The organism is Candidatus Binatus sp., from assembly GCF_030646925.1.
Classification (GTDB): Bacteria; Desulfobacterota; Binatia; order Binatales; family Binataceae; genus Binatus.
Genome location: NZ_JAUSKL010000058.1, coordinates 1 through 100,122, shown reverse-complemented (window position 1 = coordinate 100,122; position 100,122 = coordinate 1). Strand labels below are relative to the sequence as shown.

At 61.4% G+C, this 100,122-nt stretch carries 81 protein-coding genes and 2 pseudogenes; 47 read left to right on the top strand and 36 right to left on the bottom strand.

What is annotated here, in order from left to right; translation table 11 throughout:
* On the bottom strand, positions 1-1,661 hold a 1,661-nt coding region (locus Q7S58_RS09270; protein WP_304823934.1), incomplete at its 3' end, for a hypothetical protein.
* Between the two features lie 102 nt (positions 1,662-1,763).
* On the opposite strand from Q7S58_RS09270, the gene Q7S58_RS09265 reads away from it, so the two are divergent.
* From Q7S58_RS09265 to Q7S58_RS09240, 6 genes are all read left to right on the top strand, one after another.
* Positions 1,764-3,488 carry an ABC transporter permease subunit gene (locus tag Q7S58_RS09265; protein ID WP_304823931.1) on the top strand — a complete coding sequence of 575 codons (1,725 nt, stop codon included), beginning with the start codon at positions 1,764-1,766 and terminating at the stop codon, positions 3,486-3,488.
* 38 nt (positions 3,489-3,526) lie between these two features.
* The gene (locus tag Q7S58_RS09260; protein WP_304823928.1) at positions 3,527-4,285 is read left to right on the top strand and encodes an ABC transporter ATP-binding protein; all 759 of its coding nucleotides are present in this window, start codon (positions 3,527-3,529) and stop codon (positions 4,283-4,285) included.
* Positions 4,285-4,773 (top strand): AAA-associated domain-containing protein, encoded by a 489-nt coding sequence (locus Q7S58_RS09255; protein WP_304823924.1) that lies wholly within the window; start codon positions 4,285-4,287, stop codon positions 4,771-4,773. The genes Q7S58_RS09260 and Q7S58_RS09255 overlap by 1 nt, the downstream gene beginning before the upstream one ends.
* A gap of 29 nt (positions 4,774-4,802) precedes the next feature.
* A complete protein-coding gene (locus Q7S58_RS09250; protein WP_304823921.1) occupies positions 4,803-5,174 on the top strand; it encodes a limonene-1,2-epoxide hydrolase family protein in 372 nt (123 codons plus the stop codon).
* A 486-nt stretch (positions 5,175-5,660) separates the two neighbouring features.
* Positions 5,661-7,772, top strand: a complete 2,112-nt coding sequence (gene selB, locus Q7S58_RS09245; protein ID WP_304823918.1) for a selenocysteine-specific translation elongation factor — start codon at positions 5,661-5,663, stop codon at positions 7,770-7,772.
* 99 nt (positions 7,773-7,871) lie between these two features.
* Positions 7,872-8,258, top strand: coding sequence for a hypothetical protein (locus Q7S58_RS09240; protein ID WP_304823915.1), 387 nt, complete (start codon positions 7,872-7,874; stop codon positions 8,256-8,258).
* A 24-nt stretch (positions 8,259-8,282) separates the two neighbouring features.
* Here Q7S58_RS09240 and Q7S58_RS09235 read toward each other — a convergent pair whose 3' ends face one another.
* The 3 genes from Q7S58_RS09235 to Q7S58_RS09225 all read right to left on the bottom strand — a co-directional run bounded on the left by Q7S58_RS09235 (position 8,283) and on the right by Q7S58_RS09225 (position 11,293).
* Positions 8,283-9,428, bottom strand: a complete 1,146-nt coding sequence (locus tag Q7S58_RS09235) for a hybrid sensor histidine kinase/response regulator (RefSeq protein WP_304823912.1) — start codon at positions 9,426-9,428, stop codon at positions 8,283-8,285.
* Positions 9,429-9,634: 206 nt separating this feature from the next.
* Positions 9,635-10,063, bottom strand: coding sequence for a Zn-ribbon domain-containing OB-fold protein (locus Q7S58_RS09230; RefSeq protein WP_304823909.1), 429 nt, complete (start codon positions 10,061-10,063; stop codon positions 9,635-9,637).
* 60 nt (positions 10,064-10,123) lie between these two features.
* A complete protein-coding gene (locus tag Q7S58_RS09225; protein WP_304823905.1) occupies positions 10,124-11,293 on the bottom strand; it encodes a thiolase family protein in 1,170 nt (389 codons plus the stop codon).
* 189 nt (positions 11,294-11,482) lie between these two features.
* Between Q7S58_RS09225 and Q7S58_RS09220 the strand changes: the two genes are divergently transcribed.
* The 7 genes from Q7S58_RS09220 (at position 11,483) to Q7S58_RS09190 (ending at position 21,616) form a co-directional block, all read left to right on the top strand.
* Positions 11,483-12,784: a VWA domain-containing protein gene (locus Q7S58_RS09220; RefSeq protein ID WP_304823902.1), complete on the top strand. Its 1,302-nt coding sequence runs from the start codon at positions 11,483-11,485 to the stop codon at positions 12,782-12,784.
* Between the two features lie 61 nt (positions 12,785-12,845).
* Positions 12,846-13,502: an FHA domain-containing protein gene (locus tag Q7S58_RS09215; protein WP_304823899.1), complete on the top strand. Its 657-nt coding sequence runs from the start codon at positions 12,846-12,848 to the stop codon at positions 13,500-13,502.
* A gap of 72 nt (positions 13,503-13,574) precedes the next feature.
* Positions 13,575-15,290, top strand: a complete 1,716-nt coding sequence (locus Q7S58_RS09210; protein WP_304823896.1) for a protein kinase — start codon at positions 13,575-13,577, stop codon at positions 15,288-15,290.
* Between the two features lie 6 nt (positions 15,291-15,296).
* A complete protein-coding gene (locus tag Q7S58_RS09205) occupies positions 15,297-17,405 on the top strand; it encodes a Stp1/IreP family PP2C-type Ser/Thr phosphatase (RefSeq protein WP_304823893.1) in 2,109 nt (702 codons plus the stop codon).
* A gap of 43 nt (positions 17,406-17,448) precedes the next feature.
* On the top strand, positions 17,449-19,869 hold the full coding sequence (locus Q7S58_RS09200) for a protein kinase (RefSeq protein ID WP_304823891.1): 2,421 nt from the start codon (positions 17,449-17,451) through the stop codon (positions 19,867-19,869).
* Between the two features lie 99 nt (positions 19,870-19,968).
* Positions 19,969-20,847 carry an FHA domain-containing protein gene (locus Q7S58_RS09195; RefSeq protein WP_304823888.1) on the top strand — a complete coding sequence of 293 codons (879 nt, stop codon included), beginning with the start codon at positions 19,969-19,971 and terminating at the stop codon, positions 20,845-20,847.
* Positions 20,848-20,857: 10 nt separating this feature from the next.
* Positions 20,858-21,616 (top strand): hypothetical protein, encoded by a 759-nt coding sequence (locus Q7S58_RS09190; RefSeq protein WP_304823884.1) that lies wholly within the window; start codon positions 20,858-20,860, stop codon positions 21,614-21,616.
* Between the two features lie 30 nt (positions 21,617-21,646).
* Here Q7S58_RS09190 and dcd read toward each other — a convergent pair whose 3' ends face one another.
* Together dcd and Q7S58_RS09180 are read right to left on the bottom strand one after the other, a co-directional pair.
* Positions 21,647-22,246, bottom strand: coding sequence for a dCTP deaminase (gene dcd, locus Q7S58_RS09185; protein WP_304823881.1), 600 nt, complete (start codon positions 22,244-22,246; stop codon positions 21,647-21,649).
* 24 nt (positions 22,247-22,270) lie between these two features.
* Positions 22,271-22,558: a hypothetical protein gene (locus tag Q7S58_RS09180; protein WP_304823878.1), complete on the bottom strand. Its 288-nt coding sequence runs from the start codon at positions 22,556-22,558 to the stop codon at positions 22,271-22,273.
* A gap of 324 nt (positions 22,559-22,882) precedes the next feature.
* On the opposite strand from Q7S58_RS09180, the gene zwf reads away from it, so the two are divergent.
* From zwf to Q7S58_RS09130, 10 genes are all read left to right on the top strand, one after another.
* Positions 22,883-24,409 carry a glucose-6-phosphate dehydrogenase gene (gene zwf, locus Q7S58_RS09175; RefSeq protein WP_304823875.1) on the top strand — a complete coding sequence of 509 codons (1,527 nt, stop codon included), beginning with the start codon at positions 22,883-22,885 and terminating at the stop codon, positions 24,407-24,409.
* A gap of 34 nt (positions 24,410-24,443) precedes the next feature.
* A complete protein-coding gene (fbp, locus tag Q7S58_RS09170) occupies positions 24,444-25,445 on the top strand; it encodes a class 1 fructose-bisphosphatase (protein ID WP_304823872.1) in 1,002 nt (333 codons plus the stop codon).
* A gap of 18 nt (positions 25,446-25,463) precedes the next feature.
* On the top strand, positions 25,464-26,453 hold the full coding sequence (gene glk, locus Q7S58_RS09165; protein WP_304823869.1) for a glucokinase: 990 nt from the start codon (positions 25,464-25,466) through the stop codon (positions 26,451-26,453).
* A 41-nt stretch (positions 26,454-26,494) separates the two neighbouring features.
* Positions 26,495-27,409 carry a class I fructose-bisphosphate aldolase gene (locus Q7S58_RS09160; RefSeq protein WP_304823866.1) on the top strand — a complete coding sequence of 305 codons (915 nt, stop codon included), beginning with the start codon at positions 26,495-26,497 and terminating at the stop codon, positions 27,407-27,409.
* Positions 27,410-27,452: 43 nt separating this feature from the next.
* Entirely contained in the window at positions 27,453-28,259 is an 807-nt protein-coding gene (locus tag Q7S58_RS09155) for an enoyl-CoA hydratase/isomerase family protein (RefSeq protein ID WP_304823863.1), read from the top strand.
* A gap of 83 nt (positions 28,260-28,342) precedes the next feature.
* Positions 28,343-28,642, top strand: coding sequence for a hypothetical protein (locus tag Q7S58_RS09150; RefSeq protein ID WP_304823860.1), 300 nt, complete (start codon positions 28,343-28,345; stop codon positions 28,640-28,642).
* A 104-nt stretch (positions 28,643-28,746) separates the two neighbouring features.
* The gene (locus tag Q7S58_RS09145) at positions 28,747-29,040 is read left to right on the top strand and encodes a hypothetical protein (protein ID WP_304823857.1); all 294 of its coding nucleotides are present in this window, start codon (positions 28,747-28,749) and stop codon (positions 29,038-29,040) included.
* Positions 29,041-29,211: 171 nt separating this feature from the next.
* Positions 29,212-29,412, top strand: a complete 201-nt coding sequence (locus Q7S58_RS09140) for a cold-shock protein (RefSeq protein WP_304823854.1) — start codon at positions 29,212-29,214, stop codon at positions 29,410-29,412.
* 150 nt (positions 29,413-29,562) lie between these two features.
* Positions 29,563-29,808 (top strand): hypothetical protein, encoded by a 246-nt coding sequence (locus Q7S58_RS09135; RefSeq protein WP_304823851.1) that lies wholly within the window; start codon positions 29,563-29,565, stop codon positions 29,806-29,808.
* 142 nt (positions 29,809-29,950) lie between these two features.
* Positions 29,951-30,253: a hypothetical protein gene (locus tag Q7S58_RS09130; RefSeq protein ID WP_304823848.1), complete on the top strand. Its 303-nt coding sequence runs from the start codon at positions 29,951-29,953 to the stop codon at positions 30,251-30,253.
* Positions 30,254-30,262: 9 nt separating this feature from the next.
* Here Q7S58_RS09130 and Q7S58_RS09125 read toward each other — a convergent pair whose 3' ends face one another.
* The 6 genes from Q7S58_RS09125 to pcnB all read right to left on the bottom strand — a co-directional run bounded on the left by Q7S58_RS09125 (position 30,263) and on the right by pcnB (position 38,881).
* Positions 30,263-33,586, bottom strand: a complete 3,324-nt coding sequence (locus tag Q7S58_RS09125; RefSeq protein WP_304823846.1) for a patatin-like phospholipase family protein — start codon at positions 33,584-33,586, stop codon at positions 30,263-30,265.
* Between the two features lie 64 nt (positions 33,587-33,650).
* Positions 33,651-34,316: a nitroreductase family protein gene (locus Q7S58_RS09120; protein WP_304823843.1), complete on the bottom strand. Its 666-nt coding sequence runs from the start codon at positions 34,314-34,316 to the stop codon at positions 33,651-33,653.
* Positions 34,317-34,404: 88 nt separating this feature from the next.
* Positions 34,405-35,478, bottom strand: a complete 1,074-nt coding sequence (gene selD / locus Q7S58_RS09115; RefSeq protein ID WP_304823937.1) for a selenide, water dikinase SelD — start codon at positions 35,476-35,478, stop codon at positions 34,405-34,407.
* Positions 35,479-35,831: 353 nt separating this feature from the next.
* Positions 35,832-36,416: a peroxiredoxin gene (locus Q7S58_RS09110; protein ID WP_304823840.1), complete on the bottom strand. Its 585-nt coding sequence runs from the start codon at positions 36,414-36,416 to the stop codon at positions 35,832-35,834.
* A 58-nt stretch (positions 36,417-36,474) separates the two neighbouring features.
* Positions 36,475-37,401: a branched-chain amino acid transaminase gene (locus Q7S58_RS09105; RefSeq protein WP_370655491.1), complete on the bottom strand. Its 927-nt coding sequence runs from the start codon at positions 37,399-37,401 to the stop codon at positions 36,475-36,477.
* 103 nt (positions 37,402-37,504) lie between these two features.
* A complete protein-coding gene (pcnB, locus tag Q7S58_RS09100; RefSeq protein WP_304823834.1) occupies positions 37,505-38,881 on the bottom strand; it encodes a polynucleotide adenylyltransferase PcnB in 1,377 nt (458 codons plus the stop codon).
* 132 nt (positions 38,882-39,013) lie between these two features.
* Between pcnB and Q7S58_RS09095 the strand changes: the two genes are divergently transcribed.
* The 5 genes from Q7S58_RS09095 (at position 39,014) to Q7S58_RS09075 (ending at position 44,553) form a co-directional block, all read left to right on the top strand.
* Positions 39,014-39,544 (top strand): bacterioferritin, encoded by a 531-nt coding sequence (locus Q7S58_RS09095; RefSeq protein WP_304823831.1) that lies wholly within the window; start codon positions 39,014-39,016, stop codon positions 39,542-39,544.
* Between the two features lie 221 nt (positions 39,545-39,765).
* Positions 39,766-40,938: an ABC transporter permease gene (locus tag Q7S58_RS09090; RefSeq protein WP_304823828.1), complete on the top strand. Its 1,173-nt coding sequence runs from the start codon at positions 39,766-39,768 to the stop codon at positions 40,936-40,938.
* Between the two features lie 25 nt (positions 40,939-40,963).
* On the top strand, positions 40,964-42,124 hold the full coding sequence (locus Q7S58_RS09085; RefSeq protein WP_304823825.1) for an ABC transporter permease: 1,161 nt from the start codon (positions 40,964-40,966) through the stop codon (positions 42,122-42,124).
* A gap of 102 nt (positions 42,125-42,226) precedes the next feature.
* Complete coding sequence (locus Q7S58_RS09080) at positions 42,227-43,387, top strand: ABC transporter permease (RefSeq protein WP_304823822.1); 1,161 nt, start codon at positions 42,227-42,229, stop codon at positions 43,385-43,387.
* The gene (locus Q7S58_RS09075; RefSeq protein WP_304823819.1) at positions 43,387-44,553 is read left to right on the top strand and encodes an ABC transporter permease; all 1,167 of its coding nucleotides are present in this window, start codon (positions 43,387-43,389) and stop codon (positions 44,551-44,553) included. Before Q7S58_RS09080 ends, Q7S58_RS09075 begins: the two co-directional genes overlap by 1 nt.
* A 46-nt stretch (positions 44,554-44,599) precedes the next feature.
* On the opposite strand, the gene metH is transcribed toward Q7S58_RS09075, so the two are convergent.
* The gene (metH, locus tag Q7S58_RS09070; protein WP_304823816.1) at positions 44,600-48,127 is read right to left on the bottom strand and encodes a methionine synthase; all 3,528 of its coding nucleotides are present in this window, start codon (positions 48,125-48,127) and stop codon (positions 44,600-44,602) included.
* A gap of 241 nt (positions 48,128-48,368) precedes the next feature.
* Here metH and Q7S58_RS09065 point away from each other — a divergent pair, with 241 nt between their 5' ends.
* Positions 48,369-49,295 carry an NAD-dependent epimerase/dehydratase family protein gene (locus Q7S58_RS09065; RefSeq protein WP_304823814.1) on the top strand — a complete coding sequence of 309 codons (927 nt, stop codon included), beginning with the start codon at positions 48,369-48,371 and terminating at the stop codon, positions 49,293-49,295.
* Positions 49,296-49,308: 13 nt separating this feature from the next.
* On the opposite strand, the pseudogene Q7S58_RS09060 reads toward Q7S58_RS09065, so the two are convergent.
* Positions 49,309-49,533, bottom strand: a pseudogene (locus Q7S58_RS09060) (acyl-CoA dehydrogenase family protein); the annotation flags it as partial.
* Positions 49,534-49,974: 441 nt separating this feature from the next.
* Between Q7S58_RS09060 and Q7S58_RS09055 the strand changes: the two are divergent.
* Complete coding sequence (locus Q7S58_RS09055) at positions 49,975-50,682, top strand: hypothetical protein (protein WP_304823808.1); 708 nt, start codon at positions 49,975-49,977, stop codon at positions 50,680-50,682.
* Between the two features lie 619 nt (positions 50,683-51,301).
* Here Q7S58_RS09055 and Q7S58_RS09050 read toward each other — a convergent pair.
* The 6 genes from Q7S58_RS09050 to Q7S58_RS09025 all read right to left on the bottom strand — a co-directional run bounded on the left by Q7S58_RS09050 (position 51,302) and on the right by Q7S58_RS09025 (position 55,662).
* A complete protein-coding gene (locus Q7S58_RS09050) occupies positions 51,302-52,459 on the bottom strand; it encodes an acyl-CoA dehydrogenase family protein (protein ID WP_304823805.1) in 1,158 nt (385 codons plus the stop codon).
* A 68-nt stretch (positions 52,460-52,527) separates the two neighbouring features.
* The gene (locus tag Q7S58_RS09045; protein WP_304823802.1) at positions 52,528-53,919 is read right to left on the bottom strand and encodes a 4-hydroxyphenylacetate 3-hydroxylase N-terminal domain-containing protein; all 1,392 of its coding nucleotides are present in this window, start codon (positions 53,917-53,919) and stop codon (positions 52,528-52,530) included.
* 72 nt (positions 53,920-53,991) lie between these two features.
* Positions 53,992-54,456 carry a hypothetical protein gene (locus tag Q7S58_RS09040; RefSeq protein ID WP_304823799.1) on the bottom strand — a complete coding sequence of 155 codons (465 nt, stop codon included), beginning with the start codon at positions 54,454-54,456 and terminating at the stop codon, positions 53,992-53,994.
* A gap of 55 nt (positions 54,457-54,511) precedes the next feature.
* Positions 54,512-54,766, bottom strand: coding sequence for a hypothetical protein (locus Q7S58_RS09035; protein ID WP_304823796.1), 255 nt, complete (start codon positions 54,764-54,766; stop codon positions 54,512-54,514).
* Positions 54,759-55,406 carry a type II toxin-antitoxin system HicB family antitoxin gene (locus Q7S58_RS09030; protein WP_304823793.1) on the bottom strand — a complete coding sequence of 216 codons (648 nt, stop codon included), beginning with the start codon at positions 55,404-55,406 and terminating at the stop codon, positions 54,759-54,761. The genes Q7S58_RS09035 and Q7S58_RS09030 overlap by 8 nt, the downstream gene beginning before the upstream one ends.
* On the bottom strand, positions 55,354-55,662 hold the full coding sequence (locus Q7S58_RS09025; protein WP_304823790.1) for a type II toxin-antitoxin system HicA family toxin: 309 nt from the start codon (positions 55,660-55,662) through the stop codon (positions 55,354-55,356). Before Q7S58_RS09025 ends, Q7S58_RS09030 begins: the two co-directional genes overlap by 53 nt.
* Before the next feature lie 590 nt (positions 55,663-56,252).
* Here Q7S58_RS09025 and Q7S58_RS09020 point away from each other — a divergent pair.
* The 4 genes from Q7S58_RS09020 (at position 56,253) to Q7S58_RS09005 (ending at position 61,082) form a co-directional block, all read left to right on the top strand.
* Positions 56,253-57,335: an LLM class flavin-dependent oxidoreductase gene (locus tag Q7S58_RS09020; protein WP_304823787.1), complete on the top strand. Its 1,083-nt coding sequence runs from the start codon at positions 56,253-56,255 to the stop codon at positions 57,333-57,335.
* A 144-nt stretch (positions 57,336-57,479) separates the two neighbouring features.
* Positions 57,480-59,204, top strand: coding sequence for an amidohydrolase family protein (locus tag Q7S58_RS09015; RefSeq protein WP_304823784.1), 1,725 nt, complete (start codon positions 57,480-57,482; stop codon positions 59,202-59,204).
* A gap of 292 nt (positions 59,205-59,496) precedes the next feature.
* Complete coding sequence (locus tag Q7S58_RS09010; RefSeq protein ID WP_304823781.1) at positions 59,497-60,297, top strand: ABC transporter ATP-binding protein; 801 nt, start codon at positions 59,497-59,499, stop codon at positions 60,295-60,297.
* Positions 60,294-61,082 (top strand): ABC transporter permease, encoded by a 789-nt coding sequence (locus tag Q7S58_RS09005; protein ID WP_304823778.1) that lies wholly within the window; start codon positions 60,294-60,296, stop codon positions 61,080-61,082. The genes Q7S58_RS09010 and Q7S58_RS09005 overlap by 4 nt, the downstream gene beginning before the upstream one ends.
* 10 nt (positions 61,083-61,092) lie before the next feature.
* Here Q7S58_RS09005 and Q7S58_RS09000 read toward each other — a convergent pair whose 3' ends face one another.
* The 4 genes and pseudogenes from Q7S58_RS09000 to Q7S58_RS08985 all read right to left on the bottom strand — a co-directional run bounded on the left by Q7S58_RS09000 (position 61,093) and on the right by Q7S58_RS08985 (position 64,737).
* Positions 61,093-61,353 carry a MoaD/ThiS family protein gene (locus tag Q7S58_RS09000; protein WP_304823775.1) on the bottom strand — a complete coding sequence of 87 codons (261 nt, stop codon included), beginning with the start codon at positions 61,351-61,353 and terminating at the stop codon, positions 61,093-61,095.
* Positions 61,353-61,736 (bottom strand): annotated as a pseudogene (locus Q7S58_RS08995) (glycosyl hydrolase); the annotation flags it as partial. The pseudogene Q7S58_RS08995 and the gene Q7S58_RS09000, both read right to left, overlap by 1 nt.
* 53 nt (positions 61,737-61,789) lie before the next feature.
* A complete protein-coding gene (locus Q7S58_RS08990; protein ID WP_304823770.1) occupies positions 61,790-62,326 on the bottom strand; it encodes a mismatch-specific DNA-glycosylase in 537 nt (178 codons plus the stop codon).
* Between the two features lie 32 nt (positions 62,327-62,358).
* A complete protein-coding gene (locus Q7S58_RS08985) occupies positions 62,359-64,737 on the bottom strand; it encodes an AsmA family protein (RefSeq protein ID WP_304823767.1) in 2,379 nt (792 codons plus the stop codon).
* Positions 64,738-64,912: 175 nt separating this feature from the next.
* Between Q7S58_RS08985 and Q7S58_RS08980 the strand changes: the two genes are divergently transcribed.
* Positions 64,913-65,158: a hypothetical protein gene (locus Q7S58_RS08980; RefSeq protein WP_304823764.1), complete on the top strand. Its 246-nt coding sequence runs from the start codon at positions 64,913-64,915 to the stop codon at positions 65,156-65,158.
* A 23-nt stretch (positions 65,159-65,181) separates the two neighbouring features.
* On the opposite strand, the gene Q7S58_RS08975 is transcribed toward Q7S58_RS08980, so the two are convergent.
* Together Q7S58_RS08975 and Q7S58_RS08970 are read right to left on the bottom strand one after the other, a co-directional pair.
* The gene (locus Q7S58_RS08975; RefSeq protein WP_304823761.1) at positions 65,182-66,519 is read right to left on the bottom strand and encodes an ammonium transporter; all 1,338 of its coding nucleotides are present in this window, start codon (positions 66,517-66,519) and stop codon (positions 65,182-65,184) included.
* Between the two features lie 151 nt (positions 66,520-66,670).
* A complete protein-coding gene (locus Q7S58_RS08970) occupies positions 66,671-67,861 on the bottom strand; it encodes an acyl-CoA dehydrogenase family protein (protein ID WP_304823758.1) in 1,191 nt (396 codons plus the stop codon).
* Between the two features lie 444 nt (positions 67,862-68,305).
* Between Q7S58_RS08970 and Q7S58_RS08965 the strand changes: the two genes are divergently transcribed.
* The 4 genes from Q7S58_RS08965 to Q7S58_RS08950 all read left to right on the top strand — a co-directional run bounded on the left by Q7S58_RS08965 (position 68,306) and on the right by Q7S58_RS08950 (position 75,884).
* Positions 68,306-69,040: a YkgJ family cysteine cluster protein gene (locus tag Q7S58_RS08965; protein ID WP_304823755.1), complete on the top strand. Its 735-nt coding sequence runs from the start codon at positions 68,306-68,308 to the stop codon at positions 69,038-69,040.
* A 228-nt stretch (positions 69,041-69,268) separates the two neighbouring features.
* On the top strand, positions 69,269-69,832 hold the full coding sequence (locus Q7S58_RS08960; RefSeq protein WP_304823752.1) for an Lrp/AsnC family transcriptional regulator: 564 nt from the start codon (positions 69,269-69,271) through the stop codon (positions 69,830-69,832).
* Positions 69,832-74,388: a glutamate synthase large subunit gene (gene gltB, locus Q7S58_RS08955; RefSeq protein WP_304823749.1), complete on the top strand. Its 4,557-nt coding sequence runs from the start codon at positions 69,832-69,834 to the stop codon at positions 74,386-74,388. The genes Q7S58_RS08960 and gltB overlap by 1 nt, the downstream gene beginning before the upstream one ends.
* Positions 74,389-74,438: 50 nt before the next feature.
* Positions 74,439-75,884, top strand: coding sequence for a glutamate synthase subunit beta (locus tag Q7S58_RS08950; RefSeq protein ID WP_304823746.1), 1,446 nt, complete (start codon positions 74,439-74,441; stop codon positions 75,882-75,884).
* A gap of 139 nt (positions 75,885-76,023) precedes the next feature.
* On the opposite strand, the gene Q7S58_RS08945 is transcribed toward Q7S58_RS08950, so the two are convergent.
* Genes Q7S58_RS08945 through Q7S58_RS08930 form a run of 4 tightly spaced genes read right to left on the bottom strand, consistent with a single transcriptional unit; the run spans position 76,024 to position 80,637 of the window.
* Positions 76,024-76,629, bottom strand: a complete 606-nt coding sequence (locus Q7S58_RS08945) for a 2-hydroxychromene-2-carboxylate isomerase (protein ID WP_304823743.1) — start codon at positions 76,627-76,629, stop codon at positions 76,024-76,026.
* A complete protein-coding gene (locus Q7S58_RS08940; protein ID WP_304823739.1) occupies positions 76,626-77,915 on the bottom strand; it encodes a (Fe-S)-binding protein in 1,290 nt (429 codons plus the stop codon). Before Q7S58_RS08940 ends, Q7S58_RS08945 begins: the two co-directional genes overlap by 4 nt.
* Positions 77,915-79,183, bottom strand: a complete 1,269-nt coding sequence (locus Q7S58_RS08935) for an FAD-binding oxidoreductase (RefSeq protein ID WP_304823736.1) — start codon at positions 79,181-79,183, stop codon at positions 77,915-77,917. The genes Q7S58_RS08940 and Q7S58_RS08935 overlap by 1 nt, the downstream gene beginning before the upstream one ends.
* Before the next feature lie 20 nt (positions 79,184-79,203).
* On the bottom strand, positions 79,204-80,637 hold the full coding sequence (locus Q7S58_RS08930; RefSeq protein WP_304823733.1) for an FAD-binding oxidoreductase: 1,434 nt from the start codon (positions 80,635-80,637) through the stop codon (positions 79,204-79,206).
* A 188-nt stretch (positions 80,638-80,825) separates the two neighbouring features.
* On the opposite strand from Q7S58_RS08930, the gene Q7S58_RS08925 reads away from it, so the two are divergent.
* Positions 80,826-82,043 carry an alanine--glyoxylate aminotransferase family protein gene (locus Q7S58_RS08925; RefSeq protein ID WP_304823728.1) on the top strand — a complete coding sequence of 406 codons (1,218 nt, stop codon included), beginning with the start codon at positions 80,826-80,828 and terminating at the stop codon, positions 82,041-82,043.
* Positions 82,044-82,069: 26 nt separating this feature from the next.
* Here Q7S58_RS08925 and gyrA read toward each other — a convergent pair whose 3' ends face one another.
* From gyrA to ribB, 5 genes are all read right to left on the bottom strand, one after another.
* A complete protein-coding gene (gene gyrA / locus Q7S58_RS08920; RefSeq protein WP_304823724.1) occupies positions 82,070-84,598 on the bottom strand; it encodes a DNA gyrase subunit A in 2,529 nt (842 codons plus the stop codon).
* 63 nt (positions 84,599-84,661) lie between these two features.
* On the bottom strand, positions 84,662-87,076 hold the full coding sequence (gene gyrB, locus Q7S58_RS08915) for a DNA topoisomerase (ATP-hydrolyzing) subunit B (protein ID WP_304823721.1): 2,415 nt from the start codon (positions 87,074-87,076) through the stop codon (positions 84,662-84,664).
* A 440-nt stretch (positions 87,077-87,516) separates the two neighbouring features.
* Entirely contained in the window at positions 87,517-88,209 is a 693-nt protein-coding gene (locus tag Q7S58_RS08910; protein WP_304823718.1) for a TenA family transcriptional regulator, read from the bottom strand.
* Between the two features lie 88 nt (positions 88,210-88,297).
* Positions 88,298-90,025 carry a cytochrome c biogenesis protein CcdA gene (locus tag Q7S58_RS08905; protein WP_304823715.1) on the bottom strand — a complete coding sequence of 576 codons (1,728 nt, stop codon included), beginning with the start codon at positions 90,023-90,025 and terminating at the stop codon, positions 88,298-88,300.
* 145 nt (positions 90,026-90,170) lie between these two features.
* Positions 90,171-91,343 carry a 3,4-dihydroxy-2-butanone-4-phosphate synthase gene (gene ribB, locus Q7S58_RS08900; RefSeq protein WP_304823712.1) on the bottom strand — a complete coding sequence of 391 codons (1,173 nt, stop codon included), beginning with the start codon at positions 91,341-91,343 and terminating at the stop codon, positions 90,171-90,173.
* Positions 91,344-91,491: 148 nt separating this feature from the next.
* On the opposite strand from ribB, the gene Q7S58_RS08895 reads away from it, so the two are divergent.
* Both Q7S58_RS08895 and galK read left to right on the top strand, forming a co-directional pair.
* Entirely contained in the window at positions 91,492-92,265 is a 774-nt protein-coding gene (locus tag Q7S58_RS08895) for a nucleotidyltransferase family protein (protein WP_304823709.1), read from the top strand.
* Complete coding sequence (gene galK, locus Q7S58_RS08890; RefSeq protein WP_304823704.1) at positions 92,262-93,662, top strand: galactokinase; 1,401 nt, start codon at positions 92,262-92,264, stop codon at positions 93,660-93,662. The genes Q7S58_RS08895 and galK overlap by 4 nt, the downstream gene beginning before the upstream one ends.
* Before the next feature lie 15 nt (positions 93,663-93,677).
* On the opposite strand, the gene Q7S58_RS08885 is transcribed toward galK, so the two are convergent.
* Positions 93,678-95,576 carry a glycoside hydrolase family 36 protein gene (locus tag Q7S58_RS08885; protein WP_304823701.1) on the bottom strand — a complete coding sequence of 633 codons (1,899 nt, stop codon included), beginning with the start codon at positions 95,574-95,576 and terminating at the stop codon, positions 93,678-93,680.
* Positions 95,577-95,667: 91 nt separating this feature from the next.
* On the opposite strand from Q7S58_RS08885, the gene Q7S58_RS08880 reads away from it, so the two are divergent.
* The 5 genes from Q7S58_RS08880 to Q7S58_RS08860 form a co-directional block, all read left to right on the top strand.
* Positions 95,668-96,990 (top strand): MFS transporter, encoded by a 1,323-nt coding sequence (locus Q7S58_RS08880; RefSeq protein WP_304823697.1) that lies wholly within the window; start codon positions 95,668-95,670, stop codon positions 96,988-96,990.
* Positions 96,991-97,105: 115 nt separating this feature from the next.
* Positions 97,106-97,219, top strand: a complete 114-nt coding sequence (locus tag Q7S58_RS22140; RefSeq protein WP_370655490.1) for a CGNR zinc finger domain-containing protein — start codon at positions 97,106-97,108, stop codon at positions 97,217-97,219.
* 369 nt (positions 97,220-97,588) lie between these two features.
* Entirely contained in the window at positions 97,589-99,010 is a 1,422-nt protein-coding gene (selA, locus tag Q7S58_RS08870) for an L-seryl-tRNA(Sec) selenium transferase (RefSeq protein ID WP_304823691.1), read from the top strand.
* Between the two features lie 75 nt (positions 99,011-99,085).
* Complete coding sequence (locus tag Q7S58_RS08865; RefSeq protein ID WP_304823688.1) at positions 99,086-99,307, top strand: dodecin; 222 nt, start codon at positions 99,086-99,088, stop codon at positions 99,305-99,307.
* 81 nt (positions 99,308-99,388) lie between these two features.
* The coding region (locus Q7S58_RS08860; protein WP_304823684.1) for an LLM class F420-dependent oxidoreductase at positions 99,389-100,122 on the top strand (734 nt) is incomplete at its 3' end.

The following is a 100,122-nucleotide window of genomic DNA, read 5'->3' as shown; positions in this document are numbered from 1 at the left end:
GGCGGTCCGCTTGGCCGCCGCACCACGAGTTCCAGGTCGCGGATCTGAACTTCGTTCCACACGCGCTGCGTGAACAGGTACTGGATCGCATCCATCGCGCGCATCTTGTCGTATGCCGGCGTCCACGATTCCTCGAATCCGAACTGCGCCGGCGAAGCGCTGCCCACCGCCGCGCTACTCGTCTTTTCCGGAATCGTCACGACGATGTTAGCCGCATCGCGGCTATCAGTCGGCGCGAATTTGCGGAGATACCACGCGACCTGCGGCGCCTCGGCAGGAATCATCGCCGCCGACGCCTCCGCAGTGACCGAACTCGCCGCGCGCGCGCATTCTCGCCGCGTCTCAATCGTCGTCGTCGGCGCCGTCCAGAAGAGCAGCGCGTGCCGGTCCCACGGTTTCTCGCTCACGTCGGGCGTCGCATACACAAAATTCGTCATCACCTGGAGATAGATTGTCAGCGCCGCCGCGATTGCGATCGGAATCCGAATCGCTTCCCAGCGAATCGAATCGTGCATCCATTCGAGACCGCAGCCCGCGACCATCGCGAGCGGGATGACCATCGCCACGATCGCATCCGGTCCCGTCGCACCCACGGTGAGAAAGATCCCGACGCTGACGATCGCCCAGATGATCGACCATCGCGCGATCGCGCCCGTAATTCCGCGCGTCACGATCGCGATCAAGCCCACGATCGCCAGCATCGCGATCAGGTATTCATAGAAGCCCAGGATCGGCGCCAGCATCCGCAAGCTGCGCTCGAATCCCGCCGCGTCGATCTTGAACGCTGCGTACACGTCGCGCGGAATCGCAGCCGAAAGCGAATGGGTCATCACGCCGGTCGTCAGCCACACCCACGCAAAAATCGCGACGAAGGTCGTAGTCAGCACGAGCGCGCGGCGCTGCTCCCACCAGATGCGAAAACGCAAGCGGCGATGATCGACCGTCACCAAATCGAACAAGCCGATGAACGCAAGCGCTACGATCGCGGCCGCCAAAGTCGCGTAACCGATCGGATCGCCACTTAGCCAGAGCGCGATTGCGATGCCCAGCACGAATGCCCGCACCGGCGATCGATGCCGCTTCAGGCTGAACGCGAGCGCGACGCTCGCCATCATGAAGGCCATCGAGCAAATCACGCTCGAGCCGCCGCGCGAGAAGTACGCGACACTCGGCGAGATCGCGAGCAAGCCCGCAAATCCCATCGCGCCCGCGCGCCCGAGATATGGACGCATCGCAGCGGCCGCGCCGATCAGTATCAGCGCGCAAACCGCCAGCACGATTCGCGACGTAAAATCGGTCGCGCCGAGCGCCGCGAAAATCCACGCTTGCATAATCTCCGGCCACGACGCGTGCACCCCCGGATGCTCGAATACCGCCACCAATCCATCTTTCGCGAGCGCGTACTCGAGCATCGCGATGCGCGCTGGCGCAGGATCGAGCGGACGCGCTCCCAGAGCTATCAAGCGCGTCGCCACCGCCCAGATCGCGATCGCATACCAGCCGAGATGCTCCGCCGTCACGACGTGCACCGGCCGCGCAAGCCGCTCGTGACTCAGCCTGCGCCGCGCCGGCGTCATCGCGCCATCGATCTCCTCGCGCCGTACCTCCACCTCTGGCCCGAGCGATGACCCCTCCAACGGCTTCGTCTCTATGCTTGCCATCCGCCCCTGCTGCGATTGCGCTCAAGATTCATTGTTCACCGGCTTGCAATGATGCCGTGACTTGCGCGAAACCGTTATGCTGCTTGTTTCGAGTCACGGCCAATGTTCAGGTTTAAGATCAGCACGCGGACCCTGGTCAACGGAGCGTTGTCTTTCCTCGCGCTCGCGGCGATCATCGCGCTTTTTTTCGCCTATCGCGGGCACGCACGCATCGCCGCGCCGCGGCTGCCGATCTCGATCGAGCATCTTCCATATTATGCATTCTGTTCGTTCGATCGCATGCTCGCCGCGTATTTTCTCGCGCTCGTCTTTTCGATCGTTTACGGCATGGCCGCCGCCCGCGGCGGAATTTACGAACGTGTCATGATCCCCGCGATTGACATCGCGCAATCCGTGCCGGTCGTCGGCTTCTTCCCCGCCGCGGTTTATTTTTTCGTCGCGCTCGCCAACGGCAGCCGCTTCGGCGTCGAGATGGCCGCGGTGTTCCTGATTTTCACCAGCCAGGCGTGGAACATGGCGCTCGGCGTGTTCGAGGCGGTCAAAACCATCCCCGCCGATTCCGCCGAAGCGCTCGACGCCTTCGGCGCGCGCGGCTGGCTCAAATTCAAGCGCCTGCTGCTGCCCGCCTGCATGCCGAAGCTCGTCTATAATTCGATCCTGTCGTGGGTCGCCGGATGGTACTTCCTGATCGCCTGCGAAATCATCACGGTCGGCCCCGCCAACTATCATTTGCCCGGGCTCGGCTCCTTCCTGATGGACGCGGCCAATCGCGGCGACAAGGCCGACCTGATCGCGGGATTGCTCGCGCTGCTCGCGATCATCGTCGCGATGGACACGATCGTATGGCAGCCGCTCTCATCGTGGGCCGAAAAGTTCAAGTACGAATTCGCCGCGTCGTCCGGCCCCGCCGCGTCGCTCGGCATGTTCGATGCGCTCGCAGGGATCGGTCCGGCCGTGACGCGGATGCTCCGATTGATCCTGGTTCCGCCGCTCCGCGCGATCTCGAGCGCGATCGAGCGCATCCCGCGCGTGCGGATTCTCTCCGCCGAAGCCTCCAACCGCGCCGCCAGGATCGCCCGCAACACGGTGATCGCGATCGTCGTATTTTTCAGCGGATGGGCGATCGCCGCCGGTCTGCTGGCACTGGCGCGAACCCTCGCGCAGCCGTGGCCCGCCGACGTGCGCCTGATTCCGTCCGCGATCGTCGCCTCCACGATTCGCATGATCCTCGCATATCTCATTTCGCTCGCGTGGACGCTGCCCGTCGCGCTCGCCGCGGGCGAGAGTCCGCGCTTCAATCGCATCCTTTCGCCGGTCGCCGAGATCATCGGCTCGATGCCCGCGACCGCGCTCTTCCCGCTGATCGTTCTCTTCGTCATCCGCGTCACCGGCGGGATGAATCTCGCCTCGATCCTGCTCATCCTCACCGGGATGCAATGGTACCTGCTCTTCAACCTGCTCGCCGGCATCAACCAGGTGCCCGAGGATCTGAAGGAAGCCGCGCGCGCGTTCGGCCTCTCGCGCTTCGCGCGATGGCGCAAACTAACCATCCCCGCGGTCATGCCGTCGCTTATCACCGGCAGCATCACTGCCTGGGGCGGCGGATGGAACGCGCTGATCCTCTCCGAATATTTCGTCTATCAGGGACACACCTACGAAGTGCTCGGACTCGGCGCGCTCCTCGATGCCGCCACGTACAAGACCGGCAACGGCGTGATGATCCTGCTGAGCCTGCTCTCGATGATCGCGGTGGTGATAATGTTGAATCGGCTCATCTGGCGGCGCTTGTACGACATCGCGACAGAGCGCTACAGACTGGACTACTGATTTTTGTGCATCATGTGTGACCCCGACCCACCCGACCCATGGCGTTGCTCGAACTCAAACACGTCTCGAAAAGCTTCGCCCACGCCAAGGGCACGCTCGAGGTGCTACGCGACATCACACTCGACATCGAGGAGGGCGAGTTCATCGCGATCGTCGGTCCGTCTGGATGCGGCAAATCGACGCTGCTGCGCATCATCAACGGCATCGTGCCGCAAACCTCGGGGCAGGTGCTCTACAAGGGCAAGCAGGTCGATGGAATCAATCTCGAGTGCGCGCTGGTCTTCCAGTCGTTCGCCCTGATGCCGTGGTTGTCGGTCAAGGCCAATGTCGAACTCGGACTCGAAGCGCAGGGATTGTCGCTCGTGGAGCGTGAGAAACGCGCGAGCATCTATATCGATAAAGTCGGCCTCGACGGATTCGAGGAGGCGTACCCGCGCGAACTATCCGGCGGGATGAAGCAACGCGTCGGATTCGCGCGCGCGCTCGCAGTCGAGCCCAAGGTGCTGCTGATGGACGAACCGTTCTCCGCGCTCGACGCCCTGACGGCGATCACACTGCGCGAAGAAATGCTCGACATCTGGCAATCGCCCGACATGCCGGTGAAGAATATCATCCTCGTCACCCACATTATCGAGGAGGCAATCGAACTCGCCGATCGCATCATCGTGCTCGCCTCGGGACCTGGCCGCCTCGCCGGTGACTTGAAGGTGGATTTGCCGCGCCCGCGCGATCGCCGCGCCGAGAGTTTCAACCTCTGGACCGACAAGGTCTTCTCGCTGATCGAGGAGCGTGGATAATGCCGTCGGCTGCGATAACTCCAGTCCCCGATTGCGGCATGACGTGGGTCTTCGGCCTGCTCGAATTGCTCGACGATCGCGGCGGCCGCGAGGACGGCTACAAAATCGCGCGCGACCTCAATTTCAAGTTCGGTGATTTGCTCAAGGTGATGAAGGCCGCCGAGATCCTCGGCTTCGTTTCCACTCCCGTCGGCGACGTCGTCCTCGAACCGCTCGGCCGCGCAGTCCTTGACGCCGCCATGAATCAGCGCAAGATCATCGTGCGCGAACGGTTGAAGCAGCACGGACTGTTCAGTTACTTCATTAGATTGCTGCACGGGCAGGAGGATCGATCGCTCAGCAAGGAAATCGTGCTCGAGCATCTCGCGATGCTGCTGCCGACCGAAAAGCCCGAGCGCCAATTCTCGACCATCGTGAACTGGGGTCGCTTTGCCGAGCTGTTCGGCTATAACAAGGATGAGGATCGCTTTTACCTCGACAACGAATAGGCGCGATGCGCGCCGAAGGAGTCCACGCTATGGCTACCGATGCTGAAAAAGTTGTGACCGACTTTTGCAATGCCTGGCCGCGCAAGAACATCGACGAGTTGCTCGGCTTCTTCACCGAGGACGCCGTCTATCACAACATCCCGACCGAGCCGGCGCGCGGCAAAGCCGCAATCCGCGCCACCATCAACACGTTTCTGCCAGGCGCCAAATCGATCGAGTTCAAGATTCTGAAATGCGCCTCGAACGGAAATGTGGTTTTCAACGAGCGCCTCGATATGTTCGATTTGGGCGCCAAGAAAATCACGCTCCCGGTGACCGGCGTGTTCGAGGTTAGCGGCGGCAAAATCAGCGCGTGGCGCGACTATTTCGACATGGCGATGTACACCAAGCAGATGGCGTAATGTTTGGTCCGATGCTGCCGCTCACAAGGTGCCGCGGCCGCTTCGACGTCGAAATATGCATCAAACAAATGTCCTGATGCCTTGGCTGCTGCGGTCGCTTGGGGCGAAACCCAAGCGACCGCACCGCAACTGTGCGCGCCTCGTGCTTTTACTCCGCGCGCACGCCCGTGTCATTCCGAGCGGAGACTGCGTAGCGAGGAATCCCGGATCCTAATACCTCCCCCGTTACGTTACGGGAGAGAGGACGCCGAGTCGCTCTTAAGCGACGAGGTAGGTGAGGGTGCCGCCCGTCGCCCGATACATCACCTCACTCCCCCGTCTCTCACTTTTTTCTTTCCGTCACCCTGAGAGTTTGTGAACTTTTTGTAAGTGAGTGATCTCGCCCACTCCGTCATCCTGAGCAAAGGCTGCCGGAGTCGAAGGATCTCGATCTTCGGCATAGCTGAAAATTACTTTTTCAACCGTCCGCCATGCTACAGAACATAGATGGCATCTGTCGTCACGCACGCCATCATCGGTACCGCCGGTCACATCGATCACGGCAAGACTGCGCTCATCAAGGCGCTCACCGGCCAGGATACCGACCGCCTGAAGGAAGAGAAGGAACGCGGCATCTCGATCGACTTGGGCTTCGCGTATCTGACTCTTCCCGACGGCGCCCGCGCCGGCATCGTTGACGTCCCCGGCCACGAGCGCTTCATCCGCAACATGCTCGCGGGCGCGCACGGGATCGATCTGGTGCTGTTCGCGATCGCCGCCGACGACGGCGTGATGCCGCAAAGCGAGGAGCATCTCGACATCCTGCATCTGCTCGGCGCGCGGCGCGGCATCTTCGTGATCACCAAGGCGGACGTCGTTGACTCGGCGCGGCTTACCGAGGTGCGCGAAGAAATCGAGTTGCTCGCCGACGGCACCACGCTCGCCGCCGCGCCGGTGATTCCGGTTTCGTCGATCACGGGGATGGGCCTCGATCAACTGCGGACTGAAATCGTTCGTCAACTCGACGGCTTTCAGGCGCGGCGCGCCACTGGCATCTTTCGCCTGCCGCTCGATCGAGCATTCGTGATCAAGGGCCACGGCGTGGTCGTCACCGGCACTGCGATGGGCGCCGAAGTCAGGCTCGGACAAAAACTGCGCGTGCTGCCGGGCGGTCACGAGGTGCGCGTCCGCTCGATCCAGGTGCATTCGGAATCGGTCGAAAGCGCTGGCCTTTGCCAGCGCGTGGCGCTCAATCTGACCGGTGCCGAGAAAATCGATCTGGCGCGCGGCGACATGCTCGCCGATGAACGTCTCGACTTCGCGACCTCGCGCTTCGACGCGTGGCTCGAGCTTCGCCCCGCCGCCAAGCGCGCGCTCAAGAGCAACACCCGGGTGCGGCTATTCATCGCGACCGCCGAGACGATCGCGCGCGTGATGGTGCGCGACGAAGCCGGCAGTATCGCGCCGAAATCCGCCGGCCTCGCGCAGTTGATTCCCGATTCGCCCGTCGTCGCGCTCGCCGGCGATCGCTTCGTCATTCGCGACGAAACCAACTCGCGCACCATCGGCGGGGGCGTGGTGCTGAATCCGCTCGCGCGCCGAGTCCGCAAGCCGCGCGACCTCGCGCCCCTCAACGTGCTGCGCGAAAATCTCCTGCGCCGCTCCGAGCAGCATCTTCCGGCTCAACCTCGCCCGCCTTCCGATGCCTCGCCCGCTTTTTTGCGGGAGAGGTCGCCGAAGCGCGTGAGCGATGAGGCGGGTGAGGGTGCTGGATCGCCTGCCACTTCATCATCACCGCGCGATGCACCCGCAATACCCGCGGCCAGCGCCGCCGCGCTCGACGCGCTGCTCGATCTGCAAGACGCCTTCGCGCTCAGCGGGTCGCGCATCGCGACGCTGATGAACATCCCGGTTAAGGAAGCCGAAGCCGCGCTCAAGGATCCGCGCTTCATCAAGCTTTCGATCGGCGACGAAGAGGGTTTCACCACGCGCGCCAAATGGGACCAGCTCAAGCAATTCACGCTCGCTGCTCTCGCAACGCATCATCAGGGCGAGCCGCTGTCGCCGGGGCTCGACATGGAGTCGCTGCGCACGCGATTGCCGTATGAAATCGCGTCGCGCGCCTTTCGGCCGCTGATCGATCGTCTGAGCCGCGAAACCGACATCGTCCGCGAGGAGAGCGTGCTCCGCCTGAAGAGCCACCGCGTGCAACTCGGCGGCGACGCCGGCAAGCTCGGCGCGCATCTCGAGGAACTGCTATCGAAGGCGGAATTTCAGCCGCCCGAACTGAAGCAGATCGCCGAGATCCTGAAGCTCACCCCGAGCGATCTTCCTCGGCTCCGCACCGTGCTCACCGCGATGGAACGCGAAGGCCGCGTGATCAAGGTCGCCACCGATCTTTATTTCAGCCGCGCCGCCGCCGAGTCCGCACGCGCGAAGCTGCTCGAGCATCTGAAGACGCATCCCGAGATCACCGCCGCCTCATTCCGCGATCTACTCGGCGCTTCGCGCAAATTTTCGATCGCGCTGCTCGACTACTTCGATCACGCCGGCGTCACCACTCGCGTCGGCGACGTTCGCCGCCTCCGCAGCCTTCCGTCATCGGAGCCGAAGCCCTGAGCGAAGTCGAACGGGGCAGGCTGGCCGGAGTCGAAGGATGCCGGATCCGGGATTAACCACTTCGTTCGAAATGACCGACGACCCCACAATGTCGCACGCTTGCGCACCGGCGCCAAGGTCATTCTGAGAACGCTGCGCAGTGCGTTCCCGATCCTGATGGTAGCCGCGCTTGCGCACGAAAACCTTTTGGCGCAATTTTCGTGGTTCGAACGCCGGTTTAACTCCCGCGTAGCAAGGGCGGGAGCCCGCCTTCAGTTCGCCGGCTCTCCGATCTGGCTCAGGCAGGGTTGTTTTGTAGTGTGTGCATATGCGGCGACCCTCTTTTTGGTTTTCGCGATTCGGATTTTCCCTGGCAAAACCAGCAAACTGAATGATCTCCGAATGATGAGCGCGTCGTTGGCGGCAGCGTTGTATGCCTTGGGCGCCGCGATGCTCACATCGATTGCCACTACTCGGCCGCTGCGGCGGGAGGAGATCGAAATTTGATTCCGAGTGATTTGCGCCCGCGCTTTACTGCTGGGCGGCGGCTTTGGCCACCGCCGCGGCGACGCGCGCGTCGGCCTTCGCCTGGTTCGACTTCTGCCGCAGTTGCATCAGCATCTGGCGCAGCTTCGCCGGATTCACCGGCTTCTTGAACAGCGCGCCCTCGAGTCCCCGCAAGCGCGATCGCTTAAGGATGTGATCCTTGTCGTAGTAATACGCCGTCATCAGGATCACCGGCAGATTCGGCATCTCTTCCTTGACCTTGAGATAGAAGTCGTAGCCGTCCATCTCAGGCATCACGACGTCCGAAATCACCGCGTCCACCTTGACGTTGCGCAGGATGCCGAATGCGGCCGACGGCCGCGTCGCGCAATTCACGATACATCGCTCGGCGCGCAGAATTTCCGCGAGCGAATTCACCACCGCGATATCGTCGTCGAGCACGATCACAGACATCCCTTCGAGCGGATAGCTCTCGGGCGAGTGCGGGGCTTCGTGAGTCCTTTCCTTGGCGGTCTCGCGCGGCGCCAGGTCGGCCATCCGCTTGCCGGCGAGATAATCGCGCGTTTCGTACTCGCCCTTGCGTGTCATCTCGTCGAGGCGGCGGACGATTGCCTGCACGCGGTCGATCGAATTGCGAATCGAATCGAGCCGTTCGTTCTCGACGACCTTTTCGGCTTCGCTGAGGCGCCCTTCGAGGCATCGCGACAGCAGGTCGAGGTTGTTGATGATCGATTCGAGCGGATTGTTGATTTCGTGCGCCAGGCTGACCGCGATTTCACCGGCCGTCGCGAGTTGTTGCGCGTGACGCATGCGGCGGATATCACGCGCGAAGCCGATCGAGCCGATCTCGTTGCCGTCGTCATCATGGATCAGCGAGCCGGAGATCGTCACCGGGATCATCTCGCCGGCCTTGTTGCGGAAAACCGTCTCGAAGCTCGAGATGCGGACGTTGTCGCCGGCCCGCATCGCTTTCATCACGCGCCGCGCTTCCTCGAGCGACGGATAGATGAGCGTGCAGTTCTGCCCGATGATTTCGTCGGAGCTGTAACCGAGGTTGGTGCGAGCGCCGTCGTTGTAGAAAGTGATCATGCCTTCCTTGTCGACGGCGATAATGATGTCGGGGGCACTCTCCAGCAAGCGCTGGAAATATTTTTTGTCTAGCGGAAACATTGTTAGGTTTGCCTACTGACGATTATACTCTTAGTTAAGAGGGGAAGTTACTTCGGTTCGAGGCGCCGAGGGAACCAGATTTCAATCAGTTGCCCACAGGGCGAGGCGCCTTTCTTTTGAAAAAAGCAAGGAAAACAAAGCATTTTTCATTGAAATCACGCCTGGAGGCAGCTTTCGCCACCCACCCCATCATCCGCCGCGACCGCTCAACTTGAGGCGCGAGGCCGAAATTTCGGTATCGATACGGTTTCGCTCAGCTTTTCGAACACCGCCTCGACCGGCATCCCGCACTTGATTTCGTGCGGCTTGATACCGAGCAGATTCGATACGAACTTGCATCCCTCTTCGAGTTCCACCACGACGACCGCATACGGCACCTCGGTCGCAAACCCCGGATGATAAAGCTGATGCATGATGTTGAAGCTATAGACGGTGCCGCGGCCGCTGACCTGCACCCACTTCGCCTTGGTGGAATTGCACTTCGAGCAGATTTCGTAGGCCGGGAATCTAAGCGCGCCGCATCCGCCGCACTTCTGGATCATCAGGCGCCCTTCGCGCGCACCCGCGAAGAACTCCACCATGTCCGGCGTGATCGAGGGAATCGGCTTGGGAACTGGTTTGCTTTTTTCAGGCATGGTTTCGAGTCTGTTCGCGGAAGGAGCGTCCAACGTGGGTTTGGCCGGCGCGTTTGATATTCAGGCGTGAGAGCCGAGGACCAGCGTCGAATGAGTCGAGAGGATTCCCCCATTGCCCGATACCAGCCCCACCTCATGCTTCGGCACCTGCCGCCTGCCGCCATCGCCGCGGATTTGCACGATCGCCTCGCTGACCGGCGTCATCCCCCACATATAGAACGAGCTTAGCTGGCCGCCGCCGGTATTCACTGGCAGCGTGCCGTTGGGACCGATTTTGCCATCGGCGACGAACGCGCCGCCTTCGCCCTTCTTGCAGTAGCCGTAATCCTCGAGCGTGACGAGCACGGTGAAAGTATAGCAGTCGTAAAGTTCACAAAAATCCACGTCGTTCAGCGAGATGTTCGCCATTTTGAACGCGGTTTTCTTGGCGATCGGCGCGCCCGACACCAAAGTCTCCATCGGATCTCCGCCTGGATGCCCTTGTCCCATCCCGAGCACGTACACCGGCGGCCGCTTCAGATCCTTGGCGCGCTCCGCCGACGTCACGATCACGGCGAGACCGCCGTTCGACACGAGGCAGCAATCGTACAGATGAAACGGCTCGACCACCCATCGCGAGGCGTGGTAATCCGCCATCGACATCGGCGTGTCACAAAACTGCGCGTCGGGATTGAGATTCGCCCACTGACGCTCGGCAACCGCGATCGCGCCCAGATGGTCATTGGTCGTGCCGTAGAGATGCATATGACGCTGCGCGACGAAGGCGTAGTGCGCATTGACGCCGAAGAGTCCGTAGGCCGCATTGACGCCGCGCGCGAAGCCGTAAGCCGCCGCGGATCCAGCACCCTGGGCTTTGTCGGGCGCGGGCGGACGCAGCGGCGCATCGGAGAACACGCCGGCGACGACCTCGGCCATCCCGGCTGCGATCGATTGCGCTGCATGCATGATCATCGCGGCTGCGGTCGCGCCGCCGAGATTCATCGTCGCAGTCAGCCGAAGGTTGGAGAGACCCATCGCCTGTTGGAGGGAGAACGACGCCATCGCGTTGTCGCCCCAGGTCAGTCCGGGGTTGACCAGCAGGCCGTCGAGGTCAGTGCGCTTGAGGCCCGCGTCCTCGAGAGCAAGATTAACGGCCTCGGCCGCAAAGCCCACCGGCCCGGGATGATCGAAGTTCTTGCCCATCCGGGTTTGTCCCAGCCCGGCGATCGCGCATTTGGCTCTGAGTTCCATAGCGCCTATCTCTTACGCTCTTTTAACGAGGGCATCCAGCGCGACGAAGGGCCGATCGGTTCGTATGATTGAAGAGCGCGGGTCCGAAAAAGGAATGGATCAAGGCTCGCGCATTTCGTATTCTATGCGGTCAGTCAGTTGCCAAGCCCTGAAGCTTGAACCTACAATTGGCGTTGGGAGATTCACCAAATGGCGGAGCCACTTAGCTTCGACGCGCTAGCGAGCAGCGAACATGTGCTGTCGAGCGCCGAAAATTTTGTCCTCTACGTGTTGCTCGAAGCAGTTGCCCGCGGCGGGGGCGGCGCAGGCGGCGCGCGAGTTCCGCTGAACCTCGGCGTCGTGATCGATCGCTCGGGCTCGATGTACGACGAGCGGCGGCTCGAGTTCGTGGTCGACGCGGTGAAGTTTCTCGCCGACCATCTGAACGCCGACGACAAGGTGTCGATCGTAGCGTTTGCCGACAAGGCGAAAGTTATGATCACGCCCGAGGCGGCGCGCGACAAAGGCGCGGTGCATCGCGCGATCGATGATATCGATCTGCTCGAAATTGGCGGCGGCACGCAGATGGCGCTCGGGATGCGCGCGGCGATCGATGAGGTGAAAAAAAATCTCAGCTCGGATCGTTTGAATCGCGTGCTGGTGCTGACCGACGGACAAACCTACGAAGAGACCGCATGCCTCGACCTGGTCGAAAAGAATCGCGATCAGATTTCATTTTCGACGATGGGCGTCGGCGTCGAGTTCAACGAGAAATTGCTGCAGCGTCTCGCGCAGGATTCCAACGGCAAGTATCACTTTATCGGCGATCCGGCCGAGATTCCGGGAATCTTCGAAGACGAGTTGCAGGGGCTCCGCGCGGTCACGCTCCGCAACGGCCGAATCGACGTGACGCTGTCGCAAGGCGTGCAGGTGCGCGAGGCATTTCGCGCGTCGCCGGAAATTTACGTGCTGGGATCGCCGCTGGTCGGCGAGGATCGAAAGATCAGCTACGAGATCGGCGACCTGCAGGCGGGCGTGCCGGGATCGGTGTTGCTGACGCTGGTGCTGCCGCCGCGCAAGCCCGGCATGGTGCGAATTCTGCAAAGCAGTTTTCATTACGAAGTTCCAGGCGCCGGCGAGGCGACCGCCAACTGCGATCTCGCCGTCGATTACACGCTCGATCGCACGCTGACGAGCAAGCGCAATGGCCGCGTGATGAACCTCGTTGACCAAGTGTCAATCGCCAAGCTGCAATCGAAAGCTGAAGAGGAACTGAAGGCGGGCAATATCGATCGCGCGACGCGGCTGCTCGGCAACGCACTGCAAGGCACGCAGCGGATGGGCAACGTGAAAGCGACCCAGGCGCTGGCGGGCCTGATGGATCAAATCAAGAAGACGCAGACGCTGCAGACCAGGGCCGCCAAGACGACCTTGCTGCAGGCGCAGGCGGTGGTCAGAAAAACCCAGATGCTCGATCCGGAAGCTTTAAAAGATTTTCAGAAGTCGGAATAGTTTTGTACCTGAATAAGGCCGGAGCAATTACGCTCCGCGCCGACCTGCGAGGACTTAGAAAATGATCAAATGCGGCGAATGCGGCTACGAAAACATGGACGGTCTTGACTACTGCGACGGATGCGGCGCGAAGCTTAACGCGGCGGCCGGCTCAGGTACGACAGCCGCGGCGCCGGCGCCCGCAGAGAGTCTCGCGCCGGCGGCACCCGCCGAGGCAGCGCCGACCGCGCCTGCGCCAGCCGCAGAAGCTCCAGCGGCCGAAGCCGAGGCCGCTGAGATCAAATCGGAAGCTGCGCCATCCGAGGCGCCGACCGGCGAGATCAAGCCGGAAGCAGCACCGGCGCCGGCCACGACGGCCGCGGCAGGCGGAGCGCCGTTCAAGGCGAAACTCGCGATAGTTCGCGGTTCACCTCGCAAGGGCCAGGAGTTCCCGCTCGAAGACGGCAAGAACCTGGTGGGCCGCTGGGATCCAGAGACCGGATCGTTTCCCGAGGTCGATCTCGACGCCGACGACCCCGAGGCCAAGATTTCGCGCAAACACGCGATGCTGATTATCGAGGGTGGCAAGATCACGATCGAGGATACCGGCAGCTTGAATGGCACCTATGTGAATCGCCAGCCGCGGCTCACGCCGGGTATCCCGGTCGAGATCAAGTCGGGCGACGAAGTCATCATCGGAAAAACATTTTTAAAGCTGGTTGTCGAATCGATCTCCTGACCGCCGCCCTCGACCGCGAAGCGGCGGCCGATGCCGCCGCGCGGCGCATTTCGAGAGGCATAGCCAAGCGCGATGAATCCAGGTGAGCAACTCACCGAGGGCCACATGCTTGACGGTCGTTATCGCGTCAGGAAGGTGCTCGGCGCGGGCGGCATGGGCCGCGTTTATCTGGGGAACGACACGCGGTTAGCGAATCGGCCGGTCGCCGTCAAGGAGATGATCCTCGGCGACGGAATTCAGGAAAAGAAAGCGATCGAGGATTTCACGCGCGAGGCGAACGTGCTCGCGCGCCTGTCGCATCAGGGGATTCCGACTCTGATCGATCACTTCGCCGAGAACGGACGCCATTACCTGGTGATGGAATTCGTCGCGGGCGGCGACTTGCAAGCGCTGCTCGACAAGCTCGGGCCGCACGGCAAGCTCTCGGAAGAGAAGGTGCTGCGCTGGGCGCGCCAGATGCTCGACGTGCTCGAATTTCTGCATGGGCAGAAGCCGCCGATCATTTATCGCGATCTCAAGCCCGGCAATATCATGATCGACAAGAGCGGCCGCGCGATGCTGATCGACTTCGGTATCGCGCGCTTCCTGCCGCCCGGCGGACGCGGCACCCAGATCGGATCGATCGGCTACGCGCCGCCCGAGCAATACATGGGCAAGGTCGAGCCGCGCTCGGATCTCTATTCGCTCGCCGCCACGATGCATCATCTGATGACCGGACGCGATCCCCAGCTCGAGCCGCCGTTCAGTTTTCCGCTGCTTCGGAGCCTCGCGCCGGAAATATCGCATCAGACGGCCGAAGTGGTGATGAACGCGCTCGAGAAGGACGTGACCAAGCGGCCGGCGTCGGCCAAGGCGATGCTGCGGGCGCTGCCTGAGCCGCCGCGCGAAAATATCACTTCCGGTTCGAGCACGGCGGCGTCGTACACACCGTCGGCGATCAGCACGTCGCCGACCGCCGATCTGAAAAGGAATGCGCCTGCGCCGCAAAGCTACTCGCCGCCGTCGCGAGCGCCGACGCCCGCTCCGCGGCCGCGATCCGCGCCGATTCAATCGCCAGCGCCGTGGCGTCCGCGTCCTGCGTCACCGGCCTCGAATGCGCCGACGATCGTGCTGAGCGAGCCGATCGCAGTACCATCCGTGGAACCTGGGAGTGCGGCGAAAGCCGCGATACCGCCGCTCAGGCGTGCGCTCGAACTGACAGAGCGCGCGCGGAGTTTGATTGAGCGGGGACTAAGCTCGCTGACGAATCAGAATTCGGCGCCGGCGACGTCTCCCACCGCCAAGACCCAGGACTTGAAGCCGCACCCGGCGACGCCCTCGAGCGGCGCGTCGCGACCTGCGCCGCGAGCTTCGAGCGGGCCGCGGAGTTCGCAGTCGAATCCCGTGCGCGCGCCGTCGCCGCAACCGGCGAAATCGCCGGGCGTAGTACCAGTGAAGGCCGCCGCCAATGGCGCGGTCGCGGCAAAAGCGGCCGCCAGATTGATCGCGCGCGGCGAAGACGTGGAATTTGGCATTTTCGGCACGCGAGCGGTTATCGGGCGGTCGCAACAGCCGTCGGACGAGCTCGATATCGATCTGAAGCGGCTTGCACGCGGAGCGGAGCGCGTGTCGCGCCGCCACGCCGAGATAGTTCAGCGCGGCGCCGATTTTTTCATCCGCGATCTTGGCAGCCTGAACGGCACTTATATCGCCGGGCGCGGCCGGCTGGGACGCGACCAACTGTACAAATTGAACGATCGCGATCAGGTGGTGTTCGGTAGTGCTATACTGCAATTTCGACGAGGGTAGCGGGGCATGATCACCTGTCCTGAATGCGGGCAAGCGGCGCCGGACGACGCCAAATTTTGCGATCGTTGCGGACAGGGCCTTGCGGGCGCATCGAGCGCGCCGCCACCGCGGACGCGTCCCGCGCCGATGCTCGCGGGTGCGAGGTTGAAGGCGGGAATCGAGATCGTCGAGCTGACCGGACAGACTTCGATCGAGAATCGCTACCGCGCAAGGCGCGAGCTCGGCGGCGCGGTCGAGACGATCGTGTTGCGAGAGCGGTTCGGACCCGAACCGGCGGAGGCCGAAGCCGAGAATCCGCAGCCTGAGGCGACGCTTGCTCCGCCGCCGCCCGCTCCAGAAGATCCGAACGGCCCGCGCGCCAAGACCGCCGAACTCAGGCCGCTGGCGCCGCAGCCGAATGGATCGGCGACGCCATCCGCGACCATTGCGGACGTTGCTCCGATTGCCGAGACGGCCGCGCCGCAGGAATCAGAGTCCCATCAGGCGGTTGAGATCCTCGAAGAGCCGAATGCAGCGCCGGAACATCCGACGATCGTCGCCACCGAGTCCGCCAGCGCCGCCGACTTCCAGAATGCCGATGAGCCGGAGTCTCAAAGCGCCGACGGAGCTTCCGCCAGTTCCAATGGCGCGAATGTAGCGGCGGCCACGGCCGAAATTCCTGCCGAGACCGCAGTCGAAGCGCAACACGAGGAGCCGCCGCCGCAAGGATCGGATGATCTCGGCGAGGTCTTCGGCCGCGTGCTCGCCCTGTCACAGACGATCACGCATCCGGCGTATCTGCGCGCGTCCGACGGATTCGTCGAAGGCGATCGCGCCTACCTGGTTTATCCTGATCAGCAATTGAAGCCGATTCGAGCGTCGGTGAAAGGCGCACCCCCGCTCAGCGAGGCCGACGCGATCGCATACGGCGTGCAGCTATGCCAGGCGATCGGATTTATGCATCGCCGCGGCCTCCGCGTGAATGACATCTGCCCCGAATCGGTCGCGCTCGGCGGCAACGGACGCCCGATGCTCACGGGACTCGACTATGTGACCAACGACAACGAGTTGCAAAGCGAGCCGATCTTCAACGACGGCTACACCGCGCCTGAGATTTATCGCGGCAAGAAGGCCGACAAGCGGGCCGACGTGTTTTCGGCGGGCGCGCTGATCTACACGTGGCTGACGGGCGAGCGAATCCCGAGCGAGAGCTGGCGCGAAGAGGGCGGCCCGGTGCGATTCTATCCGCCGCACGTCGTGGCGCCGCGCCTCGAGCAGGCGGTCCGCCGCGCGATTGCATTCAGTCCCGCCGACCGTTTCGCGAATATCGACGAATTCAAGGCCGAGTTGATCCAGGCCGGCGGCCCGATTCGGCTGCGCGCCGCTGCGATGACCGACGTCGGGCGAGTGCGCGAGCACAATGAAGATTCGGTGCTGGCGGTCGAGTATTCGCGCGAATCGATGATCGAGCCGGACGCGAGCTACCTCTACGTCGTCGCGGACGGGATGGGCGGCGCAGAGGCCGGTGAAATGGCGTCGGCAATTGCCGTAAAAACGATCCGCGACTATGTTGAAAGCCGGCTGAGCAGTAGCGCAAAGGAAGGCGAGGCGCCGGCATTGCTCGCGGGAGCGCTCGAGGAAGCAAATACCAGGATTATCGAATATGTTGCGAGTCGCCCGGAATCTCGCGGTATGGGATCCACTGGCGTTTGCGCGTTGATCGCGCTACCCGACGCCGCGATCGCGTGGGTCGGGGACAGCCGCGCCTACGTGATGGACGGACCTGCGCTCAGGCAGGTGACGCGCGACCATTCGCTGGTGCAGCGATTGGTCGAGATCGGCCAGATCACCGCCGACGAGGCGCGCACCCACGAGCACAAAAACGTGATCACGCGCTCGCTCGGCGCGCGCCAGAGCGGGCCCGCGGGCGCAGAATCGCTCTCGCTAAAGCTGAAGCGCGGTGACAAGCTGATGCTCTGCAGCGACGGCTTGACGGCGCACGTCGAGGACCATCAGATTCAGGAAATTCTCGCGCGTCATCGCGACCCGTTCGACGCGGCGCGCGAATTGATCGTCGCAGCCAACACGGGCGGAGGAACCGATAACATCACAGTGGTGGTTGTATTTGCTGGTTAGTTGCGAATGACCTGATTCGCCGCCGACTTTTTTCATCGTCACAATGCCGAACGATCCCAAATCACCCTCCCAGCCGCTGGCCGGTCCGCTCGAGTCCGGCACCGTGTTGCAGGGCCGCTATGCGATCGCAAAGCTGCTCGGCGGCGGCGGGATGGGCGTGGTGTATCTCGCGCGCGATCAGCGCCTTGCGAATCGCCCCTGCGCGATCAAGGAGATGGTCGATCATTTCATCGATCCGCAGCAGCGGATCGAGGCCAACGAATATTTTGCGCGCGAGGCCGACACGCTCGCGCAATTGAAGCATCAGGCGATCCCGGCGATTACGGATCGGTTCGAGATTCAGAATCGCCACTACCTGGTGATGGAGTACGTCGAGGGCCGCAACCTCGAAGAGGAACTCGCCGCGCGCGGCGAGCCGCTGCCCGAGGGCCTGGTGATCGATGTCGCGCGCCAGCTATCCGACGTGCTGGCGTATCTGCACGGGCTGCAGCCGCCGATTATCTACCGCGACATGAAGCCGTCCAACGTGATGCTGAATCCGAACGGGCGCGTGGTGCTGGTCGATTTCGGAATTGCGCGGCTGTTCAAGGCGGCGCGCAAGGGCACGATGATCGGCACGCTCGGCTTCGCGCCGCCGGAGCAATACCAGGGACAGGTCGATCCGCGCAGCGACATCTACTCGCTCGGCGCGACGCTGCATTACGTGCTGACTGGGCGCGATCCCGAGAAGTATCCGCCGTTCAGCTTCCCGCCGGTGCGCGATCTGCGCCCGGCCGTATCGAGCAATCTCGCCGGCGCGATCGACGCTGCGCTCGCCTACGAGATGAACGGACGGCCGTCGTCGATTCAGGAATTCCGCGACATGATGCTCTACGGGCGCGGACTGTCACATACCGGTGCGCGCGGCGTCAGTTCCACAGATGGTACGGGTGGATTGACGCTGCCGCCGGAGCCCGACTTCGACGACCGCCGCTATGACGATCTGCCGATCGTGCATCGCAAGCCCAGGAGCGCGCTCCGCCGCACGATCGGATTGATGGTGTTTTTGATCGTGCTCGGCGGCGGCGCATTCGGCGCGACTTATCTCTACTCGAGTACCGAGCTGCAGATTCGGCTCGGCGTCAAGCCGCTGATCGATTCGCTGCCGTGGAAGCACGAGCAACTGGTTTCGCGGGCGCGGGAGAATCCGCTCGAGTTCCAGCAGATGACGCTGGCGCTCTCGACGCGCGAGGGCACGGTCGTCGCGCCGCCGCAATCGACCTTCAAGGATACGGAACTGACCAACGCGCGCTATCTCAAGTGGACCGCGAGCTTCAAGAATTTGCTCGCGGGGCTGGACGGCAGCGAGCAGAAGGTCGAGGCGAGGTTCTTCGATCCGGCGGGCTTGCAGATTGCGTCCAGCGGCGCGCAGCAGTTTGTCGGCCCGTCGCAAACGATCGCCGACTTCAGCGGCGTCGCGCTGATGCCCACCATGACCGAGAAGCCGCCGGGCAACTACAAGGTCGCGCTCTATTCGGACGATCGCTTGCTCGCGCAGCAGGCCTTTATCGTGAGCCAGGATACCAGCGCGAAGACTGCCGCGGCAGCGGCCGAGGCGGCAGTGGCGGCAGCGGCGAAAGCCGAAGAAAAACGCCGCGTGGACGAATCGCGCAAGCTCGCGATGATCGAGCAGCGCCGCCTCAAGCCGCTCGAACTCCGCAATATCGAGTTCCTCAACACCACCAAGACCGGCACTGCGATCTCGGGCGCGACCACCGAGTTCGACGCGTCGAAAGTGCTGTTCGTCGGATGGCAGGCGACGTTCGACAATCGGCTTTACAAGCTCGAAGCGAATCAGTACCGCGTCGATGCGGCCTATATCGGCGCGGACGGACGCACGCTCGGCAGCGTGAATGACTTCCAGCCGGTATCGCCGAGCATGAAGACGGTCACCTTCAGCGGACGCGTCGGCAACTCGCGCGGGGGAGCGTTCCTGCCGGGCACCTACACCGTCAATTTTTACTTGAACGGACAATATTTCAGCGAGAAAAAATTCCGCGTGGTGGCCGATGCGGGCGGTCCGTACGCGTCGTATCCGGGCAGCGGCGGCGCGATCGGACGGAGCACCGGCGGCAGTTCATCTTCAGGATCGTCGAGCTCTGGATCGGGATCGTCGAGCATGCTCGGGCCGACGCTCGCGACCGGCACGATCTCGGGACTCCGGCGCGGCGGCAGTCCCGCGCTCGAACTTAGACTTCGCCCGCAGCCCAATGGCTTCCTGCACGGCGAGATGGTGATCAAGTCGTCAGGCTACGGACTCACGCCGATCGAGGGCTTCGTCCGCGGCAGTCATCTGCAGTTCCAGGTTCCGTATGGCACCGAGACGTACTACTTCGAAGGACAGCGCCGCAGCGACGAACTGAGCGGCACCTTCGAATCGACGCCGTCGGGCGAGCGCGGCACTTGGACCGCGCAGGCGAACTGATCGCGACGCACCGATTTGATCGATTGTTGCGTCATATTTCCCGCGCTTCCGATTTGAGCTTGAACCCGCTTCAGGCACGCGCAATGCTGTCAGTGCATCATGGCCAGTAATGTCTCCAGCGAGAAATTGCTCTTCTATGCGGCGGCGGGCGGCCTCGGCGGGTTCGCCGCGTGGGGCGTCTCCGAGCCGATCCTTGGAATTCATTCCGTTTACGTCCGCGGCGTCCTGTTCGGGGCTTTGATCGGCGCTTTAATCAGCGCTTTTCTGGCCTCGATCGAGACTTTGAGCGTCGGCCAGTGGCGACAAGGTATTCGCCGCTTCGTTGTGGGTGGAATAATTGGCGCGCTGGGCGGAGCGCTCGGACTGTTTGTCGGCGAGTTAGCCTTCGATTACCTGATCCGGGGTGGATTTGTCGGACGAATCCTCGGATGGTCGGTGTTAGGAATCGCGGTCGGACTCGGCGTCGGCTCCGCGTTCGGATCGGCCGCGCGCAGGCGCAACGGCGCGATCGGCGGCCTGCTCGGCGGTGCGCTGGGCGGCTTTGTCTATCACACCCTGACCAGCACGTTTCCACAGGCGTTCGGCCGCGCGATAGCGATCATCGTCCTGGGCGCGCTGATCGGATTTTTCATCGGCCTGGTCGGCGAATTGCTCAAACGCGGATGGCTGATGGTCGTCCGCAGCCAGAGCCGTAACGCACGCGAGGGCCGCGAGTATCCGCTCAGCAAGCCGGTGACAATTATCGGCCGCGCCGAGGAGAGCGATATCGGGCTCTTCGGCGACCAAGCCGTGCTGGGGCGTCACGCGATAATCCGCCGCGAAGGCAAAAACTTCGTGATCAATTCGACCAGCGGCGGCCAGATCTTCGTCAACAGCCAGCCGATCGCGGGCCGGGTCGCATTGAAAAGCGGCGACCGGCTCGAAATCGGCGGCACGCTGTTTCTCTTCCGCGAACGGTCGCAGGTAGCGGCTCGATAAAGGAGTAGTGGTGCGGCTTTGGGAGAGAGGCCGAATCGCGCTGCTGGCGGCGTTCCTCTCGATGCTCGCGGGATGCGCCACGCTTGGAGGCGCGCCTCCTCCGGCGCCCACCTCGGTCCAGACGCTCGAGTACTATCCATTCCAGGTCAAGGGCTATCAGAACAGCTATCCGCATCGATCGATCCTGGTGCTGGTGCCGACCGACGAGCGCAAGAAGGCGGATGACACCGAAGGCGGCTCCGCGCCGCTCGACGGCAACCCACAAATCGGCGTCTCGATCGGCAAGGACGGGGTGCTCTCGCAGCGCCTGTACAGCGCGCCGCTGGGACCGATCGTGCAGTTGGCAATCGCGCGCGCGGCCGAGGAAGCGGGCATGAGCGCGGTGAAATCGAGCGACGCGGCGTATCGGGCGGGCAAAAAACTACCGCAGGAATACGTCGTGCTCGGCAGGATCCGCGAATGCTGGGTGAAGAAGAATCGGCGCGCCGACGGCCGCTACGGTCCGGTCTGGCGCACGACCGCCGACTTCGTGCTCGACGTCGAAATCTACAAGCCGCCGTTCAGCGTGCCGTTCTGGGCGGGAACCGCCGCCGACACCTACTACGATCCGCCGGTCGGCTCGTTCGGACTTGGCGCTGAGGACGAAGCCGGGATTTACGACGAACCGGGGCAGGTGCTCTCGGTCGCGCTGACGCGCGCGGTGGCAGGAATCTTCCGCCGTTCCGATCTGCGCGACCTGATGCTCGAGGACGACATCCACCCTCATTGAACTGGAGCGTTAGCAATTTTTCTGAAGAGATCAGTTCTTTTTCTTGCCTACTCTGAACGGATGCTTCTGCCCTTGATACACATCGCCAGCCCGCGCTCCGTAGCCGAGGCTTCTGGGGAGTTTCCTGTCGAGTTTCAAGAACGACAACTGACAAGGACGGTCGATAAGAGGAGTCAGTTCGATGTCGAGTTCACCGCTATTCATGATTTCCAGAACGATTGGTCCACTCCATCCCGGCTGAATCCATGGTGCGGTTTGATGCATGCTAAGACCGACACGCGCATAAGCAGTGCGACCTTCGATCAACCCGATAAGATCCAGCGGAATGCTCACGCTCTCATGGGTCATCGCCAGCACGAGCTGATGAGGCTTGAGAAGAAAAGAGTTGAGTTGGCCCATCTCGTTCTTCTCCTCAAGCGTGATCGTTTTCCAGAAGCCCAAACGACCAAGTTCTTCGAGACCGCGCGCGACCGAAACTTTGACGCCTTTTATCGGCTGTAGGATCGTGAAGCTGAAGCCCAGCCGAAGATCTACGGAAGCCTCTCCCCACTGATCTTCTTCAAGCGGCGGGTCAAACCTGATTCTTTTGGCAGCTACCGCCTTGCGGAGTGCCGGTTGGGATTGAACCATTTGGCAAACGGTCTCGGTTCGCGCCTACACATGCACCACGTTTGACTCGGCCCAGGCACGCGGCAGAGACGCCACACCGCGGGCGCTAGTAAAGAACGAGCCCGGAAGTTGGACCTCGATGATACCGCCGTCGATTCTAACGATTTTGCCTATGACAAAGGCTTCATCGCCACGTTTCTCGACCGAGGATTGCTTAACAAAACCGGAAAGGACGACGCCGGGCTCGAAGCCGATCGTGACGGCCGCCTCGTCGAATGGACCCGGCTGTGCTTCGCATTTAATCTTGACCATGTCGCCTTTCTTGAACGTCATTGCACGATCTCCCAGCCGACTGCGTTCGCCTTGTTCGCGTATGTTGGAAAACTAGTGAAAAACCACCGATTTGACAACGTCTCAGAGGTTACGGAGACCTGACTGGATTCACAATTGCGTGTGCATGGTAACAAACTGTCCACATTTCAAATCGATAAAGCACGCCGCTGGGCCCGCATACAATCGACGGTGGGTGGCGCACTGTGGGCAATTCTTAATTCTGAATTCGAACGTCACCGGAAGATTTCACAGGGAACCTGCCACCACCTCGGTTTGCCTTCTCTTTGAACAACTTGGATGTTCGCATAGTTTGGTAGCATGGCGGTGAGCGGCGCGAAGCTCGATCTCAATCATCCTAATTCCAGGGACAAGCATCATTACGATCCTTGTATCGTGGTGATATTCGGCGGCGCCGGTGATTTGAGCCATCGCAAGCTGATACCCGCGCTCTACAATCTCTCGATCGACGACGACTTGCCGGAACGGTTCGCGATTCTGGGCTTCTCGATGGAGGATCTGGGCGACCAGCAGTATCGCGAGTTCGCGCGCGCCGGAATCGAGAAGTTCTCGCGCCGCGCAATCGCCGAGGAGCAATGGGCCAAGTTCGCGCCGCGCCTCCATTTCTGCCGCGGCACTTTCACCGCCGCCGCCTCCTACCAGAACCTGCGCGAACGACTCGAGGCGCTCGACGAGGAATGCAAAACGGCGGGCAATCGCGTTTTCTATTTCGCGATTCCGCCGGCTTTCATCGACACCTGTTCGGCGGGATTGACCGCGGCCGGATTGATCAAGCCGCCCGCAGCCGGGCTTCCGTACACGCGGGTCGTGGTCGAGAAGCCGATCGGCTCCGATTTCGACAGCGCGTCCGAAATCAACGGGCAATTGGCGCGGCATTTCGACGAGCGCCAGATTTTCCGAATCGATCATTATCTCGGCAAGGAGACCGTGGAAAACCTGATGGTGCTGCGCTTCGCCAACTCGATCTTCGAGCCGATCTGGACCTCGCGCTTTATCGATCACGTCCAGATCACCGTCGCCGAGGCGGAAGGCGTCGGCACCCGCGCGTCGTACTACGATCACGCAGGCGCCCTGCGCGACATGGTGCAGAGTCATCTGCTGCAGACGCTCTGCATGATCGCGACCGAGCCGCCGAATACCACCGGCGCAGAATCGGTGCGTGACGCCAAGCTCGACGTGCTGCGCTCGCTGCGCCCGCTCGGTGACGAGGACCTCGACAAATGGGTGGTGCGCGGCCAGTACGCCGAGGGGTTGATCGGCGGCGTGCCGGCCAAGGCGTATCGCGACGAGGAGGCGATCGCGCCCGACTCGAAAATCGAAACTTTCGCGGCGCTCCGATGCTGGATCGACAACTGGCGATGGGCCGGCGTGCCCTTCTATCTCCGCACCGGCAAGCGCTTGCCCAAGCGCGCGAGTGAGATTGCGATTTACTTCAAGAGCGTGCCGAGGATTCTCTACAACGCGAATCCGCGCGCGCCGCTGGCGCCCAACATGCTGACGATCAGGATTCAGCCCGACGAGGGCCTCGATTTGTACATCATGTCGAAGGTTCCCGGTTCGCAGACTCGATTGCAGCAGGTCAAAGTCGATTTCCATTACGTCACTTCGACGCCGGAGGCCTACGAGACGCTGCTCAACGACGTGATTATCGGCGACCAGACGCTCTTCATGCGGCGCGACACGGTCGAGGAGGCGTGGAAGTTCGTGCAGCCGATCCTCGACGCGTGGGGCGAATCGCCGATCGACCCGCCGATCTACGCCGCCGGCTCGTGGGGACCGCTCGAAGCGGCGCTTATGATCGCGGCGGACGGACGCACTTGGCGAACGCTCTAAGGGAGTGTAATGGGTTCTGAAGAGGATTCATCAGATGAGCACTCCGCCAATCACATTGACACGCCATGTCATGTCGAAGAAATCGGCCGCGATTCCGGTCGGCGACCTCGCGCTGATCATGGAGCGGATCGGATTTGCCGGTAAGCGCATCGCGCGCGAACTGACCGTCGCGTCGCTCGGGGGGGAACTCGGCTACACCGGCGATACCAACGTGCAGGGCGAGCAGGTCAAAAAACTCGACCAATGGGGCAACCAGGTTTTCCTCGACGCGTTCGAGCACGGTTACCCGGTCTGCAGCCTGATCTCCGAGGAGATGGAGCAGCCGCATCACTACGCCGACAACTGCCGCGATAGCAGTTACTGCGTGCTCTACGATCCGATCGACGGAAGCTCGAATATCGACACCAACGGCTCGCTCGGCACGATCTTCGCCGTGCGCAAGCGCGCCGCAAAGCACGGCAGCGGAATCGAAGATCTGCTCGCGCCGGGCGGCCAGCAGGTCGTCGCCGGGTACATCGTGTATGGCCCGAGCACGCAACTGGTTTATACGGCTGGCGCGGGCGTCGATATCTTCACGCTCGACCGGAGCCTCGGTGAGTTCCTGCTCTGGAAAGAGAACGTCAGGACGCCTCCGCACGGCAGCGTCTATGCGGTGAACCAGGGCAACGCCGGCAAATGGCACGAGGGCGCGCGCAAGTTCCTCGCCCATATCACCAGCCGCAAGGACAAACGCTCGAGCTATTCGCTCAGGTACTGCGGCGCGTTCGCCGCGGATTTCCATCGCCTGCTGCTCGAAGGCGGCATCTATCTCTATCCCGGCGAAGTCTCCGAGGGCGGCAAGTCCAAAGGCAAGCTCCGCCTGATGTACGAAACCGCGCCGCTCTCGATGATCGCGGAGCAGGCGGGCGGTCGCGGCTCGACCGGCAAGGGCCGCATCCTCGAGGTCACGCCGTCGGCGATTCACGATCGATTACCGGTCTATATCGGCAGCGCGGAGGAAGTTGCACTGGCCGAGGAGTTCAAAGCCGAAGGCTAACGCGCGGCGAGGTTGGCGATGGCTGGTCTGATTCTGGCCGGCGACGTGGGTGGGACCAAGACCGAGCTTGGGCTCTACCAGGTCGCCGCTGGGCGCGCGCTTCAACTCGTGTGCCAGCATCGCTACTCGACGTTGCAGTTCAAAACTCTGGAAGATACCTGCGTCGATTTCCTCTCCGATGGCGTCAAAGTCGATGCGGCCTGCCTCGGCGTGCCCGGCCCGATCATCGACGGCGTCGCGCAAGCGACCAACGTCCCGTGGGTCCTTTCGCAAGCAAAATTATCTGCGGCACTCGGCGGCACGCCGGTCCGCCTGATCAACGATCTCGCGGCGACGGCGTACGGCGTGATGTATCTGACGAGCACGGAAGTCGCGGTGCTGCATCCGGCGGAGAATCCGCCCGCGCATGGCAACATCGCAGTGCTCGCGGCCGGTACCGGTCTCGGCGAATCGGCACTGGTGTATGAAAACGGCAGCTACTACGCGGTCGCATCGGAGGGCGGCCACGTCGACTTCGCGCCGCGCGGCGAAGAACAGATCGAGTTGCTGCGCCATCTCGAAAAGCAGTTCGGCCACGTAAGCTATGAGCGCGTGCTCTCGGGACCGGGAATCGCGAATATCTACCGCTTCCTGCGCGATCGCAGCCGCATCGCGGAGCCCGCGTGGCTTACGGATCAAATCGCGACCGGCGATCATGCGGCGGCGGTGAGCGATGCGGCGCTCAAAAAATCCGACCCCGTTTGCGTTCACGCACTCGAGATGTTTTGCGATATTTACGGGGCTGAGGCGGCGAACCTCGCGCTGAAGGTGCTCGCATTCGGCGGCGTCTTTCTCGGCGGAGGAATCGCGCCAAAGATTTTGCCGATGCTGACGGGGGGCGCGTTCGTGAAAGCATTCCTGTCGAAGGGCAGGCTGAACGAGATACTGAAGCGGATGGAAGTGCGAGTCGCGCTGAATCCCGCGGCCGGGCTGATCGGCGCGGCCCATCGCGCGGCGGCGATGCTGTGATATAGGAAGTCCAGGGAAATTTTTGTGGGGGTTGGAGACCAATGACTAAACGAGTTCGCGAAATTCTTTCCTACTACGATTCCGAAAATGCCGGCGTGCGCAGCAATCTCGCGCGGATGCTCAATCACGGCAAGCTCGCCGGCACCGGCAAGTTCGTTATCCTGCCGGTGGACCAGGGCTTCGAGCACGGCCCCGCACGCAGCTTCGCCGTCAATCCGCCGGCCTACGATCCGCGTTATCACTTCCAGCTCGCGATCGATGCCGGATGCAACGCCTACGCGGCGCCGCTCGGCTTCCTCGAAGCGGGCGCGCCCGAATACGCCGGCGAGATTCCGCTCATCCTGAAGCTCAACAATCACGACGTGCTGAACGACGAGAAAGATCCCGCGCCCGCGGTCACCGCGAGCGTTAAGGACGCGCTCCGGCTCGGATGCGCCGCCGTCGGACTCACGATTTACCCCGGCTCGTCGGCGGCGAAGACGATGTACCAGGAGGCGCGGGAAATTGGCGCAGAAGCCAAGGCCCACGGCCTCGCGCTAGTGATGTGGTCCTATCCGCGCGGCTCCTCGATCAGCAAGCAGGGCGAGACGGCGATCGATGTGGTCGCGTACGCCGCGCAGATCGCCGCGCAACTCGGCGCGAATATCATAAAGGTAAAGCCGCCGACTGCCTTTATCGAGCAGCCCGAGGCCAAGAAGGCCTATGAATCCAACAAGGTAACGCTCGAGCCGCTCTCCGCGCGCATCAAGCACGTGATCCAGTCCGCCTTCGACGGTCGCCGGATCGTGATTTTCTCCGGCGGCCCGAAGGAAAGCGACGAGCAACTGATCAATGACATCCGCCAGATTCACGCAGGCGGCGGTTTCGGATCGATCATCGGGCGCAACAGCTTCCAGCGGCCCAAGCCGGCCGCGATCGAGCTGCTCGGCAAGATCATGGACATCTATCGAAGCTGATCGCAAAGTTGATCGCGACGACTAAATCAGTACGGTGAATTGAGTGAAATACAGCGAGTATCAGCATCTTCTGTTCGAGCGCAAAGACGACGGGATTCTGCTCATCACGATCAATCGTCCCGACGTTTTGAACGCCACCAATAATCGCCTGCACTGGGAGCTCAGCCGCGTGTGGCTCGATATCGCCGACGACGCCGAGACCAACGTGGTGGTCGTGACTGGCGCAGGGCGCGCGTTTTCCGCCGGCGGCGACCTCGCGATGATCGAGGACATGACCGCTAACGCCGGCAATATCGCGAAAGCGTGGAAGGAAGCGGGCGACATCGTTTACAACATGATCAATCTCGACAAGCCGATCATCACGGCGATCAATGGCGTCGCAGTCGGCGCGGGACTCGCGGTCGCGTTTATGGCCGACATTAGTATCGCGTCGGAATCGATGCGCATCACCGACGGCCATTTGCGCCTCGGCGTCGCGGCAGGCGATCACGCGGTGATCATCTGGCCGCTTTTGTGCGGGATGGCGAAAGCCAAGTACTACCTGATGACCGCGGATTTTATCGACGGCAAGGAGGCGGAGCGGATCGGTCTCGTCAGTCTGTGCGTGCCGGCCGACAAGTTGATGGACAAGGCGATGGAGGTCGCGCGCAAGCTGGCGCGCGGTCCGCAGCAGGCGCTGCGATTCACCAAGCGCTCGCTCAACAACTGGCTGCGCGCGGCGGGACCGGCGTTCGACGCGTCGCTCGCGCTCGAGATGATGGGCTTCTTCAGCCCCGATCTGGCCGAGGGCGTCAAGGCCCTCCAGGAAAAGCGCCAGCCGTCGTTCCCGGGCTTCGCCACGACGAAGTAACAAAGGCCTCTTTTGGCAAGGCCGCAAATTTGAAATACTCATGCCGCTTGGAAATGTTGGATTAACCTAACAGGGGACAGAAGATGAAGAAGTTTGCGATTGCGGCGGCCTCGGCGATGCTCGGGGCGACATTACTTTTCGCGGCGAGTGCGCCGTCTGCGTATGCGGCCGGCAAAGTCGATTGCGACGCCGTGATGAAGGAACTGGGCAGCGGCAAACACGCCAAGGAAGTCGCCAAGGATCTCAGCATCTCGACCTCCAGCGTCTATCGCTGCAAGAAGCACGCGAAGCAAGCTGCCAAGGCAAGCACTTCGTCGATAAGTGCGGCGACCAAGAATACGATACCGCGGGCTCCGCAGTCCGCGCCGTCGCCTGCGAAATAGCCAGAATCGAGCATCCCGGCGCATCGCGATGAACGTGCGCGACGCGTCGGGATAAAAACTCTCGCCGCTCGACGTCGCCCGCGACGCCCGCAAGACTAAACTCAATGCCGAAATGTGAACTGTGCGAGCTGCGAGACTACACGCAGCGCTACGCCTCTTTCGTCCATCCGTTCAGTTTTACCATCCTCGATTGCGATTCATGCGACACGCCGATGGCGGTGCTCGGCGATCACCGCGCCGCGCCGACGGATGAAGAACTCGCGTTCATGGTCGAGGCGTTGTCGCTCATCGCGCGCGCGAAGTACGGCGCCGACAAGTTCATCATCGACGGCGTGATGCGTCAGATTCCCGATCATTGCCATATGCATGCGCGCCCGATTCTTTGGCGTCACGATTAGACTCGTTAGCATTTTTGCGTTTCCACCAGTTTTAACCCTCATTGGCCTGTTTTGTAAGCTGACTTCGGTTGTGCTATATGCGCGCCCGTACGCGCCGCTTGGGGAAGCGGCACGCACGCCGGAGCGCACCTGGCATCGCTCCGGCGTTTCCCTTCAGGAGGTACGGGGGAAATGGCTAACGGCACGGTCAAGTGGTTTAGCCCGAAGAAAGGCTACGGCTTCATCACGATGGAAGACGGGCAGGAAGTGTTCGTCCATTACAGCGCTATCGACGGAGCAGGGTTTCGCTCGCTCGAGCAAGGCGAGCGCGTCGAGTTCGAAGTCGCGCAGGGGCCCAAGGGGTTGCAAGCCTCGAACGTGAATAAGGGCTAGCGGCGAGGCAGGATTCCGGCAAATAAGGGGTGCAATCGGCGGTGGCGGCGGCGCGCGCAGCGCACGTCACATCGCGGAGTTGAGTCTGCCGCATCCGAAACTATGCGATCGGCGCCGGCGACGAGTATGGTCTTTGACATCTGATGCTTGATGCGTGATGATCGCCACGTGCGAACGACGCTGGATATCGACGAAGACGTTTTGGAGAGCGCCAAGGAGCTCGCGGCTCGGCGTGAGACTACCACCGGGCGCGTTCTTTCCGAGCTGGCCCGCAGCGCACTGGCGCCTCGCGTACGCTCTCTGCGAAAGCGCAACGGCGTGCCGCTGCTGCCGGAGCGACGAGGAGCGCGGCTCGTCACGCCGGAAATCGTGAATCGGCTCCGCGACGAACCTTAGGCCGCGCATGATGGCACTGCTCGACGTGAACGTGCTGGTCGCGCTGTTTGATCCTGCCCACCTGCATCACGAGGCGGCTCACGCCTAGTTCGAGAGCAATCACCGCCACGGATGGGCGACTTGCGCGCTTACCGAGAACGCGATGGTCCGCGTGTTGTCCAATCCGGCCTATCCTGGCCGGCGCACCACGGCGGAAGATGCGACCTCGCGATTGCGCACTTTCTGTTCGGCTCGCGAGCATGTGTTCTGGCCCGATTCGATCAGCATCCGCGACGCACGGCGGTTCCGCTGGAAGCACGTTCAGGGGCATCGCCAACTTACCGACGTCTATCTGCTCGCCCTTTCGGTATCGAACCGGGGCCGCTTGGCCACTTTCGACTCCGCGATCTCGCTGAAGGCGGTGGAAGGCGCGGCGGAGCCGAACCTGGAGCTCATCGGGGCATGACGGTCGAAACTAGGCGATCGGCGCCGGCAGGTTTTTGAGAATCCCGCTCGCTTGTGCATACGGATCGGACGCCGGCTTCTCTGCGACCATGCCGCCGGCGATCGTTTCGATCTCATGCATCCCGAGCGCGCGATAACTCTCGAACTGTGATTCGCTGAACCACTGATCGGCGGTCGATTCGTGCGGGAACTCGCCGCATCGCCGCTCGTAGTTCAGCACGTCGGCGGGTTCGTTGCCGATGATCGTGGGCTTGACGTAAATCAAACGGCCGTCGGGAGATCCCGGATCCACGTGGTTGTACTTGATCGTTCCCACGGCGCAGTACTCGGTCTGGATACCGCCCGCGTTGTGCTTGGCAAAGTTCGGAAAGCTGGGAAAATCGATCGGGATACCTAGATCGATGCGCACTTTTCGGATCGCGTTGCCGAGATTTTCGAATGTGGTGCGCAAATCCTGGTCAGCATCGATCACCACGATCGTATGGCATCGCCGCAGCACCATCTCGTATAGACCGAGATTTTCGAAATGACCGCCGTCCGAGAGATGCACAAATGGCCGCTCGGCGCTGGTGCGGCCGAGCGCTTCGTCAGCGAAATACTTCACGCCGAATCCCGGTTGCGCGCGCATGTAGGTCTCGTTGCCGGCGCCGCCCGGATTGCCGAGCCACCATCCGAGCCGCACATTGAAAATTGAAAGCAGCATCGTGACGATGGGCGACGAGTTGTAGCCCATGTTCGGACTCACCGCGGCGCCCGAAATCGCAGTGGCGGTGCCGAGCGTGAGCGGTAGTTTGGGGTCGGATGGCTTGGGATCCTGGAACCACAGGATATTCTTGCTCGCATAATCGTTTGCGCGGCGATATCCGCTGCGGAAACTTCCAACGTGAAGCGGAGTCACGGTGAAACTTTCGGCCTTGCGCTCCTGCCATGCGAGCTTGTCAGAGATCGGCGCGACCAGGTTGAGCGCGATATTGATCACCGGCATCAGCTTGCGCGGTGATTTTTGCCACAACTGGCACATCGCGAGATTGTCTCTGGGATCGAAGCCGGTAAACGGATTGGGCTGGCGCTCGCCCTTCTCGCGCGAGGCGCCGAGGTAGGCGCGGATAAGCCGATTACGATACATCGCGTGCAGCGAGTACTTATTCACGTCGATAAACAGCGACGTCGCGAAGCCGAAGAGAGCTGTTAGCAGAAGCGTGGCTAGCACGACCAGGCCGGAGAATGCGCCGTACCTGAGACTCCAGCTAAGGTCTGGAATTGCGATAGCCTTCCATTGCGAAAAGGCATCGCCAGGGAACTTCTTATTGATCCACGGCTGAATGTCCTCGATGACCGCGCTCGACAGATGCTGCACCAGCCACAATCCCGCGAGCGACAAGGCGCAAAGAATCAACGCGATTGCGATTGCGCCCAGTATGGGCAGACTGCGCTGCAACAGCGATGAAGATGAAGTCCCGGCCCGGGCTTCGGTCCGCGCGCCAGTCTTCGAACTCCAGCCAAGGTAAGTGGTGAGCGCGCTACTTACAACGCCTGCACCGACCGACCAGGGAATCATCACGCGATGCAATAACAGCAACGGGCCGAACAGCGAGACTGCGCCGAATGCTGACCAGCCTAGAGTCGCGATCAGCGCCCATGCGCCCATCCGCGCCCAGTACTCGCGGTCTTCATCGCTGGTAAAGAGCGTCACCAGTCCTATGAAGATAGTAGCGGCGAGCAGGAATACGATCAGCGTGATTGGCGGCATCAGGCAGAAGTACAGCGTCGGAAATTCTCTGCCGCCAACCAGCCAATTCGAGGTCACGACTCGGTAGAGCATCGCGCCGCCCGCAACGCCGCTAAGCGCCACCGCCAGCAGGCTCCATAGGATAGCGATCCGCTTCGAAAACAGCTTCGCGCCCAACAGCAACGCGTTGAGCGACCATCCAAGCACTCCGGCGATGCTTCCGTAAAGGATAAATGGACCTGGTCCGCTATCGGGCGCGTGAAACAGATAGGTTGCGAAGAGAAAACTCGAAAGCGTCAAGGGGGCAAGGAAGTATAGGAGAAAGCTGCTTTGCGCGCGCCGCGCCAGCCACCATCGCGAGCGCTCTCTAAGGAGTTCAAGGTGGCTAGGTCGCGCCAATCCTTCATAGAACACTGCTATCGCCATCGTTATCACGGCGAGCACGAAGCATCCGTAACGGGCATTGATGGAATAGCCGTGGAATTCGTGGCTGTCCCACAACCATTGATTGCGCATCAGGGCGAACAACAGATCCGGCATTAGCAGGATCGCAATTAGCGGCGGCAGTATCACCGACCAATGCAATAGAAGGTTGCGCAGAAAAATTCCGATCAACGTCCAGGTATCGGTCGAGAACAAGCCGGTGCGGGGCGTCAGGTAGTTGCTGAAGTTGCGCAGATAGAAGACGGGATCGGGTTCGGGCTCGAGCTTGAGGATTGCCGGCCTGGCTGGTTGCTTGGCGCCGGGCGCCGGCCTGGATTGCTGTGCATCGTGGGGCTCATGCTTAGGTGGCTGCGTGCCGCTTGGCTCAGTCTTAGGTTGCTCTGCGTGGCCGTCCGGTGTTTTCTTAAAATGCGGCGCGCCGCCATCGGTCTTTGCCGTAGCGAGCTGAGATATGACGTCAGGCAGTCCGTCTTTGTTCCAATAGGTCCACGCAGCAAGCCAGCTACCCAGGTATCCGCCGCCGGACACCGTCGATAGATAGTCGAAGCGATCGAGCAATCCCTTGCGAGCAAGTCCCTGTACTACGCCGAGGCAGAAGGTCGCGCTGCGGATTCCACCACCGGAGAAGCAAAGCGCCGAAAGCTCGCTCTGGTGCAATCGATCGACCACGCCCGACAGCATCGTTTCGTCGATCGGCTGGACCGCGCCGGCTAAAGCTCGATCGAGCAGAAATCGATTGAGCGCTATGACTTTGTCCTCCGGCAACTGCTCGGGCTTCTGATCTGCAATCCACCTCGATTCGGCCAGTGCAGGAAATGCGGCGTAAAGGTCTGCCATCCTGAGCAAGCCATTCAAAAATCGAGCGTCTGGTTGCGTCGTCGCTAATGAAGCTAAGGCCGCCGCAGCTACTTCGCCGAAGTTGAAGGAGCGGGTCCCTGGCGTTTTTGCTATTAGCGATTGCAGTTCAGGTAGTCGGAGTTCCAGGTGCCGGCTTAGCAGAGTCGGGTCGATAGTATCGGGCGGCCGATACTCATAGGGAGATGCTTCGGCGCCTGGTTGCTTTTCATCAAGCTTGGTATCAGCAACTATATCGGCGGTCGGAGGCCGAAGTTGATCGAGTTCCTCGCCGAGCATCTGCCACAGCGGTAGCGGCCAATCCATACAGCTACCTCGCGTGAATCAAAGCGATCGTACCGACAAGCTAGCCGAGTCACCCAGGGAGTGACTAGAGGTTACTATTCGCCGGGGCGGGCCATGCGCGATCCCAGTGGCCGTGGTGGATGCGCGGCAGCACCGGCTTTCGATACGGTCGCTTGAAGCCGCCGTCGGGATAGCCGAGCGGGATTAGCGCGATCAACTGGTACAGTTCGGGCACGCCGAACGTCGCCTTGGTCTCGGGCTCGCGGCTACTCAGCATCGTGGTCATCGCAGAGCCGATCCCGAGGGCGCGCGCGGATAGCATCAGCAACTCGATTGCGGGAAACATCGAGCCGTAGGTCGCGCCGAAGTTGAACAGGTCGTCGGCGCTGCCGCGCTCGACGCGCATCTTGGGGCGATCGAGAAAGACCAGCAGATGGACCGGCACGATCGCGAGCGTCGCGGCGAATTCGTCGCCGGTCGCGATCGCTTTGACGGCGCGCGGCGAAAGCGTGGTGCGGCCGCGGATGATCGCGCTCTCCTTGTAGGGCTCCCAGACTTCCTGGTAGAGGCTTTGGATTTTCTTGCGCGCATCGATATCCCGCACCACGACGAACTCCCACGGCTGCGCGTTCGAGCCCGACGGCGCCATGTTGGCCGTCTCGAGCACCTTCATCAGGTCGGCTTCCGGAATCGGGCGATCGAGAAAGCGGCGCACGGTGGGGGTTGAAGTTGCGACTTCGAAAAAATCCATTGGCGCCTCCCGCGAGGATGACTCGGACGCAAGTTAGCACAGGACGCCGGGAAATTTCCTGCCTGCGCGAAGCGCGGGCGCGAGCGAATCAGACGAGTTCGATCGAGGCGGCGGCGCGATCGATGACGCGTCCGACGATCGCGGCGTCGCGATGCCCCGAATCGTGCAGTTCCGCGAGCAGCGCGACGGCCTGCGCTGCCGGCAGTGCGATCAGCAGCCCGCCCGAGGTCTGCGGGTCGAATGCGATCGTCGCCATTTCGTCGGCGACTTCATCCGAGATGCGCACGTTCGGCGCGTAGTAGTCGCGATTGCGTGTTCCACCGCCGGGAATCACGCCCTCACGCGCGAGTTCGAGCACGCCGGGCAGCAGCGGCAAGTCGGACTCCTCGAACACGATCGTCACGCCGCTGCCGTCGGCCATCTTCATCGCGTGGCCGACCAGTCCGAAGCCGGTGACATCGGTGGCGGCGTGAACATCGTAGCGGAGCATCGCGGTCGCGGCGGCGGCATTGAGCTGGCACATCGAGCGGACGGCGGCATCGTACGAATCGGCGGGCAGCTTGTCGCGCTTGAAGGCGGTCATCAGGATGCCGGTGCCGAGCGGCTTGCTGAGGATGAGCGCATCGCCGACTTTGGCGCCGACGTTGCGCACGATTCGGCGCGGATCGATCACGCCGGTAATCGCCATCCCGAATTTGACTTCGTCATCGGCGACGGTGTGACCGCCGACTACGACCACGCCGGCTTCGCGCGCCTTTTCGATTCCGCCGCGCAGAATTTCAGCGAGCATCTCAGGCGGCAATCCGGATTGCGGCCAGCATACGATATTCAGCGCGGTGCGCGGCACGCCGCCCATCGCATAGACGTCGGAGAGCGCGTTGGCGGCGGAAATCTGGCCGTAGGTGAAGGGGTCATCGACGACGGGTGTGAAGAAATCGACGGTGTTCACGATCGCGAGGTCGTCGGAAAAACGGAACACGCCGGCGTCGTCGCCCGTCGTGATGCCGACGAGCAAATCAGGATGGCTCGGCAATTCGAGCCGCGACAAGACTGCGGACAGGTCCGCCGGACCGAGCTTACCGGCTCAACCCGCAGCCTTGCATCGCGCGGTGAGGCGAATCAGTTCGCCGCGCGACGGATTGTTGTCCTTGCTGTTGGACATGCGCGTATTGTCGCGCATCGCGGGCGTCGTGTCAGCCGAGCGTGGCGGTTTTGGCGGCCGATTTCCGCAGAAACGGCTTATTTGCTGGGGTTAAGACGCAAATCACGTGAAACATCTTTTAGTTCAGGAGAATGAAACGCGAATGAAGACTCGGGATCCTTCGACTCCGGCAGCCTTCGCTCAGGATTGTTTGTGCGGGAGAGGCGGGTAGACGAAAAGATCCGGGACTCTTCGGCAGAGCTGCCTTCGCCTCAGAGTGACAAGATTCGTGAGAGCATTCGCCACAAGAAAATTCACAAGCTCTCAGGATGGCGGAAGAGTGGCACGGAGCGGGCAGGAAAGGTTGCGAAATTCTAGTCGGCGGAGGGGGTCGGCGTGGCTTCGGGCGGGATGGGGGTCGCGTCGGCGGCGCCGAGATCGTTCAGAATTTCGATCGCGTGAGTTGACGGATCGACGTTGGGATAGACCTTCAGCACCTTGCCATTCTCGTCGATCACGTAAGTCACTCGCCGGTCGAGGCCGAGAATCGGGATGCCGTTCGCCGCGCCGTAGGACGTCGCAATCTTGCGATCGGGATCGAGCAGCAGCGAAAACGGCAGGCTGTATTTCTGGATGAATTGCCGGTGCGCGTCGGCCGAATCGATGCTGCATCCAAGCACCACCAGGCCCGCGTTCTGAAAGCGCGCGTAACCGTCGCGAAATGCACACGCCTCCTTGGTGCATCCGGGGGTGTCGTCCTTAGGATAAAAATAGAGGATGACTTTCTTGCCGTGAAAATCCGCCAGTGAGACCGGCGTCTGTTGATCACCGGTGATCATCTGGGTCGAAAATGGCGGCGCGAACTGACCTTCCTTGACCAGGTCGGCGCGAGCGATTCGCGGCCGCAGCGCGATCGCTCCGGCGATGAGCACGATCGCAACGACGCCGAGAATGAACATCTTCATACTCGCGCCGCTAACGCATCAGCATTCATCAGCCGCGAAGCTCGATCATCGATCACACCTGGTAGAGCCATTCGCGATAACGTGGATCGCGGCCGCGGAGCGCATCCTGAAAAACCGACATCACTTTGGCAGTGAGCGGACCGGGGCGCCCCGAGCCGATTTTGCGATCGTCAAGTTCGACCACCGGCGTCACCTCCGCGGCGGTGCCGGTCATGAATGCTTCATCGGCGATGTAGAACGCGTCGCGCGCGAAGGATTGCTCGCGCACCTCAATGCTCAAATCGCGCAGGATTCTGATGACCGCGTCGCGAGTGATTCCCGCCAGCACCGAGGTCAGCGGCGGCGTCACGACGATGCCGTCGCGAATCACAAACACGTTCTCGCCGCTGCCTTCCGCGACAAAGCCTTCAGTATTGAGCAACAGCGCTTCATCGTAACCGCCGCGGCGTGCTTCGTAACCGGCGAGGATCGAATTGACGTAATGGCCGGTGACCTTGGCCGCCGGCATCATCGAGTTGTGATGAAATCTCACGAACGACGAAGTCTTGAGCCGCACGCCCTTCTCGGCGCTGTCCTGGCCGAGATACGCGCCCCACGGCCACGCGGCGATCGAGACGCGAATCTTGTTGCCGCGCGCCGACAGTCCCATCTCGCCTTCGCCGAAGAACACCAGCGGCCGCAAGTAGCACTCGGCGAATTTGTTCACGCGCACGATATCGGCGCAGGCTTTGAGCAATTCCTCCTGGCTGTAGGGTACTTTCATCTCGACGATATGGCCCGATTCGATCAGGCGGCGGATATGCTCGCGGGCGCGGAAGATAGCCGAGTGGCCGTTATCGGTCTTGTAACAGCGCATCCCTTCGAATACGCCGAGGCCATAGTGCAGGCTGTGGGTGAGGACGTGCACGGTGGCCTGATCGTAGGGCACCATCGCGCCGTCCATCCAGATTTTGTCGGAGCGTAAATTGTTGGCCGCCAAGGATTTCACCCTCGCCTCTCGTCGGGACGGTTGGACGAAGACTGCGCGCGATAAACGCGACGCGTCGGTTATTGCATCGTCAAAGTTAGTAGATGCGGATTAGTTAGTCGATGGCCTTCGCGGGGACAACCGCCGCGTTCGGTTCGGCGTGGCCGGAGGCATCCTGATTGGCGTTGCTACCATGGTGCGTCGCGGCGCCGACCTCGCTATTAACTGAATCATTCGGCGCGACGGGCAGAGCTTGGTTCGCCGCGCCGCGTCGAGGGCCGCGACGACGACGGCGTCGCCGGCGGCGATCGCCCGTAGCTTGAGCATTCGAGGGCGCCTGAATCGTGTTGAAGGTCTCGGGGTCAGCCAGCAGGCGGATCGTGCGGCTGATATCGATACTGTAAGTTGGCGCAGTCATCTCGAAGAACAGGCGCGCGTCGGGAAAGTACGGCCGACGCATCAGGCGCCGCGTACGGCGGGTGGGCGCCGCGAGGTTTTCGAACGCCTCGAGGATCAGACGCATCTGCTCGGTGTCGCCGCGCGCGAATCCTCGAGCGCGGAGTTCGGCGAGCAGATCGATTCGGCGCGATCGCTCGCGCTGGAACTGAGCGCGGAAGACGTCGAGCATCAGGGCAGACAGCACCGTCGAGCGCTCGGGGATCGTACCGGCGGCGATAGTTTTGCCGAGCGCATAGACATTGCGAATTGTGGCCTGCTCGGCCAGCGTACCCTCGCCCGCCTTCAGATGCTCCGACAAGATTGGGAGCACCGACTCGAGCAGTCCGAGTTCCTCCATCAGTACGACCGCGTGCGCAGCTTCGGGTTGGCCTAGAGTACGGTAAGTCTCTTCGACCAGGCGCGGAACCGAGGCTTTGCGCAAATCGGCGCGATGGCGCTCGATTGCAGCGCGCGTCGCCGGCTCGATCTCGAAGCCGAGTTTCGCTGCGAAGCGGACCGCGCGCATCATGCGGACCGGGTCCTCGCGCATCCGGAGTTCGGGATCGCCGATGGTGCGGATAAGGCGCGCTTCGAGATCGTTCACGCCGCCCGGAAAATCGATCACCTGGAAGGATTGCGCGTCGTAGAAGAGCGCGTTCACCGTGAAATCGCGGCGAAAGGCGTCCTCCTCTGGCGTGCCGAAAGTGTTGTCGAGGCGGATCAGCGGGTCGTCGCTATCGGCGACTTCCTCGCTCTGGCGGCGGAAGGTCGCGACCTCGACGTTCTGCCGTCCGAAGAAAACGTGCACCAGTCGGAAGCGCCGGCCGATCAGGCGCGAGTTGCGGAACAGGTCGCGCACCTGCTGCGGATGCGCCGAGGTGGCGACGTCGAAATCCTTGGGCCGCCGCGAGAGCATCAGATCGCGCACGCTGCCACCGACCAGAAACGCGAGATGGCCCGCGCCGGTCAGGCGATAGAGCACCTTCAGGACGTTGGCGTCGATATCTCGGCGTGAGATGGGATGTTCTGCGCGTGCGAGTATGCGAGGTTCCAAAGCGACTTCCGGCAGACGGCAAATTCGCCCCGACGCTAGCACGACCGGGCCAAATCTTCATCGGCCCGTCGCACCCTGCCAATAACGCTGCAAACGAGTTAGGCTACTCGGAGTAACCAAGGAGATTTTCCCATGGCAGATTTCTTGACCGATGTAAAAACGATTCGCGAACGCGCGCGCGCGCATATCGAAGCAGGCGCCGTCACCGAAGGATACAAGGCTGACCGCAAGAAAGTGCTGGCGGTCCTCAATGAAGTGCTCGCGACGGAACTGGTTTGCGTGCTGCGCTACAAACGCCACTACTACACGGCCCAGGGCATCAACGCCGACGCCGCGAAGAGGGAATTTCTGCAGCATGCGAACGAAGAGCAGCAGCATGCGGATTGGGTGGCGGAACGAATCACGCAGCTTGACGGCGCACCGAACTTCAATCCCGAGGGCCTCGCGACGCGGAGCCACGCGCAATACGTTGAGGGCCAGAACCTGACCGAGATGATCAAGGAGGACCTGGTCGCCGAGCGAATCGCGATCGAGACCTACTCAGAGATCATCCGATGGCTCGGCAATGACGATCCGACCACGCGAATCCTGATCGAGCAGATCAACAAGGCCGAAGAAGAGCACGCGAACGACATGGCCGATCTGCTGAAGAAGATGTTCTGAAGATTTCCGATCGAGGCACGGGCGGCGATAGCGCTGCCCGCGCCTGCTTTTCTTCTCGTCACCTACTTCCTTCTCCGCCATCCCGAGCGGAGGCTGCCGGAGTCGAGGGATCTCGACGCGTGCTGCTCTGCTGTCATCCGCATTTTCGGTGTGGATCGGACGCGCGCGCGAGTATAAAGTCGCCTACTTCAAAGTATTAACTGTTTTCGTTATTCATCCTGGTGGCCGGGGAGGCTCTGACGGTGATCCCGATTCGCTACAACTTGCGGAGCCTGATGGTGCGGAGAACCACGTCGGCGATGACCGCGCTGGTGGTGATGATCCTGTTCATCCTGTCGGGCTTCGTCGCGGGCCTCAGGCAGACCGTGCTTAAAAGCGCGGTGCCGGATACGTGGATCGTGCTGAGCCGCGGCACGGCGACCGAACCCGACAGCTATCTCACGCTCGATCAGTACAAGATCATCAAGAGCCGCGCGCAGATCGCGACCAACGCCAAGGGGCAGCCGCTGGTCTCGCCGGAAATGGTGACGGGCTTCAATCCGGCGCCCGAGGAGCCGGCCTCGAAGGTGATTTTTACGCATCTGCGCGGCGTCTATCCGATCGCATACGAGGTTCATCGCGGGATGAAGCTCGAGAGCGGGCGCTGGCCGACCGGCGGCACGGCGGAGATGGTGGTCGGGCGCAAACTGGCGGCGCGATTTCCGAATCTCGCGGTCGGTAGCAACTTTCGCTTCGGCAAGCGCGACTGGAAAATTGTCGGCACTTTTTCGGACCGCGACAGCGCCCGCGAATCCGAAGTGCTGACCGATCTCGATTTGCTGACGCAGGATTTTCACATGGGCCACGGCTTCAATTTGCTGCACGTGATTCTGAAGCCGGGCACGGAAGAGGCGTTCAAGAGTTCGCTGACGACTGACGCGCGCGTGCGGGTTGACGTGGTGTCCGAGCACGAGTTCTACACGCGCCAGACTGACTTCGTCGATCAGTTGCGCGCGCTCGGACTCGCGGTCGCGATCATCCTCGCGATCAGATCGATCTTCGGCGCGATGAACACGATGTATGCCGCAGTGACGCGGCGCACCGGCGAGATCGGTGTGCTGCGGGCGCTCGGATTCAATCGCTTCAACGTGCTGATTTCGTTCGTCAGCGAGAGCATCCTGCTCGGAATTGCTGGCGCGATCGTCGGCGAAATTCTCGGCATCGTGGTGGCGACCGCGACGGGGCTCAGCAGTGATTTGATGAACGTCGGATCGTTTATTTTCAGGTTCCAGATGACGCCGGGCGCTTTCGTGGCCGGTCTGGTCGCGGGCGCGCTGATCGGCGCTCTCGGCGGATTGCTGCCGGCGTGGCGCGCCTCGCGAGTCGGCGTGATCGATTCGCTGCGCGCGGTCTGAGCGCCCTGGGTGGGGGTGAACCGAGATGCTGAAGTTATTCAAATTGATCGAGCGCAACATGCGCCGCAATCTCGCGCGAACGATCCTCACCATGCTGACGATCGCGCTCGCCACCTTTATCTACACGATCCTGATTTGCGTTCCCGCGTCGATGGACAAGGTGGTCAATGACGCGTCGGGCACGCTGCGATTGATCATCAATAACAAGACTGCGCCGTGGCAGGATCTGCCGGCGCGCTATTGCGACGACATCATCAAGATGCCGGGCGCGGCGGCGTGCGTCGGAATCACCGGATGGTTCGCGACCTGGCGAAGCCCGAGCGAGCCGGTTTTCTGCGCCGCGGCGGGTCCCGAAATTTCGGCGGTGTTTCCCGACTACGAGATGACGGACGAACAGCGAATCGCGACGCGCAAGGAGCGGCGCTCGGCGATCGTCGGCGAAGTCCTGATGCGCAAATACGGCTGGAAGATCGGCCAGCAGGTGACGCTGCGCGGGACCGACGCCGATCACATGGAGATGACTTTCATCATCATGGGACTGATGAAGTCCAAGCGGTACCCGAACACGTTTTTGATTCGCCGCGACTACCTGATGGAAGCGCGCAAGGCGCACGGCGGCTACGACGAGGATATCGCGTGGAATATCATCGTGCGCGCCGACAGCGCGGAAGCATTGGCGCCGCTCGCCAAACAAATCGATGAACGCTTCGCGAATTCCGACTACGAGACGCGCACCTCGACCGAGAGCGATGCACTCGCGTCGGGCCTGTCGGCGCTGGGCAACGTGCGCGGGATCATCTTTGCGCTGTGCGCGGTGGTGATCCTGACGGTGCTGCTGATCGCGGCGAATTCGACCGCGATGATGGTGCGCGATCGTATCGGCGAGGTCGCGATCATGCGCGCGCTGGGATTTCCGCGGAGCAGCGTCGCGAGCCTGCTGTTCGGCGAGTGCGCGATTCTCGGCCTGGCCGGCGGCCTGCTTGGCGCGATCCCGGCGCTGTGGATGTTCTCGGGCGGCGTGACTTTAGGCGCGGTGCTCAGCGGCAACGGCGCGCTCTGGGTGACACCGCGGCAAGCATTGAGCGCGGTGATCGCGGCGCTGCTGGTGAGTATCGGCAGCGGACTGATACCGATCGCGGCGGCGATCAGGATTCCGCCGGCGATGGCGTTCCGCAAAGTGGTCTGAAGCCGCGCTGGCACTGAAGTCCGGAAGGCGCCGGCAGCAGCATCGCCGTCGCCAGAGTAGTTGCCCTTTCTCATTTTCGCCGTGCGAATGGGAGCGTAAGGGGTGATTCCGATTCGGTACAATCTGCGGAGCGTGGTCCAGCGGCGGGCGACGTCGCTGATGACGATTCTCGGCGTCGCGCTGGTGGCGATGATCTTCGTCATCCTGTTCGGCTTTATCGGCGGCTTGCAGCGGACGCTGCTCAACGCAGGCGGCGCGGAGAATTGGATCGTAACCAGACGCGCCGCTCCCGACGAAACCTCGAGTTACATCTCACACGAGCAGATGGAAATTCTGCGCGTGCGTCCCGAGATTGCGCAAAGCAGCACTGGAGCAGCGCTGATGTCCCCCGAAATTTTCGCCGGCGTGAATATCAGCCCCAACAAGCGGGTGAAGGAATTCGCGTTGCTGCGCGGCGTCGCGCCGATTGCCTACCAGGTGCATCGCAACATGCGGCTTGTCGAGGGGCGATGGCCTAAGCGCGGCGATGGCGAGTGGGTGATCGGACAGAAACTGCGCGCGCGAAATCCGACGCTCGCGGCGGGCACGAATTTTCATTTTGGGCGGCGCACCTGGAATATCGTCGGCACGTTCGCGGACAACGATAGCGCCCGCGAATCGGAAATCTGGACCGACGGCGAAGATCTGCGCGTCAATTTCCAGAACCGGGACCAGGGCGCCAACTCGATTCATGTCGTGCTGAAGCCGGCGAGCAGCGATTCCTTCCAGCAGGCGCTGAAGAGCGACGGGCGGATGCCGCTCGATGCGATCACCGAAACCGATTACTACGCGGCGCAATCCAAAGTAGCTAATCAACTGAGGTCGCTCGGACTGATCGTCGCGCTCGCACTGGCTATTGGCGCAATCTTCGGCGGCATGAACACGATGTACACCGCGGTCGCGCGCCGCCAGCGCGAAATCGGCGTGCTGAGGGCCGTCGGCTTCACCCGCCGCGACATCCTCGGCAGCTTCGTGATCGAGAGCGCGATCCTGGGAATTGCCGGCGGCGTCGTTGGCAGCGTGCTGGCGATCATCGTCGCGCGCGCGACCGGATTGAACAGCCGACTGATGAACGTGGGCATCACGTATTTCTCGTATCACGCTTCGGCCGGCGCGATTTTCGCCGGCATGATCGCCGCGATTGCGATTGGCGTCGTGGGCGGCCTGATGCCGGCGTGGCGGGCCGCACGAATCGGCGTGATCGAATCGCTCCGAGGTGTCTGATGGCGCTGAAGCTGTTCATCATGGCGCTCAGAAATCTGTGGCGGCAGCCGCGTCGCACGATCCTGACCGGGCTGACATTCGCGGTCGCAGTATTCATCTTCACGGTGCTCATCGCGGTGCCGGCCTCGATGGATCTGATCGCCGAGGATGCGTCCCGCGGGATACGGCTGATTGTGACCGAGCGCAATAACAACTCGCTGCCGGTAAAATATTGCGCCGCGATCAGGAAGATACCGCACGTTCTCGGTTGCTCGCCGCAAATCCAGTGGACGGGTATCTATCGCGATCTGCGCGATCCGATCACGACGACCGGAATCACCAACGACATTTACACGGTCACCGGCAGCAGCGATTACTCCCCGCCCCCCGCGATCGCGAAGCAGCTTGCGAACGATCGGCGCGGCGCTTTGATCGGCAGCGTCCTGATGCGGGAGCATCATTGGAAAATCGGCCAGCCAATCACGCTCAGGAATCCATCGGACGGGAAGATGACGCTGACCTTTATTCCGATGGCTGAGCTGCCGACGATCTACCTGTCGCGGATTTTTTTCTTCAATCGCCAGTTGCTCGATGACGCGGTGAAAAATGCCTACGGCGAGAATATCCAGAATGTCGCGGGCTTCATGTCGGTGCGCGTCGATCGCGCCGAGAATTTGGGGCTGGTGGCGAATCAGATCGATGAGAACTTTCACAACTCGGAGGCCGAGACTCAATCCGTCACCGAGTCGGACACGCTCGCGAACTATGTATCGGCAATCGGCGACGTGCGGACGATCATCTATAGCCTCTGCATCGTCGTGTTGCTGACGATGCTGCTAATCGCGGCGAACTCGATGGCGATGATGGTGCGCGATCGCGTCGGCGAAGTTGCGGTGATGCGCGCGATTGGATTCACGCAGGTCCATGCCGCATCGCTGATGCTATGCGAAGCGGCGATGATCGGCGTGAGTGGCGCGGCGATCGGTGCGGCGCTCGCGCTCTGGTACTTCGGCGCCGGCATGACGCTGGGTGCGCTGACAGGCGCGCTTGGTTACGTAGCGGTGCGGCCGGAGACTGCGATCGAGGCGATACTGATCGCGTTCATCGTCAGTCTCGCGGCGGCGATCGTGCCGGTGATCAACGCGGCGCGGATCGCGCCGGCGCTGGCCTTCCGCAAAGTGGTCTGAAGCCCGACGACACTCGGCGCGCTGGGCAAGGCAATCTCAGGAGCGGTTAGCTCGCCGCGAGCTTGCGCGACGGATCGTCGAACTCGCGCTCCAGCCGCTCGATATCGCTCGGCGAGAGGCTGAAGTACTTCGCCTCCGGATGATGGAACACGACGGCGCTCACCGCGCTTTCAGGATCCATCATGAATCCTTCCGTCAGCTTCACGCCAAGTCCGTTCTTGTCCACTTCGAGCAGCCGGAATAATTGTTCCTGATCTTCGAGTCGCGGGCAGGCCGGATAGCCGAACGAAAACCGCTTGCCGTGATAGTGCCCCCGGAACAGATCCTTCTTCGTGAGCCCCGGCGGATCGCTGAATCCCCACATCTGCCGAATCTTCATGTGCAGCAGCTCTGCGAATGCCTCCGCACCCTCGAGCGCGAGCACCTGGAGGACATGCGAGCGCAGATATTCGCCGTCGTTCTTCCATTGCTCGGCCAGCGCGCGCACGCCGGCGCCGACCGTCGTGATGTACATGCAGAGGTAGTCCGTCTGGCCGGAGCCGCGCGGCGCGACGTAATCCGCCAGACACAGATGCGGCGCATCGCTTTGCCGGCCGAACGTAAACGATTCGAGCACCGTGTTGCCGTCGGCCGAATAGATCATCACGGAGCGATCGCCGTCGGATTGGGCCGGAAAAAATTTGTAGATCGCGTTGGCCGTGATGTCTTTGCGACCGAGCATCGTTTCCGTGACCGATTCGACCACCGCGCGCAACTCGAGCGCTTTCGGATCGCCGCTCGCGAGCGCCTGCTCCGCGTTTTTCAGCCCCAGATGCCGGCTGTAGAGCATCGCCGGATTCACGTAGCGCAGGATCTCGCCGAGGTCGTAGTCCCGCAGTACGTGAATTTTGAGATCAGGCGGTTTCGGAATCTCGATATCGCGCCGCACGGTTGCCCTGCGCGACGCCGCCTCGGGCGACGCGTCCACGACCTTCGGCGCGCTCTCGACGATTTTTCTCGATTGCTCCGCGAGCACGTGTTTCAGCGACTCGCGCCGCTCGTAATCCATGATCTGATTCGCGAGGTCCAGCCCCGACATCGCGTCATTCGCGTACGCCACCAGCCCGTCATACTCAGGCGCGATTTTTAGCCGAGTGAATCGATTCGAGAGCGCGGCGCCGCCCACCAGGATCGGACAATCGATACCCGCCGTCTTCAAATCCTGCGCCGTGATCACCATCATCTGCGCCGATTTGACGAGCAGCCCGGAAAGACCGATCGCGTCCGGCTGATGCTCGCGAAATGCCCTAATCAGTTCCTCCGGCGGAACCTTGATCCCGAGATTCACGATCTTGTAGCCGTTGTTGCCGAGGATGATCTCGACCAAATTCTTGCCGATATCGTGAACGTCGCCCTTGACCGTCGCGAGAATGATCTTGCCCTTGTTCGCACTCTCCGAGGTCTTCATGTGCGGCTCGAGATACGCGACCGCGGCCTTCATCGCCTCGGCCGATTGCAGCACCTCCGCCACGATCATTTGATTGGCGTTGAACAGGCGCCCGACTTCGTCCATCCCCGCCATCAACGGCCCGTTGATGATCTCGAGCGCTCCGCGCGTCGTCAGCGCCTCATCGAGGTCCTCGTACAGCCCGTCCCTCGAACCTTCCAGGATGTAGCGGCCGAGCCGTCCGTCGAGCGGCATCGACTTGCGATCCTCCGCGCTGACTGCACTCTTGCGCGCGCGAAAGTACGCCGCAAACGCCGCAATCGCATCGTCGCCGCGCCACCAGATCAAATCCTCGGCGAGGCGGCGCTCCTCTTCTGGAATCGAGGGATAGCGCTGCAATTTTTCCGAATTGACGATCGCGAGATCGAGCCCCGCCTGCACGCAATGATAGAGCATCACGGCGTTCAGCACTTCGCGTCCCGCTTCCGGGAGCCCAAACGACACGTTCGAGATGCCGAGGATCGTTTTGCATTGCGGCAGCGCTTGCTTGATCAGCCGGATGCCTTCGATCGTCTCGACGCCCGAGCCGATGTAATTCTTGTCGCCGGTGCCGACCGGGAAGACCAGCGGATCGAACACGATATCTTCCGGCTCGACGCCGTATTTCTCGGTCAGCAGCTTATGCGACCGCAGCGCGACTTCGAGCTTGCGCGCGCGCGTGACGGCCTGCGCCTGCTGCTTGTCGTCGTCGATACATCCGACCACCAGCGCGGCGCCGTATCGCCGCGCGAGCGGCACTACTTTCTGAAACCGCTCCTCGCCGTCCTCGAGATTGATCGAGTTGATCAGCGATTTGCCCTGCGTCCGCTTGAGCGATTCTTCGATCACCAGATGATCGGTCGAATCGATCATTAGCGGTACTTTCACTTTCTTCACTTCGATCTCGAGGAACCGCGTGACATCGGCCATCTCGTCGCGATCGGGATCCTGCAGGCAGACGTCGAGGATGTGTGCGCCGCGGCGCACCTGCACCCGGCCCACCTCCGACGCCTCCTCGAACTTGCCGTCGGCGATCAGCCGCTTGAATTTGCGGCTGCCGAGCACGTTGGTCCGCTCGCCGACGATTACCGGCCGCGTATCCGCGTCGATTACCAGCGTCTCGATTCCCGACACTACCGACCGCCTGAGCGTCGAGCGCTCGCGCGGACGCCGTCCCTCGACCGCCTGCACCAGCAGCCGGATATGCTCGGACGTGGTGCCGCAGCATCCGCCGACCAGGTTCACCCAGCCGTTCTCGGCGAATCGCCCAATCTTCCGCGCGAGCATCTCGGGCGTCTCATTGTAGTGCCCTTCTTCGTCGGGGAGGCCGGCGTTCGGTACGCACGCCACGTAAAAGCGCGATATCTCAGACAGCGTGCGCAGATGATCGGTCATGAAGTCGGGACCGGTCGCGCAGTTGAGGCCCATCCACAGAAGATCGCGATGAGCCAGCGACGAATAGAACGCGTCGATATCCTGCCCCGCCAGCAGCGTCCCCATCGTTTCGATCGTGCCCGAGACCGCCACGCCAACGGCGCTGCCAGTCTTGGCGATCGCCTTCTCGATTCCGACCAGCGCCGCCTTGCAGTTCAGCGTGTCGTTGACTGTCTCGACCAGGAGCACATCGACGCCGCCCTCGATCAGCCCCTCGGCCTGGATTCGATACGCGTCGCACATCTGCTCGAAGGTCACGCCGCCTGTGATCGAGATGCTCTTGGTGGTCGGGCCCATCGAGCCCGCGACGAAGCGCGGCTTCTCCGGCGTGCTGAAGCGCTCGGCCTCTTCACGCGCGAGCATCGCCGCGATTCGATTCAGCTCATGCGCATCGGCCTGCAGTCCATACTCGGCGAGCACGATCGGCGTCGAGCCGAAGCTCGCGGTCTCGATAATGTCGGCGCCGACCTCGAGGAAGCCGGCGTGCATCCGGCGGATCAAATCCGGCCGAGTGCGAACGACGTTCTCATTGCATCCTTCAAGTTTGACCCCGCCGTAATCCTCGGCCGACAGGTTCTCGCCCAGAACGAAAGTGCCAAATGCGCCGTCGAGTACCAGGATTCGCTCGGCGAGCAATTCTTTGAGATGCTTGATCCGGTGTAAGTTGGTGGTCATTCTAAAAAGCCCGCGAAACTCTCCGGCGAGCGACCCCATAAGCTATCCTAGCGATGCACCTCAAGCAATTTTGGATTTTTCCGCCAATCCGTCACGCCACTCTTTACCTCGCCCGTTATTTTACGGGAGAGGAGGCCGAGTCGCCGCACGCACGCTAAGCCGACTTCGGGCCGAAGGGCCGAATCGCTCCAGGATAAAGAGATAGGTGAGGGTGCCGGATCGCCGGACAGATCACCTCGCGATGACTGACGCTATCAAAATGCCCAATCCCGGTCGCCTGATACTCGTGACCGGCGGCGCCGGCTTCATCGGCTCGAACCTCGTCGATGCGTTGATTGCCGCGGGGATGCGCGTGCGGGTGATCGACAATCTCGCCACCGGCCGCCGCGACTATCTGAATCCCGGTGCCGAATGGATCGACGCCGACATCCGCGACGCGTGCTCGATCAAGCAGGCCTTCGACGGCGTCGATACGGTATTTCACGTCGCGGCGCTGCCGCGCATCCCGCTGTCGATCGCGCAACCGGTCGAGACCCATATGACGAACGTGGTGGGAACCTTGAACGTCCTGATCGCGGCGCGCGATTCGAAAGTTCGCCGCGTCGTCTATTCGGGCTCGTCGTCGGTTTATGGCGATCAAACGGCGATGCCGCTGCGCGAATCGATGGCGCCGAATCCGCTGAATCCCTACGCGCTGCAAAAGTACGTCGGGGAGCAGTACACGCGGATGTTTCACCGTTTGTTCGCGATGCAGACGCTCACGCTCCGATATTTTAACGTGTACGGACCGCGGATGGCGTCGGAGGGAGCGTACGTCACGGTGATCGCGGCTTTCATGCACGCGCGGCGCGAGGGCCGTCCGCTCGAGATTCACGGCGACGGCGAGCAAACGCGCGATTTCACTCACGTCAGCGACGTCGTCAATGCCAACCTGCTCGCGGCCGACTGCGCGACTGCCGATGGACGCGTGATCAATATCGGGCGCGGCGACAACGTGAGCGTAAATCGCATCGCCGCGATGTTCGGCGGGCCGGTGATCCATCGCGAGGGCCGCGCGGGCGACATGCGCGATACGCTGGCCGATCGCAGCATGGCCGCGGAAGTGCTCGGCTGGTATCCGGCGGTGTCGATCGATGCCGGTCTCTCCGATCTGCTGAAATCGCCGTAGGCGGCCGGCAGAACTACTTGCGCGAATCGAGTCCCATTCTGCGCGCGATGATCACCTTCATGATTTCGTTAGTGCCGGCGTAGATCGATTGCACCGCCGCGTCGGCGTAGTCGGTCGCGACCGGGTACTCCATCATGAAGCCGTAGCCGCCGTGCAGTTGCAGGCAATGCACCGGCCAATGCAATGACCGAGACCTTACTTCGGTAGCTTGCTCTGGCTTATCCAACTGCCCGGCTAAGGGCCTGTTGGCGATAGCCAATCTGGAGGCGGCGGTCGGATGCAGTTGCTGTGCGAGTCAGCTATGCGGCTGCGCGGCGAATGACAAGACCAACACAGCTATCTTCGACCTGAATGCACGCCAGCGCACTGTAGGTATCACGCCCCAGTGCGACGTGAACGACACGCTATGCGGAAAGCAGGGTGCCGCTTCGACGACTGCCTCGTCGTCGGCCCGAGAATGACAACGACAATGAGCTAGTTGCGCGAATTTCAGATTAGCCGCTGGAGCCTGCTATTTTATGGCCGCGGTGTTTGATATCATGCTGACATGCAGTTAGCACTCTCCAGTGCGGGCCCGCCGCGTCCGCAAATGGAGAGACTGAAGTGTCGTCTCGTTTTCATTTCGCTCGCCGTACTTCTGGTATCCTCATCGCTTTGTCTGACGGACCGCTACGGACCGATGGCCGCCGACTCGAGCGATCAACGCAATGTCGTTGCGGACTACCTGAACGGTGCCAGAGAACATTTCCAAGGCGACGATCATCGACAAGTAGTCAAGCAAGCCCTGACCGACATGCTCAATGAGCCGGTCGAGACACTACGCGAGAAACAGTACCCCGATTACGAGATGCACCCCCGCAGATGGCCGGTCACGCTGGTGCTGTCTCATTATTTCGTTCCCAACCCGCCAGAGTTTGAGTTCGAAGGCGAAAGTTTCTTCCGCGACGTGAAGAAGCCGGACGCGCAAAAGGCAATCCGTATGTGGCTCGATTGGATAGATCACGGCGGCGCGAGGGTCGCCGGTTCGACGCACCCGCGCAACGTCGTGGCGGATTATCTCGATGGCGCGGAACAACAGTCGGAGACCGACGATCAGGGCCAAGTAATTAAGCAAGCATTCACCGACATGCTGAATGTGCCGGTCGATAGGCTCCGAAAGAAACGATATCCCGACTACCGGATGCACCCCGACACATGGCCAATCACCGAGGTGCTGTACCGCTATATTGTTCCCGCCGCGCCGGTGCGGTTCGAAGGCGACGAATTTTTCCGCGATGTGAAGCAGCCAGATGCTCAGAAGATAGTCCGTGTATGGCTGGATTACGAAAATCGCGCGCCTGGAACGGAGGGCCCGCCCGGACCGCCACCACTAAACTGCCCACAATGAATTCACGCCCGCCGAGGAGGATCGTTTATGCCAAGATGTAAGCTTCATCCCGGCCGAGAATCAGTAATGGAATACAACCGAGTTGAGTACTGCGCTCGGTGCCAAACTGGAATAACTTTGGCCAGAACTCAGGTGACACGTGATATCGAACCTAAGGACTGCTTCATTCAGTACCACGGTGATGACGAGTGGATGCCAATTATGGGCACTGGCTGCGCTCATTGGCTGGCTCATGAACTACGCACAAAAAAAGGCGCAGCCGACGAACGGTGCTTACTGGGATATACCTATCGCGTTAAGGTACTGATACAAGGACTGACCCCGGTGGAGTTACCTTACGTTCAACAAGGCGATATTTTATGTCAATCCGGCTGAGCATCACACGGGGTTGGTCGTCGGAGTCAGGCCGCATCTGGATCCGTTCGAAACACCGGAAATTACTATACGCCACGACTCAAGCAGACAAGGCGGCGTTGCTGATAACGACTTTGAACATTACTTTCATGGCCAAGGAACCTTCCGCCGCTGACAACCGCTCTCGATTCTGGTCGGCAGATATGGGGACGGGTGCGCGGTTGTGCGAACTACTGTCGTTCCGCGCCGCTGCCGCAGTTCGTCGCTACTTTCTTGAATCCAGTCCCATGCTGCGCGCGATGATCACCTTCATGATTTCGTTAGTGCCGGCGTAGATCGATTGCACCGCCGCGTCGGCGTAGTCGGTCGCGACCGGGTACTCCATCATGAAGCCGTAGCCGCCGTGCAGTTGCAGGCATTGGCTCGAAATCTTTTTCTGCAGGTCGGTGGTCCACCATTTCGCCATGCTGACCTCGGCGACGATTTCGTCGTGGCGAACATGCGCGACCAGCAAACGATCGACAAAGGCCTGGCCGACTTCGACTTCAGTCATCATCTCGGCGAGCTTGAACTGGGTGTTCTGAAACTCGGCGATCGGCTGTCCGAAGGCGCGCCGCTGCTTGCAGTATGCGACCGTATCCTCGACCGTGCGGCGGCAACTGGCTATCGATGCGACGCCAACGCAGAGCCGCTCCTGCTGCAGATTCTGCATCAGCATCTTGAAGCCCTGCCCTTCCTGGCCGAGCAGGTTGGCGACCGGCACGCGGCAATCCTCGAAGAACAGTTCGCTGGTGTCCTGGCCGCGGAGCCCGAGTTTGTCGAGTTTGCGCCCGCGGACGAAGCCGGGACTGGTCGCGTCCACCAGCATCAGGCTGACGCCCTTGTGCGGCGGATTTGCCTTGGGGTCGGTCTTGCAGACGACGATTACAAGGTCGGCGATCTGGCCATTGGAGATAAACGTTTTCGAACCGTTGAGGACGTAGTTGTCGCCGTCGCGGCGCGCGGTCGTCTGCACTGCGGCGAGATCTGATCCGGTGCCCGGCTCGGTCATCGCGATCGCGAGGATGATTTCGCCGCTGATCGTGCCGGGCAGATAGCGCCGCTTCTGTGCCTCGTTGCCGAAGCTCGTGATGTACGGCATGCAGATGTCCGAATGCAGCGACATCATCAGGCCGTGGGCGCGCACCCGCGACATTTCTTCCATCACGATCGCGTCGTAGATGAAATCCACGCCGCCGCCGCCGTATTCAGCGGGCGCGTTGGCGCCGAGGAAGCCGGCCGCGCCCATCTTGCGCCAGCTCTCGCGATCGCTCATGCCGTTGCGATTCCACTGCGCGACCTTCGGCTCGATTTCGGTTTCGACGAAGCGGCGCACCTGGTCGCGAAACATTTCGTGCTCTGCGGTGAAGATATCTCGTCGCATCGATCTGATCCTCGGGTCGCGCGCGATTCCCGCGGGCTGGCGCGGAGCCCGTGAGCGTGCTTGGCCGGCTAGGAGTTTGACTGCGGCTTGTCGTCGACTCCGGCCAGGCGGAGCGCCTTCTGCTTGGCGCCTTTGAGATCGTAGTAGCGGCGCGTCACGATCCTTTGGGCGTAGAGCCCGCCGCCGGCCTGCACGTTGGTGACCGCCTTCCAGCCGCCGTAGGAATCGGCGGTCAAATCGCGAATCGCGTGGAACAAGCGCGCGCGATACTCGCCGTCCACGCCGTTCATCGTCCCCATGTATTTGCGCACCAGCGGTCCGGTGACTTCGTTTTCGAGATCGGCGACTGACGGCGCGGTCAGCACCGATCCGCCCGCGATATCGTGCAGATGGCGCACCATCAGGTTGTAGTTCGCGGCGCCGTGATACTTGCCGGCGTTGGTGTATAGCTCGTCGGGGAACGCGCCTTCGGGCGTCACGTGGCAATTCCCGATCGCGGCCTCGAGCGCCGCGCGCACCAGCGTGGCATGGATGATCATCTCGGAGATCTTCTCCTTGACGTGGCTTTCATTGGCCAGCCCGTTGGCTTCGGCGATCAACTGCGCGAATCCGACCAACTGATCGCCTTCTTCCGCCATCGCCGAGAGTCCGCCGAGCCGCTCCCACAGTCCCAGCGAATGCGCGAAGATAGCTGCCTGCTGGACCTCGCCGTCGAGGAAGATTCGCTCGTTCGGCACAAACACGTTGTCGAAGATCACGAACCCCTCGGGCATGTGGATATTGGCCGAGACCGGGAAGGTGCGGCTGTCGTGATGGCGTGGGGCGAAGGTCGTGTCGATTATCTTGATGCCGGGAGAGTTGACCGGCACGGCGCAGGCGATCGCGTAGCTCTCTTCGCCGGGCTTCATCGCCTTGGTCGGAATCACCATCAGCTCGTGGCACATCGAGGCGCCGGTGATGTGCAGCTTGGCGCCGCGAATGATCACGCCGTCGGGGCGGCGATCGACCACGTGGGTGTAGGCGTCGGGGTCGTCCTGCTTGCCCGGCGGGCGGCTGCGATCGCCCTTGGCGTCCGTGATGCACTCGACGATCCGGATGTCGCGGCGCTGCGCGCCCTGCACGTAATTGCGAATCCGCTCGGCATATTGCGGCAGCTTGTCGGCGATTCGGATCGACGCGGTGGTGAGCGTCATGATCGACTGGTAGGTGACGTTGGCGACGATATCGGCCTCGTGCAGCAGCGGAATCCGGTCGCGCAGCTCGTTCGCCGAATGCGGTATCGCCATCAGCGCGCTGACCGCGCCGGGCTGCGGCGAATAGAAATGATCGTAACCGGCGGCGATTCGTGAGACGCAGGCGCCGAGCAGCGGATGGGTCACGAGATCGCGAACGCGCTCGCCCTCGAAGTAGGTCTCGCGGTTGTCGTTGAGCGATCGCTTGTACTGTTCACCGGTCATCATCGAAGTCATCTCTCCTCGTGTTGGGCAATCGCCGGGCTTGGCGAATCAATCGCCTCCGGCATCCGTGGAAAACTACTCGACTCGACCGCCGCTCGGCAACCGCGGGGTGACGGCCGGGTAGTGTCCTAATTTGACGCCCGCTCGATCAATTCCTCGATCGTCCAAATGTTGATCGCTGATATTGGCCGCCATCGCGGGCGTCATGCGCAGCGTCTTGTGAATGCGGCAGAGATTGTAATGGGCGAAATGCAAGGCGACCGACGCCTTGAGATTTGTCAGCTTCTTGCTGAACGCATTGGTCAGGCGCTTGAAACGCCGATTCTGCATCCTGATCGTCAAATTCTGACGTTCAACATAGCTGGTCGAGATATGGTCAGGATCGGGCGATCCGATTAGTTCCTCGCGCCCGCATTCCACCATGACCGGCGGAGAATAGCGCCCGCGTCCGGTATTCAGTTCGGACGCGAATACTTTGTGAATCTGAGCGTAATCAACATCGCCTTCAAACGCCCGCTTGATCGCGCCGTAGTACGCCACAAAGCCCCATAACACCTAAGTCATGGGCTTGAGCTTGGAAGCTATTCGCGTCGCGTTATTTCTTGACCGGATTTACTTTCGCTGCATCTACGGTCATCGGGCCATCCTTTTCGGCTTTTTGCAAGGCTACCGCAAGAATTGAAACAACTACTGCCGGGACTGGATCGCCGCCCGTTAGCGAAGGTGCGATTGTGTTGCCCATCCCAAGTTGAAAGCCCAACGTCCAAAAGCCTTCATGGAGTCCCTGCTTTTGAACCAGAATTCCGGCAATTTCTTTGTGTGCAAAAACGTATTGGGTTGGCTCAGCCATTAATCTCTCCAGAGGTGACCCATTGCTTCTTCGGCATCTCGACCGGAGCTACTGCCGGAACCAAACCAGCCGGATACATCGACGCGAGATTTGGAGTCACGTTCGTGGCATTCATAATCCACGGACTAACTGGTCCCCATGAAGGATTCCCTGGGCCCCACAAAGCGGTGATCTGAACATAATTCGTCATTTGCACAAAGTTCATTTCTATTTTGTGTGTAATTCTCTCATACAAATTGTCTGCGCCCACCCAAGCCGCGATTGCAGTAACGAGACATTGATTTAAACTGACCCTATCCCGCTCTGCTTTATGTGCTGCTAACCGATGCAATCCTCGTGGAAGTCTGAGCGCGATTTTTCCTCCGTAACCCTGATTCGAGGACGGAGGCGGTATTTCTTGTCCGAGTTCCTGACACGCCTCGATCCACGCCACCGCTGCCTTCTCTAAGTTTTCAAACGCCTCTCCAGCGTTGTCGCCTTGAGAATAACAACCGGGGAATTCTAATACTTCAGCCGAAAATGCGCCGTCTTCCTCAGGAATCAAGATTCTAGCGTAAGGCAACTTCAGATAGTCCTGAGGGCGATTTTTAGCGGAGCTTGCCGTTTGTTGTCGTGATTTTTTGAGTAAGGATTTCTTCATAAGCGTCTAGGTCGCCTTCCAAATCGTCCAAGATATTATTCTTCGTGCCTGGAGCCAACGTTGGATGATTCGGAATCGATAGTGGTCTGCGATCCCCCAATTCTGAGTGAACGTAAGTCGGTTCTTTACCTGTACGATTGTCCGGTTCTCTGCCGATTGCCTTGGCTAGACGCACCATCTCGCGGCTCTTCACGTCTCTTGTTCGCCGCAAATTGCCAACCCGCACCCTCAACCGCCCGACTTGTTTGAGCGTCATGTGATATCACATACGATATTACATACTCCAAATATAGGGACTAATGCAAACAAAATTCAGCTTTCCCACCGTGCAAGAGCCGCTTTTTTAGCAATCTGCGACCGTTTACGCGCAGTTAGCTTCTTTGCACGCGCTTTTCCGCCCTTTAGACCACCGAGTCGCCCGAGCGCGACCGCAGCAGGATTCTTGCCCGCATCCTCGACTGGCAGTTCACCGGCCACGGCGTCTTATGGCGGCGATCTGATTGACATCCGATGGGTTCTGGCGTTTTCTGGAACCGGGCATGTCCCCATGATCTCAGATTCGCGGCACAGGCGCGAGCGTGTAGCAATTTCAAATTAGGACACCATCGACGCCCGCGCGGGAGCGGGCGTGCGTCGGTAAGGATATCCGGTCGAGGCAGTTCTCAGTCAGCTGCCGTTGATCATCTGATCATGGCGACTTCTCGACTCGAACCGCGAAATCCTGAAATTTCGCCGCGGATTCGCGCTTTGCTTTATTCCTGAACGATTGGTATGTGATGTTATTCAAGCCAACACTGGTACGTCCAGACGGACGACCGTAGTTCCGGCACACGGAGGCTCTTAAAGATGAAAGTCGGCGGCGCTGTAATTTTTCAAAACCCAATGAATGAACGCTCGGACGTCGAGGTTTATCAACGCGAGCTGCGAATCGGCGATATGTACGAGCCGCTCGGATTCGATTCGATCTGGAGCGTCGAGCATCATTTCGATGACTACACGATGTGCCCGGACGTCCTGCAATTTCTGACCTACTACGCCGGCCGCACCAAGACGATCCAGCTTGGCTCGATGGTCGTCGTGATGCCGTGGCATGACCCGATGCGGGTTGCCGAGCAAGTCTCCGTCGTCGATCATCAGTCGGGCGGCCGCATGATTCTCGGACTTGGCCGCGGCCTTGCGCGAATCGAGTTCGAAGGCTTCCGCGTTCCGCTTGGCGAATCGCGCGAGCGCTTTATCGAATCAACCGAGATGCTGCTCGCGGGCCTCGAGAAGGGCTACTGCGAGTACGACGGCAAGTATATCAAGCAGCCGCGCCGCGACATCCGGCCCAAGCCGTTCAAGTCGTTCAAGGGCCGCACTTACGCCGCCGCGGTATCGCCCGAATCCTCGCGCATCATGGCGAAGCTCGGCGTCGGCATCCTGATCATCCCGCAGAAGCCGTGGGAAGCGGTCGCGCAGGAACTGGGCGAGTATCGCCAAATCTACAAGCAGGTAAACGGCGGCGAGCCGCTGCCGACGATCGCGGCGGGCTGGACCTTCTGCGACAAGAGCGCCGATCGCGCGCGTGAGATGGCGGTCAAGTATATCGGCGGCTACTGGCAGACGGCGCTGCGCCACTATGAGATGGCGAGCGAGCATTTCGGCAAGGCCAAGGGCTACGAGTACTACGAGCAGATGGCGAAGAGCCTCGGCGGCAACACCGACGCGTCGATCGAGTACTTCCTGAACCTGCAGGTTTGGGGCACGCCTGACATGTGCTTCAACAAGATCGACGAGATTCGGCGGAAGGTCGGCGCCGATCATTACACTGGCGTCTTCAGCTACGCGGGCATGCCGTACGATGACGCGGAGAAGAGCCTGCACCTGTTCGCCAAGGAAGTTATGCCGGAGCTGAAGAAGCTCAACGGCATCAAGGCGGAAGCTGCCTGATTTGTTTTCGTTAGAACAATGAAGCGAAGGGCAGTCCGTGCGATCGGGCTGCCCTTTCGCGTTTATCGACCGAACGTTTGGTAAAACGCGAGTCACTGAAATCCTTCGCATCGACCGAACGAGTGGAACGAGAGGAGCTGAGCGATGCATGACCTGGTAATTCGAAATGGCAAAATTGTCGACGGCAGCGGCGCGCCCGCGTTCGTCGGCGACGTCGCGATCGACGACGGCATCATCACGAGCGTCGGCGGCAAGGCTGGCGCAGCGCGGCGCGAAATCGACGCAGCGGGACTGCTAGTCGCACCCGGATGGGTTGACATTCACACGCACTACGACGGCCAGGTGACGTGGGATCCATACTTGAGTCCGTCGAGTTGGCACGGCGTGACGACGATCGTGATGGGGAATTGCGGTGTCGGCTTCGCACCGGTGCAGCGCGGGCAGGAGGAATTTCTGATCGGCCTGATGGAGGGCGTCGAGGACATTCCGGGCACGGCGCTGTCGGAAGGAATCAAGTGGAACTGGGAATCGTTCCCGCAGTACATGGACGCGATCGAGAAGATGAAGCGTGTCCTCGACGTCGGCACGCAGATGCCGCACGGCTCGCTGCGGACGTATGTGATGGGCGAGCGAGGCGCGCACAACGAGGAAGCGACGCCCGATGACATCGCGAAGATGGCGGCATTGGTGCGGGATGCGCTAAAGGCCGGCGCGCTCGGATTCACCACGTCGCGGACCATGCTGCATCGCGCGAAAAACAAGGAATTGGTGCCGGGCACGTTCGCCAGCGAGGCGGAGCTGCTCGGAATCGGGCGCGCGATGGGCGACGTCGGTCACGGCGTGTTCGAGATGGCGTCGGACATGGTGGGCGCCGACGCGACGATGGAATGGATGATCAAGCTCTCGACGGAAACCGGCTTGCCGATCACATTCGCGATGGCGCAGACCGACAACGATCCGACCGCATTTCGCCGCGTGCTCGATCGCGTGCGCAAATACAATGCGGAAGGCGCGAACCTGGTGCCGCAGATTCCCGGACGTCCGACCGGGATGCTGATGGGCCTCGAGAGCTCGCTGCATCCGTTCATCACGCATCCCGCGTATCGCGAGATTGCGCATCTGCCGATCGATGAGCGCGTCGCGAAGATGCGCGAGCCCGAAATGCGCGCACGAATCCTCGCCGAGCAACCGGGCGTCAAGGATCGCATGACGAATTACTTTCTCACGAATTTCGCAAAATACTTCGCGCTCGGCGATCCGCCGAACTACGAGCCCGAGCGCGAAACCAGCGTCGCGGCGCGCGCAGAGCGTCAAGGAAAAACTCCGCAAGAGCTCACCTACGAGCTGATGCTCGAGCGCAACGGCCGCGAGCTGCTCTATATGCCGTTCGCGAATTACTCGGACTACAACTTCGATGCACTGCGCGAGATGCTGGTCGATCCGATCACAGCGCTCGGACTGAGCGACGGCGGTGCGCACTGCGGATTGATTTGCGACGCGAGCATGCCGACGTATCTGCTGACGCATTGGGTGCGCGATCGTAGCCGCGGCGAGCGCCTGCCGATCGAGTTGGCGGTCAAACGCCAGACCAGCGACACCGCGAAGTTCTACGGCCTGCACGATCGCGGAGTGCTCGCGGCGGGCATGAAGGCCGACGTGAATGTGATCGATCTCGAAGGTCTGCGGCTGCATCCGCCGCAGATGGTGTTCGATCTGCCAGCGGGCGGACGCCGGCTGATCCAGCGCGCCGACGGCTACAAATTCACGGTGGTAAGCGGCGAGGTTACGTTCGAGGACGGCAGGCCGACCGAGGCGATGCCGGGCAAGCTGATTCGCGGGCCGCAGCCGGTGCCGCGCGCCAGCGCCTGAAACGATCGCGAGCTTAGATTGAATCGCAAAGGCCGGACGGTCCCCCGCCCGGCCTTTTTTCGGCACGCCGCACGAGCGAGTCAGGCCGACGGTGTGTTGCTGGCGAACTTATCCGGTATGGCCTGATGCGCGCCACTCTGCTAGATTTACCGCTTCGGCGTTAGCAAAGACACCCTCACGATGTTTAACAAACTAGAAAGAAACCGGGGCAATCGTCCCGTGGGAGTGTGCTCGAACATCGAGTTTTGACTAGCTGATAGATCAACAAACGAGTTCAGGCGGCCACGGGTGAATGAATCATCCGTGGCCGTTTTTTTTATTTCGCGACGACAAGTCGAAAGCAGGCAAGGCGATGCTGGTAAAAGTGGAAAATCTCACGAAGTCCTTTCGCGGCTTCACCGCCGTCGAAAATGTCTCCTTCCAAATCGAGGCGGGCGAAATCGTTGGATTGCTCGGGCCCAACGGCGCGGGCAAGACCACCACGATTCACATGATCCTGGGCTTGATCACGCCGAGCTCGGGGCGGATCGAGATTTTCGGCAAGTCGATCGCGACCGATCGCGAGGAAATTCTCGCGCAGATGAATTTCACGTCGCCGTACGTCGCGTTTCCTTATCGGCTGACGGTGATGGAGAACCTGAAAATTTTTGCACGGCTCTACGCGGTGCCCAATCCGCGCGAACGAATCGACGAGATGCTCGAGCTGTTCGGCATCACCGAGCTGCGCAAGAAGCCGATCGCGAGATTGTCGTCGGGGGAAAACACGCGGGTCGGTCTCTGCAAGGCGTTCATGAACAATCCGCGCCTGCTGCTGCTCGATGAGCCGACTGCCTACCTCGACCCGGAGATCGCATGGCAAGTGAAAGAAATTTTGCTTGAGGCGCAGCGCGAACGCGGCACCACGATTCTCTACACCTCGCACAACATGGACGAGGTTGAGCGGATGTGTAACCGCATCATTTTTCTGCATCACGGAAAAGTGATCGCGAGTGGCAGCCCAATCGAAATCACGCAAGCGATCCTCGAAGAGGAACGCGAGACGCCCGCGCTGGAAGAAGTCTTCATGCGCGTCGTCAAAGGCAAGGCCGCATGAAAATTCATCGCATCGCAGCCGTGATCCAGCGCCACTACTACGAAGCGCTGCGCAACATGGATCGCATCACCGACATGGTTTACTGGCCGGTGCTCGACATCATCGTGTGGGGCTTCTTCACGATTTATCTCGCGCGCGGCAATCGATTGCAGCCGGGGCTGGTCAGCTTTCTGCTCGGCGCCGCCATCCTGTGGGGGATGTTTTTTTCGTTTCAGCGCGACATGGCGGTCGGCTTTCTCGACGAGTTGTGGTCGCGCAATTTGATCAACCTGTTCTCGACGCCGCTCACGGTCTGGGAATACCTGACAGGGCTGATCATGGTGAACCTGCTGAAGACGATGGTTGGTCTCGTCGCTGCGTCACTGATCGCGCTGGCAGCGTACTCGTTCGACATCTTTCCGCTGATGCCGAAGTTTCTGCCGTACATGGCGAACCTGGTGTTCTTCGCGCTCGCGCTGGGCGTGATGATCACGGGGCTGATTTTTCGATTCACGACCAAGATTCAGGGGCTCGCGTGGAGTTTCGCCGGACTGCTGCAGCCGGTCTCGTGCGTGTTCTATCCGATGGCGGCGCTGCCGGGATTTTTGCGCGGAGTAGCATGGATGCTCCCGACGGCGCATTCATTCGAAGGGATGCGCAGCGTGCTCGCGGGTCACGGATTTTCGTGGTTTCACTTCTGGTGGGCCGCGGGTCTCAACCTGATTTATTTTGCGATGGCGATCGCTGGGTTCCGCTGGATTTTCGAAGCAGCGCGCCGCCGCGGCTTGCTGGTGAAACAGGAGTAGGGCAGAACGATCAGCCGCCGCTGAGGGCGCAGAGGATCTGCACCTCGTCATCGTCGCGGAGCGCCTGCGCGAGATCGGTCACCTGCTCGCGATTGACGAAGAACCGGATATGGCGGCGGATGCGATCCTGCTCATCGATCATGCGAAAGCGGATACCTGGAAAAGCAGTATCGAGATTACTCAGTAACTCGGAGAAGCTATTGCCCGTAGTATCAACTTCGCTTCGCCCCTGAGTATATGATCGAAGCGGACTGGGTATAGTCACTCGCATCAGGAGAGCGTCGCCGCCGATACTGAATAGATATGCGGCAGATGCGATGCGACGAGGTTCCAGTCGCGCCCTTCATTGGGACTCATCCAGATTTCGCCGCTGGTGGTGCCGAAGTAGATGCCCACCGGATCGAACTCGTCGGCGCAAAATGCCTGCCGCTTCACCGTGAACCACGCGTGACGCCGCGGCAGTCCGCGATCTTGCCGGCGCCAGCTCTCGCCGCCATCGATGGTGCGATACGCTGCCGGCCGTCCGCCCGGACTCGTGCGCGGCCACACCGTGGCGCCGTCCATCGGAAACACCCACGCGGTGTTGGGGTCGCGCGGATGCACGACGATGCCGAATCCGATGTCGCCGATATCCAATTGCGATCGATTGCCGATGCTAGTTTCGCGCCGCGCCAAGTTCAACGCGCAAATGATCTAATCGCAACTACTCAATTCGACGGGGCCTCAGGAAATTCTGATCGCACAAATTCGCGCAGCGCCTCGAACCAGACCAGTTTGTCCTTGAAGCCCGGGAAGCTCGCATTGAGCCCGCTCGGATTGGGCAGCACGAACACGCGTGCAGCGGCGATCGTCTCGGGTTTGAGACCCGCGCCGGCGCTCGCCGCCGCTCCAAACAAGCGGCGATAGATCGATACGCCGACGAACGCGACCACCTGCGGATTCGCGCGTCGAATCTTCGCCGGAAGCATGCGCGCGCCGCGATTCATCTCGTCGGCAGTCAGTTCGGCGGCGGATCGCGTCGCACGAGAGCATAGATTGGTGAGCGCCAATCCAAATTGCGGCAGACGCGTATCCTCCTCATGCTTCAGTTCGACCGGAACCAGCCGCGACGCATACAGCAAGCGCCAGAATGGATTTCCCGGGCCGGCAAAATGGTGCCCGACCTGCTCGGAGCGAAGGCTCGGGTTGATTCCAACGAACAGGATTCGCGGGCGGGCTTCAATGATGTCGCGCAGACGAGCCATGTGCGGTAGCGAATCGGAAGATCGATTAAGTCTCAGCGAAACCATCCTTTGATGCTGTCGAGCGGATTCGGCATCGACGACGAATTCGAATTGGAGGCACTCGACGATCCGCCGCGGATCAGCGTGCCGACCGCGCTCACGCCGCCCTCGATTATTCGCCCCGGCGCGGTGACTGCGCCGATCGCGACGTGCTCGGCCAGCATCGGAATATCCGGCAGCACGCGAACGTCGGGCAGCTTTCCCGACACGCCGACCGGAATCGGCACCTGCATCCCGAACGTCAGCAGGATGTCCGCCGCCATGTCGAGATTTTTATCCATGTCGAACCATCCGTCACCGCGAATTCCGTAGTCCGGCGATTCCGCCGTCAGATCATGCGTCGTGAAGCGATCGCCCACCAGTTGAAAACTCATGCTCGCGCTCCGGAGTTCCGTATTCGGATCGACCAGCAAGTCGCGATGGCTGGGCGTGAAGGCGACCTTGACGATCTGACTGACGCCGGGCGCCGCGGCGACCGCGTTGATCGCGTCCGCCACGATATTGACGCCCACCAACTTGCCGTTCGCGAGCGAGAGGCGGCCGCTACCGCGCAGCGTCGGCTTGATTCGTTCCCACGCCGAGCCGGCGCCGGACGCCGTCACGTTGCCGCTCAGAAAACCGTGAACCGTGTCCGCCGCTCCGATCTTTTGCGAGCGCAATCCGTGCTCGATATTGAGATTGTTCATCACGAACGCGATCGTGAAATGCGGCTTCGCGCCGAGCATCGCGTCGATCTGCGCGGAGAGCGATCCGTCGAGCAGATTCATCCTGACCGGCGTCGCGACGAGCCGATCTTTCTTGTACGCGGCGCTGATATCGAGATTGCGATAGGGAATCCCGATGAGCTGGCCCTCGGGCGACTTGATCTCTGCGTTCAGCCGCGGCGCCGACAACGCGCCGTCCGCGGTACCTGCGATCACCATTTGATTGATCGTCTCGTTCGCCGGCTGGCTCCCCAACAAATCAGCCACATCCAACGCCGCGGCGCGCATCGTGTAGCTGGCACTCAGCGGATTCAGTGTGACGACGCGCGCTTCGAGCGACGCATTCGACGACCCGATCGCGAAGGTCGCTTTCTCGGTGATCTCGTCGCCGGGATGAAAGCGAAACTCGCCGCTGAGATGCGAAATCGCAGGCCACGACGGCCCCGGCTTCATCGCCGCATCTTTCAGCGTCACCGCTCCGTCGAGATCGGGCTCGTGATCTATCAGTTTCAAATTGCCGTGAAGCTCGCCGGCGCCGGAGATGCCGTAGCTTGCCACCGGCGTCACGCTCGGAGCGACGCTCGCGAGGTTGAACCTGTTGGTATCGATTTGCGCGCTCGGAGGCCGGTCGTCGGCGGTGGAAATGTTGGTCGCGGTCAACTCGAGCGCAGCCAGCGTTGCCTTCACATTCGACACATTGAGCTGATTGGTCAGCGTTCCGCTGACGTTGACCACGAGCCGAGTACCAGCGGGCTTACCAAGCGCACCTGCGTACACAACGCGATGCGCGGTCAGATCGGAGCCGATCGTGAAAGGCATTTGCGCCCACGATCCTTTGACAATGCCGTTCACAGAAAACGCGTCCGGGATCGATAGCTGCTTCGGGATGCCCGCGCCAACGTCAATCAGCGGACGGATTCGATCGAGCTTCATCAGATCGCAGGTGAACTTGAGGTCCAGCGGCAACGCAGAGAGGTCGACCACGCCGTGCTTGAGCAGCGGCCCAACCTTGCCTGAAGCCCGCGCGTTCCGGTCCTCGCCGAGCACCGAGGCCTTGATCTCGACATCGAATGGCGCGGTGGCGCTGAAGTTGCTGAGTTCAAACTCGACGTGATCGGCTTCAATTGGCTCGCCCTGCTCGGCAAGATCGGTGAAGTAAATCGATCCGTCCTCGATATTCAGCGAATCGATCGTGACGTCAGCCAGCGCCGATCTTTGTTTAGCGTGATGCGGTTTATCTTGATGCGCCGAATTGCCGGGTTCTGAGCCGAGCGAATCCAGGTTTAGATCGCCCGTCGCGTTCATCAGCACCTGGATGTCGGCTTTGACGAATTCAACGCGTCGGACTTTAACCTCGCCCCTCAGAATCGGAATGAACTCGAGCTCGGCTGATACTTCGTCGGCGACAATAAACGGATCTTTCGAGAAGGCCGGATCGTCGGCGATAGTGAGATTGGTCAACTCGACCGAAACGCCCCATCCGGCACGCGCCTGGATTTTTTCGACCGTGATCGCGCGGCCCAGCGCCGCGCTGACGCGGCTTAGAATGCGATGCTGATGAGAATCGACGATCGAACTTAGGTTGAGGAATGCATAGGTGGTGAGCGAGCCCGCGATTGCGAGGACAACGCCGACCACGATGCCCGACCAGACCAGGATTCTGCGCATCCTCACAGACACAATAATCGCGGCTTCCTCCGTTCAAAGAGGCGTTATCAATTCGACGGCTGAGTCGCAACTTGGCGGCATCGAAGGTACGGCGCCGGGCGCGCGTCGTTTCAGCCACGCCGCACCGCCTGATATTCTGGCGATGTTAAATCAACGAATCCAACCGGGTGCATCAATGGCGCGCGACAAGAAGTTCACCGACCCCACCGATATCGAAATTGTCGAAATGCATCGCCGCTTCATCGTGGTGATGGAGCAAGTAAGGCTCGAAACCATCAGCGGCGAGATGAAGCAACACTACTTGCGGGTCATGACCTCGTTGACCGAAAAGCTCGCGATGCCGAGCAAGCCGCTCGGCGAAATCGTCGGCGAGATCATGGCCGAGGCGGGCCCGTTCATTTTCCAGGCGATGCAGCGCTAGCGCCAGCGCCGTTGCGAACAAATCTATCCCTCGAAGGCGTAGCCGCTCTCTTCGTGCTGGCTTAGATCGAGGCCCATCTCCTCGTCTTCGTCGATCACGCGGATTCCCACCAGCGCATCGGTGACTTTCAGCAGCACCGTGCTTCCGACGAAGGAAAACACTATCGTCGCGACGACCGCGATCGCTTGCACCATCAGCAGGCGCGGATTGCCGAAAAAGAGGCCGTTGGCGCCCGCCGAATTGACCAAAACGCTGGCGAACAGACCGGTTGCGAGCGCGCCCCAGATTCCGCCGATCGCGTGAACGCCGACGACGTCGAGCGCGTCGTCATAATGAAATCGCTGTTTCATTCGCACCGCGCCGAAGCATAACAGTCCCGCCGCGCCGCCGATCACGATTGCCGGCATCGGCCCGACGTATCCCGAGGCCGGCGTGATCGCGACCAGGCCCGCCACCGCGCCGCTCGCCGCGCCGAGCAGTGTAGGTCGTCCGCCGACCCACCACTCGATCGCGAGCCACGAGATGGTGGCCGACGCAGCGCCGAGATGCGTCGCGACGAAGGCCGACACCGCGAGGCCGTTGGCAGCCAACGAACTGCCGGCATTGAAGCCGAACCATCCGACCCACAGCAGTCCCGCGCCGGTCACCGCCATGGTGAGATTGTGCGGACGCATCGGCTCATGCCCGTAGCCCCGCCGCGGACCGATCGCCAAGGCAGCCGCGAGCGCCGCGACGCCCGATGAAATATGTACGACGGTACCGCCCGCGAAATCGAGCACGCCCATCTGCCGAATCCATCCGCCGACGCCCCACACCCAATGCGCCAGCGGATCGTAAATGAACGTGACCCAGAGAATGCTGAAGACCAGAAATCCTTTGAACGACATCCGCTCCGCGATTGCGCCGGTGATCAATGCCGGCGTGATCACGGCGAACATGCATTGATAGATCATGTACGCCTGGTGCGGCACGGTGGCGGAGTAATCCGCATACGGCGTCGCGGCGCTGACGTTCATCAGACCGATCCACTGGAGGCCGCCGACGATCGCGGTTCCCGGTGCGAACGCCAGGCTGTAGCCGAACAGCACCCATTGGATCGATACGACCGCCACCAGTATGAAACTCTGGATCAGGGTCGAGAGCACGTTTTTACGCCGCACCAATCCGCCGTAAAAGAGCGCGAGCCCCGGAATCGTCATCATCAGCACGAGCGCGGATGAAACCAGCAGCCACGCGGTATCGGCGCCGTCGATAGTCGGCGCGGCGGTGGTTTCGGCGCCCGCGGGCGAGGCTAGAGCGAGATAGCCTCCAGTCGTGAGCAATACCGAATTGACGCGCGATCGGAATTTGGCAAGGGTCATCGTCGCAATCTCCAGGGTCGCAGTCTTTGCTTGGTTGGCAAACAACTGCCCAAAAAGAATGCAAAATACAACCCGTACCGAGCAAAAAACTTGCGAAACTTAAAGAGGCGGCCCGCCGGACCGCCTCTTAAACATTCAACTGGCCGAAATATCAGCCTTTGGGCAGTTGCAGGATTCGCTCGCCGATCATGTTTTTCTGCACCGGCGAGGTGCCGCCCGCGATCGTCATCGATTCCGACGCAAGGATTCGCCGCATCCAGTCGCCGTCCGGCGCGAACGGCGAGCGCCGCTCCAGCATCGCGTAGCCGCCCAGCAGCCGCGTGACAAACTTCGTCATCCGTTGACCGAGGTCAGTCGAAAGCAGCTTCGAGATCGAGGCCTCCGGTCCGGGCTGTTGCCCCTTGAGGCGCTTCGACAGACTGCGGAGCCCGTTGTATTTCTTGGCGGTCGTTTCGATCGCGAACTGCGCGATCTGCTGGCGGATGTCCTTGTCTTCGATCGCAGGCCGTCCGTTGACCTGCGCCGCCCTGGCGATCTGCACGAGTTGCTGCAGCACTTGCTCGGTGCCGCCGAGCGTCTCGCCGATACCGAATCGCTCATGCATCAGCGTCGCGACCAGCACCTGCCATCCCATGTTGATCGGGCCGAGCAAATTTTCTTTCGGCACGCGCGCGTCTTCGAAAAAAATCTCGTTGAATTCCGATTCGCCGGTGATCTGCTTGAGCGGACGCACGGTCACGCCCGGGCTGTGCATATCGACGATCAGCGCGCTCATCCCCTTATGCTTCGGCGCTTCGGGGTCGGTCCGCACGAACAACTGGCAGAAGTGCGAGCGATGCGCGGTCGTCGTCCAGACCTTCTGCCCGTTGACGATAAACTCGTCACCTTTCAACTCGGCGCGGCACTGAATCGACGCGAGGTCCGAGCCCGCGCCCGGCTCCGACATGCCCTCGCACCAGATTTCGTCGCCCGCGAGAATCGGCTGCAGGTAGCGCTTTTTCTGCTCGTCGGTACCCCACTGCATCAGCGCGGGCCCGCTCATGATCACGCCCAGCACGTTGCATCCCATCGGCAGGTTGAGGCGCCCCAGTTCCTGGTTGAAGATCAACTGCTCGATGAACGTCGCGCCGCGCCCGCCGTATTCCTTGGGCCAGGTGAGGCCGGCCCATCCCGCGGCGTAGAGCTTTTTGTGCCACGTCTTCAGCCGCTGCCAGTTTTCCTCATCGCCGCTCGCATCGGGATCCTCGCCGCGCGGGCCGAGCGATCGCGGACGGTTTTCTTCGAGCCAATTGCGCACCTGCATCCGATACGCATCTTGTTCAGCAGACCATGTGAAATCCATCGAGCACTCTCCGTCGATCGCGCCAGTCGGGGTCGATGCGGTTGATTGATCGCGCGCTCCGGGCTGGTCTCTCTTGAGTAGCGCCCCTTGCGCGTGCGGAGCAAGAGTCCGCCCGATTCTTAGCTGCCCCCTCCGTCATCCCGAGCGGAGGGCTGCCGGAGGGGCACCTTGCGTAGCGGTTGAAGCAACTGGAACAAAACGGGCTTCCCGGATCACGGCATCCAAAGTCCCGCGCTGGTAGCAACTGGTTAGAAACGTCGCTAGCGCGTCACGCAGATTGATCTCAGCCTGCTCGCGCGTTTGCCCCTGCGAGTGCAGGTCCAAAGAGTCGCATGACGAGATGAACCACTTGCCCTTCTTCCTGACGCGGGCCGGGAGTCTGAATTCCAACGATATCTGCATGGGTCTGATCGGCGCCTGAATGTACTATAGCCGGACGCGACCATGAACCGTAATAGCGCATTCTCGTATGCTTGCAACGCCTGCGGGCGATGCTGCCATGACAAGGTGATCACGATTTCGCCGTACGACGTGCTGCGAATCGCGCGCGCGATGCAAATCACCACCGGCGAGGCGATCGCGCGCTACACGATTCGGCGCGGCTCGATTCTCAAATTCATCGATCACCGTGGATGCGTCGCGCTCGACGGCGTGCGATGCGGCCTGCATCGCGGACGTCCGCTTGCCTGCCGCCTCTATCCGCTTGGTATCGAGCGCGTCGGCGACGGTGATGATGATCGCGTCATCACACTCGAACCAGCGCAAGGTTCGCGGGGCGTGTATGGAGGCATCGGCACGGTGGACGATTTCCTCGCGTCGCAGGAGGTCGCGCCGCATCTCGAAGCGAATGCGCGATACCGCGAGTTGCTGCCGAAATTTCGCGCGCGAATCTATTGGCTCACCGACTTCGACCGTATCGAGCCGCGCGAGTTCTGGCGCGTGGCAGTGCGCGAGGCGCTCGCCGAATCCGGATACGATCCAAATCCGCTGATCGATGCGATCTTCGATCCCGATTCACTCGGATGCGCCCGCGACAACGACGCAAGGACCGTCGCGCAGCATCTTACAGTTCTCTCGAAGCTGATTTGCGACGAGCCGAATCCGGCGATCCTCGCGTCGGCTGCAGTGATGCTGGCAATCAGTCTCGGCTATTCGCCGAGCGAAGTGTCTCGACCATAGCGATTTGCGCGAGTGCCGGTGCTTAGGCATTTGCTGTGCGCTTGCAATGGGTAATGCGCTTGCACGGCCTCTCGATCCTATGCCCGAGGCCGGTTTCGGCCGATGCTTACTCGGTGGGCAAATCTCAAACCTTACTAAATGATCCTCTAAAGCACATTTATCCTTACAAACCCTTGACACGAATAGCATCCCGTCTTATGTTCGGCGCTACCCCAAGAGGATTGCCTTATGAAATTCGGCGGAGATTCCCCCGAGCTGGACGCTATTGACCTGCAGATTCTCAATATCCTGCAGGAACATGGCCGAATTCCGCTCGTCAAATTGGGCGAACAGGTCGGGCTCTCCGCGCCTTCGGTCAACGAGCGCGTAAAAAAGCTCGAAGACTGCGGAATTATCACCGGCTACCACGCCTCGGTGGACGCCACGCGGCTCGGCAAGGATGTCGGCGCGTTCATCGGCGTCTCGATCGCGCATCCAAAGACGATCGCGCTGTTCGAAGATGCGGTCGCGATGCTCGACGACGTCCTCGAATGCCACCACGTCACCGGCCAGCACACCGTGCTGCTGAAAGTGAAAACCGACAACACTTCGTCGCTCGAGCGGCTCATCAGCGCGATCCGCTCGATCGAGGGAGTGGCGCGGACCGAAACGATGGTGGTGCTTTCAACGCATACGGAGCGCGGGCTGATCGCGGTTCACGCCAACGGCGAGTCGCAGGAGCCGTCCAACGGCCGGCGTCATCGTCACGGCTCCGCGAAATCGGCGCTTCCCGATGCGAGACGGAGTTCATAATGCACAACGCGAAGAGCATTCCAAAAAAGCAGGGACTCTACGATCCCGCGTACGAACACGACGCCTGCGGAGTCGGCTTCGTCGTCAATATCAAGGGAGTGCGCTCGCACGATATCGTCGCCAAAGGGCTCGAGGTGCTCGACAATCTGACTCATCGCGGCGCGTGCGGATGCGATCCGCGGTCGGGCGACGGCGCTGGAATCCTGCTGCAAATCCCGCACGAGTTTTTCTCGAAAGAGGCGCTTCGGCTCGGGTTCAAATTGCCCGCGCCCGGCGAATACGGTGTCGGCCAGGTTTTTCTGCCGATGGATTCCGCCAAGCGCGCGCGCTGTATCGACGCGTTCGAGCGAATCGTCGCGGGGGAAGGACAGCGCCTGCTCGGGTGGCGCGACGTGCCAATCGTCGAATCGGAATGCGGCGAGATCGCGCGGCGCGGGCTGCCTTCGATTCGCCAGGTCTTCATCGGCCGCAGCGCGGATCTGAATGACGTCGAGGCCTTCGATCGCAAGCTGTTCGTGATTCGCAAGCGCGCCACCGCGGAGGCGCTCAAGCTCGATCTCGACGATTCGGAACTATTTTACTTCTGCAGCCTCTCGCCTCTGACGGTCATTTATAAGGGCCAGCTCATCTCGACTCAGCTTCCGAATTTCTTCACCGACCTGCGCGATCCCGAAGTCAAAACCGCGCTCGCGATGATCCATCAGCGGTTCTCGACCAACACTTTTCCGAGCTGGGATCGCGCGCATCCGTATCGATTCATGTCGCACAACGGCGAAATCAACACCCTGCGCGGCAATATCAACTGGATGCACGCGCGCGAAAAACTTTTCTCGTCGCCGCTCTTCGGTGACGACATCAAGAAGCTCTTGCCGATCGTCGAGCCCAACGGCAGCGATTCCGCGACGTTCGACAACTGCCTCGAACTGCTCGTGCGCACCGGCCGCTCGCTGCCGCACGCTGTGATGATGATGATCCCCGAGGCGTGGCAGAACGATTCGCAGATGAGCGCCAGCAAGCGCGCGTTCTATCAGTTCCATTCATGCTTGATGGAACCGTGGGACGGCCCCGCCTCGATCGCCTTCACCGACGGAATCAGGATCGGCGCGGTGCTCGATCGCAACGGACTCCGCCCCTCGCGCTACACCGTTACCAAAGACGGGCTGGTCGTGATGGCGTCGGAAACCGGTGTGCTGGATATCGCGCCCGAGAATGTAGCGCTCAAGGGTCGCCTGCAGCCTGGCCGCATGTTCCTGGTCGATACCTCGCTCGGCCGAATCGTGCAGGATCACGAACTCAAGGAATCGATCTCGTCGCGCCAGCCTTATCGCGATTGGCTCGAGCAGAGTCTGGTCAGCCTCGAGTCGTTGCCGGAAGCGAAAAGTGCGCCGCCCGTCGATGGCTTCGAAGAAGGCGATTTGCTCGCGCAGCAGCAGTCGTTCGGCTACACGATCGAGGATCTGAAAATGATCCTCGCGCCGATGGCGACCAACGGCCAGGAGCCGGTCGGATCGATGGGCACCGATACGCCGCTCGCCGTGCTCTCGAACAAGCCGCAGCTACTCTACAATTATTTCAAGCAACTGTTCGCGCAGGTCACCAATCCGCCGATCGATCCGATCCGCGAGGAACTGGTCACCTCGACCGAAACCACGATCGGCGCCGAGCAGAACCTGTTCGAAGAGTCCGCGCTCCACTGCCGCCAGCTTCGTTTGCCGCAGCCAATCCTTACCAACGAGGAACTCGAAAGGATCAAGCGCCTTTCGACCGACGGCTTGCGCACGATCACGCTGCCCACCGTGTACCTTGTCGATGGCGGCGAAACGGCGCTGCGCGAGGCGCTCGACACACTTTGCCGCGACGCGTCGGCGGCGATCGACGCCGGCTACACCATCATCGTGCTGTCCGATCGCGGCGTGAATGCAAAGTACGCGGCGATTCCGGCGCTGCTCGCGACCGGTGCGGTACATCATCATCTGATTCGCGCGGGCACCCGCACCCGCGTCGGCCTGGTCGTCGAATCAGGAGAGCCGCGCGAAGCGATGCACTTCTGTCTGCTGATCGGTTACGGCGCAGGCGCGGTCAATCCGTATCTCGCATTCGCGACGATGGCCGGGATGATTCGTGACGATCGGCTGCGCGACATCGACGAAGAAACCGCAGTTCACAATTTCGTTAAGGCGGTCGGCAAGAGCATCACCAAGGTCGCATCGAAGATGGGAATCTCGACGACGCAAAGCTATCGCGGCGCGCAGATCTTCGAAGCGATCGGCCTCTCGAAAGATGTAATCGACAAGTACTTCAGTTGGACGCCGTCGCGCGTCGGCGGAATCGGCCTCGACGCAATCGCCAGGGAAACTGCCGAGCGACACGCCTATGCATTCAAGGTCGCGCTCAACCTAGACGGCGAACTCGACGTCGGCGGGCAGTATCAGTGGCGGCGGCGCGGCGAGTTCCACATGTACAATCCGAACACCATCGCCAAGCTGCAGCATAGCGTGCGATCGGGCAACTACCGGTTGTTCAAGGACTACACGAAAGCCGTCGATGAACAGAGCCGCACGCTCGCGACGCTCCGCTCCCTGCTCAAGTTCAAAACCGATCGCCCGCCCGTGCCGATCGAAGACGTCGAGCCGGCGTCGGAAATCGTAAAGCGCTTCAAGACCGGCGCGATGTCGTTCGGATCGATCGGCAAGGAAGCGCACGAGAACCTCGCAATCGCGATGAACCGAATCGGCGGCAAGAGCAACACCGGCGAGGGCGGCGAAGATCCCGCGCGCTTCGAGCGCGACGCCAATGGCGATTGGCGCCGCAGCGCGATCAAGCAGGTCGCATCGGCGCGTTTCGGCGTCACCAGTCACTACCTGGTCAACGCCGACGAACTGCAAATCAAGATGGCGCAGGGCGCGAAGCCCGGCGAAGGCGGACAACTTCCCGGCCACAAGGTGGACGATTTCATCGCGAAGATTCGCTACTCGACGCCCGGCGTCGGACTGATTTCGCCGCCGCCTCATCACGATATCTACTCGATCGAGGATCTCGCGCAACTGATTCACGATCTCAAGAATTCGAACGATCGCGCGCGCGTCAGCGTGAAGCTCGTCGCCGAGGTCGGCGTCGGCACCATCGCGGCCGGGGTCGCGAAGGCCAAGGCCGACGTCGTGCTGATCAGCGGCTACGATGGCGGCACCGGCGCGTCGCCGCTGCAATCGATCAAGCACGCGGGCATCCCGTGGGAACTGGGCCTCGCCGAAACGCAGCAGATCCTCGTGATGAACAGTCTCCGCGGACGGATTCGCGTCGAGACAGACGGCCAGCTCAAGACTGGCCGCGACGTTGCGATCGCAGCGCTGCTTGGCGCCGAGGAATTTGGTTTCGCGAGCGCCGCGCTGGTCGCGTCGGGATGCATCATGATGCGCGTCTGCCATCTGAATACTTGTCCGGTCGGCATCGCGACGCAGGATCCGAAACTGCGCGAGAAGTTCGAAGGCAAGCCCGAACACGTCGTGAACCTCATGATGTTCATCGCGGACGAATTGCGCGAATACATGGCGCAGTTGGGTTTCCGCACGCTGGACGAAATGATCGGACACGTCGAATGCCTGGATTCCAACGACGCGATCAAACATTGGAAAGCGCGCCACATCGATTTGAGCGGCATCCTGCGCCGTCCCGATGTCCCCGCCGACGAGCCGCTACATTGCGTCGAATCTCAGGATCACAAACTCGAGGCCGCACTCGACAATCAAATTATCGAGCTGGCGAAACCCGCATTGGAGCATCGCGCACCGGTTGAAATCGAGCTGCCGATTCGCAACGTGAACCGCACAGTCGGCACGATGCTCTCGGCGGAAGTATCGCGCCGGTTCCACGCCGAAGGCCTGCCGCCGTACACAATCCAGGTGCGGCTGACGGGTTCGGCGGGCCAGAGCTTCGGGGCATGGCTGGCGCCCGGCGTCGCGCTTTATCTCGAAGGCGACGCGAACGATTATTTCGGCAAGGGCCTCTCGGGGGGATTCATCTCAGTGAAGCCGCCGCGCGCCGCAACTTTCAAGGCCGAGGAGAACATCATCATCGGTAACGTCGCGCTCTACGGCGCAACCGGCGGAGAAGCGTTTGTTCGGGGCGTCGCGGGCGAGCGCTTCGCAGTCCGCAATAGCGGCGCGCACACGGTGGTCGAGGGAGTCGGCGATCACGGATGCGAATACATGACGCGCGGACTGGTCGTCGTGCTCGGCAAGACCGGTCGCAATTTCGCGGCCGGCATGAGCGGCGGTGTTGCCTACGTCCTCGACGAGGACGGCAGCTTTTCGACCCGCTGCAACACCGGGATGGTCGAGCTGGGACCGATCGGCAATCCCGATGAGCTCAAACAACTGCACGCATTAATCGTGCGGCATCATCAATATACAGATAGCGCTGTCGCGCATCGAATACTTGATAATTGGAGTGACTACTCACTGAGATTCGTGAAAGTACTACCTACTGAGTATCGAATGGTGCTCGAACGGCAGCATCTCAATATGAATTCGGACCTCGCGCGGCTCGCCGCCGTTTGAGCATGCGCGAGCGAAACATTAGCAGAACCGATCAGGGAGAGCGGGTCTAGATGGGCAAGATTACGGGCTTCATGGAGATCAAGCGCGAAACGCCGTCGCGGCGTCCCGTGAGCGAACGCCTGAACGACTGGCGCGAGTTCGATCTCAAGATGCCCGAGGAGAAATTGCGCGCGCAGGGCGCCCGATGCATGGATTGCGGGATCCCCTTCTGCCACAAGGGCTGCCCGCTCGGCAACATCATCCCGGATTGGAACGACCTGGTGTATCGCGGCCGCTGGCGCGAGGCGATCGAGCGGCTCCATTCGACCAACAATTTCCCCGAGTTCACCGGCCGCATCTGCCCCGCGCCGTGCGAAGAGGCTTGCGTCCTCAACATCAACAACGACCCGGTCACTATCAAGCTGATCGAAAAGAACATTATCGATCACGCCTGGGCCGAAGGATGGATCGCGCCGCAACCGGCCGCGCGCAGGACCGGCAAGAGCGTCGCGGTCGTTGGTTCAGGTCCGTCGGGGCTCGCGTGCGCCCAGCAACTCGCGCGCGCCGGCCATTCGGTAACGCTCTACGAACGCTCCGACCGCGTCGGCGGATTACTCACTTACGGTATTCCCGATTTCAAACTCGAAAAGTGGATAGTCAATCGCCGCGTCGAGCAAATGGTCAGCGAAGGCGTCGAGATAGTCACTAGCTGCCGCGTCGGAACCGACATTCACGGCGATCAACTGCGCTCGAAGCATGATGCGATCGTGCTGACCATGGGCGCGACCAATCCGCGGGACCTGCCGATTCCGGGGCGCGACTTGAAGGGAATCCATTTCGCGATGGAGTTCCTTCCTCAACAGAACAAACGCAACTTCGGCGACACGCTCGATCCTGCGTCCGAAATTTCGGCCAAAGGAAAACGCGTCGTCATCCTCGGCGGCGGCGATACCGGGTCTGATTGCCTCGGCACGTCGAATCGCCAAGGCGCGCTTATCGTGCATCAATTTGAGTTGCTCCCGATGCCGCCCGAGCGGCGTACCGAGCAGATGCCGTGGCCCGATTGGCCAATGATTCTGCGCACATCCAGCTCGCACGAGGAAGGCGTGCAGCGCGACTGGAGTGTCAACACGAGCAAATTCACCGGCGAGAACGGCGTCGTAGAAAAGCTCCACGGCGTTCGGCTTAACTGGAAAAACGAAAACGGGCGGATGGTCATGGAGCAAATCCCGGGCAGCGACTTCGAGATCGAATGCGACCTCGTGCTGCTCGCGCTGGGATTCCTCGGGCCGGAGCCCGCCACGATCATTTCGCAATTGGGGCTCGCGCTCGACGCTCGCAGCAACGTGCTTTGCGAGAATTATATGTCGAGCCTGCCCGGAGTGTTTGCCGCAGGCGATACGCGGCGCGGACAATCCTTGGTGGTGTGGGCGATCTGGGAAGGGCGCGAAGCGGCGCGCGCCGTCGATGCGTACCTGATGGGCGAGACCTTTCTGCCTTCCAGTCCGGAACTATAGTTTCGGCGGAACAGAGTATAGCGGGGAATAGCATGTAGCGGCTGTATGACTATCTGCCGTCGGGAAATGGCTATAAGGTCCATTTGCTCTTAACGCAACTGAGTATTCCGTATCCCGATCGCGCAGGGATGAGCTGATTTCAGCGCCGCAGGTCCATCTGGTCGAGCTTGCGAATCACCCAATTCACGCGATCTTCGCCCCAAAATGGCTCGCCATCGACGACGAACGTCGGCACGCCGAACACCTTGTCGCGATCGGCCTCGGCGAAGCACGCATCCAGGTCGGCGCGCGCAGTCGAATCCGCATACTGAAGAAATTCCTCGGCGTCGAGACCGACGTCGGTGACGATCGCGGACATGGCGTCGCGGCTTTCGACATCGAGTTCGTGTTTCCAGAATCGCTCGAACACGCGATCTGAGTAATCGCGGAATTTTCCGTGATGCTCTGCAAACAAGCCGCCGTAGAATGCGAGCCGCGCGCTGTAAATCTTTTTCGGCGGATAGATGATCAATCTGCGTTCTTTCGCGATTCGACGTGCGTCGATATAAAGGTAGCGAACCTTGCGGCGGTCGGCGTCGGCGCGATCGAGCGGACCATATACCTTGCGGATGTTCACTCCGTACGGAATGAAGCGGACGCGCACGCGATGCGATCGTTCCAGATCGTAGGCGGGCTGAATCGCGAGATAGCTATATGGACTGGTATACGCGAAATATAGTTTGACTGAGTAATCGTCGGCGTTCATCGGATGCGATCGTTGTTTGCAACCAGGGCGAGAAAATCGGCGAGATGTATCGCCCGCGTCTTCGAGTTGCGGCGTTTGAGCTCGGCGGCGATTTGAAACTCGCAGCCTGGATTCGCGAGAACTACGTAATCGGCGCCGGTCGCAACTATATTGTCCACTTTGCGCCGGCCCAATTCGCGCGCCATCTCGGGTTCGGTCAGGTTGTAGCTTCCCGCCGAACCGCAACAGAGATCGGACTCAGTCAATTCGACGAGCCTGACGCCGGGAATCGATGCAAGCAATTTGCGAGGAGCTTCGCGAATGCCGAGTCCATGCGCGAGATGGCAGGCGTCATGGTACGTGACGGTGCATCTGAATTCGCGCACCGGCGTCCACTTTGCGGCGAGCAACAACGTGCTCAGATCTTTGACCTTGCCGGCCACGGCGCGCGCATCGGCGGCCAGTTCGGCATCGTGCTTCAGCAATTCGCCGTATTCCGCGATCGCGGTTGAACAGCCCGAGGCCGCCGAGACGATCGCGTCCGCGCCCGACCCTTTCAATGCGCGAACATTGGCGCGCGCGAACTCGAGTGCGCGAGCAGAATTGCCCGAATGAAGATCGAGCGCACCGCAACATACGGTTTCTTCCAGATGCTCGACTCGATAGCCGGCCGCCGCAAGCATCCGTTCGCTATTCAAATTCTCGGAATTGGCGAGCACCTGCGCGACGCATCCATGATGCACGACGACCGTAGGTGCGTTATCGGCAGATGCGACATGAAGGTCAGGCGCGAGCGGATGGCGGGCGCCGAGCGGCGGCAACAAATCGAGCCAGTCGCGGAACGAGCGCGGCAAGATGGCTCTCAGAGCCGGTCTCAATCCGAGACGATCGACGACTATCAGCGGCGCGAGCACCGCGCGCATCCGCGATGGGTACGGGAATATCGCGCTGACTGTGCTCCGCTTCAATCGATCGAAAACGCCGCGGCGATGATTGCGTTCGACGAATGCCCGCGCACCTTCGATTAACTGACCGTAGTGAACACCGGAAGGACAGGCCGTTTCGCAGCCGCGGCATCCGAGGCACAAATCGAGATGGCGCACCGCGTCGTCGTCGAGTTGCAGTTTTCCCTCGGCGAGCGACTTCATCAGGTAGATGCGGCCGCGCGGCGAATCCATCTCGCGCCGCGTCGCGACATAGGTCGGGCACGCCTCCGCGCACAGGCCGCAGTGCACGCAGTCGAATAGCAAGTCGTAATCGCAGACATCCCGCACGGGCTGCGAGTGAGAAGTCGGGGGTTCTTCCATCAGATTCCCCCGACGAAGCATTTGGGATTGAAAATGCCGGCCGGATCGAACGTGCTCTTCAGTTGGCGCATCAGCTTGAGCGCGCCTTCATTCGGCAGATCGAAGATTTCCAAATCGCCGCGAATCGATTCGGCCGCCGCGAGAATCCGCAGATGACCGCGTTCCGAATGTGCACTCTCGCGCCATCGAGCGACGATCTTGTGCGCCACAACGGAGGATGGCGCGGTCTCGACGAATATTTGCGCGACACCCGAGGCTGCATGCGCGCGGAACTCCGCATCGCAATACGCGAGCGCGCGTTCGAGGCCCGCGGGGCGAGTGGCAATCTGCGCCGCCAGCGGCCTCAAGCCAAAATCAAGATCGCGCAACGTTTCACAGCGCGCGAGCGCGGGTTGATCGTCGATAATCTCGATCGCGGCGCCGAGCAGTTCGCGAATTTTTTCTGCCTGGTAGCTGATTTCCTGCGCAGTTCCAGAGAAGCCAGCAACCAGCAGGAATTTTTGCGGCGCGTCGAATCGCGCGGCCAGCGAAGGACTAAGTACTTCGAGATGGCTCATCGGTAGCGCAAAATTCAGCGATGCCGCCGCGCTGAATGCGTCATTCGCGCGATCGTACGGCGCGATCGCGATGCAATACTCCGGCGGAATCGGCCGCACCTTGAACGTCGCTTCCGTGATTATTCCCAACGTGCCGAACGCACCGCCCATCACCTTCATCAAATCATAACCGGCGACATTTTTGACGACGCGACCGCCGCCATGAATCACTCGACCGCCGTGACCCACGAAGCGAATCCCGATCAACAGGTCGCGTGCGGCGCCTTCCGAGAGCCGCAGAGGTCCGGCGTGCGACGCGCTGATCAGGGAACCGAGCGTGGTCAATTGCGGACTGGCAGGATCGACCGGAAGACGCTGACGTGAAGGCGCGGCGACTGCATTGAAATTGCTGATAGTGAGGCCGGCCTCTGCGACAACCGTCATATCGTCGGGTTCATAGGCGACGATTCGCGCGAGTCGCTTCAGCGAGATGCCGAGCGCAACCGGCTCGCGCCGGATTTGCGACAAGGTACGCATCGCGCCGACGGCCGCCAGCGTAATCCGGTCGGATTCGCACATTCGCACGGCTTCGCAAATCTCCTCGACGCTGGCCGGTTCGAAGAGGACGCGCGCGGCGTTGGCTTCCAGAGCCGTCGGAACGCGCACGCGGTCGGCGCCGAACTGCGACTCGACGCGATGCGCGATTTCCTCGAAGTGATTGTCCGCTGACACGATTGCTGGATGCCGCCAGCCTAGATCGGCACCTGGCGCCGCGGCGTTGACACTTCGACGCAAGCGCCTGCCTCCGGAATGACTTTGCCCGGATTCGAACGGTTCATCGGATCAAACACGTGGCGCAATTCCGTCATCACCCGAAGATCGTCAGGAGAGAACAGCAGCGGCATCTCGCCGATTTTCTCGACGCCGATTCCGTGCTCGCCGGTCAAGCTCCCGCCCATCTCGATGCACGCCTTTAGAATGTCGCGGCCGGCGTCGATCGCGCGCTGCACCTGGCCGGGCTCGCGCTCGTCGTACAAAATCACCGGATGCAGATTGCCGTCGCCGGCGTGGAACACGTTGCCAATGCGAAGATCGTAGCGCCGGCTGACCGCCGTGATGACGCGCAGAATCTGCGGCAGGCAGGTGCGCGGCACAACTCCGTCCTGCGTCGCGTAATTCGGTGCGAGGCGCCCGACCGCGCCGAACGCGCGCTTGCGCGCCTTCCACAACAGCGCACGCTCCGCCTCGTCGCTCGCGAGCTTGACCGAGGTCGCGCCGCACGATTGCGTCATCTGGGCGACGGCGTCCGCGCTCGCGCTGAGTCCCGCTTCAAGGCCGTCGAGCTCGATAATCAGCACCGCGCCTGCGTCGGCAGGCAGCCCGACGTGGAACGCATCTTCGACCGCGCGGATGATCAGTTGATCCATCATTTCGAGCGCACCGGGCAGAATTCCTGACGCGATGATCATCGAGACCGCGCGCGTTGCGGTATCGACGTCGGGAAACGAGGCGAGCAGCGTGCGATGATTCTCCGGTTCGCGTGTAAGTCTAAGCGTTGCGCGCGCGACGATTCCCGTCGTGCCCTCGGCGCCGACCACCGCGCCGACCAGGTCGTAGCCGCATCGCTCTTCGGTAGGTCCGCCAAGCTCGACGATTTCGCCATCGGGCAACACGAGTTCGAGCGCGAGCACGTGATTCGTCGTCACGCCATTTTTAAGCGTATGCGGACCGCCGGAATTCTCGGCGATATTGCCGCCGATCGTGCATGCAACCTGCGACGACGGGTCGGGCGCGTAGAAGTAACCCCGCGCCTTCACCGCGTTGGTGACGTGCAGATTGACGACGCCGCTTTCGACTTCGACGCGCCGATTGTCGTAATCGATGCCGAGGATGCGATTCATCTTCGAGGTGCAGATCATCGCGGGCGCGTTGAGCGGCAGGCATCCACCGGACAGTCCGGTGCCGGCGCCGCGCGGGACGAAAGCGACATTACGCCGGCTGAGCGCCGCCATCACGGCGCTGAGTTGAGCGGTCGTGCTTGGCATCAGGAGAACGTCGGGCGAACTTTTTTCGACGGTCCATCCATCGCACTCGTAAACTTTCAACTCGGTTGCGCGCGAGACGATTGCTTCGCTGCCGAGAATCGCGCGCAGTTCTTCGAGCAAAGTTGGATCGATTGCGTTCATTTGGACTGCGCCCAGACTCTACCACGAACTCGGCCACAGAGTTGAAGCGTGCAAAATTCGACGGCGATGATCGATTCTATCGTTTTTCTAGTCGTGCGGGACGCGACATAATATCGAGCATAAAATTCGGCGCGAAATCTTGCTCTTCAGATGCGCGCGGCAACGACTCATCAAAATGGAGTAGTCATTTGGCGGATCAATTTCCAGAACTCAGGCCGGCGGCGCGCATCCTGCTCGGCCCCGGTCCCTCGAACGTTCATCCCCGCGTGATGAAAGCGATGGTGTCGCCGGTGGTCGGCCATCTCGATCCGGATTTCGTCAAGGTGATGGAGGACATCAAGCGCATGCTGCGCATCGTCTTCCGCACCAGCAACGAGATCACGTTTCCAGTGTCGGGCACCGGTTCCGCCGGGATGGAAACCGTGATGGCGAACCTGCTCGAGGACGGCGACGAAGCCGTGGTCGGCGTGCACGGCGCGTTCGGCAGCCGGCTCGCGGAAGTCGCGTCGAGGCTCGGCGCGAAGGTGCACAAGGTCGAGGCCGATTGGGGACGCATCATCGAGCCGGCGCAAATCGAAGCCGCGCTCAAGGCCGCGAAGAAACCAAAGCTGGTCGCGATCGTTCACGCTGAAACTTCGACCGGGATACATCAGCCGATCGAGGAAATATCCAAGCTGGCGCATCGCTACGGCGCGATGATGGCGATCGACGCGGTCACGTCGCTCGGATGCGTGCCGGTCGAAATCGATCAGTGGGAAATCGACGCTTGCTATAGCTGCACGCAGAAGGGCATCGGCGCGCCGCCGGGTCTCTCGCCGGTGACGTTCAGCGCGCGCGCGATGGCGGCGATCAAGCAGCGCAAGAGCAAGTGCCGCTCGTGGTACTTCGATGTCGGCTTGATCGAGCAATACTGGGGGCCGGACCGGCTCTACCATCATACGGCGCCGATCACGATGAACTACGCGTTGTACGAAGCGCTGCGCATCGTGATCGAAGAAGGACTGGAGAAGCGATGGCGGCGGCATCGCGCGAACGCGGCGGCATTTCAGGCGGGAGCGCGCGCGATGGGACTCGAACTCGCCGCGCAGGAAGGATATCGACTGCCGCAGCTATCGACGATCGCGGTGCCGGCCGGGATCGATGAAATGAAAGTGCGCGCGGAATTGTTGCGGCTGTTCAATATCGAGATCGCGGCGGGGCTTGGACCGCTCAAGGGCAAGATTTGGCGCGTCGGTTTGATGGGCGAAGGATCGCGGCGCGAAAACGTGATGCTGATCCTGAACGCGCTCGAGGAGATTCTCGGCTCGATGGGATTCGAGATCTCGCGCGGACGCGCGCTCTCCGCAGCGGACCGGGCATACGTCGCCGAAGGACTCGGCGCCGGCGAGCCACCCAGCGGAGACTGATCGCTCAACGCCGCGCGGCGACGCGCCTATTCCTCCGATTCGTCGTCGGCGCCGTTGCCGTTGCTGTATTCGTCGTCGCCTTCCAAGAGTTTTGCGACGGCGCGCACGCGTTCATCGCCCTCGAGCCGCACCATATGCACGCCCTGCGCGTTACGGCCGGTGATTCGCACGCCCTTCACGGCTAGACGAATCACTTTGCCGCTATCGGTGATCAGCATCATCTGATCGTCGATGCCGACCTGGCGCACGCTGATCACCGGGCCGGTTTTTTCGGTGACGTGCATGGTGATCACGCCTTTGCCGCCGCGATGAGTCAGACGGTAGTCCGAGGCGGGAGTGCGCTTGCCGTAGCCGAGTTCCGACATCGTGAGCAATGTTTCGTCATCGCGCACCGTGGACATCGAAACCACTTCGTCTTCGATCAGCGTGACGGTCTTGCCATCCTTGAGCGTGCGCGATTCCAGTTCCATCCCGCCCACGCCAGCGGTGGCGCGGCCCATCGGGCGCGCTTCTTCCTCCTTGAATCGAATCGCCTGGCCGTCGCGCGTGGACAATACGATCTGCTGATTGCCGTCCGTGATGCGCACGTCCACCAAGGTGTCGCCGTCTTCGAGGTTGATCGCGATGATCCCGTTGCGGCGGATATTCTCGTATTCGTCGAGCGCGGTCTTTTTCACGCGGCCGCGGCGCGTCGAGAAAAACACGAATTTGCCCTCGGACTCGCGCGGCGCCGGGATGAACGCGGCAAGTGTCTCGTCGTTAGCGAGGCTCAGCAGGTTCGCGATCGAGCGGCCCTTCGCGGCGCGCCCGCCCTCGGGCAGTTCGTAGGCCTTGAGCTGGTAAACCTTGCCCGCGCTGGTGAAGAACAGCAGGCGGTCGTGGGTCGAGACGCGCTCGAGATGTTCGACGAAATCTTCTTCGGTCGTGGTTGCGCCGATCTTGCCGCGCCCGCCGCGTTTCTGCGTGCGATAGAGCGAGAGTGGCGTGCGCTTGATGTACCCGCCGTGCGTGATAGTGACGAGGTTGTCTTCTTCTACAATCAAATCCTCGATCGAAAAATCACCTTCGGCTTCGACGATCTGGGTGCGGCGCGCATCGCCGAATTCTTTCTTGATGTCTTCAAGCTCGCCGGCGATTAGCTTGAGCAGCTCTTTTTCATCCGAGAGGATTTTTTTGAGCCGCCCGATCAGCGCGACCGTTTCCTTGTGCTCGGTCTCGATCTTGTCGCGCTCGAGCGAAGTCAGCCGGCGGAGCGTCAAATCGAGGATCGCCTGCGCCTGAATCTGCGTCAGCGAGAATTGCCCCATCAGGCCCGAGCGCGCCGTCTCCGCATCCTTGGATTTGCGAATCAGCGCGATCACGGCGTCGAGATTTATGAGCGCGATCAGCAGCCCGTCGAGGATGTGGAGGCGCGCCTCCGCTTCCTTCAATTCAAAGCGCGTGCGCCGCGTGAGCACGATTTTGCGATGCTCGAGAAACGCCTGCAGCATCTGCAGGAGATTCATCTCCTTCGGCCGGCCTTCGTGAATCCCGAGCAGGATGATGCCGTAGCTCTGCTGCATCTGCGTCAGCTTGTAGAGCTGATTCAGCACGATGCGCGGCTCCGCGTCGCGCTTGAGCTCGATCACGATTCGCATCCCATCGCGATCGGATTCGTCGCGCAGATCGCTGATGCCCTCGATACGCTTGTCGTTCACCAGCTCGGCCATCCGCTCGATCAGCCGGGCCTTGTTCACCTGGTACGGAATCTCGCGCACGATGATCGAGGCGCGCGAACTGCGCTTGTCGGTTTCGATCGCGGCCAGCGCCCGCATGATGAGCGAGCCGCGCCCCGTCAGATAGGCCTGGCGAATCGACGCCTTGCCGAGCAACTGCCCGCCAGTCGGAAAATCGGGACCGGGAATGATGTCGAGAATTTCCTCGAGCGTGACGCTCGGCTTCTCGATTAGCTTGGCCAACGCGTCGATAACTTCGGTCAGGTTGTGCGGCGGAATGTTGGTCGCCATCCCGACCGCGATACCATCGGAGCCGTTGACCAGCAGATTCGGAAACTGCGACGGCAAAATATCGGGCTCGAGAAAAGACCCGTCGTAATTATCGACGAAATCGACGGTGTCCTTGTCGATATCGGCCAGCATTCGCTCGGCCAGTCGCGTCAACCGGCATTCGGTGTATCGATACGCAGCCGGCGGATCGCCATCGACGGAGCCGAAATTTCCCTGGCCATCGATCAGCGGATAACGCAGGCTGAACGGCTGCGCCATCCGGACCAGCGCGTCGTACACCGACATGTCACCGTGCGGATGATAATGCTTCAGCACTTCGCCGACGACGCCCGCGCACTTCGAGTAGCGCCGATTGGCGAGCAATCCCTCGCGGAACATCGCGTACAGAATCCGGCGATGCACCGGCTTCAGGCCGTCACGAATTTGCGGCAGCGCGCGCCCGATATTCACCGACATCGCGTAGTCCAGATAGGACTGCCGCATGTCGTCTTCGATATTTAAGAGCGTCGGTTCGTTGCGATGGGGTTCGGTACCGTTGGGTTCAGCCATTTACTTGAGACCTGCGCGCCGGATGGCGCGCGGATGGAAAACGTTGGCGGCCTTCACGATCGATCAGATGTCGAGGGTGCGAGTGTTGAGTGCATTTTCCTCGATGAAAAGGCGGCGCGGCTCTACCTGATCGCCCATCAACTTCGAGAAAGTTTCCTCGGCTTCTTCGCGCGATGAAATCTGCATTTTGAGCATCGAGCGCGTTTCCGGATTCATCGTGGTCGCCCACAGTTGCTCCGGATTCATCTCGCCGAGTCCTTTGTAGCGCTGAATTTCGACGCCCTTGTTGCCCGCCGCGAGCACTGCGTCGGCCATCGCCTTGGTCGTCTCGGCGGTTGACTGCGTCTCGCCGATTTTCAAATTGTAAGGCGCCTTGATCGTTTCGAGTTCGGGGCCGACGCGGCGAATCTCGCGCAATTCGCCAGACCGCAGCAGCGTCAGATCGACGATGGTCGGCGGCCTGGCGCCATTCTGCGTATGCGTGAACACGGCGCGGAAATGCGCCTCACCGTCGGGCTCGATACGATAGATCAGGTTGGCGTCCTTCGATTCCTTGTGAATCGCCGCGGCCATTTGCTCCGCAGCTTTTTCCGACTCGAAGCTCTCGTCGGTGATCGTTTTGTCGTTCGCCAGCGTCGCCAGCGCGGCCACAATTGGGCGTTCCTTCGAGCGGCGCTCAAGTCCCTCATACATCCGTTCGAGATAGAGCGCCTTGCGGACCAGCGCCTTCAACGGGGCGCCTTTGTATTCGCGCGCATCCTTGCCCTTGCCCGCTTCGAGCGTGACGGCCTCCGATCCAAGGTCGGTGAGATAATCTTCGAGCGCCGCTTCGTCCTTGAGATAGCGCTCGTTCTTGCCCTTCTTCGCGCGGAACAGCGGCGGCTGCGCGACGTAGAGATATCCATTTTCGATAATCTCGATAAACTGCCGGAAGAAGAACGTCAGCCACAGCGTCCGGATGTGCGATCCGTCCACGTCGGCGTCGGTCATGATCACAATCTTGTGATAGCGCAGCTTGCTCAGATCTTTTTCGTTCGCGACTCCCATCCCGAGCGCGGAAATCAACACCCGCAGCTTCTCCGACGAGAGCACCTTGTCGATCCGCGCGCGCTCGACGTTCAGCACTTTGCCGAATAGCGGCAGGATTGCCTGCGTCCGCCGATCGCGCGCACCCTTGGCCGAACCGCCTGCCGAATCGCCCTCGACGATGAACAGCTCGGCGCGCGCGGGGTCGCGCTCCTGGCAATCCGCGAGCTTGCCCGGCAACGATCCCGAATCGAGCGCACCTTTGCGCCGGACCAGCTCCTTCGCCTTGCGGGCCGCCTCGCGCGCCGTGGCGGCTTCGATCGCTCGCGCCACGATCCGTTTGGCGACCGGTGGAGTTTTCTCCAGGTACTCGCCGAGCTTTTCGTTGACCAGCCCCGAGACGATTCCCTCGACTTCCGAGTTGCCGAGCTTGGTCTTGGTCTGGCCTTCGAACTGCGGATTGCCGAGCTTGATGCTTACGATCGCGGCGAGACCTTCGCGCGTATCGTCGCCCTCGAGCCGCATGTCCTTGTTCTTGAATAGATTGTTCTTGGTTGCGTAAATGTTGATGGTGCGCGTCAGCGCGGATTTGAATCCCGACAGATGGGTCCCGCCTTCGCCGGTGTGAATATTGTTCGCGTAGGTAAAGATCACCTCGTGCACCGCGTCGGTCCATTGCAGCGCCACTTCGACATCGACGTTGTCGCGCACGCCCTTGAAGAAGATCACGTCGTGCAGCGGTTCGTTATTCTTGGTCAGCGTCGCGACGTATTCCGCGATACCGCCCTCGAAGTGAAATTCCTCGATCTTGCGATTCGGCTCGTCGGTGAGTTTGATTCTGAGGCCGGCGTTCAGATACGCCATCTCGCGCAGATAGCGCGCGATGACTTCGTATTTGAATTTGATCTCCGGAAAAATCTTCGGGTCGGGCGAAAACGTGGTTTTGGTGCCGGTCTTCTTCGTCGCGCCGCGCTCCTCGACCTTCATCATCGGAATTCCGCGCTCGTAGCGCTGGAAATAGATCTTGCCGTTCTTGTGAACTTCGACTTCGAATTCTTCGCTGAGCGCATTGACGACTGACGCGCCGACGCCGTGCAATCCGCCGGAAACCTTATACGCGCCACTCTCGAATTTGCCGCCCGCGTGAAGCACCGTATGCACCACCTCGAGCGCCGAGCGCTTTTCCGTGGGATGCATATCGACCGGGATACCGCGCCCATTGTCTTCGACCGAGAGGCGGCTATCGCTCAAAATTACGACGTCGATTTCGCTGCAAAAGCCGGCCAGCGTTTCGTCAACGGAGTTATCGACGATCTCGGTGACCAGGTGATGAAGCCCGCGTTCGGCGGTGTCGCCGATATACATTCCAGGGCGTTTGCGAACCGCTTCGAGTCCTTCGAGAACCTTGATGGACTCGGCGCCATAGCCGTCAGAAATAACTTTGTTTGTCATAGAAAAAGGGCGAGTGACCAGTACCTCAACGCATCGCAGCCACCAAAAACTATTCTACGCGTTTGAGGGGCAGAAGTAAAGGAAGTGATTCGATGTTTTGAGAAATATCAAACGTCGGTTTAGCAACTTGCCTATGGATAAAATCTCTCAATTTCCTAAAAGTTTTCCGACCCGCGGGGAGTCCGCTTGACCGGCACTTAAGTGCCGACCCGATGCACGAATATAGAACGATATTTGACCGTTTCGACTATTCGCGAAAGTCTGTCCTTTTCCTACTACCAACAGCGCGTAGCGCGCATCTTCTAGATTGCGATTCGGCCCTGCGACCCGAAGTCGGCTTCGCGTGCGACGGGAAGCGCCCTTCGACAAAGCCTCAGGGTAAACTCCACCCGTGAGGGGTTTCGCACTCTTATCTTCCCCGCGTTGGCAGCCGCCAACGCTCACATGCAAGCGCGCTCGATACCGTCGAAAAACTGCCACCACATGTCGAGCGATCGCTCGACTGCCGACCAGACTTTCGCGCGCTCGACCTCGCTGAGCGGAGCATGGCTCAGGATATTGTCGCCGACGTCGCTGTGATCGCGATCAGCGATTTCATGCACGTCGAAAAAAGCGACCTGCTCGTGCGACAGTCCGTAATACTTTTCGAGAGCGCGCGCGAATGGCGCGAAGTTGCCAGGCACCTGTCCTTCCGCCGCGATACTGATCGCGCCGATTCCTTCGGCGAACGAGCGGTCCTTGGTCGATAGTTCGAACCAATCGATCAGCGCCGCGGTCGAAGGCAGCGCCTTGCCGTGGATCATGTCGTCGCGGCTGAGTCCGAGTCCGAGTCCGAGGCGGATGAACAATTCGGGATGAGGCGCGCTGCCGGAAATTTTGCCGGTCTCTTCTTCGTACAAGCTTTCGGCGAGTTTGACGCGCTCTTCCGAATTGAAGCACCGCGAATGCAACGCGCTGAGCGCCCGCGGAAATTCGCGCACTTGCAGAAAAAACTGGGTCGCGAAGACGCACATGCCCGCCTGCGACACCTTGCCGTCGGCGATCTGCAGCCACAGCGGATGGCGTCCGAAAGAGCGCCGCTCTTTCACCTTGGCGAAAATCTCGCGCACGAATCCGTCGCTAATCGCGGACATCGGCATCACCTCGTCCTGAAAGATTACCGCGTCAGCGGCTTCTCGACGCTATAAAAACTGCGCGAGATTGTGAAGCGAATCGACCGAATCAATTTACCTGGCGGAGCGCCGTGAAAAGCTCGCGCGGCCCCACGTAGCCAACCTTGCGCTGGCGCACCTTGCCCGCCGAATCGATCAGCAGCGTGGTCGGCACGCCCTGGATATCGAATTGGTTGATCACCGCGTCGTTAGCCTGATCCTGCGCGGTCAGATTCGCCTTCATGCGGACGAACCGATGCGCCTCGCGCACCACCAGCGGATCGATGTAGGTCGAGTTCTCCATCTCGCGGCACGGGATACACCAGTCGGCGCTGAAATCGATCAGGACCGGTTTGCGCTGCTGCGCTGCCGATGCGACCAGGCCGACATTGAAGGGCTCGAAGCGGAGCGATTCGCGCGCCGGCCGCGGATACAGGAGCATCAGCAAGGCGCCGACAGACGCGATCCCGAGCGCGCTGCGAATCACGAAAAACGGACGCCAGCTTTTTCCAGCCGGTGAAATGAAACCAAGGAAGATTCCGGCGCCCGCCGCATAGTACGGCAGCAGGCGCGTCATCAGATGATTCGGCGCGACCGGATCGAGAAAATAAATCGCGAGCCCGATCAGCACGAAGCCGAACAACTGTTCGATCCATGCGAGCCACTCACCCGACCGCGGCAATCGGCGGATACTGCCGGCGGCCAGTGCGAGCCCGACGTACGGCACGCCGAGCCCGATCGCAAGCGTGAAGAACAGCGCGAAGCCGAAAAACGCGCTGCCGCTCCGCTCGACCATCAACAGCAAGCCAAGCACGATCGGTCCGATACAGGGCGCGGCAACGACGCCCATGCCGAGTCCCATCAGCATCGCGCCGGCGTACCCCGGACGCGCGACGCCCGCGCTCTGCATCATCCATTGGGGCGGTTGCAGCGCGAACCAGCCGAAGCTCGACGCGGCGAGCATCAGCAGAATCGACGCGAGCGCCATCAGCACGAACGGATTTTGCATCGCGGCGCCGAACAGTCCGCCCGAGAGCGCGACCGCCACACCGACCGACGAGAACATCAGCGCGATCCCGAGCACGAAGAGTATCGCCAGAATAAGCACGCGGCGCGGGCCGCCGCCCTGATTGCCGAAGTACGCGATCGTCACGCCAATCAGCGGATAGACGCACGGCGTCAGGTTGAGCGCGAGGCCGCCGAGGAACACCGCGATGAATCCGAGTATCCAGCCGCGATCGAAGACGTGCTCGAGCGCGCTACCCGATCGATCGTCGCCGCGAAGACCGCGTGCCCTGACGCCCGACGCGCCCACCCCATCGATCGCGCCCGCGATGCGCGCTGTCGCGAGCGGCACAGTGGTGCTCACTGACGCGGGTCGCAGGCATTGCGTGTTGTTGCATCCCTGGTACTGGATCTTGACGGTGATCACGTCGCCGGGCTTCGGCGCGAAATCCGCGCCCGCCTTGAGCGGAACTTCCAGCTTGATATCGCCGCTGAAGACCGCGAGTTTGTCGCCCGGCGCGAATTCCAGCGCCAGCGTCTGCGCCGGCGGATACTTGACCGCTCCCGCCGCGACTGTGACCGGCGAATTCAGCTCCAACTTGGTCGGAATATAGTCTTCACTGAGTGGCTTGTCCGAGTTGATATGCCAGCCATCGATAACCTGCGCCGCGACCTTCAATGTGCTGGCGCCGCCGGGCTTGAGCGACGGCTCGATCGACGCGGACGTAATCTTGACAAGTTCATTTGCCTTGGGCCCCGCGAATGCGACCGACGCGGCGATCAGCAAAATCATCAAAATTAGTGATGCGGAAGCCACCCCGCCGATCGACGAACGAATTCGCAGTAGGGACGATTTGGTTCGCAGCGCTGAAATTTCGCGGGTCATCATCAATGGAACAACTGGTCGGCGCGGGCAGTTCCGTCCAGCGCGATCGCGGCTATTTGGCGGCGGCACCTTGCTTGGTGCTGGTCGAGAGCGGCACCGAACCGACGATCTCGAGGCCATAGCCGGGCAAATTGGCCAGCCGCGGAGTCGCGTCCGACATCATGATCATTTTGCGGACGCCGACGTCGCGCAGAATCTGAGCGCCGATTCCGTAGTCGCGGAAAAGCGCCTCCTGCAAATTGGAGCGGCTCGCCGAGCGCCGCGCCGATCGCGGCTCTTCGAGATCGGACGCGATCCCGCTCGACTCGCGCTTCAGGTAGAGCAGCACGCCTTCACCCGCCGCCGCGATACGCTCCATCGCCGATCGCAGCAGGCTCCGCGTGTTGCGCGCGCTGTAGCCGAAAACGTCGCCCGGCAGATACTCGCGATGCGCCCGCACCAACGTCGGCTTGCCCGGATCGATCTTGCCCATCACCAGCACCAGATGCTCGGTGTAATCGACCAGGTTGCGGTAGACGATCGCGGAGAACTCGCCGAACGCCGTCGGCAGCTTTGCTTCCGCAATTCGATGCACCATCGTTTCGTTGCGGAGCCGATATTCGATGATATCCGCGACGGTGACGAGCTTCAGTCCATGCTGGCGCGAGAATTCGACCAGGTCATCGCGCCGCGCCATCGTGCCGTCGTCTTTCAGAATTTCGCAGATGACGCCGGCCGGCTTGAGCCCCGCGAGCCGCGCGAGATCGACTGCGCCCTCGGTTTGCCCGGTGCGCACCAGCACGCCGCCGTCACGCGCGCGAAGCGGATAGACGTAGCCTGGCGTGATGAACTCCGAACCGTGCGCGTCTTCGCGCACCGCTTGCAGAATCGTAACTGCGCGATCCTGCGCCGAAATTCCGGAACCCGCAGCGCGCCGCGCCGTGATCGCGGTCGTGAATGCCGTGCCGAGCGGCGCCTGGTTGTCGCCAACCATCATGCTGAGCCCGAGGCGATCGATCCGCTCGGCCGACATCGGCAGGCAGATCAATCCGCGCCCGAACTTCGCCATGAAATTGATCGCTTCGGCGGTGACCTTCTCGGCCGCCATGCAGAGGTCGCCTTCGTTCTCGCGCTGCTCGTCGTCCATCAGGACGATCATGTGGCCGCGGCGGGTTTCCTCGAGCGCTTCCTCGATCGAGATGAACGGCGCGCGCGGTTTTCTGCGGGGATCTATCTCACCGAACATGATGTGATTCGCTCGTCAGAAGGTTCTGCGACCTGAACCGTATCGTATGGCAATTTTACACTGCGCGCCAAACGCAATCGAATTCCATCGAGGGAGCACCCGCAGAAACTGAAGCGTTGATTTTAGCCATCGTGCTAGGCTCTTGACGATGCCGAATCGGATCACAACCGCGATCCTGCTGGCGGCTGGCCGCGGCTCGCGCCTTGGCGATCTGACCGCATCTTCACCGAAGCCGATGCTCGATATCGCCGGCGCGCCGCTGATTTCGCGCATCGTCGATGCGCTCGCCACCGCGGAGGTGACGCGCTTCATCGTCGTGACGGGATATTTGCACGCGCAAGTCGAAGATTGGGCGAAGATGCGCACCGGTCAGAATCCCGGCCTGAAAATTGAGACGGTGCGACAACTGCAACTCGACGGCACTGGCGGCGCGATGCTCGCCGTACGCGATCTGGTCAGCACAGAAGCGCGGTTCGTGTTCGGCTGGGGCGACATCCTGATGGACTCCGCCAACTATCCGCGCTTCCTCGACGGCGCCCGAAGCGAAGAATACGACCTGGTGCTCGCGGTGAATCGCGTCAAGGATCCATATCGCGGCGCCGCCGTGTATCTGAGCGAATCGATGCGCGTCGAAAAACTCGTCGAGAAACCGCCGCGCGGAACTTCGCAAACGAATTGGAACAACGCCGGCCTGTTCGCCTCGGGAAGCATCATCTTCGATTACATCGACAGACTTGCGCCGTCGCCACGCGGCGAACTCGAACTGCCGGGCGCGATCGCACAGATGATCGAAGACGGCCGCGTCGTGCGCGCGATCAATACCCCCGGCTTCTGGAGCGATATCGGGACGCCGCAGGAGCTTGCGATCGCGCGAACGAGGTTCAAGCCGAAGGCCGCGACGCGCCAGTCGAGCAATTTATGAACTCGACGGCCGAAGCCTGGAACGATCGCGAGTTGCAACGTGCCGCGACGCTGGCGAAACACGTGCGATCTATCGTCGGCGCCGATTCGCGCATCTTTGCCGCGCGCGCGCCCGGCCGCGTCAATCTGATCGGCGAGCACACCGATTACAGCGGCCTGCCGGTTCTGCCGATCGCGATCGATCGCTCGACGATTGTCGTCGCCGCAGCGAACTCTGATCGCGAAATCGCGTTGTCGAATCTCGATCCGGCGTGGCCTTCGCGCCGCTTCCCAATCTCAAAAAATATCGAGCCCTATCCGACCGGCGATTGGGCCAACTACGTCAAGGCGGCCGTGCAAGGCGTGATCGATCACTTTGCCACGCGCGGGCACGCCGTCGATCGCATGCTCGGTGCGACGATGCTCGTCGATGGGCGCGTGCCGCCTGCGGCGGGGCTCTCGTCGTCGGCAGCATTGACTGTGTCGGCCGCGATGGCCTTCATGGCGATCAACAATCTTCAACTCGACGGTATCGACGCCGCCACGATGGTCGCGCGCAGCGAATGGTACGTCGGCACGCGCGCGGGCGGGATGGACCAGGCGGCCTCGATTCTTGGCCGCCGCGATCACGCGACGTTCATCGAGTTCGAGCCGTTGCGCGTCTATCCAGTGCCGATTCCCGCGGACGCGGCGATCATCGTCGCCGACAGCCGGCAGATTGCCGACAAATCCGGCACGGTTCGCGCCGAGTACAATCGGCGCGTCGTCGAATGCGCGATCGCGGCGCGAATCCTCGGGCGAGCACTGAAGCTCGACAACGTCAGAATCCTCGGCGACGTGATTCGAAACTTCGAGCGCTGGAATTCGCGCGACCTGCTGCGAGTGCTGGAATCGAACGCGCCCGCGCGGCTCGGCGCCGATCTGAATGAAGCGGCGGCGATCCTCGACGAATCGCGCTCGGCGCTCGAGAATGACGTGCTCGGTGTCGGAGCTAATCGAATTGCGCTCGATTCAAATCGTCCGCTTGAAATCCTGCGCCGCACCCGCCACGTGCTCAGCGAAACCGAACGCGTGATGCTCGCGGTCGAAGCGCTCAAGTCCGGACGGCTCCGCGAGATGGGCGACCTGATGAACGAGTCGCATCGCAGTCTCGCCGAGGATTTCGAGTGCAGCACCGCGCAACTCGATCGCCTGGTTGAATGCGCGCGACGCGGCGGCGCGTTAGGCGCGCGGCTCACCGGCGCCGGCTTCGGCGGCTCAATCGTGGCGCTGTGCGAAAGTTCAACCGCCGCTCGCGTGGTCGATAGGCTCAGACAAGAATACTACGCGAATCTCGCCGACAGCCTTCCATTTGAGGAATCGTGCGCGGTGCTCCACGCCGGCGACGGCGCGAGCACGATCGAACTCGCCGCTGCTTGAAATTTCACAAACCGCTCAGGTACGCGTCGCGCGAATGATGCGCGCGGAGTGCGGCGGCAGATCGATTTCGTCGAACACCGCGCTTTCACCGCCCGACAAATCGATCGCGATTGCGTCGTCGATGCCGAGCCTCAAATCCGACATCCGCACTTGCGCCGGCGAATCGCCGCGATTCAGCAGCATCGCGATCGCGCCGTGCGGCAATCGCTTGATGAGGCCGCGCACGTCGCTGATGGACATCAGGTCGAGCGGGAGTACCGGCGCGCGCGCCGCGTCGGAATCGATCTCGCGGCTGATTTCGGCGGCCGTGCGAAACAGTTGCGCCGCCCCACTTTCGAGTAGCGCCATGTCGTCGGAGATCAGCAGCATCCCGCCGCTCGCCGCGATCATCGCGCACAGCGCCGCGCGTTCGTCCGCGGTGAGTTTGGTCTCGCGCGCACGCAGCATCAGGCAATCGGGATCGTTGAGCCAGAGTTTTCGATGCATGAAGCTGCGCGCGATGATCGCGTCGAGCGCATACACCGTCGATGGATCGCCCGCGCCGCTCGCCGTCGAACCCCAGAATGGCGACACGTCGGGGCCGACGCGCATCCCATCGACAATGCCGATTGCCTGCCCCAGCGGACAGCCGCATCCGAGGATGAGTGCGTCGTCGCCGGCGCCGGCGCGAATCGCCTCGAGACCGCGTCTCAAGGTTTCGCCGCGCGTGAGATCCTGATCGTGGCGGCGGCCGTCGGCTGCGGCGGCGTAGAGAAAATCGAGCTTCAGATATGAGTAACCGAAGTCGCGCGTAAGCTTTGCGAACACGCGTTCCAGATGCGCGCAAAACGCCGGATTGCTCGGGTCGAGCGCGTACGCATACGCGTCGTCGCTCGTCGTCCAGTTCGGATTGTATCCCGCGCGCATCGGCTCGCCGGTCGTTTCGTGAACGATGAACCAATCGGGATGCTGCTTCATCACGCGCGAATCGCGCGCGGCGAGAAACGGCGCGGTCCAGATGCCGGGTCTAAATCCTGCCGCGTGAATTTCCGCCGCGATTTTTTTGAGCCCGCTCGGAAACTTGCTGTTGGTCGTATCCCAATCGCCGAGCGCTGACTGAAAGCCGTCGTCGAGCTGAACTATGTCGATCGGAAAATCCGCGCGCATCGATTCGAGCGATTTGAGATTCGCGCGCAACGCATCTTCGGTGATGCCGTGAAAATAGTGGTACCAGGAACACCATCCACGCTGATGCGGCGCCGTGATTCGCGCATCCATCCGGCGTCCGATCGCATCGGCCCATCGCGCCGCCAGACGCGATGCCGATTCAGAACTCTCGACGATGATGAGCGGCTCGATCTCGCGATGAGAATGCGGCCGGAGTGCGACGCCATCCAGGATTGCGCGAGCGATTGCCACATCCGGTGAGGAAACCGTGATCGTCGTGAGCGCGGTCGCGGCGCCAATGAATCCCACCATCACGCGCCGCGACGAATTCGCGCTCTCGACAATCGTGAATAGCTCCGAAGTGTGAGCCTCGGGAAATTCCGGCGGTCGCACCGCCTCGCTCTGATGATTGACGCGCGCGATGTGGCTCGACGCGTCGCGCCGATGCGTTCGAGAGCCGCTCACTTCAACTGCGCCGGAGCCGCTCCACGATTGATAGCCGTGCTTGAAGAATCGCGCGGGCGAATTCCGCTCAAATCCAGTCGCAACCTCGATCACCACATTGACCAGCCGAATCGGTTGGTCGCCGTGATTCGCGACCGACGCGCGAACGATCGCTCCGCCTAACGCATGTTCGATGCGTGCAGAGATCTCAATCCAATCGAGCGCGGTTGAAAATTCGCGCTGGCCGGCAGGCACCGCGAGAGCGTGCGTGCGAGCAGACCCGTCGGCATCGACATAGTTCAGCTTGATGCGTTCGACGGCCATCGCGTCCAGCGTTGCAAAGACCGGTTGCGGCGGCAACTACTCGATTGAACGCATCGGCTCTGGCAAACTACAAAAGTTCCAACATCGAGGAGTGATCGCAATCGACACCGTGCCGGAGATTGAGGCCGCCGAGGCCGACGAAGCTGCCAGCGATCTATCCGATCGCGGATGGACTGGCCGGCTGACCGCGTTCCGCTCGCTGCGTCATCGGAACTTCAGGCTGTTTTTCGGCGGGCAACTAATCTCGCTGATTGGCACCTGGATGCAGTCCGTCGCGCAAGCGTGGCTCGTCCTGAAACTCACCAACTCGTCGCTGATGCTCGGCGTCGTCTCCTTCGCGAGCTACATGCCGATCGTGCTTGTTGCGCTGTTCGCGGGCGTCGTGGTCGATCACGTGGATCGCCGCCGCCTGATAATCGGCGCGCAGGTCCTATTGATGATCAGCGCATTCATCTTGGCGGGGCTCACGTGGGCGGGCGCGGCGCGAGTCGAGTACGTCATCATTCTGGCGGCGCTGAATGGACTGGTTAGTTCATTCGATATGCCCGGACGGCAGGCGTTCGTGGTCGAGATGGTCGGGCGCGAGGACCTGCCGAACGCGATCGCGATTAACTCGATGATCTTCAACGGCGCGCGGATGGTCGGTCCCGCCGTCGCGGGACTGTCGATCGCAGTGATCGGCGTCACCGGATGCTTTTTCCTGAACGGACTGTCATTCATCGCGGTGATTTGGAGCCTGTTGCAGATGGATTTGCCGCGCCGCGAACGCCGCCAGTTCGGCGCAACGATGATGCGCCAGGTGCGGCTCGGGCTCAGCTATGTTTGGCGTCATCGCCCGACGCTCTGGCTGCTCATCCTGGTCGCGATCAACATGGGATTCGGGATGCAATACACCGTGCTGATCCCGATGTTCGCGCGCGACCTGCTGCATAGCGGCGTTCGCGGCTACGGCTTTCTGATGGCAGCGCAAGGCCTCGGCGCGGTCGCCAGCGCGGTCGTCATGAATTCGCGCTCGAGTGCGCCAAAAGCTCTGCGGCAAAACCTGGTGTTCGGAATTTTCTGCATGGCGATCTCAGTCGCCGCGTTCGGTTTTTCGCGCTGGATGGCGCTCTCGCTGATCGCGCAGATGTTCATCGGCGCCGGCCTGATGAATCACATGGTGACGACCAACACGCTCTTGCAACTATTCGTGTCGGACGAACTGCGCGGCCGCGTGATGAGTATCTACACGCTGTCGTTTATCGGCACGGCGCCGGTGGGCAGCCTCGCGGTCGGATTCATCGGCGAGCATTTCAATCCGCGCTCCGCAGTTTATTTCTGCGCGATATTTTCGCTCCTCTGCGGATTCCTGCTGCTCACGAAACTGAAACTGATCGCAAGCGCGCAGGAAGAACCCGAGTTGGCCAACGCCTGAGCGCGCCGCAGCATTTTATTCAGCGCGGCGTCGGCGGACGCGTCGATCAAGTCCGCTCCGCGATGTTGCGAAGCAGCCGCGCATAGCTCTCAGCCGGCCAGAATTCCTTGAGATCGTGGCTCGAGTTGCCGAAGGACGGTCCCGCGTTCGAAGCGATGTACGATGCCTCTGGCTCCTTCTCGACGAGAGCAAAAACCGCACGCGGCGTTGGTGCTCGATGCAATCGTGAGGCAATCGCGCCAAGGCCCATCGCCACTACCTGCGCCAGACTCAAAAGTGAATTGATCTCTCGCTGCTCCCGTCATCATGAGCGGAGGCTGCCGCTCTTTCCCTCGCCCGTTATGTTACGGGAGAGGAGGCCGAGTCGCTCTCAAGCGACGAGGTAGGTGAGGGTGCCGGATCGCGCGTCACTGCACCGCGCACGATATTGATCCTCATCATCTTGAGGGCCTGTGAACTTTTCGTACTGAGTGCTTTCCCCATTTTTGTCATTCTCAGGCGAAGGTTGCGCAGCCGAAGAATCCCGGATCCTTTTCCTATTACCTCGCCGGTTACGCTCTTGCGCGGGCGCGGGACGCTCTCCGATAATCGCGTTGCCGTGAATCAGAAGCGCAAGCGAGCAGCGGAGAGATCGAACGACGTCAGCGTGTCGCTGCGCGCGCTGCCTTCGATCGACGAATGCCTTCGTGCGGCGGCGGCGCGGCCGGCACTCGCGGGACTCAAGCGCGAGTACGTGAAACTGATGGTGAATCGCGCGCTCTCTGAGATGCGCAGCGCAATGCTTGGCGGCACTGCGAATACCGGCAGCGATCGCGGCGCGATTATCGAAGCAGTCGCGGCGGCAGTTGAGACTTCGATCGCCGCGGATCTCCCGTCTTTGCGGCCAGTGGTGAACGCCACCGGAGTAATACTCCACACCAATCTCGGCCGCGCGATCCTGGCCGAGACGGCGATCGATGCGATCGCGGAAGCGGCGCGCTCGGCGGTTAACCTCGAGTACGATCTCGAAACCGGTGGACGCGGCGATCGCGATTCGCTGGTCGAGGATGAATTGTGCGCGCTGACCGGTGCGGAAGCCGCTACGATCGTGAACAACAACGCGGCCGCAGTCGTGCTCGCGCTGAACTCGCTCGCGGAAGGGCGCGAAGTAATCGTTTCGCGCGGCGAGCTGATCGAAATCGGCGGGTCGTTTCGATTGCCCGACGTGATGGTGAAAAGCGGCGCGCGGCTTAAGGAAGTCGGCACCACCAACCGGACTCATCCGAGCGACTTCGCCGACGCGATCGGCGCCGACACCGCCTTGCTACTCAAGGTTCATCCGTCGAACTATCGCGTGGTCGGGTTCACCAGCGACGTGACGCTCGCGCAACTGGTCGAGATTGGGCGCGAGCGCGGAATCGAGGTGATGGAGGATCTCGGCTCGGGCGCGCTGATCGATTTGAGCGAGTTCGGCCTGCCGCGCGAGCCGATTGTCAGCGAACGGGTCACGACCGGCGCCGGCGTCGTCACGTTTTCGGGCGACAAGCTGCTCGGCGGACCGCAAGCCGGCGTGATCGTCGGCAAGCGCGCGCTGATCGATCGAATCAAACGCAATCCGCTGAAGCGGGCGCTGAGATGCGACAAGCTGACGCTCGCCGCGCTGTCGGCGACGTTGCGGCTTTATTTGCGCGCGGAGAATCTCAGCTCGGAACTCCCAACCCTGAAATTTCTCGGCCGCAGTATCGGCGAGATTCGCGCAATCGCGCCGCGCGCGCGTGAAATTCTGGCCGAGCGCCTCGGCGCCGAGTTCACAATTGCGATCGTCGAATCGAAGTCGGCGGTGGGCTCGGGTGCGATGCCGGAAGAGGAACTGCCAAGCGTCGCGCTCAGCGTGACTCATCGCGAGCGAAGCGCGGATTCGATCGCCGCGATGTTTCGCCGCGCGAGAATAATCGGGCGCATCGCCGAGGACGCGTTTTTGCTCGATTTGCGGACGGTGGAAGATCCGGCCGTTTTCGCCGTATTGTACGATTCGGTCTAGGCTCCATTTCAAGCGGCGGCCCGGCGTCCGGGTCCCCGGCAACTGCGCGAAGCGATTCGCGCCGAGGAGAACGTCATGCCCGACAAGACGTACAAGATCATTGAAGTGGTCGGCGTTTCAGACAAGAGCATCCACGAGGCGGTGCGCAACGCGATCGCCAAGGCCAGGCAGACGCTGCGCAATATCGATTGGTTCGAGGTCGGGCAGGTTCGCGGCGCGGTGGGTAAGGGCGGCGAAATCGATTTTCAGGTCGAAGTGCGAATCGGATTCCGGCTCGAGGGTGATGCGGTGAGCTGAGTCCGGCTCAACCGACATTCTCGGATTGCCATCAGGCGTTAGTCATTTGCATTCGCACAACCTTATCGAGCGTGAGATGAAATGAAATTCGCGACATTTCTGTTCCAGACGGCGCCGGCCAGTCTCGCCGCGATTGCGCGCAAGGCCGAAGAGCTGAATTTCGAATCGCTGTGGATTCCCGAGCATATCGTGCTGCCGGTCAAGTATCGGTCGCCGTATCCGTATGCCTCGAGCGGACGGATGCCCGCGCCGCCGGAGACTCCGCTGCACGATCCGATGCTGGCGCTGGCGTACGTCGCCGGTATCACGACGCGGGTGCGGCTCGCGACCGGAATCTACGTGCTGCCGATTCGCAACGCATTCGCCACCGCCAAGGCGGTCGCGAGTCTCGACGTACTTTCCGGCGGGCGGTTTATCTTTGGAATCGGAATCGGCTGGCTCGAGGAAGAGTTCGAGACGGTCGGGATGAACTTCAAGGATCGGGCGCTGCGCACGCGCGAGTACGTCGCGCTGATGAAGGAACTGTGGACCAAAGAAGATCCGGTCTATCACGGCAAAACGATTAGCGTGGAAGGGATCAGGTTCATGCCAAAGCCGGTCCAGAAACCTCATCCGCCGATCGTGCTCGGCGGTCATACCGAGCCGTCGCTCAAGCGGGCCGCGAATATCGGCGACGGCTGGTACGGGATCGCCGAGAGTATCGCGGAGATGCGCACAACGATCGCGCGACTCCGCGAGCATGAGCGGGCGGCGGCGCGCGCGACGCCGCTCGAGCTGACGGTGAGTCCGCGCCTCGGCGAGCCGTTGAAGCTCGA

Bases quoted from the DNA above. Each gene is read 5' to 3' on its own strand.
- Q7S58_RS09265 (WP_304823931.1), top strand. From the start codon at position 1,764: ATGTTCAGGTTTAAGATCAGCACGCGGACCCTGGTCAACGGAGCGTTG.
- Q7S58_RS09260 (WP_304823928.1), top strand. From the start codon at position 3,527: ATGGCGTTGCTCGAACTCAAACACGTCTCGAAAAGCTTCGCCCACGCC.
- Q7S58_RS09255 (WP_304823924.1), top strand. From the start codon at position 4,285: ATGCCGTCGGCTGCGATAACTCCAGTCCCCGATTGCGGCATGACGTGG.
- Q7S58_RS09250 (WP_304823921.1), top strand. From the start codon at position 4,803: ATGGCTACCGATGCTGAAAAAGTTGTGACCGACTTTTGCAATGCCTGG.
- selB (WP_304823918.1), top strand. From the start codon at position 5,661: ATGGCATCTGTCGTCACGCACGCCATCATCGGTACCGCCGGTCACATC.
- Q7S58_RS09235 (WP_304823912.1), bottom strand. From the start codon at position 9,428: ATGTTTCCGCTAGACAAAAAATATTTCCAGCGCTTGCTGGAGAGTGCC.
- Q7S58_RS09230 (WP_304823909.1), bottom strand. From the start codon at position 10,063: ATGCCTGAAAAAAGCAAACCAGTTCCCAAGCCGATTCCCTCGATCACG.
- Q7S58_RS09225 (WP_304823905.1), bottom strand. From the start codon at position 11,293: ATGGAACTCAGAGCCAAATGCGCGATCGCCGGGCTGGGACAAACCCGG.
- Q7S58_RS09220 (WP_304823902.1), top strand. From the start codon at position 11,483: ATGGCGGAGCCACTTAGCTTCGACGCGCTAGCGAGCAGCGAACATGTG.
- Q7S58_RS09215 (WP_304823899.1), top strand. From the start codon at position 12,846: ATGATCAAATGCGGCGAATGCGGCTACGAAAACATGGACGGTCTTGAC.
- Q7S58_RS09210 (WP_304823896.1), top strand. From the start codon at position 13,575: ATGAATCCAGGTGAGCAACTCACCGAGGGCCACATGCTTGACGGTCGT.
- Q7S58_RS09205 (WP_304823893.1), top strand. From the start codon at position 15,297: ATGATCACCTGTCCTGAATGCGGGCAAGCGGCGCCGGACGACGCCAAA.
- Q7S58_RS09200 (WP_304823891.1), top strand. From the start codon at position 17,449: ATGCCGAACGATCCCAAATCACCCTCCCAGCCGCTGGCCGGTCCGCTC.
- Q7S58_RS09195 (WP_304823888.1), top strand. From the start codon at position 19,969: ATGGCCAGTAATGTCTCCAGCGAGAAATTGCTCTTCTATGCGGCGGCG.
- dcd (WP_304823881.1), bottom strand. From the start codon at position 22,246: ATGGTTCAATCCCAACCGGCACTCCGCAAGGCGGTAGCTGCCAAAAGA.
- Q7S58_RS09180 (WP_304823878.1), bottom strand. From the start codon at position 22,558: ATGACGTTCAAGAAAGGCGACATGGTCAAGATTAAATGCGAAGCACAG.
- fbp (WP_304823872.1), top strand. From the start codon at position 24,444: ATGAGCACTCCGCCAATCACATTGACACGCCATGTCATGTCGAAGAAA.
- glk (WP_304823869.1), top strand. From the start codon at position 25,464: ATGGCTGGTCTGATTCTGGCCGGCGACGTGGGTGGGACCAAGACCGAG.
- Q7S58_RS09160 (WP_304823866.1), top strand. From the start codon at position 26,495: ATGACTAAACGAGTTCGCGAAATTCTTTCCTACTACGATTCCGAAAAT.
- Q7S58_RS09150 (WP_304823860.1), top strand. From the start codon at position 28,343: ATGAAGAAGTTTGCGATTGCGGCGGCCTCGGCGATGCTCGGGGCGACA.
- Q7S58_RS09145 (WP_304823857.1), top strand. From the start codon at position 28,747: ATGCCGAAATGTGAACTGTGCGAGCTGCGAGACTACACGCAGCGCTAC.
- Q7S58_RS09140 (WP_304823854.1), top strand. From the start codon at position 29,212: ATGGCTAACGGCACGGTCAAGTGGTTTAGCCCGAAGAAAGGCTACGGC.
- Q7S58_RS09135 (WP_304823851.1), top strand. From the start codon at position 29,563: ATGCGTGATGATCGCCACGTGCGAACGACGCTGGATATCGACGAAGAC.
- Q7S58_RS09130 (WP_304823848.1), top strand. From the start codon at position 29,951: ATGGTCCGCGTGTTGTCCAATCCGGCCTATCCTGGCCGGCGCACCACG.
- Q7S58_RS09125 (WP_304823846.1), bottom strand. From the start codon at position 33,586: ATGGATTGGCCGCTACCGCTGTGGCAGATGCTCGGCGAGGAACTCGAT.
- Q7S58_RS09120 (WP_304823843.1), bottom strand. From the start codon at position 34,316: ATGGATTTTTTCGAAGTCGCAACTTCAACCCCCACCGTGCGCCGCTTT.
- Q7S58_RS09110 (WP_304823840.1), bottom strand. From the start codon at position 36,416: ATGTTCATTCTCGGCGTCGTTGCGATCGTGCTCATCGCCGGAGCGATC.
- Q7S58_RS09095 (WP_304823831.1), top strand. From the start codon at position 39,014: ATGGCAGATTTCTTGACCGATGTAAAAACGATTCGCGAACGCGCGCGC.
- Q7S58_RS09085 (WP_304823825.1), top strand. From the start codon at position 40,964: ATGCTGAAGTTATTCAAATTGATCGAGCGCAACATGCGCCGCAATCTC.
- Q7S58_RS09075 (WP_304823819.1), top strand. From the start codon at position 43,387: ATGGCGCTGAAGCTGTTCATCATGGCGCTCAGAAATCTGTGGCGGCAG.
- metH (WP_304823816.1), bottom strand. From the start codon at position 48,127: ATGACCACCAACTTACACCGGATCAAGCATCTCAAAGAATTGCTCGCC.
- Q7S58_RS09065 (WP_304823814.1), top strand. From the start codon at position 48,369: ATGACTGACGCTATCAAAATGCCCAATCCCGGTCGCCTGATACTCGTG.
- Q7S58_RS09055 (WP_304823808.1), top strand. From the start codon at position 49,975: ATGGCCGCCGACTCGAGCGATCAACGCAATGTCGTTGCGGACTACCTG.
- Q7S58_RS09050 (WP_304823805.1), bottom strand. From the start codon at position 52,459: ATGCGACGAGATATCTTCACCGCAGAGCACGAAATGTTTCGCGACCAG.
- Q7S58_RS09045 (WP_304823802.1), bottom strand. From the start codon at position 53,919: ATGATGACCGGTGAACAGTACAAGCGATCGCTCAACGACAACCGCGAG.
- Q7S58_RS09035 (WP_304823796.1), bottom strand. From the start codon at position 54,766: ATGGCTGAGCCAACCCAATACGTTTTTGCACACAAAGAAATTGCCGGA.
- Q7S58_RS09030 (WP_304823793.1), bottom strand. From the start codon at position 55,406: ATGAAGAAATCCTTACTCAAAAAATCACGACAACAAACGGCAAGCTCC.
- Q7S58_RS09025 (WP_304823790.1), bottom strand. From the start codon at position 55,662: ATGACGCTCAAACAAGTCGGGCGGTTGAGGGTGCGGGTTGGCAATTTG.
- Q7S58_RS09020 (WP_304823787.1), top strand. From the start codon at position 56,253: ATGAAAGTCGGCGGCGCTGTAATTTTTCAAAACCCAATGAATGAACGC.
- Q7S58_RS09015 (WP_304823784.1), top strand. From the start codon at position 57,480: ATGCATGACCTGGTAATTCGAAATGGCAAAATTGTCGACGGCAGCGGC.
- Q7S58_RS09010 (WP_304823781.1), top strand. From the start codon at position 59,497: ATGAATCATCCGTGGCCGTTTTTTTTATTTCGCGACGACAAGTCGAAA.
- Q7S58_RS09005 (WP_304823778.1), top strand. From the start codon at position 60,294: ATGAAAATTCATCGCATCGCAGCCGTGATCCAGCGCCACTACTACGAA.
- Q7S58_RS09000 (WP_304823775.1), bottom strand. From the start codon at position 61,353: ATGCGAGTGACTATACCCAGTCCGCTTCGATCATATACTCAGGGGCGA.
- Q7S58_RS08990 (WP_304823770.1), bottom strand. From the start codon at position 62,326: ATGGCTCGTCTGCGCGACATCATTGAAGCCCGCCCGCGAATCCTGTTC.
- Q7S58_RS08985 (WP_304823767.1), bottom strand. From the start codon at position 64,737: ATGCGCAGAATCCTGGTCTGGTCGGGCATCGTGGTCGGCGTTGTCCTC.
- Q7S58_RS08980 (WP_304823764.1), top strand. From the start codon at position 64,913: ATGGCGCGCGACAAGAAGTTCACCGACCCCACCGATATCGAAATTGTC.
- Q7S58_RS08975 (WP_304823761.1), bottom strand. From the start codon at position 66,519: ATGACCCTTGCCAAATTCCGATCGCGCGTCAATTCGGTATTGCTCACG.
- Q7S58_RS08970 (WP_304823758.1), bottom strand. From the start codon at position 67,861: ATGGATTTCACATGGTCTGCTGAACAAGATGCGTATCGGATGCAGGTG.
- Q7S58_RS08965 (WP_304823755.1), top strand. From the start codon at position 68,306: ATGAACCGTAATAGCGCATTCTCGTATGCTTGCAACGCCTGCGGGCGA.
- Q7S58_RS08960 (WP_304823752.1), top strand. From the start codon at position 69,269: ATGAAATTCGGCGGAGATTCCCCCGAGCTGGACGCTATTGACCTGCAG.
- gltB (WP_304823749.1), top strand. From the start codon at position 69,832: ATGCACAACGCGAAGAGCATTCCAAAAAAGCAGGGACTCTACGATCCC.
- Q7S58_RS08950 (WP_304823746.1), top strand. From the start codon at position 74,439: ATGGGCAAGATTACGGGCTTCATGGAGATCAAGCGCGAAACGCCGTCG.
- Q7S58_RS08945 (WP_304823743.1), bottom strand. From the start codon at position 76,629: ATGAACGCCGACGATTACTCAGTCAAACTATATTTCGCGTATACCAGT.
- Q7S58_RS08940 (WP_304823739.1), bottom strand. From the start codon at position 77,915: ATGGAAGAACCCCCGACTTCTCACTCGCAGCCCGTGCGGGATGTCTGC.
- Q7S58_RS08930 (WP_304823733.1), bottom strand. From the start codon at position 80,637: ATGAACGCAATCGATCCAACTTTGCTCGAAGAACTGCGCGCGATTCTC.
- gyrA (WP_304823724.1), bottom strand. From the start codon at position 84,598: ATGGCTGAACCCAACGGTACCGAACCCCATCGCAACGAACCGACGCTC.
- gyrB (WP_304823721.1), bottom strand. From the start codon at position 87,076: ATGACAAACAAAGTTATTTCTGACGGCTATGGCGCCGAGTCCATCAAG.
- Q7S58_RS08910 (WP_304823718.1), bottom strand. From the start codon at position 88,209: ATGTCCGCGATTAGCGACGGATTCGTGCGCGAGATTTTCGCCAAGGTG.
- Q7S58_RS08905 (WP_304823715.1), bottom strand. From the start codon at position 90,025: ATGATTTTGCTGATCGCCGCGTCGGTCGCATTCGCGGGGCCCAAGGCA.
- ribB (WP_304823712.1), bottom strand. From the start codon at position 91,343: ATGTTCGGTGAGATAGATCCCCGCAGAAAACCGCGCGCGCCGTTCATC.
- Q7S58_RS08895 (WP_304823709.1), top strand. From the start codon at position 91,492: ATGCCGAATCGGATCACAACCGCGATCCTGCTGGCGGCTGGCCGCGGC.
- galK (WP_304823704.1), top strand. From the start codon at position 92,262: ATGAACTCGACGGCCGAAGCCTGGAACGATCGCGAGTTGCAACGTGCC.
- Q7S58_RS08885 (WP_304823701.1), bottom strand. From the start codon at position 95,576: ATGGCCGTCGAACGCATCAAGCTGAACTATGTCGATGCCGACGGGTCT.
- Q7S58_RS08865 (WP_304823688.1), top strand. From the start codon at position 99,086: ATGCCCGACAAGACGTACAAGATCATTGAAGTGGTCGGCGTTTCAGAC.